The organism is Streptomyces sp. NPDC021224 (assembly GCF_044332905.1).
In the GTDB taxonomy this organism is placed as follows: Bacteria; Actinomycetota; Actinomycetes; order Streptomycetales; family Streptomycetaceae; genus Actinacidiphila.
The window spans coordinates 261,616-372,146 of the sequence record NZ_JBIRPW010000007.1; the positions used below are offsets into that span (position 1 = coordinate 261,616).

Annotated in this window: 109 protein-coding genes (2 of these 109 only partly in view); 54 read left to right on the top strand and 55 right to left on the bottom strand. The window is 75.4% G+C overall.

Features of this window, described 5'->3' with window-relative positions; translation table 11 throughout:
* Positions 1–542: the 3' portion of an AAA family ATPase gene (locus ACH4PY_RS19980; protein WP_398184126.1), read on the top strand. Its footprint begins 91 nt before the window's first position; 542 of the gene's 633 nt are visible here — the last part of the coding sequence; its start codon lies beyond the left edge, outside the window; its stop codon occupies positions 540–542.
* Between the two features lie 15 nt (positions 543–557).
* Here ACH4PY_RS19980 and ACH4PY_RS19985 read toward each other — a convergent pair whose 3' ends face one another.
* Positions 558–1,085: a GNAT family N-acetyltransferase gene (locus ACH4PY_RS19985; protein ID WP_398184129.1), complete on the bottom strand. Its 528-nt coding sequence runs from the start codon at positions 1,083–1,085 to the stop codon at positions 558–560.
* Between the two features lie 99 nt (positions 1,086–1,184).
* On the opposite strand from ACH4PY_RS19985, the gene ACH4PY_RS19990 reads away from it, so the two are divergent.
* On the top strand, positions 1,185–1,673 hold the full coding sequence (locus ACH4PY_RS19990) for a GNAT family N-acetyltransferase (protein WP_398184132.1): 489 nt from the start codon (positions 1,185–1,187) through the stop codon (positions 1,671–1,673).
* Positions 1,674–1,723: 50 nt separating this feature from the next.
* Here the strand turns inward: ACH4PY_RS19990 and ACH4PY_RS19995 are convergent, their stop codons facing one another.
* The 3 genes from ACH4PY_RS19995 to rpmG form a co-directional block, all read right to left on the bottom strand.
* Positions 1,724–2,371, bottom strand: a complete 648-nt coding sequence (locus ACH4PY_RS19995; RefSeq protein WP_398184135.1) for a hemerythrin domain-containing protein — start codon at positions 2,369–2,371, stop codon at positions 1,724–1,726.
* A 170-nt stretch (positions 2,372–2,541) separates the two neighbouring features.
* Entirely contained in the window at positions 2,542–2,793 is a 252-nt protein-coding gene (locus ACH4PY_RS20000; RefSeq protein ID WP_398184138.1) for a type B 50S ribosomal protein L31, read from the bottom strand.
* 52 nt (positions 2,794–2,845) lie between these two features.
* On the bottom strand, positions 2,846–3,010 hold the full coding sequence (gene rpmG / locus ACH4PY_RS20005; RefSeq protein ID WP_398184141.1) for a 50S ribosomal protein L33: 165 nt from the start codon (positions 3,008–3,010) through the stop codon (positions 2,846–2,848).
* A gap of 294 nt (positions 3,011–3,304) precedes the next feature.
* On the opposite strand from rpmG, the gene ACH4PY_RS20010 reads away from it, so the two are divergent.
* Positions 3,305–3,922, top strand: coding sequence for a TetR/AcrR family transcriptional regulator (locus ACH4PY_RS20010; RefSeq protein ID WP_398184670.1), 618 nt, complete (start codon positions 3,305–3,307; stop codon positions 3,920–3,922).
* Positions 3,923–4,242: 320 nt separating this feature from the next.
* Here ACH4PY_RS20010 and ACH4PY_RS20015 read toward each other — a convergent pair whose 3' ends face one another.
* Positions 4,243–5,085, bottom strand: coding sequence for a VOC family protein (locus ACH4PY_RS20015; protein ID WP_398184144.1), 843 nt, complete (start codon positions 5,083–5,085; stop codon positions 4,243–4,245).
* A 79-nt stretch (positions 5,086–5,164) separates the two neighbouring features.
* Positions 5,165–5,899, bottom strand: a complete 735-nt coding sequence (locus ACH4PY_RS20020) for a beta-glucanase (protein ID WP_398184147.1) — start codon at positions 5,897–5,899, stop codon at positions 5,165–5,167.
* A gap of 231 nt (positions 5,900–6,130) precedes the next feature.
* On the opposite strand from ACH4PY_RS20020, the gene ACH4PY_RS20025 reads away from it, so the two are divergent.
* The 4 genes from ACH4PY_RS20025 to ACH4PY_RS20040 all read left to right on the top strand — a co-directional run bounded on the left by ACH4PY_RS20025 (position 6,131) and on the right by ACH4PY_RS20040 (position 9,480).
* Positions 6,131–7,123 (top strand): NAD(P)/FAD-dependent oxidoreductase, encoded by a 993-nt coding sequence (locus ACH4PY_RS20025; RefSeq protein WP_398184149.1) that lies wholly within the window; start codon positions 6,131–6,133, stop codon positions 7,121–7,123.
* Positions 7,124–7,200: 77 nt separating this feature from the next.
* Entirely contained in the window at positions 7,201–7,869 is a 669-nt protein-coding gene (locus tag ACH4PY_RS20030; protein WP_398184153.1) for a helix-turn-helix domain-containing protein, read from the top strand.
* A 43-nt stretch (positions 7,870–7,912) separates the two neighbouring features.
* Positions 7,913–8,098, top strand: coding sequence for a DUF6126 family protein (locus ACH4PY_RS20035; protein WP_398184156.1), 186 nt, complete (start codon positions 7,913–7,915; stop codon positions 8,096–8,098).
* A 122-nt stretch (positions 8,099–8,220) separates the two neighbouring features.
* Positions 8,221–9,480 (top strand): amidohydrolase, encoded by a 1,260-nt coding sequence (locus ACH4PY_RS20040; RefSeq protein WP_398184159.1) that lies wholly within the window; start codon positions 8,221–8,223, stop codon positions 9,478–9,480.
* A gap of 30 nt (positions 9,481–9,510) precedes the next feature.
* Here the strand turns inward: ACH4PY_RS20040 and ACH4PY_RS20045 are convergent, their stop codons facing one another.
* Complete coding sequence (locus ACH4PY_RS20045) at positions 9,511–10,485, bottom strand: NAD-dependent epimerase/dehydratase family protein (protein WP_398184161.1); 975 nt, start codon at positions 10,483–10,485, stop codon at positions 9,511–9,513.
* 132 nt (positions 10,486–10,617) lie between these two features.
* Here ACH4PY_RS20045 and ACH4PY_RS20050 point away from each other — a divergent pair, with 132 nt between their 5' ends.
* Positions 10,618–11,061, top strand: coding sequence for a MarR family winged helix-turn-helix transcriptional regulator (locus tag ACH4PY_RS20050; RefSeq protein WP_398184163.1), 444 nt, complete (start codon positions 10,618–10,620; stop codon positions 11,059–11,061).
* Between the two features lie 70 nt (positions 11,062–11,131).
* On the opposite strand, the gene thrS is transcribed toward ACH4PY_RS20050, so the two are convergent.
* Both thrS and ACH4PY_RS20060 read right to left on the bottom strand, forming a co-directional pair.
* On the bottom strand, positions 11,132–12,370 hold the full coding sequence (thrS, locus tag ACH4PY_RS20055) for a threonine--tRNA ligase (protein ID WP_398184165.1): 1,239 nt from the start codon (positions 12,368–12,370) through the stop codon (positions 11,132–11,134).
* A 225-nt stretch (positions 12,371–12,595) separates the two neighbouring features.
* Positions 12,596–14,113: a serine/threonine-protein kinase gene (locus tag ACH4PY_RS20060; RefSeq protein WP_398184167.1), complete on the bottom strand. Its 1,518-nt coding sequence runs from the start codon at positions 14,111–14,113 to the stop codon at positions 12,596–12,598.
* 245 nt (positions 14,114–14,358) lie between these two features.
* Here ACH4PY_RS20060 and ACH4PY_RS20065 point away from each other — a divergent pair, with 245 nt between their 5' ends.
* On the top strand, positions 14,359–15,885 hold the full coding sequence (locus ACH4PY_RS20065; RefSeq protein ID WP_398184169.1) for a Re/Si-specific NAD(P)(+) transhydrogenase subunit alpha: 1,527 nt from the start codon (positions 14,359–14,361) through the stop codon (positions 15,883–15,885).
* 6 nt (positions 15,886–15,891) lie between these two features.
* Positions 15,892–17,298 carry a Re/Si-specific NAD(P)(+) transhydrogenase subunit beta gene (gene pntB / locus ACH4PY_RS20070; RefSeq protein ID WP_398184171.1) on the top strand — a complete coding sequence of 469 codons (1,407 nt, stop codon included), beginning with the start codon at positions 15,892–15,894 and terminating at the stop codon, positions 17,296–17,298.
* Between the two features lie 48 nt (positions 17,299–17,346).
* On the opposite strand, the gene ACH4PY_RS20075 is transcribed toward pntB, so the two are convergent.
* A complete protein-coding gene (locus ACH4PY_RS20075) occupies positions 17,347–18,729 on the bottom strand; it encodes an SMI1/KNR4 family protein (RefSeq protein ID WP_398184174.1) in 1,383 nt (460 codons plus the stop codon).
* A 159-nt stretch (positions 18,730–18,888) separates the two neighbouring features.
* Between ACH4PY_RS20075 and ACH4PY_RS20080 the strand changes: the two genes are divergently transcribed.
* Positions 18,889–19,815: a fructosamine kinase family protein gene (locus tag ACH4PY_RS20080; protein ID WP_398184178.1), complete on the top strand. Its 927-nt coding sequence runs from the start codon at positions 18,889–18,891 to the stop codon at positions 19,813–19,815.
* 13 nt (positions 19,816–19,828) lie between these two features.
* On the opposite strand, the gene ACH4PY_RS20085 is transcribed toward ACH4PY_RS20080, so the two are convergent.
* Both ACH4PY_RS20085 and ACH4PY_RS20090 read right to left on the bottom strand, forming a co-directional pair.
* Complete coding sequence (locus tag ACH4PY_RS20085) at positions 19,829–20,773, bottom strand: aldo/keto reductase (RefSeq protein WP_398184180.1); 945 nt, start codon at positions 20,771–20,773, stop codon at positions 19,829–19,831.
* A 78-nt stretch (positions 20,774–20,851) separates the two neighbouring features.
* Positions 20,852–22,096, bottom strand: a complete 1,245-nt coding sequence (locus ACH4PY_RS20090; protein WP_398184673.1) for a geranylgeranyl reductase family protein — start codon at positions 22,094–22,096, stop codon at positions 20,852–20,854.
* A gap of 379 nt (positions 22,097–22,475) precedes the next feature.
* On the opposite strand from ACH4PY_RS20090, the gene ACH4PY_RS20095 reads away from it, so the two are divergent.
* On the top strand, positions 22,476–24,107 hold the full coding sequence (locus tag ACH4PY_RS20095) for an adenosine deaminase (RefSeq protein WP_398184183.1): 1,632 nt from the start codon (positions 22,476–22,478) through the stop codon (positions 24,105–24,107).
* 72 nt (positions 24,108–24,179) lie between these two features.
* Here the strand turns inward: ACH4PY_RS20095 and ACH4PY_RS20100 are convergent, their stop codons facing one another.
* The gene (locus tag ACH4PY_RS20100; protein ID WP_398184186.1) at positions 24,180–25,064 is read right to left on the bottom strand and encodes an aminoglycoside phosphotransferase family protein; all 885 of its coding nucleotides are present in this window, start codon (positions 25,062–25,064) and stop codon (positions 24,180–24,182) included.
* 95 nt (positions 25,065–25,159) lie between these two features.
* Here ACH4PY_RS20100 and ACH4PY_RS20105 point away from each other — a divergent pair, with 95 nt between their 5' ends.
* Positions 25,160–25,525, top strand: coding sequence for a hypothetical protein (locus tag ACH4PY_RS20105; protein WP_398184188.1), 366 nt, complete (start codon positions 25,160–25,162; stop codon positions 25,523–25,525).
* A gap of 141 nt (positions 25,526–25,666) precedes the next feature.
* Here the strand turns inward: ACH4PY_RS20105 and ACH4PY_RS20110 are convergent, their stop codons facing one another.
* Together ACH4PY_RS20110 and ACH4PY_RS20115 are read right to left on the bottom strand one after the other, a co-directional pair.
* On the bottom strand, positions 25,667–26,212 hold the full coding sequence (locus tag ACH4PY_RS20110; RefSeq protein WP_398184191.1) for a GNAT family N-acetyltransferase: 546 nt from the start codon (positions 26,210–26,212) through the stop codon (positions 25,667–25,669).
* 128 nt (positions 26,213–26,340) lie between these two features.
* On the bottom strand, positions 26,341–27,195 hold the full coding sequence (locus ACH4PY_RS20115; RefSeq protein WP_398184194.1) for a LysR family transcriptional regulator: 855 nt from the start codon (positions 27,193–27,195) through the stop codon (positions 26,341–26,343).
* A 189-nt stretch (positions 27,196–27,384) separates the two neighbouring features.
* Between ACH4PY_RS20115 and ACH4PY_RS20120 the strand changes: the two genes are divergently transcribed.
* Positions 27,385–28,257: an oxidoreductase gene (locus ACH4PY_RS20120; RefSeq protein WP_398184197.1), complete on the top strand. Its 873-nt coding sequence runs from the start codon at positions 27,385–27,387 to the stop codon at positions 28,255–28,257.
* A 36-nt stretch (positions 28,258–28,293) separates the two neighbouring features.
* Here the strand turns inward: ACH4PY_RS20120 and ACH4PY_RS20125 are convergent, their stop codons facing one another.
* On the bottom strand, positions 28,294–28,956 hold the full coding sequence (locus ACH4PY_RS20125; protein WP_398184200.1) for a class I SAM-dependent methyltransferase: 663 nt from the start codon (positions 28,954–28,956) through the stop codon (positions 28,294–28,296).
* Between the two features lie 199 nt (positions 28,957–29,155).
* Between ACH4PY_RS20125 and ACH4PY_RS20130 the strand changes: the two genes are divergently transcribed.
* The 6 genes from ACH4PY_RS20130 to ACH4PY_RS20155 all read left to right on the top strand — a co-directional run bounded on the left by ACH4PY_RS20130 (position 29,156) and on the right by ACH4PY_RS20155 (position 34,980).
* On the top strand, positions 29,156–30,043 hold the full coding sequence (locus ACH4PY_RS20130) for an alpha/beta fold hydrolase (protein ID WP_398184203.1): 888 nt from the start codon (positions 29,156–29,158) through the stop codon (positions 30,041–30,043).
* A 219-nt stretch (positions 30,044–30,262) separates the two neighbouring features.
* Positions 30,263–31,522 (top strand): substrate-binding domain-containing protein, encoded by a 1,260-nt coding sequence (locus ACH4PY_RS20135; protein ID WP_398184205.1) that lies wholly within the window; start codon positions 30,263–30,265, stop codon positions 31,520–31,522.
* A 2-nt stretch (positions 31,523–31,524) separates the two neighbouring features.
* Entirely contained in the window at positions 31,525–32,268 is a 744-nt protein-coding gene (locus ACH4PY_RS20140) for an ABC transporter ATP-binding protein (protein ID WP_398184208.1), read from the top strand.
* Positions 32,265–33,002 (top strand): ABC transporter ATP-binding protein, encoded by a 738-nt coding sequence (locus tag ACH4PY_RS20145; protein WP_398184211.1) that lies wholly within the window; start codon positions 32,265–32,267, stop codon positions 33,000–33,002. Before ACH4PY_RS20140 ends, ACH4PY_RS20145 begins: the two co-directional genes overlap by 4 nt.
* Complete coding sequence (locus ACH4PY_RS20150) at positions 33,002–33,889, top strand: branched-chain amino acid ABC transporter permease (protein ID WP_398184214.1); 888 nt, start codon at positions 33,002–33,004, stop codon at positions 33,887–33,889. The genes ACH4PY_RS20145 and ACH4PY_RS20150 overlap by 1 nt, the downstream gene beginning before the upstream one ends.
* A complete protein-coding gene (locus ACH4PY_RS20155) occupies positions 33,886–34,980 on the top strand; it encodes a branched-chain amino acid ABC transporter permease (protein WP_398184217.1) in 1,095 nt (364 codons plus the stop codon). The genes ACH4PY_RS20150 and ACH4PY_RS20155 overlap by 4 nt, the downstream gene beginning before the upstream one ends.
* Positions 34,981–34,985: 5 nt before the next feature.
* Here the strand turns inward: ACH4PY_RS20155 and ACH4PY_RS20160 are convergent, their stop codons facing one another.
* Entirely contained in the window at positions 34,986–36,962 is a 1,977-nt protein-coding gene (locus ACH4PY_RS20160) for a helix-turn-helix domain-containing protein (RefSeq protein WP_398184219.1), read from the bottom strand.
* 209 nt (positions 36,963–37,171) lie between these two features.
* Positions 37,172–37,951 (bottom strand): 3-hydroxybutyrate dehydrogenase, encoded by a 780-nt coding sequence (locus ACH4PY_RS20165; RefSeq protein WP_398184222.1) that lies wholly within the window; start codon positions 37,949–37,951, stop codon positions 37,172–37,174.
* Between the two features lie 271 nt (positions 37,952–38,222).
* Between ACH4PY_RS20165 and ACH4PY_RS20170 the strand changes: the two genes are divergently transcribed.
* Together ACH4PY_RS20170 and ACH4PY_RS20175 are read left to right on the top strand one after the other, a co-directional pair.
* Positions 38,223–39,722: a PHB depolymerase family esterase gene (locus ACH4PY_RS20170; RefSeq protein WP_398184225.1), complete on the top strand. Its 1,500-nt coding sequence runs from the start codon at positions 38,223–38,225 to the stop codon at positions 39,720–39,722.
* Between the two features lie 100 nt (positions 39,723–39,822).
* The gene (locus tag ACH4PY_RS20175) at positions 39,823–40,818 is read left to right on the top strand and encodes an Acg family FMN-binding oxidoreductase (protein ID WP_398184228.1); all 996 of its coding nucleotides are present in this window, start codon (positions 39,823–39,825) and stop codon (positions 40,816–40,818) included.
* A gap of 30 nt (positions 40,819–40,848) precedes the next feature.
* Here the strand turns inward: ACH4PY_RS20175 and ACH4PY_RS20180 are convergent, their stop codons facing one another.
* Together ACH4PY_RS20180 and ACH4PY_RS20185 are read right to left on the bottom strand one after the other, a co-directional pair.
* On the bottom strand, positions 40,849–41,931 hold the full coding sequence (locus ACH4PY_RS20180; protein WP_398184231.1) for a PP2C family protein-serine/threonine phosphatase: 1,083 nt from the start codon (positions 41,929–41,931) through the stop codon (positions 40,849–40,851).
* 147 nt (positions 41,932–42,078) lie between these two features.
* Positions 42,079–42,855: an IclR family transcriptional regulator gene (locus ACH4PY_RS20185; protein WP_398184234.1), complete on the bottom strand. Its 777-nt coding sequence runs from the start codon at positions 42,853–42,855 to the stop codon at positions 42,079–42,081.
* Positions 42,856–42,965: 110 nt separating this feature from the next.
* Between ACH4PY_RS20185 and ACH4PY_RS20190 the strand changes: the two genes are divergently transcribed.
* The 4 genes from ACH4PY_RS20190 to ACH4PY_RS20205 are packed head-to-tail and all read left to right on the top strand — an operon-like array spanning position 42,966 to position 47,118.
* Positions 42,966–44,177, top strand: coding sequence for a cupin domain-containing protein (locus ACH4PY_RS20190; RefSeq protein WP_398184236.1), 1,212 nt, complete (start codon positions 42,966–42,968; stop codon positions 44,175–44,177).
* A complete protein-coding gene (locus ACH4PY_RS20195) occupies positions 44,174–45,040 on the top strand; it encodes a fumarylacetoacetate hydrolase family protein (RefSeq protein ID WP_398184239.1) in 867 nt (288 codons plus the stop codon). Before ACH4PY_RS20190 ends, ACH4PY_RS20195 begins: the two co-directional genes overlap by 4 nt.
* Positions 45,040–45,750: a maleylpyruvate isomerase family mycothiol-dependent enzyme gene (locus ACH4PY_RS20200; protein WP_398184241.1), complete on the top strand. Its 711-nt coding sequence runs from the start codon at positions 45,040–45,042 to the stop codon at positions 45,748–45,750. Before ACH4PY_RS20195 ends, ACH4PY_RS20200 begins: the two co-directional genes overlap by 1 nt.
* 60 nt (positions 45,751–45,810) lie before the next feature.
* On the top strand, positions 45,811–47,118 hold the full coding sequence (locus ACH4PY_RS20205; RefSeq protein ID WP_398184243.1) for an FAD-dependent oxidoreductase: 1,308 nt from the start codon (positions 45,811–45,813) through the stop codon (positions 47,116–47,118).
* A 156-nt stretch (positions 47,119–47,274) separates the two neighbouring features.
* On the opposite strand, the gene ACH4PY_RS20210 is transcribed toward ACH4PY_RS20205, so the two are convergent.
* On the bottom strand, positions 47,275–48,432 hold the full coding sequence (locus ACH4PY_RS20210) for a nuclear transport factor 2 family protein (protein WP_398184246.1): 1,158 nt from the start codon (positions 48,430–48,432) through the stop codon (positions 47,275–47,277).
* A 96-nt stretch (positions 48,433–48,528) separates the two neighbouring features.
* On the opposite strand from ACH4PY_RS20210, the gene ACH4PY_RS20215 reads away from it, so the two are divergent.
* Positions 48,529–49,494 carry a LysR family transcriptional regulator gene (locus ACH4PY_RS20215; protein ID WP_398184249.1) on the top strand — a complete coding sequence of 322 codons (966 nt, stop codon included), beginning with the start codon at positions 48,529–48,531 and terminating at the stop codon, positions 49,492–49,494.
* Here ACH4PY_RS20215 and ACH4PY_RS20220 read toward each other — a convergent pair.
* A complete protein-coding gene (locus ACH4PY_RS20220) occupies positions 49,403–49,969 on the bottom strand; it encodes a CGNR zinc finger domain-containing protein (RefSeq protein ID WP_398184252.1) in 567 nt (188 codons plus the stop codon). The two genes, ACH4PY_RS20215 and ACH4PY_RS20220, sit on opposite strands and share 92 nt — an antisense overlap.
* Before the next feature lie 38 nt (positions 49,970–50,007).
* Between ACH4PY_RS20220 and ACH4PY_RS20225 the strand changes: the two genes are divergently transcribed.
* A complete protein-coding gene (locus ACH4PY_RS20225) occupies positions 50,008–51,348 on the top strand; it encodes an MFS transporter (RefSeq protein WP_398184255.1) in 1,341 nt (446 codons plus the stop codon).
* 125 nt (positions 51,349–51,473) lie between these two features.
* Positions 51,474–51,872 (top strand): hypothetical protein, encoded by a 399-nt coding sequence (locus tag ACH4PY_RS20230; protein WP_398184258.1) that lies wholly within the window; start codon positions 51,474–51,476, stop codon positions 51,870–51,872.
* 135 nt (positions 51,873–52,007) lie between these two features.
* On the opposite strand, the gene ACH4PY_RS20235 is transcribed toward ACH4PY_RS20230, so the two are convergent.
* The 3 genes from ACH4PY_RS20235 to ACH4PY_RS20245 form a co-directional block, all read right to left on the bottom strand.
* Positions 52,008–54,179 (bottom strand): SpoIIE family protein phosphatase, encoded by a 2,172-nt coding sequence (locus tag ACH4PY_RS20235; RefSeq protein WP_398184261.1) that lies wholly within the window; start codon positions 54,177–54,179, stop codon positions 52,008–52,010.
* 103 nt (positions 54,180–54,282) lie between these two features.
* Positions 54,283–55,113, bottom strand: a complete 831-nt coding sequence (locus ACH4PY_RS20240) for a slipin family protein (RefSeq protein WP_398184264.1) — start codon at positions 55,111–55,113, stop codon at positions 54,283–54,285.
* Between the two features lie 110 nt (positions 55,114–55,223).
* A complete protein-coding gene (locus ACH4PY_RS20245) occupies positions 55,224–56,351 on the bottom strand; it encodes a PP2C family protein-serine/threonine phosphatase (protein WP_398184267.1) in 1,128 nt (375 codons plus the stop codon).
* Between the two features lie 235 nt (positions 56,352–56,586).
* Between ACH4PY_RS20245 and ACH4PY_RS20250 the strand changes: the two genes are divergently transcribed.
* From ACH4PY_RS20250 to ACH4PY_RS20280, 7 genes are all read left to right on the top strand, one after another.
* Positions 56,587–57,519: an oxidoreductase gene (locus ACH4PY_RS20250; RefSeq protein ID WP_398184270.1), complete on the top strand. Its 933-nt coding sequence runs from the start codon at positions 56,587–56,589 to the stop codon at positions 57,517–57,519.
* 433 nt (positions 57,520–57,952) lie between these two features.
* Entirely contained in the window at positions 57,953–59,629 is a 1,677-nt protein-coding gene (locus tag ACH4PY_RS20255; RefSeq protein WP_398184273.1) for a xylosidase, read from the top strand.
* Positions 59,630–59,830: 201 nt separating this feature from the next.
* Positions 59,831–61,384: an MFS transporter gene (locus ACH4PY_RS20260; RefSeq protein ID WP_398184276.1), complete on the top strand. Its 1,554-nt coding sequence runs from the start codon at positions 59,831–59,833 to the stop codon at positions 61,382–61,384.
* Positions 61,385–61,475: 91 nt separating this feature from the next.
* Positions 61,476–62,642 carry an ABC transporter ATP-binding protein gene (locus ACH4PY_RS20265; protein ID WP_398184278.1) on the top strand — a complete coding sequence of 389 codons (1,167 nt, stop codon included), beginning with the start codon at positions 61,476–61,478 and terminating at the stop codon, positions 62,640–62,642.
* Entirely contained in the window at positions 62,639–63,364 is a 726-nt protein-coding gene (locus ACH4PY_RS20270) for an ABC transporter permease (protein WP_398184281.1), read from the top strand. Before ACH4PY_RS20265 ends, ACH4PY_RS20270 begins: the two co-directional genes overlap by 4 nt.
* On the top strand, positions 63,361–64,029 hold the full coding sequence (locus tag ACH4PY_RS20275) for an ABC transporter permease (RefSeq protein WP_398184284.1): 669 nt from the start codon (positions 63,361–63,363) through the stop codon (positions 64,027–64,029). The genes ACH4PY_RS20270 and ACH4PY_RS20275 overlap by 4 nt, the downstream gene beginning before the upstream one ends.
* 216 nt (positions 64,030–64,245) lie before the next feature.
* A complete protein-coding gene (locus tag ACH4PY_RS20280; RefSeq protein ID WP_398184287.1) occupies positions 64,246–65,262 on the top strand; it encodes an ABC transporter substrate-binding protein in 1,017 nt (338 codons plus the stop codon).
* Positions 65,263–65,333: 71 nt separating this feature from the next.
* On the opposite strand, the gene ACH4PY_RS20285 is transcribed toward ACH4PY_RS20280, so the two are convergent.
* Entirely contained in the window at positions 65,334–66,056 is a 723-nt protein-coding gene (locus ACH4PY_RS20285; RefSeq protein WP_398184676.1) for a LysR substrate-binding domain-containing protein, read from the bottom strand.
* A gap of 181 nt (positions 66,057–66,237) precedes the next feature.
* Here ACH4PY_RS20285 and ACH4PY_RS20290 point away from each other — a divergent pair, with 181 nt between their 5' ends.
* Positions 66,238–66,630 carry a DUF5997 family protein gene (locus ACH4PY_RS20290; RefSeq protein ID WP_398184290.1) on the top strand — a complete coding sequence of 131 codons (393 nt, stop codon included), beginning with the start codon at positions 66,238–66,240 and terminating at the stop codon, positions 66,628–66,630.
* A gap of 85 nt (positions 66,631–66,715) precedes the next feature.
* Here ACH4PY_RS20290 and ACH4PY_RS20295 read toward each other — a convergent pair whose 3' ends face one another.
* Together ACH4PY_RS20295 and ACH4PY_RS20300 are read right to left on the bottom strand one after the other, a co-directional pair.
* Complete coding sequence (locus ACH4PY_RS20295; RefSeq protein WP_398184293.1) at positions 66,716–67,186, bottom strand: carboxymuconolactone decarboxylase family protein; 471 nt, start codon at positions 67,184–67,186, stop codon at positions 66,716–66,718.
* Positions 67,187–67,290: 104 nt separating this feature from the next.
* A complete protein-coding gene (locus ACH4PY_RS20300) occupies positions 67,291–68,583 on the bottom strand; it encodes an MFS transporter (protein WP_398184296.1) in 1,293 nt (430 codons plus the stop codon).
* 75 nt (positions 68,584–68,658) lie between these two features.
* On the opposite strand from ACH4PY_RS20300, the gene ACH4PY_RS20305 reads away from it, so the two are divergent.
* Positions 68,659–69,237: a TetR-like C-terminal domain-containing protein gene (locus ACH4PY_RS20305; protein WP_398184301.1), complete on the top strand. Its 579-nt coding sequence runs from the start codon at positions 68,659–68,661 to the stop codon at positions 69,235–69,237.
* Between the two features lie 25 nt (positions 69,238–69,262).
* On the opposite strand, the gene ACH4PY_RS20310 is transcribed toward ACH4PY_RS20305, so the two are convergent.
* Positions 69,263–70,171 carry an SDR family oxidoreductase gene (locus ACH4PY_RS20310; protein WP_398184679.1) on the bottom strand — a complete coding sequence of 303 codons (909 nt, stop codon included), beginning with the start codon at positions 70,169–70,171 and terminating at the stop codon, positions 69,263–69,265.
* Positions 70,172–70,265: 94 nt separating this feature from the next.
* On the opposite strand from ACH4PY_RS20310, the gene ACH4PY_RS20315 reads away from it, so the two are divergent.
* Positions 70,266–70,841, top strand: a complete 576-nt coding sequence (locus ACH4PY_RS20315; protein WP_398184304.1) for a TetR/AcrR family transcriptional regulator — start codon at positions 70,266–70,268, stop codon at positions 70,839–70,841.
* A gap of 38 nt (positions 70,842–70,879) precedes the next feature.
* Here ACH4PY_RS20315 and ACH4PY_RS20320 read toward each other — a convergent pair whose 3' ends face one another.
* From ACH4PY_RS20320 to ACH4PY_RS20345, 6 genes are all read right to left on the bottom strand, one after another.
* The gene (locus ACH4PY_RS20320) at positions 70,880–71,170 is read right to left on the bottom strand and encodes a DUF6510 family protein (protein WP_398184307.1); all 291 of its coding nucleotides are present in this window, start codon (positions 71,168–71,170) and stop codon (positions 70,880–70,882) included.
* A gap of 43 nt (positions 71,171–71,213) precedes the next feature.
* Positions 71,214–71,933, bottom strand: a complete 720-nt coding sequence (locus ACH4PY_RS20325; RefSeq protein ID WP_398184310.1) for an FAD-binding oxidoreductase — start codon at positions 71,931–71,933, stop codon at positions 71,214–71,216.
* Positions 71,921–72,520, bottom strand: coding sequence for a molybdopterin-dependent oxidoreductase (locus tag ACH4PY_RS20330; protein WP_398184313.1), 600 nt, complete (start codon positions 72,518–72,520; stop codon positions 71,921–71,923). The genes ACH4PY_RS20325 and ACH4PY_RS20330 overlap by 13 nt, the downstream gene beginning before the upstream one ends.
* Before the next feature lie 100 nt (positions 72,521–72,620).
* Positions 72,621–72,992 (bottom strand): fluoride efflux transporter FluC, encoded by a 372-nt coding sequence (locus ACH4PY_RS20335; protein WP_398184315.1) that lies wholly within the window; start codon positions 72,990–72,992, stop codon positions 72,621–72,623.
* A complete protein-coding gene (locus tag ACH4PY_RS20340; protein WP_398184319.1) occupies positions 72,989–73,492 on the bottom strand; it encodes a fluoride efflux transporter FluC in 504 nt (167 codons plus the stop codon). The genes ACH4PY_RS20335 and ACH4PY_RS20340 overlap by 4 nt, the downstream gene beginning before the upstream one ends.
* Positions 73,493–73,883: 391 nt before the next feature.
* Positions 73,884–74,474 carry a hypothetical protein gene (locus ACH4PY_RS20345; protein WP_398184322.1) on the bottom strand — a complete coding sequence of 197 codons (591 nt, stop codon included), beginning with the start codon at positions 74,472–74,474 and terminating at the stop codon, positions 73,884–73,886.
* Between the two features lie 239 nt (positions 74,475–74,713).
* Between ACH4PY_RS20345 and ACH4PY_RS20350 the strand changes: the two genes are divergently transcribed.
* Entirely contained in the window at positions 74,714–75,151 is a 438-nt protein-coding gene (locus tag ACH4PY_RS20350) for a nuclear transport factor 2 family protein (protein WP_398184325.1), read from the top strand.
* A 45-nt stretch (positions 75,152–75,196) separates the two neighbouring features.
* Here ACH4PY_RS20350 and ACH4PY_RS20355 read toward each other — a convergent pair whose 3' ends face one another.
* Positions 75,197–75,493, bottom strand: coding sequence for a dsRBD fold-containing protein (locus tag ACH4PY_RS20355; RefSeq protein ID WP_398184328.1), 297 nt, complete (start codon positions 75,491–75,493; stop codon positions 75,197–75,199).
* A gap of 172 nt (positions 75,494–75,665) precedes the next feature.
* Between ACH4PY_RS20355 and ACH4PY_RS20360 the strand changes: the two genes are divergently transcribed.
* Entirely contained in the window at positions 75,666–76,322 is a 657-nt protein-coding gene (locus tag ACH4PY_RS20360) for a PhzF family phenazine biosynthesis protein (RefSeq protein ID WP_398184330.1), read from the top strand.
* A gap of 98 nt (positions 76,323–76,420) precedes the next feature.
* On the opposite strand, the gene ACH4PY_RS20365 is transcribed toward ACH4PY_RS20360, so the two are convergent.
* Complete coding sequence (locus ACH4PY_RS20365; RefSeq protein WP_398184333.1) at positions 76,421–76,912, bottom strand: peptidylprolyl isomerase; 492 nt, start codon at positions 76,910–76,912, stop codon at positions 76,421–76,423.
* Positions 76,913–77,452: 540 nt separating this feature from the next.
* Between ACH4PY_RS20365 and ACH4PY_RS20370 the strand changes: the two genes are divergently transcribed.
* The 6 genes from ACH4PY_RS20370 to ACH4PY_RS20395 all read left to right on the top strand — a co-directional run bounded on the left by ACH4PY_RS20370 (position 77,453) and on the right by ACH4PY_RS20395 (position 85,736).
* Entirely contained in the window at positions 77,453–77,662 is a 210-nt protein-coding gene (locus tag ACH4PY_RS20370; RefSeq protein WP_398184336.1) for a type A2 lantipeptide, read from the top strand.
* Positions 77,663–77,843: 181 nt separating this feature from the next.
* Positions 77,844–78,641 (top strand): hypothetical protein, encoded by a 798-nt coding sequence (locus ACH4PY_RS20375; protein WP_398184338.1) that lies wholly within the window; start codon positions 77,844–77,846, stop codon positions 78,639–78,641.
* 128 nt (positions 78,642–78,769) lie between these two features.
* Positions 78,770–80,896: an NHLP family bacteriocin export ABC transporter peptidase/permease/ATPase subunit gene (locus tag ACH4PY_RS20380; protein WP_398184341.1), complete on the top strand. Its 2,127-nt coding sequence runs from the start codon at positions 78,770–78,772 to the stop codon at positions 80,894–80,896.
* Between the two features lie 88 nt (positions 80,897–80,984).
* Complete coding sequence (locus tag ACH4PY_RS20385; protein WP_398184343.1) at positions 80,985–83,810, top strand: NHLP bacteriocin export ABC transporter permease/ATPase subunit; 2,826 nt, start codon at positions 80,985–80,987, stop codon at positions 83,808–83,810.
* Positions 83,811–84,295: 485 nt separating this feature from the next.
* On the top strand, positions 84,296–85,234 hold the full coding sequence (locus ACH4PY_RS20390; RefSeq protein ID WP_398184346.1) for a carbohydrate kinase: 939 nt from the start codon (positions 84,296–84,298) through the stop codon (positions 85,232–85,234).
* 91 nt (positions 85,235–85,325) lie between these two features.
* Positions 85,326–85,736, top strand: coding sequence for a RidA family protein (locus ACH4PY_RS20395; RefSeq protein WP_398184349.1), 411 nt, complete (start codon positions 85,326–85,328; stop codon positions 85,734–85,736).
* A gap of 10 nt (positions 85,737–85,746) precedes the next feature.
* Here ACH4PY_RS20395 and ACH4PY_RS20400 read toward each other — a convergent pair whose 3' ends face one another.
* The 3 genes from ACH4PY_RS20400 to ACH4PY_RS20410 all read right to left on the bottom strand — a co-directional run bounded on the left by ACH4PY_RS20400 (position 85,747) and on the right by ACH4PY_RS20410 (position 89,459).
* Positions 85,747–87,144, bottom strand: a complete 1,398-nt coding sequence (locus ACH4PY_RS20400; RefSeq protein WP_398184352.1) for an MFS transporter — start codon at positions 87,142–87,144, stop codon at positions 85,747–85,749.
* 367 nt (positions 87,145–87,511) lie between these two features.
* Positions 87,512–88,300, bottom strand: a complete 789-nt coding sequence (locus ACH4PY_RS20405) for a dienelactone hydrolase family protein (RefSeq protein WP_398184355.1) — start codon at positions 88,298–88,300, stop codon at positions 87,512–87,514.
* Positions 88,301–88,649: 349 nt separating this feature from the next.
* Positions 88,650–89,459, bottom strand: a complete 810-nt coding sequence (locus ACH4PY_RS20410; RefSeq protein WP_398184358.1) for a hypothetical protein — start codon at positions 89,457–89,459, stop codon at positions 88,650–88,652.
* Positions 89,460–89,587: 128 nt separating this feature from the next.
* Between ACH4PY_RS20410 and ACH4PY_RS20415 the strand changes: the two genes are divergently transcribed.
* Positions 89,588–90,526, top strand: coding sequence for an ADP-ribosylglycohydrolase family protein (locus ACH4PY_RS20415; RefSeq protein ID WP_398184360.1), 939 nt, complete (start codon positions 89,588–89,590; stop codon positions 90,524–90,526).
* Positions 90,527–90,538: 12 nt separating this feature from the next.
* On the opposite strand, the gene ACH4PY_RS20420 is transcribed toward ACH4PY_RS20415, so the two are convergent.
* The 5 genes from ACH4PY_RS20420 to ACH4PY_RS20440 form a co-directional block, all read right to left on the bottom strand.
* Complete coding sequence (locus ACH4PY_RS20420) at positions 90,539–91,057, bottom strand: pyridoxamine 5'-phosphate oxidase family protein (RefSeq protein ID WP_398184364.1); 519 nt, start codon at positions 91,055–91,057, stop codon at positions 90,539–90,541.
* Between the two features lie 54 nt (positions 91,058–91,111).
* Positions 91,112–91,939: a hypothetical protein gene (locus ACH4PY_RS20425; RefSeq protein WP_398184368.1), complete on the bottom strand. Its 828-nt coding sequence runs from the start codon at positions 91,937–91,939 to the stop codon at positions 91,112–91,114.
* Between the two features lie 173 nt (positions 91,940–92,112).
* Positions 92,113–92,955, bottom strand: a complete 843-nt coding sequence (locus ACH4PY_RS20430; protein WP_398184371.1) for a hypothetical protein — start codon at positions 92,953–92,955, stop codon at positions 92,113–92,115.
* A complete protein-coding gene (locus tag ACH4PY_RS20435; protein ID WP_398184374.1) occupies positions 92,955–94,223 on the bottom strand; it encodes a VWA domain-containing protein in 1,269 nt (422 codons plus the stop codon). Before ACH4PY_RS20435 ends, ACH4PY_RS20430 begins: the two co-directional genes overlap by 1 nt.
* Before the next feature lie 138 nt (positions 94,224–94,361).
* The gene (locus tag ACH4PY_RS20440) at positions 94,362–95,138 is read right to left on the bottom strand and encodes a hypothetical protein (RefSeq protein WP_398184377.1); all 777 of its coding nucleotides are present in this window, start codon (positions 95,136–95,138) and stop codon (positions 94,362–94,364) included.
* A gap of 76 nt (positions 95,139–95,214) precedes the next feature.
* Between ACH4PY_RS20440 and ACH4PY_RS20445 the strand changes: the two genes are divergently transcribed.
* The 6 genes from ACH4PY_RS20445 (at position 95,215) to ACH4PY_RS20470 (ending at position 99,926) form a co-directional block, all read left to right on the top strand.
* Complete coding sequence (locus tag ACH4PY_RS20445; RefSeq protein WP_398184682.1) at positions 95,215–96,192, top strand: LysR family transcriptional regulator; 978 nt, start codon at positions 95,215–95,217, stop codon at positions 96,190–96,192.
* Between the two features lie 122 nt (positions 96,193–96,314).
* Positions 96,315–96,890 (top strand): dihydrofolate reductase family protein, encoded by a 576-nt coding sequence (locus ACH4PY_RS20450; RefSeq protein WP_398184380.1) that lies wholly within the window; start codon positions 96,315–96,317, stop codon positions 96,888–96,890.
* A gap of 141 nt (positions 96,891–97,031) precedes the next feature.
* On the top strand, positions 97,032–97,754 hold the full coding sequence (locus tag ACH4PY_RS20455) for a DUF4232 domain-containing protein (RefSeq protein WP_398184383.1): 723 nt from the start codon (positions 97,032–97,034) through the stop codon (positions 97,752–97,754).
* Positions 97,755–97,925: 171 nt separating this feature from the next.
* The gene (locus tag ACH4PY_RS20460; protein ID WP_398184386.1) at positions 97,926–98,543 is read left to right on the top strand and encodes a class F sortase; all 618 of its coding nucleotides are present in this window, start codon (positions 97,926–97,928) and stop codon (positions 98,541–98,543) included.
* A gap of 53 nt (positions 98,544–98,596) precedes the next feature.
* Complete coding sequence (locus ACH4PY_RS20465; RefSeq protein ID WP_398184685.1) at positions 98,597–99,088, top strand: RNA polymerase sigma factor; 492 nt, start codon at positions 98,597–98,599, stop codon at positions 99,086–99,088.
* Positions 99,072–99,926: a DUF4232 domain-containing protein gene (locus tag ACH4PY_RS20470; protein WP_398184390.1), complete on the top strand. Its 855-nt coding sequence runs from the start codon at positions 99,072–99,074 to the stop codon at positions 99,924–99,926. The genes ACH4PY_RS20465 and ACH4PY_RS20470 overlap by 17 nt, the downstream gene beginning before the upstream one ends.
* 78 nt (positions 99,927–100,004) lie before the next feature.
* Here the strand turns inward: ACH4PY_RS20470 and ACH4PY_RS20475 are convergent, their stop codons facing one another.
* The 10 genes from ACH4PY_RS20475 to ACH4PY_RS20520 all read right to left on the bottom strand — a co-directional run.
* Positions 100,005–101,297 carry a polysaccharide lyase family 1 protein gene (locus ACH4PY_RS20475; protein WP_398184688.1) on the bottom strand — a complete coding sequence of 431 codons (1,293 nt, stop codon included), beginning with the start codon at positions 101,295–101,297 and terminating at the stop codon, positions 100,005–100,007.
* A 127-nt stretch (positions 101,298–101,424) separates the two neighbouring features.
* A complete protein-coding gene (locus ACH4PY_RS20480; RefSeq protein ID WP_398184393.1) occupies positions 101,425–102,774 on the bottom strand; it encodes an ABC transporter substrate-binding protein in 1,350 nt (449 codons plus the stop codon).
* A 92-nt stretch (positions 102,775–102,866) separates the two neighbouring features.
* Positions 102,867–103,685: a PmoA family protein gene (locus ACH4PY_RS20485; RefSeq protein WP_398184396.1), complete on the bottom strand. Its 819-nt coding sequence runs from the start codon at positions 103,683–103,685 to the stop codon at positions 102,867–102,869.
* A complete protein-coding gene (locus ACH4PY_RS20490; RefSeq protein WP_398184399.1) occupies positions 103,682–104,836 on the bottom strand; it encodes a Gfo/Idh/MocA family protein in 1,155 nt (384 codons plus the stop codon). The genes ACH4PY_RS20485 and ACH4PY_RS20490 overlap by 4 nt, the downstream gene beginning before the upstream one ends.
* 5 nt (positions 104,837–104,841) lie before the next feature.
* Complete coding sequence (locus ACH4PY_RS20495) at positions 104,842–105,738, bottom strand: carbohydrate ABC transporter permease (protein WP_398184402.1); 897 nt, start codon at positions 105,736–105,738, stop codon at positions 104,842–104,844.
* The gene (locus ACH4PY_RS20500) at positions 105,735–106,664 is read right to left on the bottom strand and encodes a carbohydrate ABC transporter permease (protein ID WP_398184406.1); all 930 of its coding nucleotides are present in this window, start codon (positions 106,662–106,664) and stop codon (positions 105,735–105,737) included. The genes ACH4PY_RS20495 and ACH4PY_RS20500 overlap by 4 nt, the downstream gene beginning before the upstream one ends.
* An 18-nt stretch (positions 106,665–106,682) precedes the next feature.
* Complete coding sequence (araD, locus tag ACH4PY_RS20505) at positions 106,683–108,413, bottom strand: L-arabinonate dehydratase (protein ID WP_398184409.1); 1,731 nt, start codon at positions 108,411–108,413, stop codon at positions 106,683–106,685.
* On the bottom strand, positions 108,410–109,318 hold the full coding sequence (locus ACH4PY_RS20510) for a dihydrodipicolinate synthase family protein (protein ID WP_398184413.1): 909 nt from the start codon (positions 109,316–109,318) through the stop codon (positions 108,410–108,412). Before ACH4PY_RS20510 ends, araD begins: the two co-directional genes overlap by 4 nt.
* Positions 109,318–109,965, bottom strand: a complete 648-nt coding sequence (locus ACH4PY_RS20515; RefSeq protein WP_398184416.1) for a GntR family transcriptional regulator — start codon at positions 109,963–109,965, stop codon at positions 109,318–109,320. The genes ACH4PY_RS20510 and ACH4PY_RS20515 overlap by 1 nt, the downstream gene beginning before the upstream one ends.
* A gap of 252 nt (positions 109,966–110,217) precedes the next feature.
* Positions 110,218–110,531, bottom strand: partial view of a ribonuclease H gene (locus ACH4PY_RS20520; protein WP_398184419.1) — the 3' end only. It continues 409 nt past the right edge of the window; the window shows 314 of its 723 coding nt (coding positions 410–723); its start codon lies off the right edge, out of view — the gene reads right to left on this strand; it ends in the stop codon at positions 110,218–110,220.

The window sequence follows — 110,531 nt, forward strand, 5'->3', positions numbered from 1 at the left end:
ATCCGGAGAACGTCGGCTTCGGGCTGCACCGGGCGCTGCCGCGGGCGCTGCGCGGGGACTTCCAGGACCTGAGGGCGTGGCGGGAGGGGGTCTTCGAGGTCCTCGACATCGCGGCGACCCGGCATCCGGGGGCGGTGATCGTGCCGATGACGGTCGTGGAGCCGGGGTATTTCGCCGAGACGGTCGGACGGCTGCGCGAGCGCGGGCACGACGTACGGCACTTCGCGCTGCTCGCCGAGCGGGAGACCGTCGTGCGGCGGCTGCGCGGCCGCGCCTTCGGGTGGGCGGTCGGGGCGGTCGCCGGGAAGGACGTCCCGCTGCGGCGGGAGAGCTTCGCGCTCGGGAAGCTGGACCTGTGTCTGGAGCGGCTGCGCGCGCCGGAGTTCGCCGAGCAGCTGTGGACCGACCGTATCGGCGTCCCGGAGGTGGCCGGGCGGATCGCCGCCCGCGCCGGGCTGGACGCGGCGCCCGACACCGACGGCCCGCTGCGGGGCGGGCTGCGGCGGACCTGGGTGAGCGTCAAGCACATCCGCCTCGGCTGACCGGGCGGAACGGCCTCAGACCCGGCGGTCCAGGACCTGTCCGGGCCAGCTGCCGGACAGGAAGCTCTCGGTGCGGGTGAAGCCGCAGCGCTCGTAGAAGGCGACCAGGCCGCCCCCGCCGCCCGCCCAGCAGTCGACGCGCAGCAGCGACACGCCCGCCTGCCGGGTCTGCTCGGCGGCGTGCTCCAGCAGCGCCGCGCCGATGCCCTGCCCGGCGCGCCGCCGGTCGGAGACCAGCAGCCGGACGTAGCGCTCGGGTTCGGCGGCGGGCGCGATGGGCATCTGCGGGCTGGGGCCGGTGTCGAGCACCAGCGCCCCGGCGGGCACTCCGTCCACCTCGGCGACGAAGGGCATGTTCTCGGTGGTGTAGCGCTGCACCCGCTCCACCCCGCCGGGCTTGCGCGAGTACGGGGTGGTGCCCCACTGCTCGGTGTTGCCGCGGCTGTTCATCCACGCCACGGCGCCGTCGAGCATGTCGAGCACGGCGGGTGCGTCGGCGGGGCCGCCGGGCCGGATGCGTATGCGGGGCGCGCTGTCGTCCATGGGCGCCCAGCTTAGTGCCGCCGGGCGGACGGGACGGACGGCACGGGCCGGGCGGATAAGCGGTGGCGGCGGCCGTACGGCAGCGGGCAGGCTGGCCCGATGCTGATCGGGGAAGCAACCGACCGGGACTGGCCGGCCGTCTGGCCGTTCTTCCAGCGCATCATCACCGAGGGCGAGACGTTCACCTACCCGCCGGATCTGACGAGCGAGCAGGCCCGCGACTGGTGGATGGTCGCGGAGCCGTTCCGTACCGTCGTCGCGGTCGACGACGAGGGTGCCGTGCTGGGCACCGCGAAGATGAACCGCAATCACATGGGCAACGGCTCGCACATCGCGAGCGCCAGCTACATGGTCGACCCCGCCCACCAGGGCAAGGGCGTCGGGCGCGCACTGTGCGCGTACTCGGTCGAGTGGGCGCGGGCCGCGGGCTACCGGGCGATGCAGTTCAACGCCGTCGTGGCCTCCAACACCCCGGCGGTGGCGCTCTACCGGTCGCTCGGCTTCGAGGTCCTCGGGACGCTTCCCGAGGGCTTCCGGCACCCGCGGCTCGGCTACGTCGGCCTGCACATCATGCACCGCGCGCTGTGACGGGGCCCGCCGTACGGGACGTGGGCCGGCCCCGTACGGCGGTACGCCGGTCAGGCGGCAGGCGTCCCCCAGCGCCCGAGCGCGGCGAAGGCGGGCTGCCACTCGGCGGCGAGCTGGGCGCGCACCGGCTCGGGCATCGGCCGCAGCGTCACCTCGGCGTCGGCGGCGTCCGCGCCCTCCAGCAGCCACGGCAGCACCTGCGGCACCTTCGGGCCGAAACCCTTGCTGTGCTCGACCCCGAACTCCTGCAGCACCTCGGGCGTCGCGTGGGCGTCGACGATCGGGAGGCCCTCGTCCTCCTCGTGGGCCAGGTGGGCCGTCAGCCCCTCGGTCAGCAGCCCGAGCGCGGCGGCCAGGGCGCCGTCGTCCGGGCCGTCGGCGGCGACGGCGGCGTCCACGGCCTCCAGCGCCGGGTCGATGTGCGCGTGCTCGGCCTCCATCGCGTCCAGGACCGCCAGCAGCTCCGGCTTGCCCTCGACGGCCTCCCGTATCCCCGGCCACAGCGCGGCGTCCTCGGCGCTGTGGTGGACCAGCAGGACGTCCTTGAAGAGCTGCCAGCCGGGCGCGCCGCGGAAGACCTCGCGGGGATCGACGTCCGTACGGGCGGCGAGGGCGTTCATGTGGCCCAGCTCCCGGCGGAGGGCGTCGTGCATCACGTACATCATGGTGAAATCGGTCGACAGGTCGGGATTGCGCATCGGGTCTTCCTCTCACAAGGACGCGCCCCGCGGGTGCGTGCGGCGCGTAGGACGGTCGTCCCTGTGACGATTCCGGCGCGGGAAGTGTGACGGGCCGCGCTCCCCCGCGAGTGCGAGGGGGCGCGGCCCGGTGGTGCGCGGCCCCGTGCGGGCCGGTGGCTGCGGCCGGCTCAGCCGGCGGTGCGGCCGTAGCGGCGGCGGAAGCGTTCGACGCGTCCGGCGGTGTCGAGTTCGCGGGCGCGGCCGGTGTAGAAGGGGTGGCTCGCCGAGGAGATCTCCACGTCGACGACGGGGTAGCTCTGCCCGTCCGTCCAGACGACGGTGCGGTCGGCGGTCGCCGTGGACCTGGTGAGGAAGGCGAGGTCGCCGGCCTTGTCACGGAAGACCACGGGGCGGGACTCGGGGTGGATGCCGTGCTTCATGGGTGTCCTCTCGCGGTGGGGTCGGGGGCCGGTGCTGCCGTGGGCCGTGCGGTCAGCGCGCTTCGCGGAAGAGCACGTGCGCGCGGGCGACGGGGTCGTACTTGAGCAGCGTCAGCCGGTCGGGGTTGTTGCGCCGGTTCTTGCGGGTCACGTAGCTGTGCCCGGTACCGGCGGTGGAGCGCAGGGTGACCACGGGGCGCTGTTCGCTGCGGGCCATGGGACCACTTCCTCTCCGACATGGTTGTCGTTTTCGCCTTGCGGTCGGGTCAACGCACCCGGTCCCCCGGGCATTCCCGATCCCCGCGCGGCCCGCCGGTGAGCGCACGGCCGTGCGCCCCGCCCGCGTACCCTGGGGCGGATCGGCAACGGCGACCCGGCGGAGGCTTCGGTGGCGGCCACGAAATCGGCGCGGACGGCACGGGCGGCGGAGCCCTCCCGTACGGCGGGCGCCGCCCGGACCGCGCGCGGCGGCGTCGACGGCAGGGTCGCGCGCGGCAACGAGACCCGGCGCCTGGTGCTGGGCCACGCGGTCGCCGTGGCGTCGGTCGAGGGCCTGGACGGGCTGACGGTCGGGCGGCTGGCGGGCGACCTGGGGCTGAGCAAGAGCGGGGTCTTCGCGCTCTTCGGCTCCAAGGAGGATCTGCAGCTCGCGACCGTGCGCACCGCGATCCGCATCTTCCTGGAGCATGTCGTGCACCCGGCGCACGAGCTGCCGCACGGCGTCGACCGGCTGTGGCAGCTGTGCACGGGCTGGCTCGCGTACTCGCGGGGGCGGGTCTTCCCGGGCGGCTGCTTCTTCTACGCCGCCGCCGCGGAGTACGACGCCCGGCCGGGCCGGCTGCACGACACGATCGCGGCGGCGCGGCGGAACTGGTTCTCCTTCCTGGAGCAGACGCTGCGCGAGGCGCAGCAGGCGGGGCAGGCGCGGGCCGACGTGGACCGGGCGCAGCTCGTCTTCGAGATCTGCGCGCTGATGGAGCTGGCCAACGGCGAATCGGTGCTGCACGGCGACGACTCCGGCTACCGGATGGCGGCCCGCGGCATCCTGAACCGGCTGCGGGACGCGGCAACGGACCCGGCCCTGCTCCCTGCCGAGCCTGCCGAACCCGCCGAGCCTGCCGGGGCCTGAGGCGGTGTTCCGCGGTGGACCGCCAGCACGGAAAGGGTTCAGCTTTTAGCACGACCGTTCGTGTATATTCTGCGGCACACGGGCGGAAGGCGGGGGCATGGAGCAGTGGCAGGGCCGAAGCGAGGGCCAGGGTCGGAGCCTGCGGACGGCCGGGCGGTCCGCAGGGCCCAACCAGTGGGTCAAGGACCAGATCGACGCGATGATCGACGCGGCGCCGCTGCCGCCCATCCCGCCGCCTGGCCCGATGGGGCGCGGCTGCCGGGCGCTGCGTTCGGCGCTGCGGCGCGGACGGGCGGCCCGGACCGCGGGCGCGCTGCCCGCTACCGCGACGGCTCCGGGGGCGACGAGCGCGCGAACACCGTGAACAGCCCGCCGTCCGGATCCCGGATGTCGGCCCAGGGCCCTTCGGCGTTCTCACCCGCGTCGACGACGGAGGCGCCGAGGACGCGCGCGGCCTCGACGGTGGCCGGCACGTCGTCGACGGCGAAGGCCACCGACCAGTGCGGGCGGGCGAGCGGGTCCGGCGCCGCCTCGACGGCGCCGGAGGAGATCCGGGCGACGACGCTGCTGCCCGTCCGTACGACGACCTCGGCCTGGTCGAACTCGTAGCCGACGGTGCAGCAGTCGGCCTCGTCGTCGGCCCACTGGAGCACGCCGCCGTAGAAGATCGCCGACTCGAAGGCGTCCCGGGTGTGCAGGCGTACGACGACGGGGCCGCGGTCGTGCCAGGACTGCCATCCGCCGGGCAGCCGGCCGTCCCAGACGCCGAAGACCGCGCCGTCCCGGTCGGCGGCGAGCACCGCGCGGCCGGAGGCGAAGGACACCGGGCCGAGTGCGACGGTGGCGCTGCGCTCGCGGATCCGGGCCGTCGCCTCGTCGGCCTGCGGGACGGCGAAGAAAGGCGTCCACACGACGGCGACCTGCATGTCCCCGGCGACGGCGCCGATCGTGGCGACCGGCAGGCCGTCACTGAGGGCGACCGCGAACCGCGAGCCGAGCGTGGTCGAGCGGAACTCCCAGCCCAGCACGGTGCCGTAGAACTTCTCCGAGGCGGCCAGATCGCGCGCGGTCAGGCTGACCCAGCAGGGGGCACCGCGCGCCACATCCGTGCCGGGCGCACCGGCGGGGTGGGGGTGGGTGTGCGACGGCTGTCGCCGGGTCATCGCACCGACTCCGTTCCATGGCTCAGGGATCCCTGGCGCGCAGGGATGGTGATGCTCCGCCTGCCCGCTTTCGCAAGGATCAATCATGCGATCTTTCGGCGGGCGGAACGCGGGGGATCGCGGGCACCGGGCGGCGCACGGTCAGGCCCGTGCACTGCCACGCCAGCTCGTCCGCGCCGGGCGCAGGCGGCAGGTGGCCGTACCGCCCGGCGGCGACGCTGACGCTCACCACGGGCCAGGCGCGCCAGTGCGGGCCGACGCCGCGGTTGTCGGCGTAGAGCAGGCGCCCGTCGGCGTACCACTCGACGCTGCGGGCGCCGAGGACGACGCGCAGCAGGAACGGGACCCCGGGGGTGACGGCGCCCTCGGCGTAGTGCCCGGCGGCGCGGACGTGGTTGGTCAGCTCCAGCATCCGCGGGTGGTCGGGGTGGTACTCGAAGGCGTCGACCTCGCCGTGGCCGGGCTGGGGACCGTGGCCGGCGTCGCGCCCCCACGTCCACAGCGCGGGCCAGGCGCCCTGGACGTCGTGGACGACGCAGGTGGCGCTCAGCTCGTCCTCCGGCAGCAGCTCGAAACCGCCGGGGGCGTACTCGGTGGAGACCAGCGCGCAGTGCCAGGCGCCGTCCGGCGCGCGGCGGGCGGTGAAGACCCCGTCGGCGGTCGGCGCGTAGCCGGGGCCGATGCGGTCGAGCTTGTTGTCGCCGGGGTTGCGCCCGTCCTCGGGATAGGCGGAGGTGCGGCCTGCCGCCCAGGCCGTCCGGTCGGTGAAGGGCGCGTCGAAGACCACCGCTGCGGTGGTGCGGTCGGTCATCATGCGGGGCTCCCTGCTGCTGGTCGGCGTCGGCCGGAATTGCCCCTATTGAATCGGGTTCGACCGGGTGACCGGCAGCGGCGTGCGGGAGCGTGCACCGGCGCGAACCGGACGGCGTACGCCCCACCCGTGCCGGGCCCGCCCGGCGGACCTGCCCCGTGTTGCCGGAACGGCACCGACATTTGCCGTTCCGGGCGTCCTGCGCCGACCATCGCGGGCGAGGAGGCACCTGACATGACGCACACCCATCCGTACGACAGCCCCGCCGCCCACCACGAGGTCCTGGTGATCGGCGGTGGCGCCGCGGGACTCGCCGCGGCCTCGACGCTCGCCCGCGCCCGCCGCTCCGTCCTGGTGATCGACGCCGGCCGGCCGCGCAACGCGCCCGCGTCCGGCGTCCACACCTACCTCGCCCGCGAGGGCACCCCGCCCGCCGAACTGCTCGCCGCCGGACGCGCGGAGGTGCGCGGATACGGCGGCGGGATCCGGCAGGGCACCGCCACCGCCGCCGAGCGCACCGCCGACGGGGGCTTCCGGGTCACGCTCGACGACGGGACCGTCCTGACCGCGGCCCGGCTGCTGGTCACCACCGGCCTGACCGACGAGCTGCCCGCCGTCCCGGGCCTGGCCGAGCAGTGGGGCCACGGCGTGCTGCACTGCCCCTACTGCCACGGCTGGGAGGTGCGCGACCGCGCCGTGGGCGTGCTCGGCACCTCGCCGCTGGCCGTGCACCAGGCCCTGCTGTGGCGGCAGTGGACCCAGCACGTGACCCTCTTCCTGCACACCGCGCCCGAACCCGACGACGAGGCGTACGAGCGGCTGGCGGCGCGCGGCATCGCGGTCGTCGACGGCGAGGTCACCCGGCTCGTCGCGGAGGACGGCCGGCTCACCGCCGCCGAGCTGGCCGGCGGGCAGCGGGTCGGCGTCGACGCGCTGGCCGTCGCCACCCGGCTCACCGCCAACTCGGCGCTCCTGGACGGCCTCGGCCTGGCGGCGGAGGAGGTGCAGATGGGCGAGCTGTCGATCGGCACCCGTATCCCCGCCGACCCGACCGGCGCCACGGACGTGCCCGGCGTGTGGGTCGCCGGCAACGTCGCCAACCCGGTGGAGCAGGTCATCGGCGCGGCTGCCGCCGGGGTGCGCGCGGGCGCGGCGGTCAACGCCGACCTCGTCGAGGCCGACACCCGGCGAGCGGTGGAGGCGGCCCGCGCGACTGCCGGGGCGTAGTCACCGGCGAAACGAGGGATTTTGCCTCTGGGGCAAACTTTTTGCCCCAGAGGCACGCACTGCTGTTCCATGGACCCATGGCAGCCACCGACCACCCAGCCCCCGCACCGACCGCGGCCACCGCGCCCGGCGACGACCTGGTCCTGGCCCCGCGGCTGCGGGACCTGCGGCAGGCGGCGGGCCTGACGCTGGAGAACGCCGCCGCCCGCGCCGGACTGTCCGCCGCGCACCTGTCGCGGCTGGAGTCCGGGCTGCGCCAGCCGTCGCTCCCGGTGCTGCTCGGGCTCGCCCGGATGTACGGCACCACCGTCTCGGACCTGCTCGGCGAGACCGCGGGTGAGCCCGACCCCATCGTACGCGGTGCCACCGCCGCCGCGGTGCCCGCCGGGGGCTGGACGTACTGGCGGGCCGGCGGCAACGGGCGGGCCATGCAGGCGCTGCGGCTGCACATCCCGGCCGAGGCGGGCGCGCAGCGCGCGCTGGTGCGCGTGCACCCCGGCGAGGAGTGGCTGTTCGTCACCGGCGGCACGCTGGAGCTGACCCTCGGCGAGCGTGTCCACACGCTGGCGCCCGGCGACTCCGCGCACTTCGACTCGCTCGTGCCGCACCGCCTCGCAGCGGTCGGCGGCTCCGGGGCCGACGTGCTGTTCGTCCACACGCTCATGCAGAGCGAGACGTCGGCCCTGTGCGTCGGCGCCCCGTCGTCCCGTACTCCCGCGGCACACCGCGGACCCACCACCCACTGAGGCACATGACGCCGGGCACCCCGGCACCTTGGAGGAGCAGGACATGACCACCACCGACGGCACCCCGCACGACGTCCGCCCGCTCACCCCCGCCGTCGTCCCCACCACGAACGGCACCGAGCGCCGCAAGCAGCGCGGCGTCGTCCTGCGGGTGCTGGTCTACGTGGTCGTCGCGCACGGCCTCGCCGCGTACCTCTACTTCCTCTTCACCATCGCCGGCAAGAACTGACCCCTCCCCCCGTCCCCGCGCCGCGTCAGCGCCCCGCGGCTGTCCGCAGGGCGCTGACGTGGTCGAATGGTCGGCAGCAACCGCGCCGCCCGACCGCGGGCGGCCCATGGGAAGGGGATCCGATGGCGCTGCCCGACGACACCTGGCGGACCGACCTCCTGCCGGACCTCGAAGCGCTCTACGAGGACCTGCACCGCCACCCCGAGCTGTCCGGCCAGGAGCGCCGCACCGCCGCCAAGGCCGCGCAGGCCCTCGAGGCGGCGGGCTACGAGGTGACCGAAGGGGTCGGCGGCACGGGCGTGGTCGGGGTGCTGCACAACGGGCCGGGGCCGGTGGTGATGCTGCGGGCCGACATGGACGCGCTGCCGGTGCGCGAGAACACCGGCCTCCCCTACGCCTCCGAGGTCTTCGCGACCGGCCCCGACGGCGAGAGCGTGCCCGTCGCGCACGCCTGCGGCCACGACATGCACGTCGCGGCGCTGGCCGGGGCGGTGGCCGTGCTGGCACGGCTGCGGGCGCGGTGGTCGGGCACGGTGGTCGCGGTCTTCCAGCCCGCGGAGGAGCTGATGTCCGGGGCCAGGGCGATGATCGAGGACGGGCTCCTGGAGCGCTTCCCCAAGCCGTCGATCGTGCTGGGCCAGCACGTCGGGCCGCTGCCCGCGGGCTTCGTCGGCCACCGCGAGGGCGCGGTGATGGCGGGAGCCGACGTGGCCGACGTGCGGCTGTTCGGCCGCGGCGGACACGGCTCCCGCCCCGAGGCGACCGTCGACCCGGTGCTGATGGCCGCCTCGATCGTGGTGCGGCTGCAGGGCATCGTGGCGCGCGAGGTGCCGGCCGCCGAGACCGCGGTGGTCACGGTGGGGCGGCTCCAGGCGGGCACCAAGGAGAACGTCATCCCGGACACCGCACGGCTGGGCATCAGCGTCCGGTCCTACACCCCGGAGGTGCGGCGGCTGGTCGTCGAGGCGGTGGAGCGGATCGTCCACGCCGAGGCCGCCGCCAGCGGCGCGCCCCAGCCGCCGGAGATCAGCTGGGCCCCCGGCGCGCCGGTCCTGGTCAGCGAACCCGACGCGACACGCGCGGTGGCCGCCGACCTGGCCGCGCACTTCGGCGCCGACCGGATGCTGCCGCTGCCGCCGATCGCCGCGAGCGAGGACGTCGGCCTGTTCGGCGAGGCCGCGGGGGTGCCGACGGTCTTCTGGTTCTGGGGCGGCACCGACGCCGCGGCCACGATGGCCGCCTTCCAGGAGGGCCGGATGGACCAGCTGCCCAGCAACCACTCCCCCGAGTTCGCGCCGGTGGTCCAGCCGACGCTCACCACGGGCGTGGAGGCCCTCACGGTGGCGGCGCTGGGGCGCCTCGCGGTACGGGACGCGTCCTGACAGCCCTGCGGGACGCGTCCTGACGGCGGCTCAGCGGGGGTTGCCCGCCCGGAGCCAGGCCAGGTAGTCGGCGAGGCCGCCCGCCGTGTCGTACCCGGGCGCGTAACCGGTGTCCTCGCGCAGCCGCGTGACGTCCAGCCGGACGTCGGGACCCGCCGCCGGATCGCGTCCCGGCGGCAGCGCGAGCGGCACCTGCGGGGCGAGCCGGGCCAGCACCTCCAGGACCTCCGCGTAGGTGGTGATCCGGCCGGAGGCGACGTTGTACGTGCGGTGGCCGAGCCGCGGCGCGAGCTGGAGCAGGGCGAGCGCGCGGCCGCAGTCCGCGGCGTGGACCAGGTCGGCGCCCTGCCCGGCGCGCGGCGGGGCGTGCAACGCGGAGAGGTCGGGCGCGACGCCCCGGGCGGCGGCGTGCACGAGCTGCGGCAGCGCGAAGAAGGGCGACACCGGCCGCCCCAGCGGCCCCCAGACACCGGCGATCCGCGCGCTGACGACCTCGACGCCGGTGGCCTCGCCGAGGTGGGCGGCGAGCAGCTCGCCGACCTTCTTGAACGTCGGGATGACGTGCCCGGCCCCCATCCGCAGCGGCAGGTCCTCGCGCAGCGGCCCGGCGGTGGCGGGGGTTCCGGCGTAGACGCCGATGGTGCTCGCGACGACGACCCGGGAGACCTGCCGTTCGGCCGCCACCTGGACGACGTTGAGCAGACCGGCGAGCGCGTCACGGGCCGCCTCGACCGGGGCGGGGGCGCCGGGGGGCCAGGGGGCGGAGGGGGCGAGGTGGACGACGCCGGTGACGCCGTGGCGGGCGGCGACACGGCGCAGGGCCTCGGTGTCGGCGAGGTCTGCCTGCTCGACGTGGACGCGGGCGGCGCCGCGGGGCTCGGTGAGCAGGGCGGGCGGCGGGCCCGGCGGGCGGCGCTGGACCAGGACGCAGGACACGCCGCGGTCGAGCAGGGCGCGGGCGGTGTGCGAGCCGATGAAGCCGAGCCCGCCCGTGACGAGGATCATCCGTGGCGCTCCGTTCGGGAGGGGAGAGGTGGGAGGTGCGGGTGGGTCGCCGATGGCGTGCAGCGCCGCCTGACCGTCAGGCTAGGTGATCGTCAGCAGCACTGACGATCACGCTAACTGTAAGGTTCGGGGATGTCCACCACAGCTCCCGAGCTGCACGGCCGGCTCGGCCACCTCCTGAAGCACGCTCAGGCCAGGCTCGCCGCCCTCAACGCCGAGGCGCTCGCGCCCTTCGGCATCAGCGGCCGCGAACTGGCCGTGCTCCTGGTGCTCGCCGGGCAGGAGACCCCCGCCTCCCAGCAGCGGGCCGCCGCCCGCCTCGGCGTCGACCGCACCACGATGGTCGCCTTCCTCGACACCCTGGAAAGCAAGGGCCTGGTGGCCCGCCGCCCCGACCCGGCCGACCGGCGCCGCAACGTCGTCGTCCTGACCGAGCAGGGCACCGGCACCCTGCGCGACGCCACCGCCGCGAGCGACGAGGCCGAGCGCCGCTTCCTGGCGCCGCTCACCGCCGCGGACTCGGCCGGCTTCCGTACCGCGCTCCGGGACGTGGCCCTCTACGACGGCCCCGCCTGACCGGCCACCGGTACCCGCCGCCCCGAGCCGGGGCCGCGGCACGCCCGGGCGCACGGCCCCCGGGACGCCCTCACACCGCGCGTACCGCTCCGCCGTCCTCCCACAGCTCCGCGGTGCGCGCGCGGACCAGGGCCGCGACACGGGCCACCGCGTCCTCCGCCGGGAGCGCGGCGATCCGGCGCCCGTCGCGCAGCCGCAGCGCCGCGGAGCCGTCGGCGGCCTCGCGCGGGCCGAGCACGGCCTGCCAGGGAACGAGGCGCGCGGCGCGCACCCGGGCGCCGAGGGTGCCGCGGTCCGGGTGGGCGACCTCGGCGCGCAGCCCCTGCGCGAGGCAGTGGTCGAGCAGCCGCTCGGCGTACGGCACCTCGGCCTCGCCCAGCGGCAGCAGCGCCAGCTGGACGGGGGCGAGCCAGCCGGGGAAGGCGCCGCCGTGCCGCTCGACGAGATGGGCGACGGCGCGCTCGACGCTGCCGATCACGCTGCGGTGGACCATCACGGGGCGGTGCCGGCGGCCGTCCGGGCCCACGTACTCCAGACCGAAGCGCTCGGGCTGGTGGAAGTCGATCTGGACGGTGGACAGGGTGCTCTCCCGCCCGGCGGGGTCGGCGACCTGGACGTCGATCTTGGGCCCGTAGAACGCGGCCTCGCCCTCCGCCGCCTCGTACTCCAGCCCGGCGGCCTCCAGCGCCTCGACGAGCAGCGCCTCGGCCCGGCGCCACATACCGGCGTCGCCGACGTAACCGCCGCCGGGCCCGGCGAGCGACAGCCGGTGGCGCACGGGCTCGATGCCCAGCACCCGGTGCGCGCGGGCGATCATCCCCAGCGCAGTGCGGGCCTCGGCGGCAGCCTGGTCGAGGGTGCAGAAGATGTGCGCGTCGTTGAGCTGGATGGCGCGCACCCGGGTCAGGCCGCCGAGGACGCCGGAGAGCTCCGCGCGGTACATGCCGCCCAGTTCGGCGATGCGCAGCGGGAGTTCGCGGTGGCTGCGGGCACGGTGGCGGTAGATCAGCGCGTGGTGCGGGCACAGGCTCGGGCGCAGCACCAGTTGCTCGCCGCCGAGGTCCATGGGCGGGAACATGTCGTCGCTGTAGTGCGACCAGTGTCCGGACAGCTCGTACAGCTCGCGCTTGCCGAGCACGGGCGAGTGGACGTGCCGGTAGCCGGCGCGGCGCTCCTCCTCGCGGACGTAGGTCTCCAGCTCGTGCCGGACGGCGGCGCCGGCGGGCAGCCAGTAGGGCAGCCCGGCGCCGACGAGCGGGTCGGTGTCGAACAGGCCGAGTTCGCGGCCGAGCTTGCGGTGGTCGTGCATCGCGGGTCTCCCTCGCGGACGGCGAGGCGGGTGGCGGCACGTCGAAGCCCCGGGGCACCCGCCCCGGGGCTTCGCTCACGGACATCGGTCAGCGCGCCGGGACGTACTCCGGCGTCGTCGTGCGACCGTGGCTTCTCATGCAGCGCACGCTAGCGCGTACGTGCCGGCGGCGGCACCCGGTTTTCCGCCGCCGCCCCGCCGCCCCTCTGCCGCCCCGCCTTCGGCTCAGTCCTCCTCCGGGCTGTAGTAGTGCAAGGTGGCGTCGAACTGCGCGATCCAGGACTCCAGTTCGGCGGGTCGGCGGGTGGTGACAGCGCAGGAGAAGACGGTGCCGTCGCGCAGCGACACGCCCACCAGGAGGGTGTGGCCGCGTCCGGCGGCCCGTTCGCACCAGGCGAAGTCGACGGCGTGCCAGGGCACTTCCACGACCTGGCCGTCGGTGCCCAGCGACACGCCCGCGGAGTCGAGGACGACGGCGTTCTTGCGGTCCATGGCGAGGAATTCGGGCATCCCCGGCTGTCCCGCGCCCGCCCCCGGCGGCGGCAGCGGCGCCCCCGGCCCGTACGGCGACGGCGGCAGCGCACCGGCACCCGGCACGGCCCCCGGCACGTACGGCGGCCCGGCGGCGTACCCGGGCCCGCTGCCGTACGGCTGCCCCGCGGAGTACGGCGGCACCGGCGCGGCGGACACGGACCCGGCCCCGTACGCCGACGGCGGGTACGCGGGCGGCGGCGGAAGGGGCGACGGCGCGGCCCCGGACCCCGGCGGCGGCCCCGCGGCCGGGGCGGCCTGCCGCGGGAGGCCCGGCGCGGCGTCGGGCACCGGGGTGCCCTGCTCCCCCGTACCGGGTCCGGGCGGCACGGGCGTGTCGCGTTCGCCCGCGGCGGAGCCCGGTGGCACCGGCGTGTCGCGCTCGCGTGGCGGCGCGAGCGGGTACGACGTCGGCGCGGCGGGCGGGGCGGGCGGGGCGTCCAGCGGGCTGAGCCGGTCCAGCAGCTCGTCCGTGGTGGGACGCCACTGCGGTGACTTCGCCAGGCACGCGGCGACCAGGGCGCGCAGCCCGTCCGGAATCGCGGACAGGTCCGGGTCGCCGTGCACGGAGCGGTAGATCTGCGCGACCGGGGTGCCGCCGCCGAAGGCACTGCCGCCCGCGGCCGCGACGAGCACCGCGCCGAAGGCGAAGACGTCGGCGGCCGGCCCGACGTCGTGGCCCTCCGCCTGCTCGGGCGCGAGGAAGCCGGGCGTGCCGAAAGCCGTGCCGGTCGTGGTGAGACGCGCGTCGTCCATGGCGCGGGCGATGCCGAAGTCGAGCACGCGCGGCCCGTCCGCGGCCATGACGATGTTCCCGGGCTTGAGGTCCCGGTGGACCAGCCCGCAGCGGTGGATCGCCTGGAGGGCCTCGGCGAGCGCGGCCCCCAGCTCGCGCAGCCGCGGCTCGTCCATCGGCCCCTCGGCGGCGAGCAGTCGGCCCAGCGTCGGCCCGGGGACGTACGCGGTGGCGAGCCATGGTTCGGCGGCCTCCGGGTCGGCGTCGACGACCGGCGCGGTGTGGAAGCCGCCGACGCTGCGGGCGGCGGCCACCTCGGCGCGGAAGCGGGCCCGGAAGCCGGGGTCGCCTGCCAGTTCGGGCCGGACGAGTTTCACCGCCACCAGCCGGCCGCCGCGCGATTTCGCCAGCCACACCGTGCCCATGCCGCCTTCGCCGAGCTTGCGCACGACCCCGTATGTGCCGATCCGTTCCACGCACCCCTCCCGCGTCGGCCCCAGACTACGGGTCGGAGCGCGGGCGTACGGCGATCGCACTGTGGTGCGCCCGCGCCCGGGGCGGGATCATGCGGTTCTGCCGTGCCGTGTCCTGCCCGCGGCGCGGGCCGGGCCCGAACCGCGGCTGCTCTGCGGGCAGTCCCGGGCAGTCACCGCCTCGGCCGAGGTGGAACGCCGACCAGAGAGGACCCAGTGTGAGTCAGCAAGGTCAACGAGTGGGCGTCGTGTCCGAAGCACGCGACGGGGAGACACGGGTGGCGGCCACCGCGGTGACGGTCGCTCAACTGCGCGGTCTCGGCTACGAGGTGGTGGTGGAGTCCGGTGCGGGGCTCGCCGCCAGCATCGGCGACGACGCGTACCGGGAGGCCGGGGCCTCGATCGGGGACCGGACGCACGTGTGGGGCGCGGACGTCGTGCTGGCGGTCGACGCCCCCACGCAGGAGGAGATCGCGCTGCTGCGCGAGGGTGCGGTGCTGGTCTGCCTGCTGGCGCCCGCGCAGCACCCGGAGCTGCTGGAGGCGCTGGCGCGGGCGGGGGTGACGGCGCTCGCGATGGACGCGGTGCCGCGCATCTCGCGTGCCCAGTCGATGGACGTGCTCAGCTCCATGGCCAACATCGCGGGTTACCGCGCGGTGATCGAGGCCGCTCACGCCTTCGGGCGATTTTTCACCGGCCAGGTCACCGCCGCCGGCAAGGTGCCGCCCGCCAAGGTGCTGGTGGCCGGCGCGGGCGTGGCGGGGCTCGCGGCGATCGGCGCTGCGGGCAGTCTCGGCGCGGTGGTGCGGGCCACCGATCCGCGCCCGGAGGTCGCCGACCAGGTCAGGTCGCTGGGCGGCGAGTACCTGGCGGTGGAGTCGGCGGACGTCGAGGTCAGCTCGACCGGCTATGCCAAGGAGATGTCCGACGACTACAACACCCGCGCCGCCGCCCTCTACGCGCAGACCCTGCCGGACACCGACATCCTCGTCACGACCGCTCTCATCCCGGGCCGCCCGGCGCCGCGGCTGGTCACCGAGGAGATGGTGGCCGCCATGCGGCCCGGCAGCGTGATCGTGGACATGGCCGCGGCGCAGGGCGGCAACGTCGCCGGATCGGTCGCGGGCGAGACGGTCGTCACCGAGAACCAGGTCACCGTCGTCGGGTTCACCGACCTCGCCTCGCGGCTGCCCGCGCAGGCCTCGCAGTTGTACGGGACCAACCTGGTCAACCTGCTGAAGCTGCTGACGCCCGGCAAGGACGGGCAACTGGTGCTGGACCTCGACGACGTCGTGCAGCGCTCGGTCACCGTGACGCGCGGCGGCGAGACGACCTGGCCGCCCCCGCCGGTGCAGGTGTCCGCCGCGCCGCAGCCCGCGGCCCCGCCGCCCGCCGCGCCGCCGCCCGCGCCCGTCCGCAGCCGCCGCGCGACGGCCGCCCGCCGGTACGCGGTGGTGGGCCTCGGGGCGGCGCTGCTGTTCCTCGCGACGGCCTTCGCCCCGCAGCAGCTGATCGGCAACCTCACCGTCTTCGTGCTGGCCATCGTGATCGGCTACTACGTCATCGGCCATGTGCACCACGCGCTGCACACCCCGCTGATGTCGGTGACGAACGCGATCTCCGGGATCATCGTGGTCGGCGCGATGCTGCAGATCGGGCACGCGCACACCGCGGTCACCGTGCTGGCCTTCGCCGCTGTCCTGTTGGCGTCGATCAACATCTTCGGCGGCTTCGCGGTGACGCGGCGCATGCTGTCGATGTTCGCGAAGGACTGAGCCGCCATGACCGCATCGACCGCCGCACAGGCGGCCTACGTCGTCGCCGCGCTGCTCTTCATCCTCTCCCTCGCCGGGCTGTCCCGGCACGAGACGTCCCGCTCCGGCGTGGTCTACGGCATCGCCGGCATGGCCATCGCGCTGGCCGCGACGATCGGGCTGGCCTCGCGCAGCATCGCCGCCACCGGCATGGGGCTGCTGGTCGGCGCCATGGTCGTCGGCGCCGGCATCGGACTGTGGCGGGCCCGCCGGGTCGAGATGACCGGCATGCCGGAACTCATCGCGATACTGCACAGCTTCGTCGGCCTGGCCGCGGTGCTGGTCGGCTGGAACGGCTACCTGGACGTCGAGGCCAAGGGCTCCGGGCAGCACGAGATCGCCGCCGACCTGCTGCGCATCCACCACGCCGAGGTCTTCGTCGGCGTGTTCATCGGCGCGGTGACCTTCACCGGCTCGATCATCGCCTTCCTCAAGCTGTCGGCGCGCATCCGGTCCAGCCCGCTCATGCTGCCCGGCCGCAACCTGCTCAACCTGGGGGCGCTCGCCGCCTTCGCGGGCCTGACCGTCGCCTTCGTGGTCTCCCCCGACGTGGGTCTGCTGGTCGCCGTGACGGCGGTGGCGCTGGCCCTCGGCCTGCACCTGGTGGCGTCGATCGGCGGCGGCGACATGCCCGTCGTGGTCTCGATGCTCAACAGCTACTCGGGGTGGGCGGCGGCCGCGTCCGGCTTCCTGCTCGACAACAACCTGCTGATCGTGACGGGCGCGCTGGTCGGCTCGTCGGGTGCGTACCTGTCGTACATCATGTGCACGGCGATGAACCGCTCGTTCCTGTCGGTCATCGCGGGCGGCTTCGGCGTCGAGACGGGTCCGGCCGACACCACCGACTACGGCGAGCACCGCGAGATCGACGCGTCCGGCACCGCGAAGCTGCTCAAGGACGCCCGGTCGGTCGTCATCACCCCCGGCTACGGCATGGCGGTGGCGCAGGCGCAGTACCCGGTGGCCGATCTGACGCGCAGGCTGCGGGAGATGGGCGTCGAGGTGCGCTTCGGCATTCACCCGGTCGCCGGGCGGCTGCCGGGCCATATGAACGTGCTGCTGGCCGAGGCGAAGGTGCCGTACGACATCGTGCTGGAGATGGACGAGATCAACGACGACCTGGCGCAGACCACGGTCGTCCTGGTCATCGGCGCCAACGACACCGTGAACCCGGCCGCGGTCGACGACCCCGGCAGCCCGATCGCGGGCATGCCCGTGCTGCGGGTGTGGGAGGCGGAGAACGTCGTCGTCTTCAAGCGGTCGATGAATCCCGGCTACGCGGGCGTGCAGAATCCGCTGTTCTTCCGGGACAACAGCCAGATGCTGTTCGGGGACGCGAAGCAGCGGGTCGAGGACATCCTGCGCGCGCTGTGAGCGTACGGGGGGGAGGCGGCGGCCCGGCGCGGGCCGCCGCCTGCCGCGCTACGTGAACGGGCCGAGGTCGCCGCGCAGCACCTCGTCGGTGATCTGCGGGCGGCCGAAGAGCGCGAGCAGCTCGTTGTTCAGCGCGACCATCGCGGCGAGGTCCTGCCCGTGAGCGATGACGGCGGCCGCCGACAGGCCGCTCGGCACCGCGCCGGCGTCCAGCAGCACCCGCCAGTCGTCCGGCCCCAGTTCCAGGAACTCCAGGCCCTTCAGCCCGGATATCTCCAGCGGGTCGGCGAGCGTGCCCGGATACGCCGTGAGCGTGCGCAGCTTCGGCAGCCCCGTGACGGGCGCGAGGCTCACCGGGGGGCGGTCCAGCACGCCGATCTGCAGCACTTCCAGGTCGGGGTGGACCGCGGCCCCGACGTCGGGCAGGCTCCCGCGGTTGACGCGCGCGATCACCGGCGTCCGGTCCGCGTGCACGCGCGGGTGCGGGTGGCTGCTCGGGCGGCGGTGCACGACGAGGTCGGTGAGCGAGTCGGCCTCCAGGTCGGCGCCGGTGTCCTCCTCGTGGCCGATGAAGACGATCTGCCCGGTGCGGCCGAGCGGCCCGGGGGTGAGGTCGACGGCGTAGTAGTCCCCGCCGCCGTTGCTGCCGAAGGCGATCCAGCCGGGCGAGCCGGGAAGCCCCTGCACGGCCGCCTCCGGCGGTGTCACCACCGCCCGGCTCGCGGCGTGCGCCCAGTGCCAGTGCCGCGAGGCCGCGTCGGCGACGTACAGCTGCTCCGGCGGCAGCAGTTCGACGCCGACCGCCTCGTACACCCGCTCGGCGTACTCGTAGTCGGGGAAGTCCGACCACCGGCCGCGGACCACCCGGTAGACGGCGCGCAGTTCGGCGGGCAGCGGCAGACCGAGCCGCCGCTCGGCCTCGGCGATCTCCTCCTCGGTGGCGGGCACGGCGTCCGGCAGCCGCTCCCGCAGGGTGCGCTCCACCAGCCCGGCGTCCGCCGACCCGGCCGGGCGGGCGCCCGGCGCCGGCTCCGGCAGCCGCCGCCACGGCTCGGGAACGGCCCCCTCCACGAACACCAGCGCCGACGGGGCGTGGGTGCCGATCCCCGCTGCGGCGGCCGGGCTGGGCGCGAACACGCGTACCGCGGCGGATCCGGCGAGCGACAGCTGCGCGGTGAAGGCGACGTGCTGCCGGCCCGCCTCGCGCAGCGCCTGCTGGATGCCCTCCACCGCCGCGAACGCGTCCGCCATGTCCTCGACGAGCAGCGCCCGCCCGGGCGCCGAGGGTGCCATGCGCACCGGCACGCTCCAGGCGCTCAGGCCTATCTGACCGCTCACCACTCCTTCGGGCCCTTCCCACTTCTCGTGGCAGTCGGTCCGCAGGACGCGCAGCAGCGGCTCCCAGGTGGCGAATTCGTGCGGTGAGGGCATCCCCGGCCTCCGAGACGTGCGGGAACAGCGGCCGCTCGGCGCCGTTCGTGTGGTGCGGCCGGACGCTGCGACCGGCTGAACGCCATTGTCACAGCCGCCACTGACACTCCCCGGCACTCCCCCACCGGTGCTCTCCGGGCCCGCAATAGGCTGGCCCGCGTGACGGACCACCCGGAGCCCCGGCTCCTGCGCGAGCGACTGCTGTCGGCCGGATTCGACGTCGAGGCGGTGCGCGCCGCGGCGGGCGGGGCCGTGGCGCAGGCCGGGGTCGCCACCCTCGCCGGGGGCCGCGAGATCTTCGCCAAGACGGTGACCACCGCGATACCCGACCTCTTCGCGATCGAGGCGGCGGGCCTCGGCGTACTGCGCGACGCGGGCCTGCGCACGCCCGACGTGCTGCTCGCCTCGTCCGAACTGCTGGTGCTCGCGCCCTTCCCCGCCTTCCCGGACACCGGCGAGGCGTGGGAGGAGCTGGGCCGGGCGGTCGCACGGATGCACACGGCGACCGTGCACGAGCGGTTCGGCTGGCACCGCGACGGCCGGCTCGGACGGCTGCCGCAGGCCAACACCTGGTCCGACGACGGCCACGCGTTCTTCGCCGAGCACCGCGTCCTGCACTGGCTCCCGTTCATCGACGACCGGCTCGACGCGGACGACCGCCGGGCGCTGGAACGGCTCTGCGCGCGGCTGCCGGAGCTGGTCCCCGAGCAGCCCGCCTGCCTCAACCACGGCGACCTGTGGTCGGGCAACGTGCTGGGCGCGCCGGACGGCGGTGTCGCGGTGATCGACCCCGCCGTGTCGTACACCTGGGCGGAGTCCGAGCTGAGCATGCTGTGGTGCTCGCCGCGGCCGCCCGCCTCCGAGCGTTTCTTCACCGCCTACGCCGAGGTGGCGCCGCTCGCCGACGGATGGCGCGAGCGGCTGCCCGTCCTGCACCTGCGCGAGGTGCTCAGCGCGCTGGCGCACGGCGTCGACGACTGGGACGCGGTCGGCTACGTGCGCGGGGTCGTCGCGCCCTTCCGTGCCCGCCGTCCGGGCGGCGCCGGGTCGCCGTCCGCCGAGAACCGGCCGGCGACCACGGCCTGAGGGCGCCCCCGCGTCAGGCGGACGCCTGCGTGAGCGCGTCGGTCTCCGCCTGGCTCAGCCGCAGCTGCGGGAAGGCCAGCAGCGGCGGCAGCTGGCCGGGAACGCGGGCGCTGGCGATGGGGGCGACGACGCCGGGCTGCGCGGCGAGCCAGGCGAGCGCCACGGAGGCCACGTGCGCGCCGTGCGCGGCGGCGGCGCTCTCCAGCGCGGCCAGCACCCGGTCGCCGCGCTCGGTGCCGACGTACGCCTCCACGCGGGCGGTACGGGCGCTCTCCACCGTCTCGCCGGCCCGGTGCTTGCCGGTCAGGAAGCCCGAAGCCAGCGCGAAGTACGGCACGACTGCGAGGCCGTGGCGCACGGCGACGTCCTGGAGCGGGCCCTCGAAGGTGTCGCGGGACATCAGGTTGTAGTGCGGCTGGAGGGCCACGTAGCGGGCCTTGCCCTCGCGCTCGGCGAACTCCAGCGACTCGGTCAGCCGCTCGGGGCTGATGTTGGACGCGGCGACGGCGCGCACCTTGCCCTCGCGCACCAGGTCGTCGAGGGCGGTGACGATGTCCTCGACGGGCACCTCGGGGTCGTCGAAGTGCGTGTAGTACAGGTCGATGCGGTCGGTGCCGAGGCGGCGCAGCGAGGCCTCCGCGGCGGCCTTGATGTTCGCCGGGCGCAGGCCGCGGAAGTCGGGGTGCTGGCTCACCTTGGTCGCGACGACGACGCTGTCGCGGTTGCCGCGGGCCGCCAGCCACTCCCCGATGATGTGCTCCGACTCGCCGCCCACGTTGCCGGGGATCCACGCGGTGTACGCGTCGGCGGTGTCCACGAAGTTGCCGCCCGCCTCGGCGTAGGCGTCGAGGACGGCGAAGGAGGTGGCCTTGTCGGCGGACCAGCCGAAGACGTTCCCGCCGAGGCTGAGCGGGAAGACCTCGATGTCCGACGGGCCGAGCTTGCTGAGTGCAGTCATGATCGTGTGCAGCAACGTGCCGCGTACAGGTTATTCCGCCCGCCCCGGCCGTATCGAGGGGCGGACGGACACCGGTGGTCAGCGGGTCGCGGCCCGTGCGGGGGTGAGGCGGACGAGGGTGTTGAGGACGTGGTCCACGGCGTCGCGGGAGGGGTCGTCGGTGAGGTTGGTCAGCAGCCGCGCCATGCCGTCGACCAGGACGGGCCGGTCGATGATGCGGGTGAGCAGCGGCTCGAAGCCGGAGCGGCTCAGCAGGTACGTCGCCGCGGCGTTGCCGAGCCGGTAGTAGCGGCCCCAGCGGCGGTCGAGCACGGCGGGGTAGCTCTGCAGGACGCGCTCGCGGCCGGGGCCCGCCGGGCGGGTCAGCGCGAGGGCGGCGACCTCGGCCGCCGCCTCGCCGGACTCCATGGCCTGGCAGATGCCCTCGCCGTTCCACGGGCTGATCGTGCCCGCGCTGTCGCCGACGAGCATCAGCCCGCGGCCGTACTGCGGGCGCCGGTTGAGGCCCATCGGCAGGGCGGCGCTGCGCAGCGGGCCGTCGGCGCCCGCCTCGTCCAGGCCCCACTCCGGCGGGGTGCGCTCCAGCCACGCGGCCAGCACGGCGCGCAGGTCGGGGGTGCGCCGGCCGCGGCGGCCCAGCACGCCCACCCCGACGTTCACCCGCCCGTCGCCGAGCGGGAAGATCCAGCCGTAGCCGGGCAGCCAGGCGTCGCTCTGCGGCAGCCGCAGATCCGCCCACAGCTCCAGGTACTCCTCGCCGGAGCGGGTGGGGCTGCGGAAGTAGCGGCGCAGCGCGGTGGCCATCGGGCGGGCCTTGTCGCGGTGCGCGCCCAGCGCGACGGCCAGCCGCGCCGAGGCGCCGTCGGCGGCGACGACGAGCGGCGCGCGGTGCTCGACCGGCTCGCCGTCCGGTCCGGCGGCGGCGCGGACACCGACGACCCGGCCGGTGCGGTCGGTGAGCGGCCCGGTGACCTTGACCCCGGTGTGCAGCCGGGCGCCGGCCGCCTGGGCGTGTCGGGCGAGGATCTCGTCGAAGTCGTGCCGGGTGCGGGTCAGTCCGAAGTCCGGGAAGCGCGCGAGGTTGGGCCAGTCGATGAGCACGTGCCGCTCACCGCAGACCCAGCGCATACCGCGCGAGCGGTGCCAGCCCTCGCCGGTGACGTCGACGCCCATGCGCACGAGTTGGTGGACGCCGCGCGGGGTCAGTCCGTCGCCGCACACCTTCTCGCGCGGGAAGTCATCCTTCTCCAGCATCAGGACGTCCACCCCGGCGCGGGCTAGGTGGAAGGCCGCGCTGGAGCCGGCCGGGCCCGCCCCGACCACGATGACCTGCGCGTCCTGCGCGGTGCGGGTGTCCTGCTCGGGCGCCCCGGTCCGGGCGGCGCGGTGCGGGCCGCGCGGGCCGCCGCCGGAGGTCTTCGGACTGTTGTCACGGTGCTCGTCGTTCACGTCGCTCACGTTGCTCGCATCGGTGTCGCTGATATCTCTGATATCGCCGTTATCGCTCGTATCGCCGTTCTCGTCCTTCACATCACGTATGGCTACCCGCGGACCGGCCCCTCGATGCGGGCGGTCTCGCCCGCGGGGCCGAACGGCGTATCCCGCGGGGCCTCCCCCGCCGCACCCCCCGTACGGGTGACGGCGGGCGTGCGGCGGTGTGTCAACTCCCGCGCGCGGGGCCCTCCGTGGCCACGATGGCACCATGATCATCAACGGTTTCTCCCCCGCCCGCCGGCTCCGGCGGCTGGCGGGCGCCGGTCTTGGGGCGCTCGCCGTGGTGTGCGCGCTGGCGGCGCCCGCGCCCGCGGCGGCGTCGGGTGCGCGCTCCGGCACCGCCTCCGGCGCGCCGTCGGCCGCGGCCCGCCTGGTGACACCCGCCGAGGCGCTCACCGACGCCTACCTGCGCTCCGTCCGCGCCGATCCGGCCCGGCTGCGCGACTTCTTCGTGGCGATGCCCAAGGGCGGCGACCTGCACAACCACCTGTCCGGCGCGGTCTCCACCGAGTACCTGATCGACCGGGCCGCGGAAGACGGCCTGTGCATCGAGATGCAGACCATGACCGCCGTCGAGCCGCCCTGCGGGCCCGGCACCCGGCCCGCCGCGGACGCGCGGACCGACAAGGCATTCCACGACGCGATCGTGCGGGCCTGGTCCATGCAGGACTTCCCGCCGGACGGCAACGGGCACGACCACTTCTTCGACACCTTCGGCAAGTTCGGCGAGGTGACGTGGCGGCACCGCGGCGACATGCTCGCCGACGTCGCGGACACCGCGGTGCGGCAGAACCAGTTCTACCTGGAGACGATGGTCACCCCGGCCTCGGACCAGGCCAAGCAGCTCGCCCAGCAGGTGGGCTGGGACCCGGACTTCGCCGCCCTGCACGCGAAGCTCACCGCGGACGGCAAGCTCGACGCGGTCGTCGCCGCGGCCCGCAAGGAGGCCGACGACGGCGACGCCGAGTTCCGCGCCTCGGAGCGCTGCGGCACCTCCGCCGCCCGGCCCGGGTGCGCGCTCACCGTGCGGTGGATCTCCCAGGTCTCCCGCGGCAGCGCGCCCGAACGCGTCTTCACGCAGATGGAAGTCGGCATGCGGCTGGCCGAGGCCGACCCGCGGTTCGTCGCCGTCAACCTGGTCCAGCCCGAGGACGGCGAAGTCGCGCTGCGCGACTACAGCCTCCAGATGCACATGCTCCAGTACCTGCGCACGGTCTACCCGAGGGCCCATGTGACCCTGCACGCGGGTGAGTTGTGGCCCGGCCTGGTCAAGCCCGCCGATCTGGCCTTCCACATCGAGGAGGCCGTCGGCGTCGCGGGCGCCGAGCGCATCGGGCACGGCGTGGACCTGGTCCACGAGGACGACTGGCAGGCCACCGCCCGCACCATGGCGGCCCGCCAGGTCGCCGTCGAGGTGCCGTTCAGCAGCAACGCGCAGATCCTGGGCGTCAAGGGCGCCGAGCACCCGTTCGAGACCTACCGGGCCTACGGCGTGCCCGTCGTCCTCGCGACCGACGACCCGGGGGTCTCCCGTGTCGACATCAGCCACGAGTTTCAGTACGCGGCCGCGACCTACGGGCTGACGTACCCGGAGCTGAAGGACCTGGCCCGCGCCTCGCTCCAGTACGCCTTCCTGCCCGGCGCCTCGCTCTGGTCGGGCAACCCCACCGCGCTGGGTTACCGCCCGCAGCCGGCCTGCCGCGACCAGCTCCCCGGCACCGGCCGTCCGGCCTCGGCGGCCTGCCGCCGACTGCTCGCCGCCAGCCCCCGGGCCGCCGTCGAATGGCGCCAGGAGGCGGCGTTCGCCGCCTTCGAGTACGGCGTGCTCAGCAGGCACTGACACCCGTGGCCGCCCGCTCCCGCCGGGAGCGGGCGGCCCGGCTCCCGCCCGGGGCCCGTCCTCCGGGCCCCCTCACCGACCGCCCAGCACCGCCCGGAGGACGTGGCGGGCGTTGCGGGCCATCGCCGGGTTGGTCTCCCGGTAGTAGGGCAGGGCGATCAGCGCCTGCGAGAGGGTGCGGGCGCGGCCGCGGGCCCAGGTGGCGTCGTCGGCGCCGAGGGCGGCGCGGAAGGTGTCGCGCGCGTGCGGCGGCAACAGGTTCCAGGCCGGGAAGAGGTCGCACGCCGGGTCGCCGGCGCCCGCGCAGCCGAAGTCGATGACGGCGGACAGGCGTCCGCCGCGGACGAGCAGGTTGCCCGGCATCAGGTCGGCGTGCAGCCACACCGGCGAGCCGTCCCACGCGGGGGCCCGCAGTGCCTCCTCCCACACGGCCAGGGCCGCGTCGCAGTCCACCTCCTCCTGCGGGACCGCCCGCAGCGCCTCGATCGCCTGACGTGTCTCGGCGTCGAGTGCGGCGAGCGGTCCGCCCCGGTGGGCGCGCGGCGCGTCGGGCAGGGTGACGGCGCGCATCGCGGTCACGAAGCCCGCCAGGTCGGCCGCCAGCCCCTCGGGATCGGCGAGCGCCCCCGCCTCGGGCGGCGCGCCCGGCAGCCACCGCAGCACCGACCAGGCCCACGGATACCCCTCGCCGGGCTCCCCCTCCCCCACCACCTCGGGTACGGGCACCGGCAGCAGTCCCGCCAGCCGCGGCAGCCACCGCCGCTCCCGCTCGACGTCCGCCGCCCCGCCGGGCACCAGCGGCAGCCGCACGAGCAGGTCGTCGCCGAGCCGGAACATCGCGTTGACCGTCCCGCCGGACGCCAGCCGCCGTACCGGCAGCCCTGCCCACCGCGGGAACCGCCCCGCGACCAGCTGCGCCACCAGGTCGCCGTCGACAGGGAATTGATCGGGGTGCACAGGCTCTCCTCGGCTCTTCCCGCGCGGACCGCGCTCCGCGCGGGAACGACCGGGCCCGTGCGCGGGCCCGCGGCGCCCGGTGGACAATGACGGGCATGTTCTCACGCTGGTCGGTCGCTTCCCGCAACTCGCTGCTGTCCATCGGCTCCACCGAGTCGGTGCTGTCCATCGGGTCGGCGGGCTCGGCCCTGTCGATCGGGTCGGTGGGCTCCTTCGCGTCCTTCGGGTCGCTCGGCTCGGCGATGTCCGCGCTGTCGATCGGGTCCTACCAGTCCTTCGGGTCGTGGCTGTCGGGCCAGTCGAGTCACTCCGCTCTGAGCTGGCAGTCCCACGGGGCGGTCCGCGCCCGCCGCGCGTACGGCGACGCGGGCGCCGCCCGGCTGCCGCGCGCCGCGGTCACGCTCACCGCGACCGCGGTGGTGGGGCTCGCGTGGTGGCAGGCGCGACGCGTGTTCAGGTGACGAAGGCGCGGCGGGTGGCGACGTGCCGCTCCGCCGGGCGCGGGGGTGGCGAAGGCGGCGGTCGTCGTCCGGGTTCGGGCCCGTGGGCAGGCCCGGCCCGGGTGTTGTGCGCGATGCCGTGCGCGGGTGCCGTGCGCAGGCCTACGCGTCGGGCATGACGCGCCGCCAGATCCGGTCGTCGTCGGTACGGTCGCCGAGGGTGAAGGTGCAGCGGCCGGACTCCGCGAAGCCGTGCCGCCGGTAGAAGCGCTTGGCCCGCTCGTTGTGGTCGAAGACCGTCAGGTAGATCTCCGGGGCCTGCTCGGCGGCGGCCGTCGCCAGCGCCCAGTCCATGAGCCGGGTGGCGACCCCGCTGCCGTGCCACGCGCCGAGGACGTAGATCTGCTGGAGTTCGAGCGCGCCGGGGGCCGGGTCGGCGGCGGGGGCCCGTAGCGGCGTCAGCTTGGCGTATCCGACGGGGGTGGCACCGTGGAAGGCGGCCCGCCAGCGGACCGACGGGTCGGTGAGGTCGCGCGCCATGGTGCCGTCCGGCCCGTAGGCGCCGTCGAGGAACGCGCCGAAGGGCTCCGGGGCGTAGAGGTGCCCGAAGGTCTCCGTGAAGGAGCGGCGTGCTGTGTCCCGCAGGGCGCCGTGACCGCCCGCCTCCGGTGCCCTGTAGCTGATCCGGTCGTTCCCGTCATGACGCATGGACGCCCCCCGGCGTACACAGACGCCCTTCCGGTACGGAGGAGGTCCGAGCGTGGCGGGCGCGCCGGGGCCCGTTGCAGCGTCTCTCGGACTCGCTCCGACGATACCCGTGCGGCACCGCCGGTCACTCACAGCCGGGTGGCGGTGCGGACGAGCGCGGCGAGGGCGAGGGAGCGGCTGTGCGCGGGCCACACGATGTGGGTGACGACCGGGGGCGCGTCGCTCAGCGGGACGGCGGCGTGCTCGGCCCACAGCCAGGCGCGGGCCGAGTCGGGGAAGACCGCCAGGGTGCGGCCGAGGGCGATCAGCTGGGCCAGTTGCGTCTGGTCGTGGATCTCGGGCCCGGGGCCGGGGGCGTAACCGCCGTCGTGCGACCAGCGGGCGAGCGGCAGGCCGGGGACGCCGGCGGCCTCGGCCAGGGACAGGCTCCGGCGCGCGGCGAGAGGGTGCCGGGCGGGCAGCACGGCGATCTGGCCCTCGGTGAGCAGCGCCTCGCTGTCGAAACCGGCGAGGGAGTTGAAGGGGGTGTGCATGAGCGCGACGTCGGCCCGGCCGTCCCTCAGCAACTCGCCCTGCTCGCACGTGCCGCTCGGCAGCACCTCGACCTCGGCGGCGCCGGGTTCGGCCGCGTGGGCGTCGAGCAGTTTGCGCAGCAGCTCGTGGGAGGCGGCGGCCTTGACGGCGAGCACCAGCCGGTTGCCGGTGCCGTCCGGGGCGCCGGCCCGGACGGTGCGGCGGGCGGCGGCCGCGGCCGCGTCGAGGGCCGCGCGGCCCTCGTGCAGCAGCACCTCGCCCGCGGCGGTCAGGGCGACACCGTGGCGGTCACGTTCGAGCAGGCCGACGCCGAGGCGCCGTTCCAGCTGGCGGATCGCCCGGGACAGCGGTGGCTGGGCCATGCCGAGCCGCTCGGCGGCGCGGCCGAAGTGCAGTTCCTCGGCGACGGCGACGAAGTAGCGCAGCTCGCGAGTCTCGACGGTGCTCATCCGCCCCAGCGTAATCCGGTGATACCCGGCGGGTATCACCGTGCACCGAGTCGGTGTTGGCCGCCGTCGCCGCCCCCGGGCGACGATCGCAGGGCCCCCGGCGGCCCCGGAGAGCCGCCGCGGGCGGCCGACGGGCCCGGCCGGCACGCGGCCTTCCACAGCACCGACACGCAGGAGAGAGAACCAGCGATGCAGACACCTTCGACGGCACTGCCCGGCGGCACCCTGGCCCTGGGCGATCTGCCCGTCACCCGCTTCGGCTACGGCGCGATGCAGCTCGCCGGTCCCGGGGTCATGGGCCCGCCCGCGGACCCGGACGCCGCGGTGGCCGTCCTGCGCGAGGCCGCCGAGCTCGGGATCACCCATGTGGACACCTCCGGCGCCTACGGACCGCGCGTCACCAACCGGCTGATCCGCGCGGCGCTGCACCCTTACCCCGCCGCGCTGCGCATCGTCACCAAGGTCGGCGCCGTCCGCGACCCGCAGGGCGGCTGGCCCCCGGCCCGGCGGCCCGGGGAACTGCGCCGCGCCGTCCAGGAGAACCTCGACGACCTCGGCCTCGACACGCTCGACGTGGTCAACCTCCGCCTCGGCGACGCCCGGGGCCCGGTGCCCGGCTCGCTCGCCGAACCGTTCGAGGCGCTCGCCGAACTCCGGCAGCAGGGCCTGATCCGGCACCTGGGGGTGAGCAACGCGACGGCGGAGCAGGTCGCCGAGGCGCGGACGATCGCGCCGGTGGTGTGCGTGCAGAACATGTACAACCTCGCCCACCGCCGGGACGACGCACTGATCGACGAGCTGGCCGGGCAGGGCGTCGTCTACGTGCCCTTCTTCCCGCTCGGCGGCTTCAGCCCGCTGCAGTCCGCCGCACTCGACGCGGTGGCCGCCCGCCGGGACACGACGGCGACGGCCGTCGCCCTGGCGTGGCTGCTCGCCCGTTCGCCCAACATCGCGCTCATCCCCGGCACTTCCTCGGTCGCCCACCTGCGCGCGAACGCGTGCGGCGCGGCGCTCGCGCTCACCGCGGAGGATCTCGCCGAGCTGGACGGGATCGGCCGCTGAGTCCTGCCGCCGTCCGGCTCCGGCCGTGACGGTTCCTCACCGGGCCCCCGCCCGGTGGCCCGCGCCCCAGAAGAACGGCCCGGCCGTCGGCGTCACGGTGATGTCCCAGCCGAGGCCGCGAAGCCGCGCCTCCAGCTCCGCGGGCTCGTGGGGGAACTTCACGATCCGGTAGGCGGTCCCGTCGGGGGTGCGCCGCTCGACGGTGGAGGACGCCGGGCCCTCGACGAGCTCCTCCGGGGTCCGGTGGTGGTCGTCGACGAAGAACACCCGGCCGCGCGGTGCGAGGGCGGCGGCCACCAGGGACCAGAAGGACTCGAACCGCCCGTCGGGGACGTGCGAGAGCCAGCACCCCATGAAGACGACGTCGTAGCGGCGGTCGGGTTCCCAGGTGAACAGGTCGGCCTCGACGAATCCGACCGGGGCGCCGTCCGGGACGCGGCCGGCGGCGAGCGCGAGCATCTCCGGGGACGCGTCGACGGCGGTGACGTCGTCGGCGTGGCGGAGCAGTTGAGGGGTCCAGGTGCCGGGACCGCAGGCCAGCTCCAGGACCCTCCCCGTCGGCCGGAACGCGTCGAGCGCCATGGCCGGCTCGGCGCCGCCGGGAAGGTCGAGGCGCTGGCCGAGGTAGTCGGGGGCGAGGGCGCTGTAGTAGGCGCGCTGCTCTGACAGGAGCCGGTTCTGAGCCGATGAGGTGTCCATGGCTCCACCGTCGGCCCTGCCCCAGGGGCAAGGTCAACCTCGCTGGGGGGTGTCCGCCCGCGGGCGGTCCCGCACGGGGTTCCGCGCACACCGGGCGGTCCCGCGCTGTGTGGGCCGCGGCCATGTCCCCCGGCCGGGCGGGTGCCTATCCTGCACTGGCCGCGCGGGGCGGCGGTGGGCACGGAAGGGCGGGCGGCGGATGGGTGAGCGGGCGTACGAGGACGGCCGGGTGGAGGTCGAGGGCGGCGGGCTGGCGGTACGGCGCTGGCCCGGACGACCGGGCGGCGGCACGGTGCTGGCCGTGCACGGCATCGCCTCCAACGGGCTGGCGTGGGCCCGGGTCGCCGAGGAGCTGGACGGCGTGGAGGTGATCGCCCCCGACCTGCGCGGGCGCGGGCTGAGCCGGGACGTCGCGGGGACCAGCAGCATGGCCCGGCACGCCGACGACCTGCGGGCGGTGCTCGACCGCTTCGGCGTGCCGCGTGCGGTGCTCGCCGGGCACTCGATGGGCGGCTTCGTGGCGTGCGTCGCGGCCCGCCGCCATCCGGAACGCTACGCGGCGGCCGTGCTGGTCGACGGCGGGCTGGGCTTCCCGGTGCCGCAGGATGTGGACATCGACACGGTGCTGCACGCGGTGATCGGGCCCGCGATGCGCAAGCTGGAGACGACCTTCCCGGACCGCGCCGCCTACCACGCGTTCTGGGCGGAGCACCCGGCCTTCGCGGATCTGTCCGGGCCGGACGTCGCCGCCTACCTCGACCGGGACCTGGTCGGGCAGGCGCCCGAACTGCGGTCCGCCTGCCGGGCCGCGGCCGTCCGCGAGGACGCGGAGGACGAGCTGCGCAACCCCGAGGTCTTCGCCGCGATCCACTCGCTGCCCCTTCCCGCGCGGCTGCTGTGGGCGGAGCGCGGCCTGCAGGACGAGCCGGTGGGGCTGTACGCGCCCGAGGTGATCGCCGCCGGCGCTCTGGCCGGGGCCGGGGTGGCGGCCCACTTCGTCCCCGGGGTGAACCACTACTCGGTGCTGCTGGGCGAGGCCGGGGCGCGTGTCGTGGCCGCCCACGTGCGCGAGGCCCTGGGCGGCTGACCGCCAGGCGCCGAAGGGGCCCGGCCCGGGGGACGGCCCCCGGCTCCCGGGCTCTTTCCGTGCCCCGCCGCGCCCCGCCGTGCCCGGGGGCCGGCGCCTGCCATGGTCCGCGCCGACACCGGTCGCCCGCGCAGAACGTGTGCCGCCCACATGTCCCGTTCACCTGGCCGCTTCTACCGTTCACCCCACCACACACCCCCTCTCCGGAAGCCGGTCGCCATGCGTCGTATCCGTACCTCCACCGCTTCGCGGCCCTCGGGTCCGCGCAGGAGCAGATCCCTCACCGCGCTCGCGGTGGCGGCCGTGGCCGCCGTCCTGCTGGCCGGGTGCAGCAAGCCGGGGCAGGCCGGCAGTTCCTCGCAGGCAGGCGGCGACGCCGCGTCCGCGCCGGTGAAGGTGGGCCTGGTGTACTCGCGCAGCGGGCCGCTCGCGGCGTACGGCAAGCAGTACGCCGAGGGGTTCAAGGCCGGTCTGGCGTACGCCACGCACGGCACCGGCAAGGCCGGGGGCCACAAGGTGGAGGTCACCGAGCAGGACGACACGGGCGACCCGGCGAAGGCGGTCGCCGAGGCCAAGTCGCTGATCGGCAAGGGCACCCGGATCATCGCGGGCACCACCGACTCGGGCGTGGCGCTGCAACTGGCCCCGCTGGCCGCGCAGAACAAGGTGCTGTACGTCGCGGGACCGGCGGCGACGGACGCGCTGACCGGCGTCAACGCGTACACCTTCCGCTCCGGGCGGCAGTCCTACCAGGACATCCTGGCCGCGGGCTCGCTGCTCGGCGGCGCCCAGGGCAAGAAGGTCACCGTCCTCACCCAGAACTCCGCGTTCGGGCAGGCGAACGTCGCGGCGGTCAAGCAGGTGCTGGGCGGTCAGGGGGCCACGGTGGACTCGGTGCTGGCGCCGCCGAGCGCGGGCGACCTCACACCGTTCGCCCGTCAGGTGCGCTCCCGCAAGCCGGACCTGGTGTTCGTGGCCTGGGCCGGGGCGAGCGCGCCCGCGCTGTGGACCGCGCTCGACCAGCAGGGCGTGGTCGGCTCCACCAAGGTCGTCACGGGCCTGGCGGGCGTGTCCTCGTACCCGCTGTTCGGCGCCGCCGGCGCGAAGGTGTCGTTCCTGGCGCACTACTTCCCGGGCGCGGCCGGCACGCCCGTGGAGAAGGCGATGCTGGACGCGGTCACGGCCGCGGGCGGCACCCCCGACCTGTTCACACCGGACGGTTTCACCGCGGCGCAGATGATCGTGCACGCCGTCGAGGCGGGCAGCGCCACGGACGCGACGGCCATGGTCAAGGCGCTGGAGGGCTGGTCCTTCCAGGGGCCCAAGGGCGACGAGCAGGTCCGGGCGGCGGACCACGCGCTGCTCCAGCCGATGTTCACCGCGAAGCTCACCGGCAGCGGCACGGCGGCCGTACCGCAGCTGCTCTCCCGGCTGCCGATGGCGTCGGTGGCGCCGCCGTCCCACCCGATGGCGGGCTGACCGTGGCCCCGGTACTGCGGCTGGCGGGGGTGGGCTGGTCGGTGGGCGGCGCGGCCATCGTCGACGACGTGTCGTTCGAGGTGCGCGAGGGCGAGTTCCTGGCCTTCATCGGTCCCAACGGCGCGGGCAAGACCTCGCTGTTCAACCTGATCAGCGGTCTGGTCCCGGTGGCCGCCGGGACGATCGCGCTGGACGGCGCGGACGTCACCGCGCACGGACCGGCCGCCCGCGCCCGGCGGGGTCTCGGCCGGACGTTCCAGACGTCGAGCCTGTGGCCGTCGATGACGGTCGCGGACCATGTGCGGCTGGCGGCGCAGGCCGCCGGGGGCGGCTCGTACCGCCTGTGGCGGCGGGCCGCCGGGTACGCGGGCAAGGTGGCCGGGGTGCTGGAGCGCACCGGTCTGGCGCACCGCGCGGACGCGGCGGCCGGGGCCCTGTCGCACGGCGAGAAGCGCAAGCTGGAACTGGCCGTGCTGCTGGTCGGCGAGCCCCGGCTGATGCTGCTGGACGAGCCGATGGCGGGGGTGAGCGCCGAGGAGGTGCCGGCGCTCACCGCGCTGATCCGCTCGCTGCACCGCGACGAGGGCCGCACGGTCCTGATGGTCGAGCACCACATGGACGTGCTGCTGGGCCTCGCCGACCGGCTGGCGGTGATGCACCACGGCACGCTGCTGGCCCTGGACACCCCGCGGGCCGTCATGGCGGACGCCACCGTGCAGTCCGCGTACCTGGGGGAGGCGCTGTGAGCACGGCGGAAGGGCCGCTGCTGGAGGTGCGGGACCTGCGGGTCGTGCTGGGCGGCCGGCACATCCTGCACGGCGTCGACCTGGACGTGGCGCCGGCCGGCGTCACGGCGCTGCTCGGCCGCAACGGGGCGGGCAAGACCACCACGGTCCGCGCGGTGCTCGGGCTGGTGCCGCGCAGCGGCAGCGTCCGCCTCGCGGGCGCCGAGACGGTACGGCTGGCCACCCACGACCTGGTGCGCCGCGGCATCGGCTACGCGCCGGAGGACCGCGGGGTCTTCGCCGGTCTGACGGTGGCCGAGAACCTGCGGCTGGCCGAGCGCCCCGGCGCGGGCACCCCCGACTACCCGCTGGTGTACGAGCTGTTCCCGGAGCTGCGCGAGCGCGCGGACCAGCCCGCCGGGACCCTGTCGGGCGGTCAGCAGCAGATGGTGGCCATCGCCCGCACCCTGCTCAACGGCAACCGGCTGGTCATCGCCGACGAGCCGACGAAGGGGCTGGCGCCGCGGGTCGTCACGGAGGTGGCCCGGGTGCTGGAGCGCGCGGCGCTCGCCGTGCCGGTGCTGCTCGTGGAGCAGAACCTGGCGCTGGTGCGGCGGCTGGCCGGCTCCTGCGTGGTGCTGGCCGACGGGCGCACCGCGCACCGCGGTCCCGCCGCCGACCTGCTGGCGGACGCCGGCGCCACCCGCCGCCTGCTGGGCGTGGGTTCGAGCTCGCACGAGGAGGCGGACGCCTGATGTCCACCGTCGTTCTGCTCGCGGTCACCGGACTGGGCCTGGGCGCCCTGTACTTCCTGGTGGCCTCCGGGCTGTCGCTGATCTTCGGTCTGATGGACGTCCTCAACTTCGCGCACGGCGCGCTGCTGTCGATCGGCGCGTACGGCAGCTGGTGGGCCGCCTCCGGGCACGTACCGGGGGCCGGGCCCGGCGGGGCGGGCTTCGTGCTCGCCGTCGCCTTCGGGACCGCGGTGGGCACCCTGGCCGCCGTCGTCCTCGAACTGCTGCTGATCCGGCCGCTGTACGAGCGGCCCCGGGAGCAGGTGCTCGCGACCGTCGGTGTGGGCCTGGCGGTGCCGGCCCTGCTGTCGGCCGTCTGGGGCTCCGACGCCCGCCCCTTCCCCGGACCGCAGGCGCTGTCCGGCACGTTCGGGCTGCTGGGCGCCCGGATCCCGGTCAACCGGCTGGTCCTGGTGGGCGCCGCGCTGCTGGTGCTCGCCGGGCTGCGGCTGTTCCTGGGCCGCACCCGGCACGGCCTGGTGGTGCGCGCCGGGGTGGAGGACCGGGCCATGGTCACCGCGCTGGGCGTCGACGTACGGCGCGCGTTCACCCTGGTCTTCGCGATCGGCGGGGCCGCGGCCGCGCTCGGCGGCGCGCTCGGCGGGCTGTACTACGGCTCGGTCGACCCGGGCCAAGGCACCTCGCTGCTGATCTTCGCGTTCGTGGTGGTGGTGATGGGCGGCATGGGCTCGGTGTCCGGCGCGGCGCTGGCCGCGGCCGGCGTGGGGCTGGTCCAGCAGTTCGCCAACTACTACACGGCGTCCGGCCTCGGCGACCTCGCCGTGGTCGTCCTGCTCGCCGCCCTGCTGCTGCTGCGGCCGGGCGGTCTCACCGGGAGGCTCGCATGACCACCGCCGCTCCGGTCCGCACCGCGGGCCCCGACACACCGCGGGTCCGGGCGGCCGCCCGCTCCTGGACGCGCTGGTGGCCCGCGGCGGTGCTGGCGGTGCTGATCGCCGTGCCGTACAGCGCGATGCCGCTGCCGGGCCTGCTCGACGGCCCCGTCGGCTCCGCGGGCAGCCTGCAACTGCTCGCGCTCTGTCTGGTGTTCGGGGCGCTCGCGACCGGCTACGACCTGCTGCTCGGCCGGACCGGGCTGCTGTCGTTCGGGCACGCCCTGTACTTCGCCGCGGGCAGCTACGCCACCGAGATCCTGATGGCCGGGGCGGGGTTGCCGTTCGTGCCGTCGGTGCTGCTCGGCCTGCTGTCCGGGACCGTGCTCGCGGCCCTGCTGGGATCGGTGTCGCTGCGGGTGTCCGGGATCGCGTTCTCCATGGTCACCCTGGCGTTCGCGCAGGCCGGTTCGCTGCTGGTGGAGCGCGACCCGGGCGGGGTGACCGGCGGCGAGGAGGGCCGCGCGATCCCCGCCGACAAACTGCCGTCCTTCCTGGCCGGCATCGGCAACACCGCCAACCTGTACTGGATCGCGCTGGCCTATCTGGTGCTGACGCTGGCCGTGGTGCAGTGGGCGGTGCGCTCGCCCACCGGCCGGGTGTGGGAGGGCATCAGGGAGAACGAGCGCCGGGTGGAGGTGCTGGGCCTGCGCCCGTACGGCTTCAAGCTCGTCGCCTTCGTCCTGGCCGGGGCGCTCGCCGCCGCGGGCGGCGTGGTGCACCTGCTCCTCACCGGCGGGGCGACCCCGCGGACCACCACCTCCGACTTCACCCTCTCGCTGCTGGTGATGGTCGTCCTGGGCGGATCCGGCTCCCGGTGGGGGCCGCTGATCGGGGGCGTCGCCTACACCTGGGCCGACCAGCGGCTCGGCGACCTCGCCGGGTCCGGCACCGTGACGGGCCTGCCGCAGGTGCTGCGGGTGCCGCTGTCGCAGCCGCTGTTCCTGCTGGGCACGCTGTTCGTGGTCGCGGTGTACGTGCTGCCGGGCGGGGTGGCCCGGCTCCCGGAGCGGCTGCGGACCGTACGCGCCGGGAAGGCCCCGTAGCGGCCTCAGGTGCCCGACAGCAGGTGCAGCCGGAGCGCGAGCTGGAGTTCCAGCGCGCGCTCCGGGTCGTTCCAGCCCGCGCCGAGCAGCGCCTGGATCCGGTCCAGGCGCTGTACCACCGTGTTGACGTGCAGGTGCAGCTCGTCCTTGGTGCGGGTGAGCGTGCCGCCGCAGGCGAAGTAGGCGGCGAGGGTGCGCACCAGCTCGGTGCCGCGCCGGGCGTCGTACTCCAGCAGCGGCCCGAGCGTCGCGGTGACGTACGACGCCACGTCGCGGTCGTTGCCCAGCAGCACGCCGAGGAAGCCGAGTTCGGCGGCGCCGGCGCCGTCGCCGGTCCGGCCGAGCGCCTGGAGCGCCTTCAGGCAGCGCAGCCCCTCGGCGTGCGCCTCGGCGATCGCCCCCGGCCCGGTAGCGGGCCCGCCCGCGGCGACCGTGACGGGCGCGCCGACCAGCGGGGCCAGCTGGGCGACGGCCGCGCGGGCGGCCGCGCCGGGCGGCGTCCCGTCGTGCGGGAGCAGCAGCACGACCGTGCCGGACTGCTCGGCGCTGATCCCGGCGCTGCCGAACAGGCAGCGGCCCGCGGCCGCGACCAGCTTGTCGTGGTGGGCGGGCGACGTCTCGGCGACGAGCACCAGGCAGGGCTGCGCCAGGTCGATGCCGAGCCGCAGGCCGCGCACCACCAGGCCCGCCGGATCGCGGTCGGGCGCGGTCAGCAGGTCGGCGACCAGTTCGCCGCGCACCCGGTTCTCGGTCTCGGCGACGGAGCGGCTGAGCAGCAGCAGGAGCGCGGTGACGACCCCGGCGCGCTCGAACAGCCGCCGGTCGGAGTCGTCGAGCCGCCCGCGCCCGTACAGCACGAGGCTGCCCAGCAGTTCCTGCCCGGCGAGCACCGCGCACGTCCAGCGGCCGTCGCGGAAGACCGCGCGGGCCGCGGCGTGCGAGTCGGCGGCGTGCCGTGCCAGGGACGCCGCCTCCGGGACCAGGCCGTCGAAGGCCCCGCCGCGGCGGCCGGCCGCGGCGAGGGTACGGCCCTCCGGGTCGTGCAGGGTGATCGGCCCGCCGAGCAGCCCGGCGACCGCGGCGGCCACCTCCGGCAGGTCGCCGCCGCGCAGCACCAGGTCGGTGAGCCGGTCGTGCGCCTCCTCGGCGCGCTGCATGGCGGCCGCGTGCTCGCGAATGACGGCGCCCGCCTCGGCGAGTTCGGTGATGGACCGGGCGGTGTCGATGGCGATGGCGGCGTGCGCGGCGAGCGAGCACAGCAGTGCCACCTCGTCGGGGGTGAACGGGCGCGGGGTGCGGTCGGCGGCGAACAGCACGCCGATCACGTCGCCGTCGGCGGCTCCGGCGGACGCGGACGCGCCGCCGCGCCCGCCGAGCACCAGCGGCACCCCGAGGATGCCGACCAGGCCCTCGTCCAGCACCCCTTCGTCGATCGAGCCGGTGTGCCGGAAACGCTCGTCGGTGCGGTAGTCGGGGGTGGCGTAGGGCCGGGCGAGCTGCGCGACGAGACCGCCGAGGCCGTCGCCGTAGCTCAGCCGCAGCCGCTGGAACAGCGGGGACACCGAACCGTCGGTGACCCGCATGTACGTGTCGCCCGCCTCGTCGTCGCGCAGCGTCAGGTAGGCGGTGTCGGTGCCCAGCAGCATCCGCGCCCGGCGCACGATGGACTGGAGCACCGCGTCGAGGTCGCGCAGCGCCGCGAGGTCGCCCGCGGTGTCGAAGAGCGCGGCCAGTTCGCTCTCCCGGCGGCGGTGCCGGCGCAGGACGCGGCGCACCCGCAGAGCGGTGCCGACGGCCTGTTCCAGCTCCGCGAGGTCGGCCGCCCCCGCGCCCGCGGCTCGGGCCCGCACGGTGACGGCCCCGTACTCCTCGGCGGGGGCGTCCTCGGCGACGAGCTCCAGGAGCCGCCGCAGGAAGGGCGCGACGGACGCGGTCTGCTCCCCCGGCTGCGGGGGCGCGGAGGGTGCGGGTGCTTCTGGCATCGGGACCACCGTGCGGGTAGGAGCGGCCCGCCCGGGGCCGCCGCGGCGGCCCTGCGCGGGAGTGCGGGCGGATCGTCGCACCTGGTACGGGCGAGGGCCGGAGCCGACGCGGGGCCCGAGACTACCGAGGCGGCCCGGCCCGCGTCAGCGCCCGTGGCCCGGCGGGGGGCGGGGGCGTGCCGGGGCGGCTCCCGTCCACACGACAGGCCCTAGTGGGCCGTCCAGCCGCCGTCCACCGGAAGCGAGCTGCCGGTGATGTAGCCGGTGTGCTGCGAGCACAGCCACAGGGCCGCGGCGGCCACCTCGGCCGGTTCGATGAGCCGCTTGATCCCCGTCCGTTCGAGCATCACCCGCTCCACCACCTCGGACTCGGGGATGCCGTGCCGGGCGGCCTGCCCGGCGATCTGGTTCTCGACCAGCGGGGTGCGCACGTAGCCGGGGTTGATGCAGTTGCTCGTGACGCCGTGCGGGGCGCCCTCCAGCGCCACGGTCTTGCTGAGCCCCTCGAGGGCGTGCTTGGCCACGACGTACGCGGACTTGTAGGGGCTGGCCCGCAGCCCGTGCACGGAGGAGATGTTGATGACCCGTCCCCAGCCGCGCGCGTACATGTGCGGCAGGGTGCGGCGCAGGATCCGGAACGGGGCCTCGACCATCACCTGCTGGATGAGCGTGAAGCGCTCCGGCGGGAATTCGTGCACCGGGGCGATGTGCTGGAGCCCGGCGTTGTTGACGACGATGTCGGCGTCCGCGGGCAGGCCGTCCACGGCGCCGGGGTCGGACAGGTCGGTGACCAGGCAGGTGCCGCCGATCGCGGCGGCCACCTCCTGGGCCGCGGCCGCTGCCCGGTCCACCACGTACACGGCCGCGCCGGCCTCGGCGAACGCCGTCGCGCAGGCCTTCCCGATACCGCTGGCGGCCCCGGTGACCAGGGCCGTGCGCCCGGCGAGGAAACCCGCGCCGCCGGGGCCGTGGCTGTCAGTGCTCTCCATGGCCGTCACGCTAGGAACGTTGCGGGGGCGCGCACACGTGGGCGGCGGCCATACTTCCCGCCCCGGTCATGGTGGCCGGACCCATGCCGGACCGGACCGCGCGGGAGCGCGCGGTGCCGTCCGGCGGCACCCACCGCGGGCGCGGGCCCGCAATGGCGGCGGCCGCCACTGGCCCGGCGCATCGGTGGCGGTCCGTCACCTGTCGGGCCCGCGGGGGGCGGTCCTAGCGTCCACGCGAGTCCGACCAACGGATCCCCCCATGGAGCCGACGATGCCTCTTCCCCCCGGTCCTCCCCCGTCCTCCCTCGTCTCCCCCTCCCGCCGTCCCGTCGCGACGGCGGTCCTCGCCGTCCTGGCGCTGCTGGCCGCCGGTCTCGGCGTGTCGGTGTCCTGGTCCGCGGCCCCGGCGCGCGCGGCGGGCCTGACGCAGGTCTCCTCGTTCGGGTCCAACCCGGGCAACCTCACGATGTACGAGTACGCCCCGGCGAACCTGCCGTCCGGCGCGCCGCTGGTGGTCGCGCTGCACGGCTGCACGCAGAGCGCCGCCGACTACTTCGCCAACTCCGGCTGGCAGAAGTACGCCGACCTGTGGGGCTTCGCGCTGGTCCTCCCGCAGACCGGCGCCGCGAACAACGCCCTGTCCTGCTTCAGCTGGTTCGACTCGGCGAAGGACTCCCGCGGCAAGGGCGAGGCCGCCTCGGTCGTGTCGATGGTGACCGCCGCGAAGGCCCAGTACGGCTCCGACGCCCGGCGGGTGTACGTCACCGGTCTGTCGGCCGGCGGCGGGATGACCGCCGACCTGCTCGCCGCCTACCCCGACGTCTTCGCCGGCGGATCGGTCGACTCCGGGCTGCCCGCGCAGTGCGCGGCCACGCAGGCCGCCGCCTCGCAGTGCCAGTACGGCAGCCTGGGCCTGACCCCCGCGCAGTGGGGCGACAAGGTCCGGGCCGCCGACCCGGGCTACGGCGGCCCGTGGCCGCGCGTCGCGATCTGGCAGGGCACGTCGGACACCACCGTCCAGCCGGTCAACGCCACCGAGCTGCGCGACCAGTGGACCGACGTGTGGGGCATCGGCCAGACCGCGTCCCGTACCGAGTCGCTGCCCGGCGGCACCACGCTGAGCGTCTACGACGACGCGCAGGGCAGCCCCGCCGTGGAGCTGTACCAGATCTCCGGGATGGGCCACGGCCTGGCCGTCGACCCGGGAACGGCCACCGAGCAGTGCGGCGCCACCGGCGCGTACTACGCCGACACCATCTGCTCCAGCTACTGGACCGCCCGCTTCTGGGGGCTGGACGGCCCCGGCGGCGGCGGGGGCACGGGGTCGCTGCCCGCGCCGACGGGCCTGACGGTGACCTCGGCGGCCGACACCTCGGTCGCGCTGGGCTGGACCGCCGTCACCGGCGCCGCGTCGTACACCGTCTACCGCGACGGAGCCAGGGCCGGTACGGCCACCGGCCCGTCGTTCACCGACACCGGCCTGACGGCCGGGACCTCGTACACCTACACGGTCGCGGCGGTCGACTCCGCGGGAACGGCGGGACCCGCCTCCGCGGCGGTCACCGCCCGGACGACCGGCGGCGGCACCGGCGGGGCCTGCTTCACCGCGAACAACTACGCACAGGTCGCGGCGGGCCGCGCCCACCAGAGCGGCGGCCACGCCTACGCCGACGGATCCGGCCAGGACATGGGGCTGTGGAACGTCTTCGTCGTGCACACGCTCCGGCAGACCGGGACGGACTACTACGTGATCGCCGACGGGACCTGCTGAGCGCCCGCCCCTCCACGGCCGGGGCCGCGTCGCCCCGCCGTGGAAGGGCGGGTCCGGGCCGCCTGCACGTACGCTGGAAACGGAGCGTGAGGAGGCGTCCATGACGACCGGAACAGTGGCACGGGCACTGGACCGGGCGACGCTGGAGAAGCTCGTCGCCGCGGCCGTGACAGCGCCCTCGATCCACAACACGCAGCCGTGGCGGTTCCGCCTCGACCCCGCCACCACCACGGTGGAGGTGCACGCGGCGCCGGACCGGGCGCTCAACTCCATCGATCCCGGCGGGCGGGGCCTGCACATCTCCGCGGGCGCGGCGGTGTTCAACCTGCGGGCCGCCGTGGCGCACTTCGGCTGGGAGCCCGTCGTCCGGCTGCTGCCGCGCCCCGCCGACCCGGGCTTCCTGGCGGCGGTACGCCCGGCCGGACCCCGCGGGCTCGGGGAGCGGTACGGGGAGGCGGAGCTGTACGAGGCGCTCTGGCACCGGCACAGCAGCCGCGTCCCGTTCACCGGTCCCCCGGTGCCGTCCGAGATGCGCGCGGAGATCGCGGCGGCCGCCGCCGCGGAGGACACCCGCCTGGTGTTCCCCGGGGAACGGGAGACGGCCCGCGTCCTGCACCTCACCTCCGAGGCCGAGTGGCGCGGTCTCGCCGATCCCGCGCGGGCCGCGGAGAGCCGGGAGTGGGTGCGCGACCAGGGCGCCAGCGGTGTCCCCACCTCGGCCTTCCCCACCCGTGACACCACCGGGCGGATGCCGGTGCGCGACTTCACCGCGGGTCTCGGCGTCACGCCCCGGCTGCCGGAGGCCTACGAGCAGCGCCCCGCCGTGGCCGTCCTCGGCACCGTGGGCGACGAACCGGCGGACTGGCTGCGGGCCGGGCAGGGGCTGGAACGCGCCCTGCTGGTCGCCACCGCGCACGGTGTCCGCGCGTCGCTGTTCAGCCAGGCGGTGGAGTGGCCGGACCTGCGGTGGGCCCTGCGGGACCCGCGCGAGGAGTACGTGCACGTGCAGATGGTGATGCGGTTCGGCTACGGGCCGGAAGGACCCGCGACGCCGCGCCGTCCCGTCGGCGACGTGCTCGACGCCCCCGGCACCTGAACCGCCCTTACCCGGCGCCGGGCGCGACGCTCAGGTCCAGGTGAGCGCGAGGAGCGCCGCGTCGTCGTGGGTGCGGCCGTCCGCGTAGGCGCACGCGTCCCGCTGGAGCCAGTCGAGGAGGGCGTCCGGGGCGGTCCGCCGGGGGCGCGCGCGGAGCCGGTCGGCGAGCGGGTAGAACGCGCCGGTGGCGTCGCGGGATTCGGTGATGCCGTCGGTGTAGAGCAGGACGGTGTCGCCGTGCCGCAGCCGGACGGCCGCGGGGGCGGGCCCCGGTTCGGCGCCGGTCGGCAGACCGCCCAGGCCGAGCGGCAGTCCGGGGGCCGCCGGGACGTCGAGCGCGTCCTCGCCGCGCAGCAGGAGCGGCGGCGGGTGCCCGCAGGACAGCGCGCGCATGCGGCCGTCGGGGGCGATCTCGACCAGCAGCGCGGTGACGAAGCCCTCGGCGTCGGTGAGGTAGCGGCGCAGGCTGAGCTCCAGCCGGCCCGCGAGACCCTCCAGGGTGGGGTGGTCGAAGGCGGTCTCGTGGAAGCAGCCGAGGACGACGGCGCCGGTGGCCACCGCTTCGAGCCCCTTGCCCCGCACGTCGCCGATGAGCACCCGCAGGCCGAATCCGGTGTCGGCGACCGCGTAGACGTCCCCGCCGATGCGGGCGAACTGCGCGGCCGCCCGGTAGCTCGCGGCGATACGGAAGGCGCCGACGGCGGGCGGCGGCGGGCGCAGCAGCGCGCGCTGCACCGTCTCGGCGACGGAGGTGACCTCCACCAGGCGCGCGGCCGCCTGCCGCCGCCGGGTGACCACGAAACACGCCACGGCGGCGACGGCGAGCGAGGCGACACTGGTGCCCGCGGCGGCGCCGAAACGCGCGGGTTCCACGGCGAGGAACGCCCAGCGGGTCGCGGCCACCACCACGGCCGAGGCGACGATCACCGGCGGGCCGAAGGCGAGCGCGACCAGGGCCGGGACCGCCACCAGCACGGACGGTACGTGCGAGCGCTGGGAGGTGCCGAGTTCCAGGCCGAGCACGAGGACGTAGAGCAGGACGGTCGCCGCCAGGACCACGGCCCGCACGAACCCCGTCGCGGCCGCCTCCTCCTCCCCGCTCGCTCCCGGCACCCGCACCCTCCTCACGCCGTCCGCCCGCACTCGGAGTGAACCGTCCGTGACCGCATGGTGCCTCATGAGCGCGCGGGTGGCGGGCGGGACGCTCCGGGGCCCGCCGACATCGGCCGCCGCCCGGGGGTACCGGGGCGGGGGCCGGTCTCAGTCGTGGGCCGCGAGGTCCTGCTCCAGCCGGTGCGCGGTGCTCTCCAGGGCGCCGACCAGGGACCGGAGGCGGTGGGGGTCGTAGCGGATGCCAGGCATCGAGACCGAGAGCCCGGCCACCGCGGTGCCGTCCCGGTCGCGGACGGGGACGCCGACGGCGACCAGGCCGCGTTCGGACAGCTCCTTGTTGACGGCGAAACCGTTGCGGCGCAGCCGGGCCAGCTCCGTCCGCAGCGCCGCCAGGTCCGGGCGGTCGGCGGGGCGGTCACGGTAGCGCTCGGGCGCGTACACCTCGGCCAGCTGCTCGTCGGACAGCTCGGCCAGCAGCAGCAGGCCCGCGGTGGTGCGGTGCGCGGGGAAGACCATGCCCTCGCGCGAGCCCACCCGCAGCGCCTGGCGGCTCTCGGCGCCGGCGATGAAGCGGGCGGTGTCGCCGGTGCGGACGGTGAGGTTGGCGGTCTCGTCGAGCAGGTCGACCACCCGGCGCAGGTGCGGCAGGGCGGCGGCGCGCAGCCGGGAGACCAGGGACTGCGAGTGCGCGGCGAGTTCCAGGACGGGCCCGGCGCGGTAGACCCGGTCGTCGCCCTGCACGGCGAAGTCGCGGTAGACGAGCATCGCGAGGATCCGGTGCGCGGTGGAGCGGGCCACGCCCAGGCGCGCGGCGATCTGCGAGACGGTCGCCCCGCCCTCCATCTGGAGCATCGTCGCGACGCGCAGCGCGTGGTCGACGCTCGTGACGGGGTAGGGCGGCGGTGTCTTGAGCGGCTTGTCCACGAGGGCTCTCTCCCGGTTCCGCGCTCCCGCGCTCGGCTCGGCCGAGACCATTGGTTCTGCTGTGCAGAATCTCGGTGTTCTCCTGGAAGACAGGATGCACCCTGAGCCGTGTGACACAGTCCTCCACCGCACATGACACCGCGCGGGACACCGCGCCGGACACCACCCTGGGCGTCCCGGCTCCCCCGGCCTCCCCGGTACGGCTCCAGGCCGTCGCCGCGGCGGGGCAGCCCGACGTCACCCCCGCGCTCGACGACCTCTACCGCGGCTTCGAACAGCAGCTGCTCGTCCCGCTGTGGACGCAGATCGGCGACCTGATGCCCGCGCACCCGCACTCGCGCGCCGTACCGCACCTGTGGCGCTGGGAGCGGCTGCGCGCACTGGCCGCGCAGGCCGGCGACCTGGTCCCGGTCGGCCGCGGCGGCGAACGCCGGGCCATCGCGCTGGCCAACCCCGGGCTCGGCGGGCGGCCCTTCGCCACCCCGACGCTGTGGGCGGCCATCCAGTACCTGATGCCCGGTGAGGACGCCCCCGAGCACCGGCACACCCAGCACGCCTTCCGCTTCGTCGTCGAGGGCGAGGGGGTGTGGACGGTCGTCGGGCGCGACCCGGTGGCCATGCGGCGCGGCGACTTCCTCCCGCAGGCCGGGTGGAACTGGCACGCCCACCACAACGCCACCGCCGAGCCGATGGCCTGGATCGACGGGCTGGACATCCCCTTCCAGTACACCAGCGAGAGCCAGTTCTTCGAGTTCGGCCGGGACGGGATCAGCGACGCCGAGCGCATCACCCCGGACCGCTCGCGCTCCGAGCGGCTGTGGGGCCACCCGGGTCTGCGCCCGGTGTCCGCGGGCCCCACCGGTCCCGGCTCGCCGCTGCTGGCCTACCGCTGGGAGCACACCGACCGCGCGCTCGCCGACCAGCTCGCGCTGGAGGCCGAGGGCCACCGCGGCACGGTGGAGCCCGGCCACGCGGCCGTCCGGTTCACCGACCCGGCGACCGGCGCCGACGTGCTGCCGACCCTGCGGGCCGAGATGCACCGTGTCGCGCGCGGCGCCGAGACCGCGCCGGTACGGGCCACGGGCTCGTCCGTCTACCAGGTCTTCGACGGCTCCGGCCGCGTCACCGTGGGCGACGCCACCTGGTCCGTCGCCCGCGGCGACCTGTTCGCCGTCCCCTCCTGGCAGCCCTTCTCGGTCCGCTCCGAGGCGGGCGCGACCGACTCCGACTCAGGCGCCCTGGACCTCTTCCGGTTCAGCGACGCGCCCGTCTTCGAAGCCCTGCGGCTCGACCGCGCCCTCGTGGAAGGAAACCCCCGATGAAGCTCGCCACCCTGCGCACCGGTGACGGCACCCGCGCCGTACGCCTCGACGGCGACGTCCTGGTCGACCTCGGCGCCCCCGACGTCGGCGCCCTGCTCGCCGCCGAGGGCTGGGCCGGGCGCGCGGCGGCCGTCTCCGCGGCGGACGCGGTGACCTACCCGGCGGCCGGCGCGGACCTCGCGCCCGTGGTGCCCGCGCCCTCGAAGGTGGTGTGCGTCGGCCTCAACTACCGCAACCACATCCAGGAGATGGGCCGCGACCTGCCCGAGCACCCCACGCTCTTCGCGAAGTTCGCCGACTCCCTGATCGGCGCGGGCGACGACATCGTGCGGCCGGACGAGACGCACGGCTTCGACTGGGAGGCCGAACTCGCGGTCGTCGTCGGCGCCCCGGTGCGGCGGGCCCGCGGCGCGGCGGCCGAGCGGGCCGTCGCGGGCTTCACCGTGCTCAACGACATCACGTGCCGCGACTGGCAGTTCCGCACCCGCGAGTGGCTGCAGGGCAAGACCTGGGACTCCACCACCCCCGTCGGCCCGTACCTGGTCACCCCCGACGAACTGCCCGGCGGGGTCCGTCCGGTGCTGGACGTGCGGCTGCTGGTGGACGGCGAGGTCATGCAGTCCGACAGCACCGGCGACCTGCTGTTCGACCCGGTCGCGCTGGTCGAGTACGTCTCCACCGTCGTCCGGCTGAACCCCGGCGACGTCATCGCCACCGGCACCCCAGGCGGGGTCGGCCACGCCCGGCGCCCCGAGCGCTACCTGCTCGGCGGCGAGACCGTCGTCACCGAGATCTCCGGCATCGGGCGGCTGGAGAACCGCGTCGTCAAGGAGGCCGCCGGGGCGCAGGAGCAGGTGTCCTGATGCCGCGCACCCTCGCCGACGCCCGGCAGTGGACCGCGGCCGGCACCGAACTGCTGCTGCGGGCCGCCCGCTGCCTGGACGAGGCCTCGCTCGCCGCGCCGAGCGCGCTGCCCGGCTGGAGCCGCGCGCACGTCGCCGCGCACGTCGCGGCCAACGCCGACGCACTGTCCAACCTGGTGCGCTGGGCCGCCACCGGCGTGCCCACCCCGATGTACGCCTCCCCCGAGGAGCGCGCCGCGGGCATCGAGCAGGGCGTGGCCCTGCCGGCGGGCGAGCTGCACGCCCGGCTGCGCACGTCGGCCCGCGAGCTGGAGGCGGGCATGGACGCGCTCGGCGAGCGGGAGTGGGCCGCCGAGGTCGTCACCGCGCAGGGCAGGACCGTACCGGCGTCCGAGGTGCCCTGGCTGCGCGCCCGCGAGGTGTGCGTGCACGCGGTGGACCTGGCGGGCGGCGTGACCTTCGCCGACCTGCCGGCCGGTTTCCTGGCCGCGCTGTGCGACGACATCGCCGCCAAGCGCGCCGCCGCGCCGGGCCCGGCCGTGCGTCTGCGCGCCCCCGGCGCCGCGGGCGCGTGGGAGCTGCCCGGCGACGGCGAGCCCGCGCTCGTCACGGGCGGGCTGCCCGTGCTGGCCGCCTACCTGGCCGGGCGCGGCGCCGGCCCGCTCACGGCGGACGGCGCGCCCGCGCCCGCGCTGGGCGCCTGGCTCTGACGGCCGGCCCGCCCCGGACCCCGCCGCCTCCCGTACGGAACAGATCACGAGGTACCGAGCATGACACCCGACTCCTCCCCGGCCGTGTGCCCCGACGTCATCGTCGTCGGCGGCGGCATCGGCGGCCTCGGCGCCGCCTTCGCCCTGGCCCGGCAGGGCCTGCGGGTGCGCGTCCTGGAGCGCGCCCCGGAGTTCGGCGAGGTGGGCGCGGGGCTCCAGATCGCGCCCAACTGCACCCGCATCCTCGCCGAGTACGGCCTGCTGGAGGAGGCCCGGGACCTGGGCGTCGTCCCCGAGCACATGGTGATGCGCGACGCGCTCGACTCGCGCGAGCTGACCCGGCTGGACCTGCGCGACCTGGAACGCCGCTACGGCTTCCCGTACATGGTCATCCACCGCAGCGACCTGCACGGCATCCTGCTGCGGGCGTGCGGACGCGCCGGGGTCGAGCTGCTGACCGACCGCACCGTCACCGGCTACGAGAACACCGCCGAGGGCGCGCTGGTGCGGCTCGCGGACGGCAGCGCGCAGCAGGCGCCGCTGGTCGTCGCCGCCGACGGGCTGCACTCGGCGGCCCGCCGCCAGCTGGTCGGCGACGACGTCGTCAGCTCCACCTACGTCGCCTACCGCGCGGCCGTGCCGATCGACGCGGTGCGCGGCAACGGCGTCGCCGAGCGCGACGTGACCGTGCACGTCGGCCCGCGCTGCCACTTCGTGCAGTACGCGCTGCGCGGCGGCGAGATGTTCAACCAGGTCGCCGTCTTCCAGTCGCCCAAGGCGCTCGCGGGCCGCGCGGACTGGGGCACCCCGGACGAGCTGGACGCCGCCTTCGCCGCCACCGGCGACACCGTGCGCAAGGGCATCCCGCTTATGTGGCGGGACCGCTGGTGGCAGATGCTCGACCGGGACCCGGTCGACACCTGGGTGCACGGCCGTGTCGTGCTGCTCGGCGACGCGGCGCACCCGCCGCTGCAGTACATGGCGCAGGGCGCGATCATGGCGATCGAGGACGGCTGGGTGCTGGCCCGGCACTACGCCCGGCAGGCGGAGGCGGCCCCGGCGGCGGGCGGACGGCCCGACTGGGACGCGGCGCTCGCCGCCTACCAGACGGTCCGCGTCGAGCACTGCCGCCGGGTGCAGACCACCGCCCGCGCGTGGGGCGAGCTGTGGCACCTCGACGGCGAGCAGCGGCTGCGCCGCAACGCGGTGCTGCGGGCCCGCGACACGTACGACTACTCCTTCACCGACTGGGTGTACGGCCCGACCGCGCTCACCCCGCAGGAGGAGCCGCCGATGTTCACCCCGGTCCCGCTCTCCTCCGCCTCCGCGCGGACCGACGCCCCCACGGCTGCGGGCAGCGGCCTCTGACGCGCGCCCGGCGGGAGGACGGCCGGGACGTACGGGAGCAGATCCGGTACCTCCACGAGCCGTCGCCGGGCGGGCGATCCGGTGATCCCGATGCCGGGGCCGCGACGAACCGGTGACGTCGGCCCGGGAAGGGCTCGCCCACGCGTCTCGCGGGGCTCAGGTGTGGCGGTGGTAGGCCTTGTTGGCGATGCGCCAGCCGTCCCCGGTGCGCACCAGCAGGAAGACGTCGGTGAAGCGGTCCGGGCCGTGGACGAGGGTCATCCGGGCGGTGGCGGCGCTGCCGTGGACGTCGACGGAGTCGATCCGGCGGGTGCGCGCGTCCTCGTCCGGCGCGGGGCGGCCGGGGAAGAGTGCGCAGTAGTCGTCCAGCGTCCAGGAGACGAACGACCCGTCGCGCAGGCCCTCGACGTGGGCGGTGGGCAGGAACGCGGCGCGGAAGTGCGCCGGGTCGCCGGTCGCGTGGCCGCGGGCGTACGCGCGCAAGGGGGCGAGGACGGCCTCGTCCGGTGCCGGGGCCGCGGCGGCGGCCGCGATGTCCGCCTCCGGGGCGGCGGGTGCCGCGGCGAGCGCGGTGGCCGCGGGCAGCGGCGCGCCCGACGCGGCGGCCAGCAGGTCCATGTCCTTGACCAGCGCGGCGAGGGTGAAGTCGGCGGTGGCGGGCGCCGGTCCCCCGTCGAGGAAGGCCCGCTTGCGGGCGGTGAGGCCGCCGAGCTGCCCCATCTCCAGGACGTCCAGCACCTCCGTGCGGGGCAGGCCGAGGGCGTCGCCCTGCCGCAGGCACGCGCCGAGGGCGAGCACCGCGCCCGCGAGCCCTGCGTTGGCGACGAGCTTCAGCGCGGCGGCGGCGCCCGCCCCGGCGGCCGGGTGCACGGTGCCGAGGGCGTCCAGGACCGGGCGGGCCCGCAGCAGGGCGTCGGGCTCACCGGCCGCGAGGATCCGCAGGGTGCCCGAGGCCGCGGCGGGCACCGAGCCGAGGAAGGGCGCGTGCACGTAGGCCGGGCCCGTCCGGCGGGCGAGGTCCGCGGCCTCGGCGGGCGCGACGGTCGCGGTGTTGACGACGACGGCACCGGGCCGCAGCGCGCCGCGGATCGCGTCGAGCACCTGGTGGCAGGCCCCGCCGTCGAAGAGGGCCAGCAGGACGGTGTCGGCGTCCGCGACGGCGGCGGCCGGTGTCGCGGCCGCCGTGACGCCGGGTACGGAGCGGCCGGAGCGCGTCCAGCCGGTGACGCGGTGGCCCTCGGCGGCGAGACGGGCGGCCGCCGCGCCGCCCATGCGTCCCAGGCCCAGGACGGCGACGGTATGTGCTGTGGTCATACCGAAAAGCCTCGTCGGCGGCGAGGCATGCGACAAGCGACGATTGCGCAGGGCAGCTCTGCGCGCAGCGCATGGCTGACCGGCATACTGTCGGCCATGGACCTCACCGTGTGGCGGACCTTCGTGACGGTGTGCCGACTCGGCTCGCTGTCGGCGGCGGCCGCGGAACTGCACCACACCCAGTCCGCCGTCTCCCGGCAGATCGCCGGACTCGAACGGCAGCTCGGCGTGCCGCTGGTGGAACGGCACGCCCGCGGGGTGCGCCCGACGGCCGCGGGCGAGGTCTTCCGGCGGCACGCGCCGGCCGCGCTGCACGAGGCCGACCGGGCCGTGCGCGCCGTGCGCGAACTGCGCGAGAGCGAGCAGGTCCGGCCGCTCGCGGTGGGCGCGACGCCCTCGCTCGCCGCCGGGGTCGTCCCGCAGGCCGTACGCGAACTGCTGGCGGACGCCGGGCCCGTGCGGTGGAGTTTGCTGCCCGCGCTGAGCGCGGAGCTGCACGGCCGGGTGGCCGCCGGGGAGCTGGACGTCGCGGTGGTCACCGACGCGCCGCCGGGGCTGCCGCACGACCCGCGGGTGGAGCAGCACCCGCTGGGGACCGACGAGATGGTGGTGGTGCTGCCCGCCGGTCACCCGCTCGCGGGCGGCGGGCCGCTGCGCATCGAGGAGCTGGCCGGTGAGACCTGGGCCGAGGACAACGACGGCTCGGCGGCGCTGCTGCGCGCGCAGGCCGCCCGCGCCGGGGTCACGCCCCGGATCGACCTCGCCGCCGCCGACCTGCCCGGCAAGCTCGCGCTGGTCGCGACCGGCCTCGCCGTCGCGCTGGTGCCCGGCGTGCTGGTGCCCGCGCTGCGGGCCGACGTGACCGCCGTGCCGCTGGCCGACCCCCCGGCCCGCGGCATCCACGCCCTGACCCCGCGCCGCGACCCGCACCCGCTCGCCGCGGCGCTGCTCGGCCGGCTCGCGGCGGGCGTCACGCGTGCCCGCGCCGGTGGGCCGCGACCCGCTCCCGGGTCGCACAGCGCCGCGAGCAGTAGCGGCGTTCCAGGCCCCGGCTCCGGCTGACGAACACGGTGCGGCAGGCGGGCGAGGCGCACACCGCGCCGGGCGGCGCCTGCCGCTCCCAGAGCAGGACCGTGAGCGCCATGCAGGAGGAGGCGAGGAACCACTCGTCCCAGGGCGCCTCGTCGTCGCTGTCCAGGTGCGGGTGCCAGGAGGACGCGCCGCCGTGCGCGGTCAGCCGCAGCGGCCCGGTGTGCTCGCGCAGCAGCCGGTTGAGGACGTCGGCGGCGGCGTCCGTGCGGGCGGCGGTGAAGACCTCGCGGAGCAGCGCGGCGGCCGCGCGCATCCCGGCGACGTCGGCGGCGGTGAGCCCGTCCGCCGGCTCCCCGTACGCGGTGAGCACCGCGGCGACCTCGGCCGGGGCGGGGTCGCCGCCGTCGAGCACGTTGACGAGGGCGGCGGCGCGGTCGGCCATCTCCTGGACGGAGTGCCGGGCGGATCTGTCGTCTGCGGGAGGCACCGGCGCACTGTAACGCATATTGCCGCGTTGTGAGTTACCTCCGTAACGTCCGCCGGATGAGAAGGCGTTACGGACTGGGCATGTACCTCGCCGGGGCGGTCGCGGCGCGCGCGGGCGACGAGATGTCGGGGCCCGCGCTGATGCTCGCGGGATTCGCCCTCACCGGCTCGGCCGCCTCGGCGTCGGCGCTGCTCGCGGGGCTCACCGTCGCCGCGGCGGCGGGCGGCCCCGTGCTCGGGACGCTGCTGGACCGGCAGGAGCGGCCGGGCCGGCTGCTGGCCGCGGCGCTCGCGGCGTACGCGGCGGGCCTGACACTTCTGCTCGCGGGCCTGGGCAGGGTGCCGTTCGCGCTGTGCGTGGCCCTCGCGGTCCTCACCGGTCTCGCGGGCCCGGCCCTGTCCGGCGGCTGGACGGCCCAGCTCCCACGGGTGGCCGCACCCTCGCGGCTGCCGCGGGCGAACGCCCTCGACGCGCTGACCTTCACCCTGGCGAGCCTCACCGGCCCGGCCCTCGCCGGAGCCCTCGCGGAGGCCGCGAACGCCCCTGTGGCGGTGGCCGCCTCCGCCGTCCTGATCGCCGCGGCGGTCCCGGCGGCCTGGTCCCTCCCGGCGCGCGGCCCCGCCCGGACGGCAGCGCCACGACACCTGCCGGACGCCCCGTCAGCCGCCCCGCCCCACCGGCCGACCTGGCCCGTCCCGAAGGCACCGGCGGCCACCGCGTCGGCAACTCCCGCGCCGGCGACCACCACAGCCGTGGCTCCCCCGCTCCCGGGCGCCGTGCCGGGCGGCTCCGTGTGGCGGGAGCTCGGGGAGGGGGTGCGGGTCATCGGGCGGCGGCCGCGGTTGCGGCGGGCCACGGTCACGTCGGTGGGGTGCTCCGTGGCGCAGGGGATGCTCGCCGCGTGCCTTCCGCTGCTCGGGGAGCGGGAGTTCGGGAGTGCGGGGCGCGGCACGCTGCTGCTGTCGTGCGCGGCGCTCTCCTCGCTCGCGGCGGGCGGTGTCCTCGCCCGGTTCCCGCGTGCCGCAGCGCCGGACACGGTCGTGCGGCTGGCCGCGCTGGTCCAGGCGGCCGCGCTGGCACTGGCCGCCGGGTCCCGCCCGGTCCTGCTGGTCGCGGCGCTGCTGCTGGCCGGGGCCGGGGAGGGCCCGCAGCTCACGGCGCTGTTCGCGGTGCGGCACCGGGAGGCACCGGAGGCGCTGCGGGCGCGGGTGTTCACCACCGGGGCGAGCCTGAAGATCACCGGCTTCGCGCTGGGTGCGGCGGCCGCAGGACCGGTCGCGGCCCGCTCCGTCCCGGCCGCCCTGCTGGCGGCGGGCGTCGCCGCGCTCTCCGCGGCCTGCCCGGCGGGCGCCGCGGGCCGGGCCGGGGGAACAGCGCGGACGGCGCGGGGCCGTTGAACAGGCCATGGCGAGGCGGGGCGGTCCGCCCGCGCGTCCGGGGCCGGAGGCGCTGGGCCTTGCGTGTCGGAGCCGCCCGGTAGCATCACCCCGCGTCATGGGGCGAACGCCGGGGAGGACCGCACATGCAGCTCGCCGGTGTCGAGGTTCGGGTGAACCACCCGGTTCTGGCGCTGGGGTCGATCGACTGGCTGCCGGTGCTGGATCTGAGGGACGAGCCCGCGGTCGGGTGCGACACCCATGTGGTGGTCCGGGTCCAGGCTCGGACGCGACTCGTCAGGGTCCGGCTCTTCACCCGGCCGCTCGGTCAGGGGCTCGGGCCGGATCCTTCCTTCACGACCGTCTTCGAGGGGCCGATCTCGTTGACCGACGGACGGCTGGTCATCGGCGACGTCATGGGCGAGACCCGCTTCGTGAGCCTCATCGGTGAAGCGGGCAGGCGGCAGATCCGTGTCGCTGTCGACGAGCCCGGCGGGCACGCGACCGCGGTCGACATCTGCGTGGGCCCGAAGCTCAGGCAGTGAGCGTGCCCGTCGCGGCGAAGGCCCGTCCAGGGCCGTGAAGCGCGCGGTTCGGGCGGTGGCACCGGGCGGGCCGGGGGACAGGAGATCCCGGCTGGACGCGGCACCGCCGGAGCGGACGGCGGCGGCGGGAGCCGGTCAGCGCTCCGGGGCGGTGATGTCCTGCTCGGTCCAGATGATCTTGCCCGTGGCGGTGTGCCGGGTCCCCCAGCGGTCGGTGAGCTGGGCGACCAGCAGCAGGCCGCGGCCGCCCTCGTCCCACACCCGGGCGCGGCGCAGGTGCGGGGCGGCGCTGCTGCCGTCGGACACCTCGCAGAAGAGCGACGCGTCGTCCCGGATGAGCCGCAGCCGGACGGGCGGGCGGCCGTGCCGGATGGCGTTGGTGACCAGCTCGCTGATGACCAGCTCCATCGTGAAGACGGCCTCGTCCAGCCCCCACGCGTCGAGCTGCTCGACGGCGATCTTGCGGACCCTGGCGACCTCGGCCGGGTCGTCGGAGACGTCCCAGGAGGCGACCCGGTCGGCGCTGAGCGCGCGCGTGCGGACCAGCAGCAGGGCGACGTCGTCGGCCGGCGGCGAGGGCAGCAGGGTGCGCAGCAGCAGGTCGCAGGTCTCCTCCAGCGGGCGGCCTGACGTGGTGAGCAGCGCGCGCATGGTCTCCATCGCGGAGTCCACGTCGGCGCCCGGTGCCTTGACCAGCCCGTCGGTGTAGAACGCCAGCAGGCTGCCCTCGGCGAGCCGCAGCTCGGCCGCCTCGAAGGGGAGCCCGCCGATGCCCAGCGGCGGGCCGACGGGGAGGTCGGCGAAGACCGCCTTGCCGTCGGGGCTGACGACCGCGGGCGGCGGATGGCCGGCCGACGCCATCCAGCAGTTGCGCGACACCGGGTCGTACACGGCGTAGAGGCAGGTGGCGCTCATCTCGCCGAGGCCCTGCTGCTCGGCGTCGGCGCTGTCGGAGACGGCGGCCTCGCGGACGAGCCGGGTGATGACGTCGTCGAGCCGGGTGAGCACCTCGTCCGGCGGCAGGTCGATGTCGGCGAGGGTGCGGACGGCCGCGCGCAGCCGTCCCATCGCCGCGGCGGCGCGCAGCCCGTGGCCGACGACGTCGCCGACGACGAGCGCGACCCGGGCGCCGGACAGCGGGATCACGTCGTACCAGTCGCCGCCCGCGCCGCTGCGCGAGCCCGCCGGGCGGTAGCGGGCGGCAGCCTCGACGGCGGTCGGCGTGGCCAGGGTGCCGGGCAGCAGGCTGCGCTGGAGCATCACGGCGGTGGCCCGCTCCCGCGTGTAGCGGCGGGCGTTGTCGACGCAGACGGCGGCGCGCCGGGCCAGCTCCTCGGCCACCCCGAGGTCGTCCGCCTCGTACGGGGCCTTGGTGCGGTGGCGGCAGAACATGGCCAGGCCCAGCGTGACGCCCCGCGCGCGCAGCGGGACGACCAGCGCGCTGTGGATGCCGTACTCCCGGATCGAGGCCTGCCGTTCGGGGGAGGCGGACCACCAGTCCAGCGTGGACTCGCTGACCTGCTGGAGGAAGCCGTGGCCGGTCGCGAGGGTGCGTCCGGCGGGCGAACCGGCGGGGTAGACGTGCTTGTCGCCGAGTGCCACGACGGCCTCGGGGCAGCCGTCCAGGACCGAGCGCTGGGCGGTGCGGCGCAGCACCACGCCGCCCTCGGGGTCGGGGTCGAGCACGTCCTCGTCGCCGCTGAGCAGTTGCTCCAGCAGATCGACGGTCACGTAGTCGGCGAATTCCTCGGTGCTCATCAGGGCCAGCTCGTCGGCGGTGTGGAAGACGTCGAGGGTGTTGCCGATCCGCAGCGAGGCCTCGTAGACCATCGCGAGCCGGCGGCGGCTGCCGTGCTCCTGCTCGGGGGGTACGGCGTCGGCGTCGGAGAGCCGCACGGCGGTGCCCTGCGGAAGGACGCGGACGGCCCAGCAGCGGGCGCCCGCGAGGTCGCCGCCGGGCTCGCACGCGGCGGCGCCGGACCCGCCCTCGCCTCCCTCGCCGTCCCCGTGGCCCTCGCCGTCCGCCGCCGTCGCCAGCGGTTCCGCGCACCACAGCGCGTCGATGCGCTCACCGGTACGGTCGCGGACCGGCGCGAAGGTCGTCCAGCCGGTGTTGGCGCCCCACGGCAGCAGGTCGGGCCGCACGCCGAGCAGCTCCTGCACGGGCCTGCCGACCGCCTCGGCGGGGCCGAAGCCCAGCAGCTCCTGGGCGTCACCGCCCCACGCGGTGATCCGGCCCCGGGCGTCGACCGTGCAGGAGGCCGAGCCGCCCGCCGCCGGGTCGCCGGCCGCCGAGTCACCCGCCACCGGGTCACCGCCGGGGGGCGGAGGCGTGCCGGACCGCGCCTCGGGATCCCGGGAGCGGGCTCGTGAGGCGTGCGGACGCGGTCCGGCGACGCGCCGCCCGCGGTCACTGCCCAGGGTCGATCTCCGGCGGCGTGTCGGTGCCGCGGGAGCCTCCCACGGCCGGGGGTTCGTCCACCGGTTCGACCCGTGGCAGCGGGGCGTTCCGGTCGGGTGGCCGGCCGCTCTCGTCGGTGACGAACCGGGCCACGGCCTTCGCGCTGTCCAGGAGCTGCGCGGGAAAGACGACCGTGCTGTTCTTCTCGGCCGCGATCTCCGCGAGGACCTGCAGATTCCGCAGCTGCAGCGCCACCGGGTGGTCGGCGATGACGTCGGCGGCCTCGGCGAGCCGGCCGGCGCTGAGCGCCTCGCCCTCGGCCGCGATGATCTTGGCGCGCTTCTCCCGCTCGGCCTCCGCCTGGCGGGCCATCGCCCGCTGCATGGTGACCGGCAGCTCGATGTCCTTCAGCTCGACGAGGAAGACCTGGACGCCCCACTGCTCCGTGATGCCGTCCAGGATCTCTCGGATGGCGAGGTTGAGCGTCTGGGTGTCGGTGAGGACCTGGTCCAGCATCGACCGGCCGACGATGTTGCGGACCGTGGTCTGCGCGATCTGCCCGACCGCCTGGGCGACGTCCTCGATCTCCACGATCGCCTTGACCGCGTCCACCCGGCGGAAATAGGCGACCGCCGCGACGCCGATCGACACATTGTCCTGCGTGATGACCTGCTGTGACGGCACGGGCATCGTGACCGTCCGCAGACTGACCTTCCACATGTGGTCGGAGAGCGGAATCATGAAGTGGAAGCCGGGCCTGCGCACTCCGCGCAGCCGCCCGAGCCGGAAAACCACTCCTCGCTCGTACTGCCGCACGATGGCGATTCCGAGGTTCGGCATGGCGCAGCCTCCCGCTGTCGGCTCCCTTCCAGCATCCCTCGCATCGGGCCGCGACGCGCCGCGAGAGCCGCGTGAACGGGTGAGACGTCCCCGCCCGGGGCGGCGCGGGGTCACCGGCCGGGCGGCTCCCGCCCGCTTTCCGCCGTCCGCGGGGCCTCCACCTGGACCACCAGCGCGGCGATGTCGTCGTCGAGGCCGTCGCCGAAGCTGATCAGCCGGTCGTGCAGCTGGTCGAGCAGGCGGCGCGGCGGCGCCGGGTCCAGGCTGCCGAGCCAGGCCAGCAGCGGGAAGAAGCGGCCCTCGTCGTCGCGGGTCTCGGTGACGCCGTCGGTGTAGAGCAGCAGCTGGTCGCCGGGGATCAGCTCGACGGTCTCGACGGCGTAGTCCGTGCCGAGCAGCGCCGCCATGTTCAGCGGCGGGGAGGCGGTGGACGGCTCCAGGGCGCGCACCTCCCGGCCGCGGATCAGGACCGGCGGGGGGTGTCCGCAGTTGAGCACCGTGGCGTCGCCGCCGCCGTGCGGGATCTGGGCCAGCACCGCGGTCGCGAAGCGCTCGGCGGACTCGCCGGACGGGAAGGACTCGCCGTAGCGGACCAGGCTGGTGTCCAGCCGCCGGGCCAGCGCGGCGAGGTCCGGCTCGTCGTAGGCGGCCTCCCGGAAGGAGTTGACCACCGCCCCCGCCACCCCCACGGCGGACAGCCCCTTGCCGCGCACGTCCCCGATGAGCAGCCGTACGCCGTACGGGGTGTCGGCCACCTCGTAGAGGTCACCGCCGATCCGGGCCTCGGCGGCGGCGGCCAGGTAGAGCGTCTGGACGCACATGCCGCCGATCCGCGGCGGCACCGGCCGCAGCACGACCGACTGCGCGGCCTCCGCGACCGAGCGGACCTGGAGGAGGGCGCGCTCGCGCTCCAGGCGGACGTGGCAGGCGTAGCCCGCGGCCGCGGTGACGGCGACGATGGCGGCGCCGGTGAAGAACACGGCGTGGTGGTGGAAGGTCAGATCGACGATCACCACCACGATCAGCGCCAACAAGCCGAGGCCGACCGTCGCGGCCACCGACCAGCTGGAGGCGGCGAGCGCGGGCGCGGCGGGCAGCATCCGGCTGATGGCGACTTCACGGGGTGTGACGACGGATGCCACGCCGATGGCCACGGTCAGCAGGATCGGCGCCAGCAGGGCGGGGACGGACCGGCCCGGCGCCGCGCGTCGTGGGCCGGGCGGCTGCGTCGTCGTCACACAAGCGAGCCTAATGGGACGAACGGGATTTTCCGCGCTACCGGACGGCCGCACGGGGCACGCCGGCGCCGCCGTCCGACACCGGATCAACTCCTGGCACCGCCGCATCGTTCCCGTGCGGGCTGTGACTTTTGCCCTCCCGGCAGGGCGTTCCGCGGGCGCGTCGCGGCGGGTCATACTCCGGGTCGCTCCGCGGGAACCTCCCCCGCGGGGAGACCTGGAGAAACGGGAGTCCATGACCTCTGCGACCTCACCCTCGGTCACCGCCGACGCGGCGGGCACCTGGCGCCTCGGCGACCTGACGGTACGCCGGATCGGGCTGGGCGCGATGCGCCTGACCGGCACCGCCGCCTTCCACAACGGGGTGCCGCGCGACCGCGACCAGGCGCTCGCGGTGCTGCGCCGGGCGGTCGAGCTGGGCGTCGACCACATCGACACCGCGGCCTTCTACTTCTCGTCGCTGCGCTCGGCGAACGAGCTGATCAACCGCGCCCTCGCGCCCTACCCCGACGACCTGGTGATCGCCACCAAGGTCGGTCCGGGCCGGGACCCGTCGGGCAGCTGGCTGCCGGCCGCCCGGCCGGACCAGCTGCGCGGCCAGGTGGAGGAGAACCTCCGCCAGCTCGGCCGCGACCATCTGGACCTGGTCAACCTGCGCATCATGCCCTCGATCCCGGCGGGCGGCGTCGCCGAGCGCATGGGGGCCCTGGAGGAGCTGCGCACGGCCGGGCTGATCCGCCGTCTGGGGGTGTCGAACGTGACGTCCGCCCAGCTCGCCGAGGCCCGCACCGCCGCCCCGGTGGTGTGCGTGCAGAACATGTACGGGCTCGCCGACCGGCGCAGCGCGGCGCTGCTGCGCGAGTGCGGCGAGCTGGGGCTGGCCTTCGTGCCCTTCTACTCGATCGCCGGGGAGGGACGGGAGATGGGCGCGGGCACGTCCCCCGGCGACACCGACGAGGCCGTGGCGGCGGTTGCGCGGACGCACGGCGTGTCGGCCGCCCAGGTGCGGCTGGCCTGGACGCTCCGGCAGGGCCCGCACGTGCTGGCGATCCCCGGCACCGGCGACCCGGACCACCTGGCGGACAACCTGGCCGCGGGCGCGCTGCGGCTCACCGACGAGGACATGGCCCTGCTGGACGGGTCCGGGCCGGCCGGGGCGACGGAGTGAACGCGGGCGGGGCCGTCCCGTCCGACAAGTCCTGAATCAACTCATCCGATGTTTTGACCTCGTTGCACAGGACGCAATCACCATCGGGGCGCGTGGAATGCCACTCTTTCCGGACAATTCGCCGATCCGGTCTGGACCCTTGACGGGATGTTTGGTTCAGCAGTTGAATCCCTGCGTACCGCCAACCGCGCTTTCGGAACCACTCAGCGTGGTGCGCGTCACGGGACTGCGCGCACCTCCCCCCACCGCAGGTCAGCCCGAATCCAGCGGACTCCAGCACGGCCGTGGCCGGGTCAGGCCATGGTCGCGCCCCGGGGCCTGAGTTCATCTGTTGAAGCCGCATCATGTGGAGACGGCGACAGCGGGTGAGGCGCGCTCAGTCCACCGTTGCGCCCGGCCGAGGCCGCCGTGCGCCGCCGTTCGGAGAGCTTCCATGGCAGTTTCGCGTCGTACGTTCATCGGAGCCGCGGCGGGCGGGACCGCCGCCGCGGCGCTCAGCACGCTGGGTTCCGCCCCCATCGCGTCCGCGGCCCCCGCGGTCGCGGCCGCCAGCGGGCCCGGAGACGTGGTCGGCAAGATCACGGTCGGCTACCAGGGCTGGTTCGCCTGTGTCGGCGACGGCTCACCGATCAACAGCTGGTGGCACTGGAGTCAGAACGGCGGGCAGGCGCCGTCGCCGTCCAACACGACGATCGTGGCGTGGCCGGACGTCCGCGAGTACACGAAGACGTACCAGACCGGTTACGCGGCGCTCGGGAACGGTCAGCCCGCGACGCTGTTCTCGTCGTACGACCAGCAGACGGTCGACACGCAGTTCCTGTGGATGCAGCAGAACAACATCGACACCGCCGCGCTCCAGCGCTTCAACCCCACCGGCGGCGAGGGGCCCAACCGGGACGCGATGGCGGGCAAGGTGCGCAGCGCCGCCGAGTCGCACGGCCGGAAGTTCTACATCATGTACGACGTCAGCGACTGGACGACCATGCAGTCGGACATCAAGACCGACTGGACCAACAAGATGAAGGCGCACACCGCCTCACCGGCCTACGCCAAGCAGAACGGCAAGCCCGTGGTGTGCATCTGGGGCTTCGGCTTCGCCGACAACCAGCGGCCGTTCACAGCGGCGGCATGTCTCGACGTGCTCAACTGGTTCAAGGCGCAGGGCTGCTACGTGATCGGCGGGGTGCCGACCTGGTGGCGTACCGGCGACCGGGACTCCCGCCCCGGCTTCGCGGACGTCTACCACGCGTTCGACATGCTCAGCCCGTGGATGGTCGGCCGGATCGGCAACGTCGCGGACGCCGACAACTTCTACAACCAGGCGACGGTGCCGGACCTGGCCGAGTGCGCGGCGCACGGCATCGACTACCAGCCGTGCGTGCTGCCCGGCTCGGTCACCGGCCGCCAGCGCGCGCACGGCGACTTCATGTGGCGGCAGTTCTACAACATGTGCCGCGCCGGCGTGCAGGGCATCTACATCTCGATGTTCGACGAGTACAACGAGGGCAACCAGATCGCCAAGACCGCCGAGTCCCAGGCCTTCGTCCCCACCAACTCCGGCTTCCTCGCCCTCGACGAGGACGGCACCGCCTGCTCCTCCGACTACTACCTGCGCCTGACCGGCGACGGCGGCCGCATGCTCAAAGGCCAGATCGCCCTCACCGCCACCCGCCCCACCCAGCCCACGGTCGGCACCTCCCCGGGTGGCGGCACGGGCACGGTGGTGAGCCTGCGGGCGCGCGCCAACGGCGACTACGTCACGGCCGAGAACGGCGGCGCGGCCCCGCTGATCGCCAACCGCACCTCGATCGGGCCGTGGGAGCAGTTCGACCTGCTCGACCTGGGCGGCGGCAATGTCGCGCTGCGGGCGCACGCCAACAACCTGATCGTGTGCGCCGACAACGCGGGAGCCTCGCCGCTCATCGCCAACCGCACCTCGGCGGGGGCCTGGGAGACCTTCCAGCTCGTCCACAACTCCAACGGCACCGTCAGCCTCAAGGCGCAGGTCAACGGCCTGTACGTGACGGCGGAGAACGGCGGGGCCGCCGCACTGGTCGCCAGCCGTACGGCCGTCGGCGGCTGGGAGCAGTTCGACCTCGTCACCGACTGACGCACCTCGCGGCCATGACGGCCGGCCACTGACCCCCCGCGCGGGCACGCGGGGCTTCGGGAGGGCGGGCGGGTCTCCCCGGACGGGCATCCGGGTGACCCGCCCGCCCGTCGAGTGGCGCGGCGGACGCGGCGGGCCCACCGTGGTGGAGTCCGTGTCCGCCCTGGTGGCGGGCGGTTCCGCCACCAGACGAGGAGCGCCATGGCCGACGCCGCGGAGAAGGCCCCGGGGCCGCGGAAACTGGTCCTGGCGGCGATGATCTTCGCGGTCGCGATGACCTTCATCGACCAGACCATCGTCTCGATCGCCGTGCCCGACATCCAGAGCGAGCTGAAGCTCTCCAACACCGGGGTGCAGTGGGTGGTCAACGCCTACCTGCTCGCGCTCGCCGCGCTCTTCGCCTACGGCGGACGGCTCGCCGACACCGTCGGGCACCGCAGGGTCGTGGTGTGGGGGGTGATCGTCTTCGCGACCGCGTCGCTGCTGTGCGGGCTGACGCCGACCGGGAGCGCCGCGCAGGCCTGGATCGTGGTCTTCCGGGCGGTGCAGGGCGCAGGCGGCGCTGTCATGTTCCCCGCCGCGCTGGGCATCGTGGTGCAGACCTTCGCGCTGCGTGAGCGCGGCCGGGCGCTCGCGCTCTTCTTCGGCATCGCGGGCGGTCTCACCGCGATCGGCCCGCTCCTCGGCGGCTATCTCACCGAGTGGACGTGGCGGGCCATCTTCTGGGTGAACATCCCGGTGGCCGTCGTCGCGTTGGTGCTGATCGCGCTGTCCCGGCCGGAGACCGAGCACCGCCCGGCGCCCATGGACTACCGCGGGCTGGTGCTCATCGCGGCGGGCGTGACGCTGAGCGTCTTCGGCTTCCAGCAGGCCGGGATCTGGGGCTGGGGCAACCCCGGCATCGGCCTGTCGATCGCGGCCGGGGCGCTGCTGCTGGTCGTCTTCGCCGTGGTGGAACTGCGGACGGCGGAGCCGCTGATGCAGGTGCGGATCTTCCGGGTGCGGGCGTTCCTGGTGGAGAACGCGGTGCTGGGCGTCGCGATGCTCACGTTCGTCCCGGTCTTCTTCTTCGCCAGCGAGTACGCGCAGATCGCGCTCGGCAAGTCCGCGTCCGAGGCGGGCCTGTACCTGCTGTACTTCTTCCTCGGCTTCGTCGTCGCCTCGCAGATCGGCGGCCGGATGCTGGACACCCGCGGGGCCAGGCGGCCGGTCGCGCTGGGCTGCGCGCTGTCCGCGCTGGGCTTCCTGCTGTGGGCGGGCAAGGCGACCGACCTCGACTTCTCCCACCAGATGTGGCAGGTGATCCTGGCCGGTTTCGGGATGGGCATGATGCTCAGCCCGGCCAGCACGGACGCGGTCAACCGCGCCTCGCGGCTGTCGTACGGCGAGGCGACCGGTATCACCCAGACGGTGCGCAACTACGCGGCCTCGCTGGGCCTCGCGGTGCTGGGCACCGTCTCGGTCACCGAGTTCCGCCGCCACCTGACGCACTCGCTCACCGCGCGCGGGCTGCCGCCGGACCAGGCCGCCGACCAGGCGCGGACCATCGCGCAGGCCCATTCGACGGCGCAGGGCGGCAGCGGCGCGATCCCCGCCTTCGTCCGGACGGACTTCGCCGAGTCGACGCGCACGGTGCTCTACTGCATGGCCGGCGTCATGGCGGTGGCCGCGCTCGTGGCCCACTTCGGGCTGCGGCCGGGGCTCCAGGAGGAGCACCCCGACGACCCGCCACAGGTGACGCCCGACCGCTCCTGAGGCCCCCGGTCTAGACTCTTCTGGCACCGGCCTGTCCGAAACCGACCGGAGGCAGGCCGTCCATGCCCGATCCCGAGGGGTATTCGGCACTTTGATACAGATAGAGTCAGTTACCAAGCGATACCCCGACGGCACCACGGCGGTCGACGGCCTGTCGCTGGAGATCCCGGACGGATCGATCACCGTCCTGGTGGGCCCGTCGGGATGCGGGAAGACCACCACCCTGCGGATGATCAACCGGATGGTCGAGCCGACATCCGGGCGGATCCTGCTGGACGGCGCGGACATACGCGAGCAGCCGGTCAACACGCTGCGCCGGTCCATGGGGTACGTCATCCAGAACGCCGGGCTCTTCCCGCACCGCACCATCGTCGACAACATCGCGACCGTCCCCCGTATGCTCGGCTGGGACCGCGGCCGGGCCCGGGAGCGCGCCCGCGAACTCATGGAGCGCGTCGGCCTCGACGCGGGGCTGGCCAAGCGCTACCCGTACCAGCTCTCCGGCGGCCAGCAGCAGCGCGTCGGCGTGGCCCGCGCGCTCGCCGCCGACCCGCCCGTGCTGCTCATGGACGAGCCGTTCTCCGCGGTCGACCCGATCGTCCGCAAGAGCCTGCAGGGCGAACTGCTGCGGATCCAGGAGGAGCTGGGCAAGACCATCGTCTTCGTCACGCACGACATCGACGAGGCCATCCGCATCGGCGACATGATCGCGGTGCTGCGCACCGGCGGCCTGCTGGCCCAGTTCGCGCGGCCCGACGAGCTGCTCTCCTCCCCCGCCGACGCCTTCGTCGAGGACTTCCTCGGCACCGACCGCGGCATCCGGCGGCTGTCGTTCTTCTCCTCGCAGGAGCTGGAACTGCTCACCGGACCCGTGCTGCCGGCCGGTGCGGACGCCGAGCGCGCCGCCCGCGCCGCCGCGGCCGGTGCGCCGTACGTCCTGCTCACCGACGCCGAGGGCCGCCCGCTGGGCTGGGCCCCCGCGAAGGACGCCGCCACGGCCGCGGGCAAGGGCGCGCGGGAGGAACTGCTGCCGCACGGCAGGCCCTTCGTGGCCGGGCGCGACTCGCTGCGGGACGCGCTGGACTGCGCGGTGCTCTCGCCGACCGGCTGGGCGGTCGCCGTGGACGGCGAGGGCGTGGCCGCCGGTGTGGTCTCGCAGGAGGCCATCGGCGCCGCGATCCGCAGCGCGCACGCGGCCGGAACGGACGGCGGCGGCGCCGACCGGGCCGCCACCACCAAGGCCGGGGCGGCCACATGAGCGGCACGGGGTTCTTCGACATCCCGAGCGACCTCCAGCACTCCTACGCCGGCCTGGTCGGGCTGCACCTCCAGGAGGCGATGATCCCGGTCGGCATCGGGCTGGCCGTCGCCCTGCCGCTCGGGCAGCTGTGCGTGCGCTTCCGCTGGATCTACCCGCCGCTGCTGTGGGTCACCACGGTGCTGTACGCGATCCCGTCGCTGGCCTTCTTCGTCTTCCTGATCGACTACACCGGCGCGACCAGGACCACCGTGATGATCCCGCTGACCGTCTACACTCTGGTGATCCTCGTTCCGGCGATCGTCGACGGCGTCAGATCGGTGCCCGAGGAGACGATGTCGGCGGCCACCGCGATGGGGCTGGGGCCCGTGCAGCGCTACCTCAGGGTGCAACTGCCGCTCGCCGTCCCGGCGATCTTCGCCGGGCTGCGGGTCGCGACCGCCTCCAGCATCAGCCTGGTGAGCGTCGGCGCGATCATCGGCAACCAGGGCGCGCTGGGCAACCTGCTGCAGGACGCGATCCTCTACCACCGCTCCAACCTGGCGCTGAACTCGGTGCTGTCCATCGCGGTGCTGTCGGTGATCATGGACGTCGTGCTGGTGCTGCTGCGCACCGCGCTGACCCCGTGGCTGCCGCGCGGCGGGCGCGCCGCGGGCCGGGCGGCGCGGGCAGCCGCCGTGGAACCGGCGGCCGAGGCCGCGCGGGCGGAGGCCGCCTCATGAGCCTCTTCCACTTCATCAGCGACTTCTTCCGGGACGGCGCCAACTGGCACGGCGCGTACGGCATCCCGCACCGGCTGCTGGAGCACCTCCAGTACACCTTCACCGCGCTCGGCATCGCCGCCGCCCTCGCGCTGCCCGTCGGCCTGGTGACCGGCCACACCGGGCGCGGCGGCAACGCGCTGGCGCTCATCGCCACCGCGGCCCGGGCGCTGCCCAGTTACGGCCTGCTGGTGCTGATGTTCTTCTGGCTGGGCCTGGGCCTGACCCCGGTGATGATCCCGCTGGTCGCGCTGGCCGTGCCGCCGATCCTGGTCACCACCTACGAGGCGATGCGCACCGTGGACCCCGCGCCGGTCGACGCCGCGCGCGGGATGGGCATGGGGCCGGCCGCGGTGCTCTTCCAGGTCGAACTGCCCATGGCGCTGCCGCTGGTGCTCAGCGGGCTGCGCTCGGCGGCGATCCAGGTGGTCTCGACCACCGCGATCGCCGCGACGGTCTCGCTCGGCGGCCTGGGGCGGTTCGTCGTGGACGGCCTCTACCAGTACAACTACCGGATCGTGGTGGGCGGGGCGACGCTCATCGCGGCCCTCGCGCTCGCCATGATCGGGCTGTTCTGGCTGGTCGGACGCGTGGTCGTGTCCCCCGGCGTACGGCGCGGCCGGTGACCGGACCGTATCCCGGGACGGTGCCCGAGCGCGCCGTCCGATGTCCCGTCGGGCGCGGGCGGCGCGTTCCGCGCCCGGCGGGCATCGATGCCAATCGGTGACCCTGGCGGCCTTGACTGCCTTTGCGGCCGCTGGATTGGATCATTCGGTGTACGGAACCGACGTTGCAAAAACAGCTGAACGCCATCCGAACCCTCACCCCCGGAAGCGGGAATCGTGACTTCACCTACGCAGCGCAGCAGCACAGGCCCTCGACACCTCCGAGTGACGGCGATCCTCATCGCCGCGACCACGGCCGCGGCGCTCCTCGCGGGCTGTAGCGACTCCTCCTCGTCCGACTCCGACCCGCTGAAGCCCGCGGCGCCGCCCGCGTCCGGCACCGGCAAGGACAAGGACCCGCTGGCGGGCAAGGCGCCGCAGAACGGCACGGTGGTCGTCGGGTCCAACAACTTCGCCGAGAGCGTCCTGCTGATGGACCTGTACGGCGAGGCGCTCAAGGCCAAGGGCGTCAACGTGCAGTACAAGCCGAACATCGGCACCCGCGAGATCACCTACGGGCTGGTCAAGAACGGCAGCGTGAGCGTGCTGCCGGAGTTCAACGGCTCGCTGCTGTCCTACCTGGACAAGACCGCCACGCCGACCACCCCGGAGGCGGCGACCGCGGCGATCGAGGCCAAGCTCGACCCGTCGCTGACGATGCTGGACCCGGCGCCGGCCGAGGACAAGGACTCGCTGACGGTCAACAAGGAGACCGCCGCGAAGTACCACCTGACGTCGCAGTCCACGATCGCGGACCTGGCCAAGTACGGCAAGGAGATCGTGGTGGGCGGCTCGCCGGAGTTCCAGACCCGGCAGCAGGGCCTGGTGGGCCTGAAGTCGCAGTACGGGCTGGACCCGAAGTCGTTCAAGCCGCTGGACGCGGGCGGCCCCATCACCGTCCAGGCGCTGAAGTCGAACGGTGTGCAGGCCGCCGACGTGTTCACCACGGACGCGTCGATCACCCGTGAGCACTTCGTGACGCTCCAGGACCCGAAGAAGCTCTTCGGGATCGCCAACGTCCAGCCCATGGTGTCCAAGACCGCCCTGACGCCGGAGGCCGTCGCGGCGCTCAACGCGGTGTCGGCCAAGCTCGACACCAAGTCGCTGCTCGACATGGACGCCCAGGTGCAGAACGACAAGAAGGACCCGCTCGACGTGGCCAAGGCCTGGCTGAAGTCGGTCGGCCTGGGCTGAGCCCCGATACGTACGCGCCCGGTCCGCAGCGCCGCGGACCGGGCGCGTACGTGTGTGCCCCCGGGCGTGTCCTACGAGCGGCGGCGGGGCTTGCCGCGGCGCGGCGCCGCGGACGTCCGGGCGCCCTTGCCCGCGGACGTGCGGGCCGATCCCGGCTTGGCCGGCTTCTTGCGCCCCGCGCCCGAGCCCCCGCCGGTGGCGGCCTTCGCGGGCGCGGCCTGCTCCGCGGCGGCGCGGCGGCCGCGGGTGCTGTTGGCGGTGCGGCCGCGGACGATCCCGATGAAGTCGTCGACGAGGTCGGTCGTCGCGTCCTCCCGCCAGGACAGCGCCACCTGCGACTGGGGCGCGTCGGCGACCGTGCGGTAGGTGAGGTCCCGGCGGTGGTGCAGCCGGGCCAGCGACTGCGGGACGACCAGCACGCCCACCCCGGCGGCGACCAGCTCGACGGCGTCCGCGGTGGTCGCCGGGCGCTCCAGCGCGGGGCGGCCGGGCGGGCGCTCCCAGCCGAGGGTGTCGTCGACGGGGTGCAGCACCAGTTCGTCGGCGAGGTCGGCGAGCGCGATCTCCTCGGCGGCGGCCACGAAGTGGTCCTTGGGGACGATCACCACGGTGGTCTCGGTGTAGAGCGGGATCGCGCTGAGGTCGGTGCGGTCGACCGGCAGCCGCAGCAGTCCGGCGTCGGCGCCGCGGGCCCGCAGCAGCCCCGCCGCCTCCACGGGCGGCACCGCGACCAGTTCCAGCGGGACGTCCGGCAGCCGCTCCGCCCAGATCCGCACCCACTTGGACGGCGTCACACCCGGGACGTACGCGAGCCGGAAGACCGGCCCCGCGGGCGGCGCGGACGCGTCAGGGCCCTCGGTGGTGTCGGGGCCCTCGGTGGTGTCGGGGTTCTGGTGCGTCTCTTGCGTGCCGGTCACCTCGCAAGGCTATCGGCGACGGTCGGGGGCGGCACACGCGGTCGTTACCCTTGTGGGCATGACGTCGCAGAAATCCGTCCAGACGATGAAGCCCGCCACGGCGGCCAAGAAGCTGGGCGTGTACCTCCCGGCCACCCCCGCGCAGTTCCAGGAGGGTGTCGTCTCCCGGAAGGAGCTGGACGCGCTCCAGGCCGACCCGCCGCAGTGGCTGCGCGACCTGCGGCGCGACGGACCGCACCCGCGCCCGGTCGTGGCCGCGAAGCTCGGTGTGTCCATCGCGGGCCTGGCCCGCGGGGGTGTCACCGAGGCGCTCACCACGGAGCAGGTCGAGGCGCTGAAGCAGGAGAGCCCGGTGTGGCTGGAGAAGGAGCGCGCCACGCAGGCCGAGGTGCGCAAGGAGGCGGTCCGGCTGAAGGAGAAGCGCGCGGCGGAGGACCGTCCCGCCCGCTGACCGCGGCACACGGCCGAGGGCCCGCCCCGGAAGGGGGCGGGCCCTCGTGCGTTGGCCGGGGCACGTCCCGGCGGTGCGGGGCGGGTCAGCCCCACTGGCCGGGCTGGTAGTCCCCGGCGGGCTGGCGGGTCAGGACGTTCAGCCGGTTGTAGACGTTGATCACGCCGATCAGGCACACCAGCGCGGTCAGCTGCTCCTCGTCGTAGTGCTGGGCGGCCTGCGCCCACACGTCGTCGGGGACACCGGCGGCGTCGGCGAGCCGGGTGCCGGCCTCGGTCAGCGCGAGGGCGGCGCGTTCGGCCTCGGTGAAGACCGTGGCCTCCCGCCAGGCGGCGACCAGGGCCAGCCGCACCACGCTCTCCCCCGCGGCCGCCGCGTCCTTGGTGTGCATGTCCAGGCAGGCGCCGCAGCCGTTGATCTGGCTGGCGCGGATCTTGACCAGCTCCTGCGTGGCGGCGGGCAGCGAGGAGTCGGTGACGGCCTTGCCCGCGGAGTTGACGTACTTCGCGACCTTGGCGCCGACGGGGTTGGTGTAGTAGCTCAGACGGGCGTCCATGACGGTCTCCTTGCGGTGGTGGCCCCCGGGGGGGCTTGCACTGCACTGACTCCCGGGCCGGGCCGGATGTGACCGCCGGGCGCGGCGCGCGGCGGTGATCCGCGTCACCCCGCCGTTGAGGCGCGGGCGGCGGCGCGGGAGGTCCGCAGCCGCTGGGCGACGAGCGCGAGGACGCCGAAGGCGATCACGGCGGAGCTGTAGACGACCGCGGTGCGGTGCAGGCCGACGTCGGTGGTGGCGAAGCCCGCGATGACGGCGGGGATGCTGAAGGCCAGGTAGGAGATGACGAAGGCGACGGCGAACAGCTCGCCGCGCTCGGCCGGGGCGGCGATCCGGGCCAGCGTGCCGAAGCTCGCCAGTCCCGCGGCCCCGAAGCCGACCCCGGCCAGAGCGGTGCCGAGCGCCGCCGCGGTCACCGAGTCCGCCTCCACACCGGCCAGGCCGACGCCCGTGCCCAGCGCCAGCAGGCTCGCGCCCAGGGCGAGGGTGCGCTCGGTCGGCCAGGGCCGCAGCACGAAAGCCGTCACGGACGCGGGCGCGCACAGCAGGGTGACGACCAGGCCGCCGATGACGTGGCTCGACAGGCCGAACAGCCCCGCGGCGACCGAGGGCCCGAGGGCGAGGTAGAGCCCGCCGAGCGCCCAGCTCGCGACCAGGATCGGCACCAGCGCGAGCAGGTCGGCCCGCAGCCGGGGCGCGACGCCGAGCCGCGGCTGGAGCGAGCGTACGGCGCCGGGGCGGCGCTGCGAGGTCTCCGGCAGCAGGGCCGCGACGAGTGCGGCGACGGCCAGTCCGGCCAGCAGCAGCACGTAGACCAGCCGCGTCGGGTGCGGCCCGTACTGCACCAGGAAGCCGCAGCCGAGCGAGCCCACGGCGAGTCCGAAGGAGGGGGCGGCGCCGCTGACCACGCCCGCGCGGTGCGGCGCGTGCGACGGGTTGAGGTCGACCAGGGCAGCGCCGAGCGTCGTCATGGCGCCGCCGGTGGCGACGCCCTGCACGAAGCGGGCGGTGAGCAGGAGGGACACGTCACCGGCGGTGATGAAGAGCAGCATCGCCACCGCTTCCAGCGCGATGGCGGCGAGCAGCACGGGGCGGCGTCCGACGTGGTCGGACAGCGCCCCCAGGACGAGCAGCGCGCCGATCATGCCGACCACGTACACCGCGAAGACGGTGGTCAGCATGGTCGCGGAGAAGCCCCAGGCGTGCTGGTAGACGACGTAGAGCGGGGAGGGCGCGCTGGAGGCGGCCATGAAGAGGACGAAGATCGCGGCTATGGCGGCGAAGGCGGCGCCACGGCCGAGGCCGCGCCGCCGGGCCGGGCGGAGCGCCGTGGAGGATCTGCTCGTGGCGGGCGGTGCGGCGGGTCCGGGCTCCTGGGAGTTCGGCGCGACGGTCATGGATCTCTCCGGTTGCAGTGATCATTGCGTTAGTGACTCCTGGGCTAACGCAATGACCAGTGCGATAATTTCCGTATGACCGAAGCAGCCCAGCGGCGCCCCGGCGGCCGGTCGGCCCGGGTCCGGGCCGCCGTCCACCGTGCCGTCGCCGAACTGGTCGCCGCCGAACCGGCGGAGCCGCTGACCGTCCCACTGGTCGCCGCCCGCGCGGGCGTCCACCCCACCACCGTCTACCGGCGCTGGGGGTCGGTCGCGCACCTGCTGGCCGACGTCGCCACCAGCCGCTTCAGCGGCGACGTGGTGGTGCCCGACACCGGCACGCTGGCCGGCGACCTGGAGCGCTGGATGGCCGATGTGGCCACCGACCTCGCCGACCCCGACGTGCTCGCCCTGATGCGCGCCACGATCGGCTCCGGCCCCGAGGGCGGCTGCGCGTGCGCCGCCGACCGGCACGAGCAGCTCGCGGCGATCATCGGCCGCGAGCGTGCCCGCGGCGGGGCCGTCCCCGACGTGGAGCGGGCCGTCGACATGCTGCTCGGCCCGCTCTACTACCGGGCCGTCTTCAGCAGCCGGCCCGCCTCCGGCGACTGGGCCCGCGACTTGGTGGGCGCCCTGCTCGCGAGCTGCGACCGGGGCGCGGCGCCCGCGGCCTGACGGCATCGGCCGCCGGGAGCGCGGCTCAGGCGCGGAAGTAGTGGCCCTCGTCCAGGTCGGCCAGCAGGCCGGGCCCGGTCGGGTGCCAGCCCAGCAGCTCCTGGGTGAGCTCGCTGGAGGCCGGGGCGTCCAGCCCGGCGAAGCCGGCCATCCAGCCGAAGTGTTCCCCCGCGTCCTCGGGCGCGACGGAGGTGACCGGCACCCCGAGGTGGCGGCCGATCGTCCCGGCGATCTCCCGGAAGGGCACGCCCTCCTCGGCGACGGCGTGCAGCACCGATCCCGCCGGGGCCTTGTCCACCGCGAGGGCGAACAGCTTCGCGGCGTCGGAGCGGTGGACGGCGGGCCAGCGGTTGGCGCCCTCGCCGATGTAGCCGGCCGACCCCTTCTCCCGGGCGAAGGCGATCAGGCTCGCCAGGAAGCCGTGGTCGCCGTCGCCGTGGGCGGTCGGCGAGATCCGGACGACCGACGAGCGCACACCGCGCGAGGCGAGCGCGAGCACGGCCCCCGCGGTGGTCCCGCGGATGGAGAACGGGGTGCCGTCGCTCTGCGGCATGTCCCGCTCGGTCGCGAGGCGGCCCGGTTTGAGGCCCGCCACGCCGGAGGCGAGCACCAGCGGGCGGTCGCTGCCGGCGAGCGCCTCGCCGAGCGCGTCGACGGCCCGGCGGTCGGCCTCGGCGGCTTCCTGGAAGCTGCCGGAGAAGGCGATGTCGTGCTTGAAGGCGAGGTGGATCACCCCGTCGGACGCGGCGGCGGCGTCCCGCAGGACGTCGAGGTCGTCGACCGTGCCCCGGACGACGTCCGCGCCGGCCGCGGTCAGCGCCGCGGCGGAGGCGTCGGAACGGGCGAGGCCGGTGACCTGGTGGCCGGCGGCGATCAGCTCGGGCACGGTGGCGGCGCCGATCCAGCCGGAGGCACCGGTGACGAAGTAGCGCATGGAGAGGACCCCAGACATTCGATAGGTGATGTCAGTTGCTGTCATCGACACTAACACTCGATGTCAGCGACTGCCATCACGGTAAAATCCAGCCATGGGCAGATGGGAGCCGGACACACCCGGCCGGCTGGCGAAGGCGGCGCTGGACCTCTACAGCGAGCGCGGCTACGAGCAGACGACCGTCGCGGAGATAGCGGGCCGCGCCGGGCTGACGGAGCGGACGTACTTCCGGCACTACGCCGACAAGCGCGAGGTGCTGTTCGCGGGCAGCGCCGTGCTCCAGGAGGTGTTCGTGACGGCGGTCGCGGGCGCCCCGGACGGCGCGGGGCCGCTCCGGGCCGTGGCGGCGGGACTCGACGCGGCGACCGCGATGTTCGCCGACCGCCGGGACTTCGCGTGCAAGCGGCAGGCGGTGGTCATGGCCAACGCCGACCTGCTGGAGCGCGAGCTGATCAAGCTCGCGACACTGTCGGCCGCGCTCTCCGCCGCCCTGCGCGAGCGCGGCGTGCCCGAGCCCGCAGCGACGGTGGCCGCGGAGGCGGGCGTCGCCGTCTTCAAGGTCGGCTTCGAGCGCTGGGTCGCCCCCGACGAGACCCGCGGCCTGCCGGAGCTGGTGCGCGGCACGCTGGACACGCTGGCCGGGGTCGTCGTGGAGGACCGCGGCCACTGACCGCGGGCGGCCCGGGTCGGGGCCGGGTCAGGGCCGGGTCAGGGCCGGGTCCGCCCCGGCGGGCGGTCGAAGCGGAAGGCCCCGCCGCCGCTGCCCAGTTGCAGCCACAGGTGGTGGGGCTGCTCCACGAAGCGCAGGGCGACGACGCCGCAGCCGGGGCAGCGGCCGGTGAGGCCGGGGTCCGGGCCGTAGAGGTGGAGCTGCGCCATCGTGCCGGTGAGCCCGCAGTTCGGGCAGCTCCGCCACGCCGTGGTGGGGTCGGCGGCGAGGACCGCCGACAGAGGGCCCGCCAGGGCGTTGCCGTCGAGCCGGGTGAATGCGTCGTTCATGGCCTGTGCTCCTCCGGGTCTGCCGGGTGGTGCCGGTCGGGGGTCATCCGAAGCGTTCGGTCCTGATCGTCCCGGGCGGGTGGCCGCCGTCGACGAGCAGTTCCGCGGCGCGCTCGACGAAACCGGTGGGCCCGCACACGAAGCACCGGAGGTCGCCGAGGTCCGCGCCGAGGGCGGTCACCAGGTCGCCGGCCCCGATGCGGGCGGCCGGCCGGCCGTCGGGCGACCTGCGGGTGTGGACGTAGGTGACGCCCAGCCCGCGCTGCTGCGCGGCGGCCAGCTCGTCGCGGTACCAGACCTGGTCCGGGTCGCGGACGGAGTAGGTCAGATGCATGGGAACGGCGGCGGCGCCCGCGTAGTTGGCGCGCACCATCGCCATCAGCGGGACGATCCCGCATCCGCCCGCGGCGAGCAGCACGGGGCCCTCCTGCCGCGGGTCCCACCGGAACCAGCCGCCGAGCGGACCCCTGACCTCGACGTCCGCGCCGACCGGCAGGTCGTGGACGAGGTACGCGGAGACCTCGCCGTCGGGCACGTCCTGGACCCCCAGCTCGATGCGCGCGCCGTCCGCCGGAGCGGCCAGCGAGTAGCTGCGCACCGCCTGGTAGCCGTCGTCGGCCGTCAGCCGGACGTCCACGTGCTGCCCGGGGAGGTGGCCCGGCCAGGACGGTGTGTCGAGGAGCAGCGTGAATCCGCTCGGCGTCTGGGCGTGGCGTGCGGTGAGACGGGCCCGGCGCCAGCCGTCCGCGGTCAGTCGTTCCATGTGCGCTGTTCCCGCCAGGGGTCACCGTAGTTGTGGTAGCCGGCGGACTCCCAGAAACCCGGCTCGTCGGTGTGGGACAGGGCCAGGCCGTTGACCCACTTGGCGGACTTCCAGAAGTACAGGTGCGGGATCAGCAGGCGGGCGGGACCGCCGTGGTCGGGCGCGAGGTCGTAGCCGTCGAAGGAATGGACGAGCCACGCCTTGCCGCCGGTGATGTCCGCCAGCGGGAAGTTGGCCGTGTAGCCGCCGTAGCACCGCGCCTGCGCGAATTCCGCGCGTGTCTCCACGCCGTCGAGGAAGGCGTCCAGCGGGACGCCGCGCCAGGCGGTCGCGAACTTCGACCACCGGGTGACGCAGTGGATGTCCACGGTCGGCTCCTCCTGGGGCAGGGCCGTCATGGCCTTCCAGTCCCAGGTCCGGGATGCGCCGGTCTCCGTCGTGACGGTGAAGGTCCACGCGTCCCGCTCGACGCGCGGGGTCGGCCCGGCCGACAGGACGGGAAAGGACTCGGTCGGGTACTGCCCCGGCGGCAGCACGCCGTCGAAGCGGTGCCGCCGTCCGTGGAAACCGGGTGAGAGTCGTGTCATGATCATCTGCCTCGTGGGAAGGACGCGGGGTGCTCCGCCGGGCGCGGGCGGTCCGGTGCGCGCGGACCGGGCGGCCCCGGCGGGGCCCGGCGCGGCGCGCTCACCAGATCCGCCCGCCGATCGTGCGGCCCGCCCAGGCCAGCAGGACACCGGCCACCACGGTCGTACCGAGGTAGCACGCGGCGAGTACGGCCGTACGGGCGCGCAGGAAGCCGGTCGTCTCCCAGGCCAGGGTGGACCAGGTGGACAGCGCGCCGCAGAAGCCGACCGCGACGACCGACTGGATCCACGCCTGGGGCACCCGCATCTGGAGCGCGATGCCGAGCAGGAGGCAGGCGGCGCTGTTGACGGCGAACGTGCCCACGGGAAAAGGCCGCGCCGTGGTCGACTTCGCCAGCACGCCCGCCCAGTAGCGCACCGGCGACGCCACGAAGGCACCCAGCGCGAGCCATCCCCAGTCCGCGCCGTTCACCGGCCCGCCGCCGCGTGAGCGGGCACCGTCCGCACCATCCGCACCGTCAGCGCGCGGCCCCCGGCGCACGCGAGGAGCGCGCCCACCACAGTGGCCGCGGCGTACAGCACCCCGAGCCCGGCGTGGCCGTGGGACAGCAGCCGCTGGGTGTCGGCCGCGTAGGAGGAGAAGGTGGTGAAGCCGCCGAGGAAGCCGCTGCCGAGCACCGGGCCCGCCCACATCGGGGACGCGGGCCTGCGGTGCAGCGCCGCCATCAGCACGCCCATGGCGGCGCAGCCGGCGAGGTTGACCGAGAAGGTGATCCACGGGAAGCCGTTCGCGGCGTCCGTGCCGAGCTGCCCGACCCCGGCCCGGGCGAGGGCGCCCGTCGCGCCGCCGCCCGCGACGAGCACGGTCATCCACACCGCGTGCAGACCGGCTGCGGTCGGGTGCGGGAAGAGCCGGTGGAAGAGCGCCGCGTCCGCCGGAACGGCTGCCACGGTCTCGGCTGCGTCGGCCATGTCGGTCCGCCCTTCGCAAGGGTGCGCGCACGGAGCGCGGGGCACCCGGCGCGGGCCGCCTGTCGTACCGCCGCGTGGTTCTCCCTCCTCAAGGGTGGGGCAACCGGGGACATCCGCAACACGAGGCCGCAACGGGCGGCGGCGCCGCGGAGGCCGAGCGGGAACTCGGCGCCGGCTGCCGGACAGCCGGGTGCTCAGCGGCGCCCCCGCACGGCCGGGCGGGCCCTCGGCGGCGCCCCCGCACGGCCGTGCGGCTCTCACCGCGGCGGCCGCACGTCCGAATCCCCACCGGCGGCTGTCGCACGTACGGCCGGTCCTCAGCGGCGCCCACCGCCCGGCCCGGCACGGGCGCGGACCGCCGGGGGCCGCGTGCCCGGTTCGCCGCCTCCGGTCAGGCGTCGCCGGTGGCCGCGCCGCCCGCGAGGGCGAGCCGGAGGGTCTGCGTGCCGAGGTGGGTGTCGCCCAGCGAGCAGAGCAGCGGGCCGCCCCTGGCGTGCAGTTCGAGCCGCCACACGCGCTGGACGGTGCCGCCCTGGCCGATCGTGGAGGTGTGGATCCGCTCGACGACGCGGACGTCCGGCCACGGCAGGACGGCGAACCCCTCCGGACGGGACGGGTCCGGCGATCGCGCGGGCGGGTAGCCGATGACGAGGCCGCCGTCGAAGAGGTGCAGCCGCGGGACGCGGGACGCGCGCCGCCGCTCGTAGCCGAAGGCGAGCACGGGGACGGCGACCCCGGCCATGACCAGCGTGGCGCCGACGGACGCCGCGACCGGGCCGAAGGGCCCGGCGAGCAGGCCGATGCCCGAGGGCAGCAGGGCCACCGCGAGCGCGATGCCCGCGCAGCCCGCGTCACCGCCGCCCAGGGCCACGCTCCCGTGCGCGGCGCCGAAGCCGTGCTGCTCGGCGAGCCGGACCACCTCGCGCCGGGTGGCCGGTCCGTTCGTCCCGTCGAGTGCGCTCTCGTCCGCCGTGTCCGTCACCGCCCCGTCCCTCCGTGTGTGTCCGGTGCCAGGTGCCCGCTGAGACGGCGCCCGCCGCACCCGCGGTTCCCGTCCGCGCGCGCCACTGCCGCCGCCCGATCGGGCGGCGGCAGTGGCGCGCGCGTGCAGTGGCGTGAAATGGCCACACCTGACCGCGACATAGTCAACACTGTGACTAGTCACCTTCATGACTATCGAGAAGAGGCCCCCAGCCAGGGCTTCACAGGGGAGGTACGCCCGTGGCCACCGCAGAGCGCTTCCGCGCCGCCGTCGAGAACCGGGAACTTGCCGCGCTCGACGCCCTCTTCACCGACGACATCCGCCTCTACAGTCCCGTCAAGTTCCGGCCGTTCGAAGGACGGCGGCTGGTGACCGGGCTCTTCGGGGTGCTCTACCGGACCTTCGAGGACGTCCACTACGGCGGCCGGCTCGACGGAGCCGCGGAACGCGGCGTGGACGGGGCGCGCGCCACCGCCACCGCGCTGCCCTTCCAGGCGACCGTCAAGGGCCGCCAGATCCACGGCATCGACCTGCTGCACTTCGACGGCGCCCGGCGGATCACGGAGATCACCGTGCTGATCCGCCCGCAGTCCGCGGTGCTGATCGTGGCCGAGGCGATCCACGCGGGACTGCTCGCGGACGGGCTGCTGCCCGCGCCGGTGCCCGCCGAGCGCTGAGGTCCGACGGGCACCGGGACGTCGCGGCCGCGGCGCGGGACCGGGTCAGCGGGCCGCCGGCTCGTGGGAGGCGGACTTCTCGTTGGCGGCGGCGTCCACCGTCGCCATCCGGAGCAGCTGCCTGCCCAGGTCCAGCAGCGCGCGCCCGGCGGCGTACTCGTCGCCGATCTCGGGGGCGGGCGGGTCGCCCGGGTTGCGCTGCGCGGTGGTCTGCGTGCGCAAGGTGCGCTCACCGGTGTCGAGGGCGGCCTCGACGGTGGTGGCGTCCTTGCTCTCCTCGGCGATCTCCAGGTTGAGGGTCCAGGACTTGGTGCGCGTCTTCGGCGCCGTCTGCTGCTGCATCACGAGACCGTCCCATCCGTGTCCGATTGCGTGCCGGACCCGGCCTCCGTACCGCACATGCCGAACCGGTCGGTCGCGCGCGTGCCGCGTCCGGCCCCCTTGTGCCCGCTCGCCTACCCCGTGCGCCCGCCCGCAAACGCGTCCGGCCCGTACGGCGTGGTTGACTGCGCGGGTGACCGAATACGACGTCCTGCGGGTCTTCTGCGGAGCCGACGGGCAGCACGGCAACGAGCTGGCCGTCGTCCGCGACGGCTCCGCGCTGCCCGACCCCCTCGACCGGCTGCGGCTCGCCGCCAAGCTGGGCTTCAGCGAGACCGTCTTCGTCGACGACCCCGAGCGCGGCGTCCTCGACATCTGCACCCCCACCCTGCGGCTGCCCTTCGCGGGGTACCCGTGCGTCGGCACGGGCTGGCTGCTCGACCTGCCGGAGCTGGTGACGCCCGCGGGCGTGGTGGGCGTCCGGCTGGACGGGGAGTTCTGCTGGATCGAGGCGCTGCCGGCCTGGGCACCGCCGCGCACCCTGCTCCAGTACGGCTCGGCGGCCGAGGTGGACGCGCTGGAGGTGCCGCCGCCCGGCGAGTGGATCTACGCGTGGGCCTGGCAGGACAAGGCCGCGGGCCGGATAAGGGCGCGGGCGTTCCCGGGCCGGAACGACGGGATCGACGAGGACGAGGCGACCGGCGCCGCCGCGCTGCTGCTCACCGCCCGGCTGGGGCGGGCACTGAACATCACGCAGGGCCGCGGCTCGCAGATCATGACCGCGCCGCTCCCGGGCGGCGCCGTGGAGATCGGCGGCCGGGTGCGGCTGGACGGCCAGGAGGCGCTCTGACCCGTCATTTCCGGCCGAAGAACGCGTGAGGGCCCCCGGCGGCGCGCCGGGGGCCCTCACGGGTGCCCCGCCGGGCGGCGGGGCGTGGTCGAGACCGGTCAGTCGACGATGCCGGATTCGGTGATGACGACCTTCGCGGACGGCGTGCCGCTGCGCGAGCCCTTGCCCTCGATCGTCTTGACGAGCTCCTGGCCCTCGACGACCTCGCCGAAGACGACGTGCTTGCCGTCCAGCCAGTCGGTCACGACGGTGGTGACGAAGAACTGCGAGCCGTTGCTGTTCGGCCCGGCGTTCGCCATCGAGAGCAGGAACGGGCGGTCGTGCTTGAGCTGGAAGTTCTCGTCCTGGAACTTCTCGCCGTAGATGCTCTTGCCGCCGCGGCCGTCACCGGAGGTGAAGTCGCCGCCCTGGAGCATGAAGGCCGGGATGATCCGGTGGAAGGCGGAGCCCGCGTACCCGAAGCCGTGCTCGCCGGTGGCCAGCTCACGGAAGTTCTGGGCGGTCCTGGGCACCACGTCGTCGAAGAGCCGGAAGACGATGCGTCCGGAGGGTGCGCCGTCGATCGAGATGTCGAAGTACACATTGTTCATGGTCCCCATCCTCGCATCCCCGGCCGCGCCGCTCATGCGCCGGGGCCGGTGGCGGGTGTCCGGAATTCCGACATGGCGGCAGATGCCCTGATCTCACGCCCGTCTGCCGACGTGACCGCACGAATACGGTTTTCGGCGGGACCGCACATCACGGGCGCAGACTCTGCACACACATCCGGTGGACCGTTCACCGCACTTCCGGAAGGCACGTTTGTGCGCAGAGGTGTTCGACGCGCAACGCGGCTCCCGCGGTGCCCGTGCGCGGTGTGCGAATTCCCAGGGGAAAGCCGTGTGAAGAATTCGTCGGCATCCGGTGAGCGGATCCGGCACACCGCCGCCACCTGCACCGATCCCCGCACGGTCGCGGGTGGCCGGGTCGGCGCGGACGTGATTGCATCGTGCGCCATGCGGCGGTCGACCCGATCCGCCGCGTAATTCCCCGGCACCAGGCGGGCGTTGGGATCGCCCTGCCCTGATAACGGCGTCCATCCGGTCGACGGGGTTTTCGAAACAATGGGCTGACGAAGGGAACAACCAGCCATGCGCAAGGACACCACCCCGCAGGTCGAGACCCGTGAGATTGCCGACAGCGAGCTGGACGGCGTCTCCGGCGGCATTCTGGGCCCGGTTCTCGACACCGTCTGGACGGTCGACTCCATGCTGCCGACCGTCTCCGACGTCGCGGGTCTGGCCACCTCGGCGACCGGCCTGGACGTCGCGCCGCTGACCGGCCTCACCGCCGGTCTGTGACCGCACGCGCGTGACCGGCGGGCACTGACCGCAGGACACGGCCGGCGGACGGGCGCGGCAGCGCGCGGCCGGCGGACAGGGATCGACCGTGGACCCCGGGGCCTGACATCCCGGGGTCCACGGCGCTGCCAGGGACCGCCCCGGAACCGCCGGGGCGCGAGGGAGAAAGGGACAGGGGCGGGTGGAATTCCGGCAGAAGGCACTGGCGCGGCTGCGCTCCCCGGAGGAGCTGGACCTGCCGGTGCGGCTCGCCCGGCCGCAGGGGCTGCCCGCGCTGGCCGTCGCCCTGGTGGTGCTGGCCGCCGCGGCGGTGTGGGCGGTGGGCGGCTCGGTGACCTCCCGTACGACGCTGCCGGGCGTGCTCACCCGGGGCCGCGGCGGCTATGTGCTGCAGAGCCCGCTCGCGGGCCAGGTGGTGGACGTACGGGCCCGGGTCGGCGACCTGCTGGCGGCCGGCGCCCCGCTGCTGGACGTGCGCACCGCACGGGGGACGCAGGCCGTGCGGATGGTCGCGGGCGGGCGGCTGACCGCGCTGCCCGCCGGGATCGGCACGGTGGTCGCCGCGGGCACGCAGGTCGCCGGTGTGGAGCTGGCCACGTCGCCGGACGACCCGCTGGAGGCGGTGCTCTACGCGGCGGGCGGTACGGCGGTGCCGGTGGGGGCGCGGGTGGAGCTGACGGTGGAATCGGTGCCCGCGGACCGCTACGGGGTGCTGCGCGGCACGGTCGCGGCGGTCGGCCGCGAGCCGCAGAGTGCCGGACAGATCGCGGGCTTCCTCGGTGACGCCCGGCTCGGCGCCGCCTTCGCCGCGCACGGCGCGCCGCTGGCCGTGACCGTACGGCTGGACCGGGCCGCGGGCAGCGCGAGCGGCTACCGCTGGTCGCGCGGCGGCCCGCCCTTCCGCCCGGCCTCGCTCACCCCGGTCAGCGGCTCGGTGCTGCTGCCCGCGCAGCGGCCCGTCGACTGGCTGCTGCCGTGAGCGCCCGGCACACCGGCCGGGGCGCGTCCCCGGCGGCGCGGAGCGGACGGCACCGGCCCCGCGCGGCCGTGCCGGACGCGGTCCGCGGGCGCGGCGGGCGGCGGGCGCGCACACCCGTGGTGCTCCAGATGGAGGCCGTGGAGTGCGGGGCGGCCGCGCTCGCGACGGTGCTGGCCCACCACGGGCGGCACGTGCCGCTGGAGGAGCTGCGGGTGGCCTGCGGGGTCTCCCGCGACGGCTCGCGCGCGAGCAACCTGCTCAAGGCCGCCCGCGGCCACGGCCTGACCGCCAAGGGCATGCAGATGGAGCCCGCCGCGCTGGCCGGGACCCGGCCGCCCGCCGTGCTGTTCTGGGAGTTCAACCACTACGTCGTCTACGAGGGCACCGGGCGGCGCCTCGGGCGGCGCGGGGTGCACCTCAACGACCCCGCGCGCGGGCGCCGTTTCGTCACCGCCGAGGAGTTCGACGCCGCCTTCACCGGGGTGGCGCTGACCTTCGAACCCGGCGCCGGCTTCACCCGCACACCCCGCCCGCCGGGCTTCGTCCGCGGCCTCCCGGCCCGGCTGCGCGGCGCCTCGGCGACGACGGCCGCCGCGGTGCTCGCCGGTTTCCTGCTGGTGCTGACGGGGGCGGCCGCGCCCGCGCTGAGCCGTACCTACATCGACACCTTCCTGCTCGGCGGGCAGACCTCGCTGCTGGGCACGCTCCTGACGGCCATGGGCACGCTGGTGGCCCTGACGGCGCTGCTGACGTGGGTGCAGCAGGCGAACCTGCTGCGCGGCCGGATCGCGTCCGCGACGCTCGGCAGCGCGCGCTTCATGCGGCACCTGCTGCGGCTGCCGGTGCGCTTCTTCGCCCAGCGCAGCCCCGCCGACCTGGTGCAGCGCCTCCAGTCGCACGACACCGTCGCCGAGACACTGGCCCGCGACCTCGCGGCGGCCGGGGTGGACGCGGTCGTGGTGCTGCTCTACGCGGCGCTGCTGTGGACGTACGACCCGCAACTGATCGCCCTGGGCGTGCTGGTGGCGCTCGCGAACGTGGCGGCGATGCGGACGGTGGTGCGGATGCGCGCCACCGGCACCCGCAAGCTGCGGGCCGACACCGCCCGGCTGACCAGCACCGCCTACAGCGGGCTCCAGCTGATCGAGACGATGAAGGCCACCGGGGGCGAGGACGGCTACTTCCGCCGCTGGGCGGGACAGCACGCCGCGACGCTGGAGGGCCGTCAGCGGCTCGGCGTGCCCGGCGCGGTGCTCGCCGTCGCCGCGCCCACGCTGGCCGCGGCCAACAGCGCCCTCGTCCTGCTGATCGGCGGCCACCGGGCGGTCGGGGGCGGGATCACGGTCGGGCTGCTCGTGGCCTTCCAGGCGCTGGTGACCGGTTTCACCGCGCCGGTCACCCGGCTCAGCGCGGTCGCCGGACGCGCGCAGGACCTCGCGGCGGACGTGGCCCGGCTCAAGGACGTGGAGAACTTCCCCGCCGACCCGGTCCACTCCCCCGCCCGCGCCGCCGGCCGCCCGGCGGACGCGCGCCGGCTCACCGGCCATGTCGCCCTGGACGGCGTCACGTTCGGCTACAGCCCGCTGGACCCGCCGCTGCTCACCGGCTTCTCGCTGGCGGTCGGCCCCGGCCGTCAGGTGGCGCTCGTCGGCGGCTCCGGCAGCGGCAAGTCCACGGTGGCCCGGCTCGTCGCGGGCCTGTACGAGCCGTCGTCCGGCGAGGTGCGGATCGACGGCCGGCGGCTCGCCGACCTGCCGCGCGCGGTGCTCGCGGCGTCGGTGGCCTTCGTCGACCAGGACGTCTTCCTCTTCGAGGGCACCGTGCGCGACAACGTGACGCTGTGGGACCCCTCGATCCCGGACGAGGCGGTGCGCGCCGCGCTCGCTGACGCCGCGCTGCTGGACGTCGTCACCCGGCGCCCCGGCGGCATCCACGGCCGGGTCGAGCAGGACGGCCGCAACTTCTCCGGCGGCCAGCGCCAGCGCCTGGAGCTGGCCCGCGCCCTGGTCCGCGACCCCGCGGTGCTGGTGCTGGACGAGGTCACCAGCGCGCTGGACGCCGAGACGGAGCGGCTGGTCATCGACAACCTCCGGCGGCGCGGCTGCGCCCGGGTGGTGGTCGCGCACCGGCTCAGCACCGTACGCGACAGCGACGAGATCGTGGTGCTGGAGCAGGGCCGGATCGTCGAACGCGGCCGCCACGAGGGCCTCGCCGCGGCGGGCGGCCCGTACGCCGCGCTGGTCCGGGAGCGCTGACATGCCCCAGCACCCGTTGGGCCCCTTCCCCCCTCGGTACGACCAGATCCCGCCTGCGACCCCGGACCCGTACGTCCACGGTGGCCCGATGCCCGGTCAGCCGCCCTACGCGGACGCGCGCTTCCCGGCCTCCGGGGATCGTCCGGGGCATCCGGATTCCGTCATAGGGGCGCTGGGCGGGCTCGGTGAGGCCGTCGACTGCGCGGGGACGAGCAGTGTCGCGCTCGCCGGGCCGGAGGGGCTGTGGCTGGTGACCGACGGCGCCATGGACCTCTTCGCGGTCGACGGTGACGGCGGCGGGCGGTGGCACTTCCTGGGGCGGCTCGAACCCGGCACGGCGCTGCTGGGCCCGCCGCAGGGGCCCCACCACACGCTGGTGGGTCGCCCGTTGGCGGGGTGCGGGCTGCGGCGCGTGGGGCTGCGCGAGCTGTTCGCCGGACCCGACCCGTACCGGCAGGCCGCGCCGGGCCCGTTGGAGGAGGCCTTCGCGCGCGGCGTGGGGCGCGGTCTGCGGCTGGTGTTCGAGGCCCGGGTGGACGGGCGGCCCGCCGCCGAGACCGCGGTGGCCGAGGACGACGTCCAGTGGGTGGCCGTGGAGCCGGGCAGCGTCCGCTACGGCGCCGACTTCGGCCCGGACGCCGCCGGGCACCTGCTGATCGACGGCGCCCTGTGGCAGCGCATGGTGCGCCAGCAGTCGCGGCTGCTGATCGCGCTGGGCCGGTGGATCGCCGAGCTGGAACACGCCCACGAGGAGCGCGCCGCGGCCGGGACGCGCGCGGGCGCCGCCGCCGGCGCCGAGGCCGACCGGGTGCTGCTGGCGGCCGCGGAGGGGGCGGCGGACTCCCCCGGCGGCCACGGGGCGGACGCGCTGCTCGCGGTGTGCCGGCTGGTGGGCGCGGCGGCGGGCGTGGCCGTCGCGGAGCCCGCCGCGGGAGCGGCCGAGGACCGGCTCGGGCCGCTGGACCGGATCGCCGTGGCGTCCGGTTTCCGCACCCGCGAGGTCGCGCTGGGCGCGCGCTGGTGGCGTACGGACGCCGGGCCGCTCGTGGGCCGGACCGCCGCGGGCGCTCCGGTCGCGCTGCTCCGGCGGCGCGGCGGTTACACCGCCGTGGACCCGGCGGCCGGGCGGGCGGTCCGGGTCCGCGCGGGCACCGCGGCGGGCTACGCGGACCGGGCCGTGATGTTCTACCGCCCGCTCCCGCCGGGCCCGGTGTCCGCGCGGCGGCTGCTGCGCTTCGGGCTGCGCGGCACCGCCGCCGACCTCGGCCGGCTGCTGGCCGGGAGCCTGGTCGCGGTGGGGCTCGGCGCGCTGGTGCCGCTGGCCACCGGGCGGATCCTCGGCTCGTACGTGCCGCGCGGCGAGAACGGGCTCATCACGCAGGCCGCGCTCGCGGTGATCGCGGCGACCGTGGTCTCCGCGGCCTTCATGCTGGTGCAGAACATCGCGGTGCTGCGGCTGGAGGGCCGGATCGAGGCGGCCCTGCAACCGGCCGTGTGGGACCGGCTGCTGCGGCTGCCCACCGGCTTCTTCGCCCGCCGCTCGACCGGGGAGCTGGCGAGCGCGGCGATGGGCGTCAGCTCGATCCGCCGGGTGCTGTCCGGGACGACCGCGGCGGCCGTGCAGGCCGGTACGGTCGCGGCGGTCAACCTGGCGCTGCTGCTCTGGTACAGCGTGCCGCTCGCGCTCGCCGCGCTCGGCATGCTGGCCGTCGTCCTGGCGGTGCTGGTGGCGGCGGGCCTGGCCCAGCTGCGGTGGCAGCGGCAGTTGGTGGAGCTCAGCAACCGGCTGGCCAACCAGGCGTTCCAGACGCTGCGCGGCCTGCCGAAGCTGCGGGTCGCGGCCGCCGAGAGCTTCGCGTACGCCGCGTGGGCGGCGGACTTCGCCCGCAGCCGCGAACTCCAGCGCAGGGCGGGCCGGGTGGCGAACACCGCCGCCGCCGTCAACGCCGTCTACCTGCCGCTGTGCACGCTCGCGGTCTTCGCCCTGCTCGCGGGCCCGGCCCGCGGCAGCCTGTCCCCCGCCGCCTTCCTGACCTTCAACTCGGCGGCCACGATGATGCTCTCCTCGGTCGGACAGCTGACCGGCGCGCTGCTGTCGGCGGTCACGGTGCTGCCGATGGTGGAGCAACTGCGGCCGGTGCTGGAGGAGGCCCCCGACGTGCCCGCGGGCAGCACCCGGCCCGGCGAGCTGACCGGCGCGATAGAGGCCGCCGCGGTGTCGTACCGCTACCCCGGCGAGGGGCCGCTGGTGCTGGACGAGGTGTCGCTGCGGATCGCGCCCGGCGAGTTCGTGGCGATCGTCGGACCCAGCGGGTGCGGCAAGTCCACGTTGCTGCGGCTGCTGATCGGCTTCGACGCGCCGCTCACCGGCAGCGTCCGCTACGACGGGCAGGACCTCGCGGCGCTGGACCGCGCGGCGGTGCGCCGCCAGTGCGGGGTGGTGCTCCAGCACGCGCAGCCCTTCAGCGGCTCGGTGTTCGACTGCATCCGCGGGGCGGGCGACCACACCGTGGAGGAGGCGTGGCAGGCCGCGGCCCTGGCGGGGCTCGCGGCGGACATCAAGGCGATGCCGATGGGGATGCACACCGTCCTGCCGGACGGCGGCGGCGCCGTCTCCGGCGGCCAGCGGCAGCGCCTGATGCTCGCCCAGGCGTTCGTCCGCCGCCCACGGATCCTCTTCCTGGACGAGGCGACGAGCGCGCTGGACAACGCGACGCAGCGCGCCGTGACCGCCGGCACGCACGCCCTGCGAGCCACCCGGGTGGTCGTCGCGCACCGCCTGTCCACCGTCCTGGACGCCGACCGCGTCCTGGTGATGGACGCGGGCCGCATCGTCCAGCAGGGCCCACCCGCGGACCTGCTGGCCGACACCACGGGCCCCTTCCACGCACTGGTACGCCGCCAGACTCTGTGAGAGCCCCCGCCGGTCGCCGCCCGCCGGACGAGCACGGGCCGTCCCGCCGCCTGCCGCCCAGCGCCGTGGGATCGCGGACGATCCCCGCCCGCCGCCACCGGACACCGCGAAGGCCCGGCCCGAGCACGGGCCGTCCCACCGGCCACCGCCGGACCGCGTGACGACACCGGCCGTCCCGCCACCTGCCGCCCCACGCCGTACCGGCGCGAGCGCCGTCCTGCCGACCGGCAGCCGTGGGGACGCGAACGAGTCCCGCCCGACCGCTCCCGGACGCCCCGAAGGCCCGCACGGCCCACCGACCACCACCGGACGCCGTACGAGCACGGGCCGTCCCACCGACCACCACCGGACCGCGTAACGACACCGGCCGCCCCGCCACCTGCCGCCCCACGCCGTACCGGCGCGAGCGCCGTCCCGCCGACCGGCAGCGGGGGGGGGCGCGGGATGCCGCGAGGGGGTGGGGTGGGCTGGGGGATGATGGGGGGATGACCGAATTCCTGGCCGTCGGGGAGAGCGTCGCCGACGTCGTCCGTACTCCCGGCGCTCCCGACGTCACGCATCCCGGCGGCAGTTCGGCCAACGTCGCCTACGGGCTGGCGCGGCTCGGGCGGGGGGTGGCGCTGCTCACCCAGCTCGGGGACGATCCGGCGGGCGGGCTCATCAGGGAGCACCTGGAGTCCGCGGGGGTGCGGGTGCTGACGGACGGGCGGGCGGGGCAGGCCACCCCCACCGCCGTCGTCACGCTCGACGCGCGCGGCGCGGCGACGTACGACTTCGCGATCGGCTGGACACTGCGGCCGGTGGACTTCCCGGCGGAGGGCGTGCGGCACGTGCACCTGGGGTCGATCGGCGCGGTGGTGGCGCCGGGCGCGGACGCGGCGCGGGAGGTGACCGCGCGGCTGCGCGCGTCGGCGACCGTGAGCTACGACCCGAACGTGCGCCCCGCGCTCATGGGCGAGCGGGCCGCGGCCGCCGCGGCGGCGGAGCGGTGCGTGGCGCTCAGCGACGTCGTCAAGGCCAGTGACGAGGACCTGGCATGGCTCTATCCGGGCGAGCAGCCCGGCGAGGTGGCGGCACGCTGGCTGCGGCTCGGGCCCGCGGTGGTCTTCGTGACGCTCGGCGCGCAGGGCGCGCACGCCTTCACCGCGGCGGGCCGGGTGGCCGGTGCGCCCGTCCGCACCGAGGTCGTGGACACCGTGGGGGCCGGTGACGCCTTCACGTCCGCCGCCCTGGACACCCTTCACTCGCTGGGGCTGACGGGCGCCGCCGCCCGCCCCCGGCTGGCCGCCGCCCTCGACGGGACCGTGCTGGCCCGCGTCCTGCACCGGGCCGGGACCGCGGCGGCCCTGACCGTCTCCCGCGCGGGGGCCCGGCCGCCGGACGCCGCGGAGCTGTCCGCGGCGGTCGCGGTACCGGCGCGCTGACGGCCCGCACCGCCGGGCGCGCGAGCCCGCGCGGGGCCGGGCGGCGGAAACACGGGTGCGGGCGGGAGCGACGACGGGTCAGACTCGCGGCATGACGCAGCGGATCACCCGAATCAATCCCGGGCGGCTCCACCCCACGCCCGGCTACCACCACGTCACCGTCGTGACGGCCGGGCGCACCGCCCACCTCGCCGGGCAGTGCCCGCTGGACGAGGCCGGCGACCTGGTCGGCCCCGGCTCGCTGGACGCCCAGGTCGACCGGATCGTCGAGAACGCCCTCATCGCGCTGGCGGCGGTGGGCGCCGGACCGCAGGACGTGATCCGCTCGGTGATCTACGTCCGCAGCGACGACCGGGACAAGCTCGGCGCCGTGTGGCAGCGCCTCACCTCGTCCGCGCTGGCCGAGGCGTTCACCTCGGCCAGCACCCTGCTGGGCGTCACGCAGCTCGGATTCACCGGCCAGCTCGCCGAACTCGACCTCACCGCGGCCCTGCCCGACTGAGGCCGCCCGCTCACCGCCCGGGAGCCGGGCACACCGCGCAGGCGGTGCCGCCCGCGGGCAGCGGCGCGCGGCACCGTGGGCAGGAGAAGACCGGCGGCCCGGCGGGCGGAACGGTGGGCGGCGGCGCGGAGGGCCACCTCTCGCGCCGCCCGGCGCCCGCCCGCGCGCGCAGGCCCTTCACCGCGGCCGGGAGGGCGCCCCGGCGGGCGGGCAGGCCCGCGGCCGGAAGCGCCGACAGAAGCGTCGGGACGGCCGCCGCCACGAAGCACAGCCACAGCGGGAGGGCGCCCAGGGCCACTCCGGTGGCGGCGGTCCCTACGGTGTGCCCGGCGTTGAAGGCGCTGTTGACCCAGGTGCCGGCCCGGGTGCGGGCGTCCTCCGCGGCCTCCTCGTCCGCGAGCAGGTAGGCCGTGGACAGGGCGGGCGCGACGAAGGCGCCCGTGCAGCCGAGCACCGCGGCGAGCACGTACACGCCGTGCGCGAGCCCGGCGAGGGCGAGCGGCACCGGGAGCGCGGCCGCCAGCAGCGCGAGGCGGCGACGTGCGGGCGTCCGCCAGTCGCGGGCGCCGTACGCGGTGCCGCCGAGCACGCTGCCCGCCGAGACCGCGGCCTGGATCCAGGCGACCGCGGCGAGGTCGTGGTGCCCGCGGGCGAACGCGACGACCAACAATTCCTGCGCGCCCAGGGACACCCCGAGGGCGCCCGCGACGGCGGCGGGCACGAGCCACGCCGGGCGGCCCCGCGGCGGCGGCGACGGCTCCGCCGCGGGCGCGCCGGGCGGCGCCTTCACCGGCGGGACGGCGTCCCGCATCGCCGGTGAGGCGCACATCGCCAGCGTCCCCGCGACCACCAGGACGGCGCTCGCGCCCACCCCGGCGGCGGGGTTGCCGGCCGCGATGACGACACCGGCCAGCAACGGGCCGACGACGTACAGCACTTCCTCGGCGACGGTGTCCAGCGCGAAGGCCCGCTGGCGCAGTCCGGGCTCGGGCACGAGGGCGCTCCACAGGGTGCGCATGACCGGGCCGAGCGGCGGCGAGCACACGCCCGCCGCGAGGGTGAGCGCCACGAGCAGCGGGCGCGGCGCGCCGGGCGACCAGGTCGCGGCGGTGAGCGCCAGCAGCACCGCCCCGTAGGCCGCGGCCAGGAGCGGGAGGACGCGGCGGGGTCCGCGCCGGTCGATGAGACGGGCGCGCAGCGGCGCAAGCGCGGAGGCGCCGAGCCCGAAGCAGGCGACCGCGGCGCCCGCCCAGGCGTAGGAGTCGGTCGTGCGGGTGAGGGCGACGGCCAGCGGGACGAAGACCGTTCCGTAGGAGAGGCGGCCCAGCAGTGCCGGGGCGAAGGTCCGCAGGACGTGCGGCCTGCGGAGGACGGCGGAGTACGCCGGTCGTGCGGGGGACGCGGACATGGGTGTTCCTCGACGTCGCGGCGCCGGACGGACCGGCGCGCCGATGGGGGACGCGAGAGGGCCGCCACCCGCGGTTTCACGGGGCGGCCGGGCCCGGCCTACACACGGTGGAGGAACATGCCCCGCACGGTAGCAGCGCGCGTCGCCGCCGGGAGCGGTCGCGGCGGAATCCGCTGCGCGGGGCGGGGTCGAGAGGCCGTCAGCACGGCGTGCGGCCCCGCCGGGAAGGCGTCTGCGCCGGGCGACGCCGCCGACCGGAGAACGGAGCCGGGGTCGGATCCGGTACGGGCGCTGCCTGGCAGCGGCCGGTGGCGGGACCGCACCCCGTGGGTGGCGCCCGGCCGTCGGGGCCGGGCGCCTGGGCGGGTCAGGGCACCGGGACGGGTGCGGGGCGGGACAGGTGGCGGGTGAAGAAGGCGACCGCACTGTCCGCCTCGAAGCGCGGAACCTCCTTGTGGCGGCCCGTGTTGGCGTGCAGCGTCTTCTCCCGCGAGCCGATGGCGTCGAAGAGCGCGAGTCCGGCGGCGCGCGGGATGTGCTCGTCGTCCCACTGGAGCGCGTACTGCACGGGGACGGTGATGCGCGCGGCCGTGTCGGCGACCGTGTCGGGCCAGAACATGCCGAGGACGGCGGCGGTGATCCGCGGCTCGTCCGCGATCAGCGGGATGCCGATCGCGGTGCCCATGTTGAGGCCGAAGTAGCCGACGGGCCCGTCCGGGCCGATCTCCGGGAGCTGCTGGAGGGCGTCCAGCGTGGCCCGCCACTCCGGTACGGCGCGCTCGGCGATGCGGGCGTTGTGCCGGACGACGATCGGGCCGACGGGCTCGCCCGCCGTCATGGCCTGCCGCAGTGCGGCGACCTCCCGTTCGTCGTCGGCGCTGAGCGGGCGGCCGTTGTGCCCGGGGGCGTCGATGACGGCGACGTGGAAGCCGCCGGCGCGGACGAGGCGTTCGGCGCGACCGGTCATTCCCGGCCATTTCTTGTGGGTGCCGCCGCCGTGGCCCATGAGGACCAGCGGGGCGCGGCCGGTGCGGCTGGTGCTGTCGGTGCTGTCGGCGGGCGACCAGAGCACGCCGGGGACTCCGGCGACGGTGAAGTCGCGTTCGCGCAGACCGTCCGCCGTGATCGACTCGGCGGTGAACTGTACAGAATTCACAGGGTGTTGCCTTTCGGGAGTGCCATGTGTGTGGGCGCTCCCGGGGGACGTGTACTCAGTCGCCCGCAGCCGTGCGGCGGGACGGGAGCACCCATGTGCGTACTGCGTTCACGGGTCTCACCTCCTGCGTCGATTGCAACGGCCGAGAAGAAAGCTACACCGCCGCGGTCCGCGTCCGCGCCTCCTTTTTTCCGGTTCTTTTCCGGGCGCGGAAGAGCCCGTGCGGGCACGGCGGTGCCCCGCCGGAAGGGGGAGCCGCGGCGGGGCACCTCGGGGGTGGGGCAAGCATGCGCCCGCGCACATGCCGCGGCCATACGACACTCGGCGTATCCCGCGACGCGCCCGGCGGTCAGAGCGGGAGCACTGGCCGGGTGGAGCAGTCCTCCCAGCAGTCCTCGCCCTCGGGGCCGTGGACGTACTCGGCCATGCCGGGGTTGCGGTTGGCGGTGGCCAGCGGGAGCCAGCCCAGCAGATTGCCGTAGCCGCCGCACACCGACTCCCCGCCGTCGCCGCCGTGGACGGCGCCGGGGTCGGTGGACAGCTCCGCGCGGTAGGTGTCGTGGGCGATGCGCAGTCCGAAGGCGTTCGGCCCGGTGTGCGGGCCGTCGCTCCCGTCGAGCGGGATCGTGTCGAGCGGGCACGTGTCGCCCCACCGGAAGAGCCTGCCGCGGCCCGCCCCGCACGCGTACTCCCACTCGTCGGGGCTCGGCAGCCGCAGGCCCTGCCCGGCGAGGACGGCGGCGGTACCGGCGGGCGGCTCGTCCAGCGCCTCGTCCCGTACGGCCGCGAGGAACGCGCCCAGCCGCACCCGGCGGGCGGGGCTGAGCACTCCGGCGAGGTGCGCCCGCAGGTCGGCCCCGTGGCCGAACCCCTGGGCCGCGCTCGCGGCGTAGTCGGCGGCCTGGTCCGCGCCGGGCGCCCACCCCTCCAGGTCGAAGCCCAGCGCGGCCGTCCCCCCGGGTATCAGCGCGAACTCCCGCTCCGCGCGCACGATCAGCGCCCGGTACGCCACGCCGCCCGCCGCGTCCGCTCCTTCCGCCTCCTCCACCGCCAGCACCTTCCCGCCGACCGCCGCGGCGGCCTCCCGGGCGAGGCGGCGCGCTCCGGCCGGGTCGAGCGCGTTCCAGTCGGCGAGGGTGAGTTCTGCGAGCTGCGGCATGCCCCGCAGTCTGGCACGCGCCTGCGACAGGCCCGCCCCGGTCGCCGGTCGCGCGTCGCCGCTCGCGCATCGCCGCGCGCGCCGGATATCCGGCGGCGGCCCGCGCGGCACGCCGATAGCCTCCCGCCGTGGACGGGGAGGCGCGGGAGGAGCGGGCGGTGGGCGCCGTCGTCGGCGCGGCGGTGGGCGACGCGCTGGGCGGGCCCTTCGAGTTCGGGCCGCGGGGCGCGTTCTCGGCGCGCTTCCCCGAACCGGGGGCCGGTGGCGAGATGTGCGGCGGCGGGGGCTGGGACCCGGGCGAGGCGACCGACGACACGCAGATGGCGGTCCTGGTCGGCGAGTCCCTGCTCGACCGGGGCGGGCTGGACCTGCCCGACGTCTTCGCGCGCTTCCGGCGCTGGGCGGCGGCCGATCCCAAGGACATCGGGCTCCAGACCGAGGACGTGCTCACCAACGGCCTGCCCTGGGACGCCGCCGCGGCCGCCCATTTCGCGGTCAACACGCGGGCGGCGGGCAACGGCGCGCTGATGCGTGCGGCCACCTCCGCGGTGTACTTCGCGGCAGCGGGCCGGGAGGCGACGACGGACGCCGCCCGCCGGCTGTCCGCCCTCACGCACGGCGATCCGGCGGCGTGGGAGGGCACCGCCGTCTTCCACGAGCTCGTCCGGCTGGCGCTGCTCGGCGCCGATCCGCTCGCCGCCCTCCCGGACGTCCTGCTCGCGCTGCGGCCCGCGCACCGCGAGCGGTACGCGGCGGTGCTCGCGCCCGACTGGACCCCGGAGCGGGCCACGGAGTTCAACGGGGCGGTGTGGCCGTGCCTCGGCTCGGCGGTCTGGGCGCTGCGGACCACCGGCGGCTACGAGGAGGCGGTGCGCGCCGCGGTCGATCTCGGGGGCGACACCGACACCGTCGCCGCGGTCACCGGCGGCCTGGCCGGGGCGTGCTACGGGGCGGGGGCGGTCCCGGAGCGGTGGACGCGGCCGCTGCACGTGCCGCTGCCGGGCTTCGGGGGGCGGGTGCTGACGGCGGACGACCTCGCCTGGCCGGCCCGGCGGCTGGCGGCCTGAGGTGACGCGCGGTCAGGTGGCGGTGAGCTTGGCCGGGTCGGGGGCGAAGACGGTCATCCAGTGGGGGTCGAGGCGGAAGTAGACGACGTCGCGCTCCCAGTCGAAGGCGTCGGCGCCGTAGAAGTCCTTGAGGTAGGCGAGCAGGCCGGGCCATTCGGGGTCGGGGTCGCCGTCCGCGGGGTTGAGGGCGACGGCGTCGCCGTGGGTGAAGACGCCGAGGTCCTCACCGCGCAGGTGGGCGGCGCTGGCGGCCGGGCGGGCGGCGAGGTGGCGGGCCTTGGCGGCGGTGCGGGCGGTGCCGAAGTACCAGCGGCCGTGCAGGAAGTGGCCGTCCGCGCCGCTGATCCGCGGTTCGCCCTTGGCCGTCACGGTGGACAGCGCGAGCGTGCACATGCCGGTGAGGACGGCGGTGAGCTGCTCGGCGGTCATGGTGCGGCCGGTGAAGATGGAACGCAGGTGGGAGGTGGAGTCCGACAGCGAGGCGTCGAGCAGGGCCTGGAGCGCGGCGGTCTCCTCGGGGGTTTCACGCATCGGCACACTGTAGCCAGCCGCGTCCCGTCCCGTGGCGAGCGGCGCCGGGAAGGGCTACTGCGCGGCGAAGCTCGTGAAGCGGTGGTCGCGGACGCGGCTCGCGGGGTGGCCGAGGCGGACGTCGGTGAGCAGCCGCAGCAGGAACTCGCCCGCGCCGCAGTCGTGCTGCTCGTCCTCGCCGCCTTCCGTCCGGGCGACGACCGGCCAGGCGCCGGGGTCGCCGGGGCCGGTCCGCCAGAGCAGGACGAGGCCCTGCTCGGAGCACGCCCAGGGCAGCAGGCCCTCCGAGGCCGGGTCCGTGAGCTCGTCGGGGGTCCACGGCGCGAGGTCGGGGGCGGGCACGAGGACTTCCACCCAGCCGTCGAAGCTGCCCTCCCCGAAGACGTCCGCGATCTCCTTGTAGTCGGCGGGCAGCCGGGTGCCGAGGGCGGCCTCGATCGCGGGCCAGTCGGCCCGCGGGCCGGGTATCGGCTCCCAGCCGGTGACGGTGCGCAGCCTGTCGGCCCAGCTCGTGCCCGGTGGGAAGCCGTCGACCGCCGGGTCCGCGCGGTGGGCGGCGACGGCGACGGTGCGCGGGCCCTGCGCGGTGGCGGCCAGGCCGCAGCCCAGCCAGCGGTCGCGCAGCGGCCAGCCGCGCAGCTCCAGCAGCTCGCCCGCGGCGAACGGCTCGGTCAGTGCGCGGCCGGTGCGCTCGGTCAGCGTCGGGTCGACGAGGCCGCCCGCGGCCAGGTTGCGGTGCCGGCCCGCGAGCCGGGTCAGCGCGGCGACGAGGCCGCGCAGATCGGTGTCCTGAGGGGCGGTCAGGACGACGGGCGCGCCGGGCTGCGGCGGCTCGCCGTCGGTGAGCCGCCGGATCGCGGCGGCGAAGGGGCTGCTGTCCATGCCCCCCAGTGAACACCCCACCACTGACAGCGAGGTCCGCGCCCGGGGCGGCACCGGGCGGCACGGCGGACGGGCCGGATCCGCGCCGCGCCGCGACCGCCGGGCGCCGGGCACGGAGCGGGGCGCCCCTCTCCGCGTGGGAGGGGGCGCCCCGGGGTCGTGCGCTGCGCCCGTCAGGGGGTGTACGGCGGCGGCTCGTGCGGGCGGACCGGTTCCGGGCGGCCCCGGTACGGGCGGCCGATCGGGCCGCGGGCCAGCCGGTGCCCGCCGAGCGCGGCGGCCACGGCGAGCAGGCCGCCGCCGGCCGTCCACAGCCAGCGCGGCGACCACCAGGTCCCGGCCCAGCCGCCGCCGGGCGAGATGTCCGGGGCGCTCGCGGAGACCACGGGCGCCACCGAGCCGTCGACGGCGTCGCGGCCCGCGGTGCCGTCCGAGGTCACCTCGACGGCGGCGCGGAAGGGCTGGCCGAGGTCGGCCTCGGGGACGTCGAGGGCGGTGAGCCGCAGGTAGTACGCGCCGCGCAGCGGGTCGTTGGACCAGGTGTCGGCCCAGGCCCGCACGGTGCGCAGGTGGCAGACCAGCTCGACGTTCGCGGCGTTCGCGGCGGCGGTGCGGGTCTGCGCGCCGTAGCGGCAGGCCTGGCGGCGGCGCAGGCCGTCGTAGACGTCGATCTGCCAGGTGGAGGCGCTGTGCGCGGCGGCGGTCCCGGAGCCGGAGCCGAACGTCACGGTGGCCTTGACGGTGACGTGCTGTCCGGCGTCGGCGGGCACCACCCAGTACAGGTAGTCGCCCGCGGAGGCGCTGGCGGTGGCCTGCTCGCCCTGCTTGAGCGCCACCGCGGTGCGGAAGTTGGTGCCGGCCTCGGTGGGCGGGCCGTCGTCGCCCGCATCGGTGGAGCCGTCGGTCGCGGTCGCCGTTGCGCTCGGGGTGTCGTCGGCCAGGGCGTGCCCGGCGGGCAGCGCGACCGCGGCGGCCGCGAGGAGCAGCGTGGCGGCCAGTCGTCGTACGTTGCGCATCAGGAGGCCCTTCCGGTGTTCAGCCGCCAGCGGGAGATCCAGCCGGTCAGCAGGCCGGCGACAGCGCCGGTGAGGGTCAGCAGGCCGAGCAGCCACCAGCCGCGGCCGAGGCCGAAAAAGGCGACGTCGGAGGGCTGGTCGGGGCTCGGCACCAGGTCGATGGCGAGTTCGACGGGCAGGCCCGGGGTGGTCTTGACGGCGGGCGGCGCGGAGAAGGAGTTGCCGACCTGGAGGCACACGGTCTCCGGCGGCGTGTCGTCGTCGGCCTTCGGCGTGGGGTAGCGGATGCCCGCGGAGACGGCGTCGGTGCGGCCGGTGCCGCCCTCGTCGTCGCGGACGATCTCCCGGCCGTGCGTGGTGACCCCGCGCAGCAGCACCCCGTAGTTCGCGTTGACGGCGCGGTCGTCGGCGATGGTCGCGGACGCCCGCAGCTCCTTGCCCGGCGGCACCTCGACGCGGTACCAGCGGTTCTCGGAGAAGGTCTCGCGGTCGGAGTACAGGCCCGCCTTGAGCAGGGGCGCGTCCTTGCAGCTGTCGGCGCCCTGGGTGGCGACGGGCGTGACGACCCGGTCGGTGCTGCGCTTGACGAGCTGCTTGACCTTGCTGGTCAGCTGGTTCTTGTGCTGGACGGTGGTGTACGTGCCGCCGGTGGCCTCGGCGATGCAGCTGAGCTGGTTGCGGGTCTTGGAGTCGGGGATCAGGCCGAGCGTGTCGATGACCAGGTGGATGCCCTGGGAGGCGATGTCACGGGCGACGTCGCAGGGGTCGGCGTTGCAGGTGTCCTCGCCGTCGGTGATGAGCACCATGCGGCGGGTGCCGTCGCCGCCCGCCTTGAGGTCGTCGGCGGCGGCGAGCAGCGCGGGGCCGATCGGCGTCCAGCCGGTGGGGGCGAGCGTCGCCACGGCGGTCTTGGCCTCGGTGCGGTCCAGCGGTCCGACCGGGTAGAGCTGCCGGGTGTCCTTGCAGCCGGTCTTGCGGTCGTTGCCGGGGTAGTCCGCGCCGAGGACGCGTATGCCCAGCTGGACCTCCGGCGGCGTCGAGTCGAGGACGTCGTCGAAGGCCTGCTTCGCGGCGGACATCCGGCTCTGCCCGTCGATGTCCTTGGCGCGCATCGAGCCGCTGACGTCGAGGACGAGTTCGACCTTCGGTGCGGGCTGCGCCGCCGGTTCGCCGTCGTCGGCGGCGGCGCCGGCGGGCAGCAGCCCGCAGACGAGGGTGGCCAGTAGGCCACCGGCCATTCCCATGGCCAGCAGTCTTCTCGTGATCATCGGAGGATCGTAGTGAAGGTCCGTGACAATCATGAAGTCGGCTGGTCAGCGCGGTGGCCTGACGGCCCGCCGGCTCGTGCCGGGGGCGCCGCGCGGGCGATTTCCTGACGGACCGCCACCGCAGGCGGACGCCGGGGCTCAGGCCGGGGACAGCTGTGCGGCGCGGCCCGCTGCATGGGCCGCGGCGGCCCGCGCCAGCGCCCGGACGAAGGCGTGCGGGCGGCTTCCGTCGCCGGACAGCTCGGGCTGGAAGAGCGCGGCCAGGAAGAAGGGGTGGCCGGGGAGTTCGGCGACCCGGACCTCCCCGTCGCCGTCGGTACCGCTGAAGCGCAGGCCGTGCGCCCGCAGCACGTCGAGGTGGCCGGGGGCCAGGCCGTACGAGCAGTTGTAGCGCTCCACCGACCGCTCGGCGCCGAGCACGCTGCGGGCCAGCGATCCCTCGGCCACCGTGACCGTGCTCTCGTGGCCGGTGAGGGAGCAGGCGAGCGGGACGACCAGCAGATCGGCGGGGTCCGCGCCGGGCGGCCGGTCCTCGGCGTGCGACGCCCCGGCCAGACCGCACACGTGCCGGGCGAACTCCAGCACCGCGTACTGGAATCCGCCGCAGCTGCCCAGGAACGGGATGCCGCGCTCACGGGCGGTGCGCACCGCGGTGAGCGCGCCGCGCTCGCTGCGGTAGGGGCTGCCGGGCAGCAGCCACACGGCGTCGAAGGCGGCGAGGGCGGCGGCGTCCTCGGCGTCGGTGGTGGGGATCCAGTAGGCGTCGAGGAGGAGGCCGTCGCGGGCGGCCAGCGCGTCGAGGATGCCGGGGACGCGGGTATGGGCCCGGACGCCGGGAGAGCGGTCGCCGACCAGGGCGACGCGGGGGGCGGGGACTTCCGGTACGGCGGCTGCGGCCGTCTGGGGTGCGGTCATGCCGCCATCCTGGCCCGGCCGCCGAGACAAGCGCCAACGATGATGTATGACCTGTCCATCAGGAATACTGATGGGCGTGGATCCGCACCTGCTCCGTACGTTCGTCACCGTCGCGCGCCTCGGCTCCTTCTCGGCCGCCGCGCGCGAGCTGGGCTACACGCAGTCGGCGGTCTCGCAGCACGTCGCCGCCCTGGAGAGCGACCTCGGGGCGGTGCTGCTCGGGCGGCGGCCGGTCGCGCCGACGCCGGTCGGGGTGCGGCTGCTGGAACACGCGGAGCCGCTGCTGCTGCGGCTGGCGGCCGCCCGCGCGGACATCGCCCGGCTGACCGCCGAGCCCGCCGCCCGGCTGGTCGTCGGGGCGGTCCCCACCGCCCTGACCGGCCCGCTCGCCGCGGCTCTGGCCGGTCTGCGCCGCGGCCGCCCGCTGCTGGAGGTGACGGTACGGGTGCTGGGGCGCGCCGCCGTCGTGGGCGGCGTCACCGCCGGGGAGCTGGACGCGGGCCTCGTCGACGGGGCGGCCGCGCCAGGCGACCCGCTGGACCTTGCCGACGCGGCGCCGCTGGCCGCGTTCGCCGTCGCCGAAGAGGCGCTCGCCGTCGCGCTGCCCGCCGGGCACCCGCTGGCGGGCCGCGCGGGGGTGGGCCTCGCCGACCTGTCGCAGGCCCGCTGGATCGACGCCCCCGGCGCCGCGCTGCCGCTCGCCCGGCTGCGGACGGTGAGCGGCACGGAGGGCTTCCGCGCGGCCCTGCGCTACGAGGGCGCGGACGTGCGAGGGCTGCTCACGCTGTGCGGCGCGGGGCACGGCCTCGCGGTGCTGCCCGCCGCGGCGCTGCGCGGGGCGCCGGGTGTGCACGCCGTCCCCGTCGCCGCCCCGCGGCTGGTGCACCGCACCGAGATCCTGCACCCGAGGTCCCCGGCCGCGCAGGTGGCGCTGCTCGCGGCGGCGCTCACCGCGGCGCCGCCGCGCGGGCCGCGGCCGCCCGCCGTACCGCACCAGCCGGGCGACGACTCGCGGGCGGGTAGCGGCGCGCCGGACAGCGGCGCGCGGCCCTGAGAAAAAGATCCCCCTCCCCCGCCCAGTCCCGGCGGGCCGCGGTGTCCATCCCTGCGGTTGCCGGGAACGGCGGCCCGCGGCCGGGAAGCGGCCGCGGAGCACACGGAGCGAGGGAGCCCGTCATGGGGAGAATCGTCGTGCACGAGAACGTCTCGGTCGACGGCGTGATGCAGGATCCGACCGGCGACGAGGGGTACGCGAGCGGCGGGTGGTTCGCGCGGATGCCGGAGGAGGTGTTCGCGGCGTGGGGCGAGGTCGAGTACCAGGAGGCGCGCGACTGCTCGGCGTGGCTCATCGGGCGGGGCACCTACCGGTGGTTCGCGCAGCGCTGGGCCGCGCGCGAGGGCGCGTGGGGGGACAGGCTGCGCGCGGTGCCCAAGTACGTGCTGTCGTCGACGCTGGCGGACGCGCCGGAGTGGGCCAACTCCTTCGTGGTGCAGGGCGACCCGGCGGTGGCGGCGGCGCGGCTGCGCGACGAGGTGGACGGGGACGTCCTGGTCTACGGCAGCCGCCCGCTCGCGCAGGCGCTGCTGGAGGCGGGCCTGGTCGACGAACTGCGCCTGATGACGCATCCGTTCGTCCTCGGTGCCGGCGGTGAGCGGCTCTTCCCCGACAAGGGGCCGATGCGCGGGCTGCGGCTGGCCGGCGCCCGGGAGATCGGCGGCCACCTCGCGCTGCTGACCTACCGTCCGCTGTGACGGGACGGGCCCCGGAGCCGGACTTGGCGAAGTCTTTACAACCCGGGGCCCGCCCGTGTCGTCTCTGCCCTCGAATCCCGGTCCGGCCGGATCCGCGCGACATGACGCGCGGCCGGCCACCGGAGAAACGAGGGACGGGACATGCGCAGTACCTCAGTCGCCGCCGGTACGGCGGCGGTCCTCGCGGTGGCGGTCGCGGGAGCCGTCCCCGCCGTCGCCTCGGCCCCGGTGGGCCGGGCGCCCGGCACCCCGATGTGCGCCACCTCGCAGCTGACCGCGTCGCTCGGCGGCGGGGACGGGGCGGCGGGCAGCGTCTACCGCTATCTCGTGCTGACCAACCACAGCGCGACCACCTGCCACCTCACCGGCTACCCGGGCGTGTCGGTGCTGGACGCCAACGGCAAGCAGATCGGCGCCCCGGCCGACCGCCAGCCGAGCCGCTACGCGCCGGTCGTGCTGAAGCCCGGCGCGTCGGCGAGCGACACCATCCGCACCGTCAACCACATGGGGACGTGCCTGCCGACGTCGGCGAAGGTGCGGATATACCCCCCGGGCAACACGGCGTCGCTGGTGATCCCGGGTGAACTGACCATCTGCGACAAGACCTTCACGATCACGCCGATGGCCGCGGGCAACAACGGCAGCGACCCGGTGGGCACGCCCGCCCCGACGCACGGCACCAAGCCCTCGCCGACGAACCCCGGCCAGGTCACGAAGGTCCCGAAGGGCGCGCCGGACACCGGGCTCGCCGCGACGGGCGGTAGCGGCAACGGCGGGCTGACGGCCGGTCTTGCGGCGGGCGCGGCGGCGCTCGCGCTGGGCGGTCTGGGCGTCGCGGCCTCCCGCCGCCGCTCCCGGGGCTGAGCGTTGGCCGGCTCCCGTCGCGTACCCAGGGCCGGGGAGGCAGCCCCTCGCCTCCCCGTGCCCCCGGCGCGTCCTCCCGCCGCCGCCCGGCCTTCCGGCGGCGGGAGGACGCGCGTTCCCCGACGGGCCCGCGAGCGGTCCGGGGCGCGTCGCGCCCCGTGGGCCGCCGCGGTGCTCGCGGCGCTCGCCGTCGGCGTGTCGGCCTGCAACGGGACCGGCACGGGTCCCGCGCCCGCGGGTTCCGGCACGTCCGGCGGCGCGGCGCCGCCCACCGCTTCGGCGACGGCCACCCCCGGCACCGCGCGGACGGTGCCCGGCACGCCGATGGCGCGGTCGTCGCCGGAGCGGCTGAGGATCCCCTCCCTCGGCGTGGACACCCCCGTCATGGCGCTGGGCCTGGCGCCCGACGGCGAGGTGAAGGTGCCGCCGATCGAGGCGCACTCGCCCGCCGGGTGGTACGACGGCTCGCCGACGCCGGGCCAGACCGGCCCGTCGGTGCTGCTCGGGCACGTCACGGTCGGCGCGTACGGCGACGGGGTCTTCCGTCACCTGGACCGGATGCGGCCGGGCGACCGGGTGCGGGTCGAGCGGGCGGACGGCAGCGTGGCGACGTTCGCCGTCGAGCGGGTGCAGACGGTGTCCAAGGCGCACTTCCCCACACAGGAGGTGTACGGGAACGTGGACCACCCCGCCCTGCGTCTCATCACCTGCGGGGGCACGAAGCTGACCGGCGGCGGCGGTTACCCGGACAATGTGATCGTCTACGCCTCGCTGGTCGCCGGCTCGTGAACGACTGGCCCGCCGCGGTCGGCGGCCCGGCGGCCGAGGTGAGGAGGGGCGTCATCCGGCAGTACGAAGAACGCGCCGCCGCCGAACTGTTCGAGGCCGTCTACCCGAGGCTGGCAGGCTGGTGCCGCCGCCTGGTGGACGACGACGGCACCGCCCACGAGGTGGCGGCCGAGGCGTTCACCCGGCTGTGGGCCCGCTGGACCCGGGTCGAGGAGCCGACGGGCTTCCTCTATGTGACGGCGGCCAACCTGGTGCGCGACCACTGGCGCAGAATGGAGCGCGAGCGGCGCGCGCTGCGCCGGGTGTCGGCCGAGCAGTCCCTGCACGCGCAGAAGGAGGCCCACGACCCGTCGGTGCGGATGCTGGTGCAGTCGCTGCCGGAGCGGCTGCGCAACCCGGTGCTGCTGTACTACTACGCAGATCTGCCGGTCCGTGAGGTGGCCGCGCTGCTGGGCCGCCGGGAGGGCACCGTCAAGGCCGACCTGCACGCCGCCCGCGAACTGCTCCGCGCCCGACTCGAAGGACACCATGACCGGATTTCCTGACGACCTGGGGGGCGCCCCCGAGGGCCCCGGCCCGGAGGAGCCGCTGCTGCGGCAGCCGCCGGGGTATCTGGCGCCGCCGCCCGGCTCGTTCGGGCAGATCCGGCGGCGCGCCGCGCGCCGGCGCCGGCTGCGCACGGCGGGCGGCGGGGTCGCGGCGGCCGCGGTGCTCGCCGGGTCGGTGTACCTGGTCGGCGCGCTCACCCCGCAGGGCACCGACGACCGGGTGAGCCCCCCCGCGACGGACACGCAGACCGGCCCGGCCCTGCGGACCACCCGGCCCGCGCCGCCGGTGACGACCGAGCCGCGGGCCACTCCCGGCACGCACAGCGCGCCCCCGCCGTCCGGCCCGTCCTCGGCCACGTCCTCCCCCGCGCAGGACACCCCGACCGTGTCGGGCACCCCGTCCTCCCCCGGCCACGGCTCGACGACGCCGATGTGCGCGGCCTCGCAGCTGACGGCCTCGCTCGGCGGCTCCGACGGCGCGGCGGGCAGCGTCTACCGCTATCTGCTGCTCACCAACCACAGCGCGACCACCTGCCATCTCACCGGCTACCCGGGCGTGTCGGTGCTGGACGCCAACGGCAAGCAGATCGGCGCCCCGGCCGACCGCCAGCCGATGAGCTACGCGGCGGTCGTGCTGAAGCCGGGCGGGGCGGCGAGCGACACCATCCGCACCGCCAACCACATGGGCACCTGCCGCCCCACGTCGGCGAAGGTGCGGGTCTATCCGCCGGGCAGCCGCGCCTCGCTCGTCGTCGACGGTCAGCTGACGGTGTGCGACGAGCTGTTCACCATCACACCGCTGGCCGCGGGCCGCACCGGCAACCCTCCGGCCTGAGCGGACGGCACCGTTCCGCGGCCGTGCGGCGCCTGCCGTCCGCCCCGGGCAGGGGGCGGACGGCAGGCCCCGGAGGGTTCAGAGCCGGCCGGCTCCGGCGCCGTGGTCGACGATCTGCGGGACGGCCCGCGGGTTGTCGACGTGGGTGCGCGCGACCGGTGTCCAGCCCGCGCCCCGCGCGATCGGCGTCGCGGGGTTGGCCGCGTCGAACGCGCCGAGCAGGTCGGCCGGGCGCCCGTTGACGTAGTTGTGGTCCTCCGTCATCGCGGTGCCCTTCCAGTACGCGATGGTGCGGTCCGCGGTCACCCCGGCGGGCAGGGTGAACGCGTTGTACTGCGCGACGAGTTGCGACTGCACGCCCACGCCGAGGCTGTAGACGTAGCCGGCCCCGTCCGTGACGTCGTAGTGGTTGTTGTAGGCGTCGACCTGCCCGAAGCGGACCCGCGGGGCGCGCTCGCCGATGTCCTGGAAGAGGTTGTGGTGGAGGGTCACCCGCAGCTTGCCCGCGTCCGTCGCGGCGGCGCCGTCGCTGTTGCCGAACAGCAGCGTCTTGTCGTGGTCGAGGAAGGCGTTCCAGGAGGCGGTGACGTGGTCGGCGCCCTTGACGACGTCCATCTCGCCGTCGTGCTGCTGGTAGATGCGGCCGAAGTAGTACGGCTGGGCGGCGTCGGGGCGGCGGCCGTCGGTGAAGGTGTTGTGGTCGACCCACACATGGGTGGCGCCGGTGAGCACGAGGTTGTCGTACTCGGAGTTCCAGTTGCCGTCGGCGGTATCGGTCGGGTCCCACTGCGGGAAGCAGTCGAAGGCGTCCTCGAAGGTGAGGTTGCGGACGATGACGTTGTCGACGCCCGCGACCTGGAGGTCCAGGCCGAGCAGCGTCGGGTCGTGCCCGATCCCGACGACGGTGGTGTTGGGTCCGACCTTGAGCTCGACCTGGAGGGCCTGCCTGGCCGCGGACGCGGCGCGCGCGTCCTCCAGCGGCCCGGAGGGCACCTCGTCCCGTCCCCAGACCGCCGGGTCGTACGCGGCGAGGTAGGCGTCCAGGCTGTAGCCGTCGGTGGCGTAGTCGTCGCAGGACAGCGGGTCGCCCGCGGCGTCGGCGTTGCCGTCGACGGTGCCGGATATCTGGATGATCTTCGGGACGGCGCTGCCGCCGTCCAGCGCGGCGGCCAGCTCCGCGCGGTCGGTGACGGTGTAGACGTGCGCGGCGTCGGCGGCCGCGCCGCCGGTGGTACCGCCGTCCTGGGAGGCCCAGCCGTCGTGGGCGGGCAGCGTCTGGCGGGCGTAGTGCGGCGGCTTGGCGGTGTGCCCGCCGGGCGCGCGGTGCGCCGGGGCGGCGGCCAGCATCAGGGGGGCGGCGGAGACGAGCATGGCGATCAGCGGAACATGGCTCTTGCGCACGTGCGGCTCCCGGTGGGGGTGAAGGAGAAGGCGTGACGGTGCAGAGAGGGGTGGGGGCGGGCGGGGCCGGGGCGCGTGGACCGGCCCCGCCGCGGGCTCACTTCTTCTTGTCGTGCGCGAGGAAGTCGGCCTGGGCGTCGTTGATCTTGCCCGCCAGCTCCTCGGCGAAGTCCTTCGCGGTCATCTTGCCGAGCAGCACCTTCTGGAAGTCCGGCTCGGTGTCGGCCTTCGTGATGTTGTTCCAGTCGGGCAGGTAGTACGGGAACTGGACGATCTTGGTCCCGGGGTCGTCGAGGGACTCCATCGCCGTCTTCGTCGGCCTGGCGTCGTTGATCCACGCGTCGTGCGCGGCACCGGTGTTGGCCGGGATGGCGCCCGCCGACCGGTTCCAGAGGCTGTTCATCTGCGCCGAGGCGGCGAACTCGATGAACTTCCACGCCGCCGACTTGTTCGTGCTGCTCTTGAACAGCCCCAGCCCGTCGACCGGGTTGGAGACGATGGTGCGCACACCGCCGTCCTGCGACGGCGGCAGCGTGACGCCCTCGATCCCGTCCTTGCCGAAGGCCTTCACATGGTCGTTGTACGAGCCGAGGTTGTGCTGCAGCATGCCGACGGTGCCGTGGTCGAACTCGGCGACCATGTTGACGAAGTCGTTGTTGAGGTCGGCCTCGGGGGTGTCCTTCTTGTACAGGCCGACGTACTTCTCCAGCGCCGCGACGTTCTTCGGGTCGTCGACGGTGGTCTTGTCGCCGTTCCAGAAGCTGTCGATGCCGGACTGGGCGTACATCATCTCCAGCGCCTGGGCGATGGATCCGGCGCCGCCGCGCAGCGTGAAGCCGAACTTGTTCTTCCCGGCGTCGGTGAGCTTGTCGGCGGCGGCGTAGAACGCCGACCAGGTGGTGGGGGGCTGCAGGCCCGCGGCGGTGAAGAGGTCCGGGCGGTACCACAGGGTGCCCATGTTGGCGGACGTCGGGACCTCGTACATCTCCTTGCCCCGGCCGCCGGCCGCCTGGACGCCGGAGACCATCCCGGTGACCAGCTTGCCCTTCAGGCCGCTGTCGTCGATCCGGGCGCTCAGCGGTTCCAGGGCGTTCTGCGCGACCATGTTGGCGAGGTAGGCGGTGCCGACGCCGCCGACGTCCGGCAGGCCGCCGCCGGCGATCGCGGTGTCGTACTTCTTCTGCACGTCGGCGATCGGTATGCCGACGTACTCGACGTGGATGTCGGGGTTCTGCTTCTCGAACGCGGCGATGATCTGCTTCCAGACGTCGGTGCGCACACCGCCGTTGTTGTCCCAGAAGACGATCTTCCCCTTGCCGCTGCCCTCCCCGCCGGAGCTGCCGCTGCCGTCGTCACCGCAGGCGGTGACGGTCAGGGCGAGCGCTGCGGCGAGGGCGGTACCGGCGGCCAGCCGGGCTCGGCGGTGTCTGTGCTGCGGGTGTGGCATGGCGGCTCTTTCGGTTGTCGGGACGGATGTCGCGGCGGGCGTCCGGGGCGGGACGTCCGGTGGTGGTGCTGCTGCCGTGCCGGGGGCGCCGGTCAGCGGGTGGTGCGGGCGGCCAGCGCGGCGGCCTCGTCGGGGCCGAGCCGGCCGTCGGCGACGGCGGTGACGACCCGCCGGGCGACGCTGCCGCCGGCGGGAACGGTCAGCGGGCTGCGCCAGGCCAGGGCGGAGCCGACGCCGGGGTATTCGCGGGTGCGGACGAACCAGGGGTCGGTGCCGCGCAGCACGAGGGTCCAGTGCTCGGCGGCGAGCGCCAGCCAGTCGGCGGTGCTGCCGTGCACGGCGTCCTCACCGGCGGCGTCGGGCGTGAAGACCTGCGGGGGTGTGCCGGTGTGCGGGGCGCGCCAGAAGAAGCCGCCGTATCCGGCCCCGGGGCGGCCGTTGGTGGCGGGGCTGCCGATGCGCAGCGGGGCGCCGGTGACGTTGGCCAGGGTGAAGGAGAAGCCCAGCTCCCAGGCCAGCGGGGTCAGTCGGCGGACCGTCACCGTGCGTTCCTCGTGGAAGAGTTCGCGGCCGCCCGCGGTCCAGGACAGCTCCTCGGTGAAACCGTCCGGTCCCCCGGCCGTCCAGCGCAGGTGGCGCTGCTCTCCGTGGTTGTCGAGCGCGGTGGGCCCCTGGCCGCGGACGAAGGTGCGGCCACCCCAGAAGTTGTGCCCGGCGACGTCCGGCACCGCGACACCCACGCCCAGGTGGTGCAGGTGGTCGGCGGGCATCAGCTCGGTGACGGGGGCGCCGCCCAGCGTGGTCAGCGGGTGCAGGTAGGGCCGCGGGGACAGCCGGGCGGCGAGCCGCGGCGCGGTGACGTACGCCCCCACCGTCGTGGAGCCGCAGCGCAGCGGCAGCGGGCCGGTCACCGGCGGGCCGCCGGGCGCAGCGGCGCGGCCCAGGGCGCGCCGAGTTCGGCGAAGGTCGCGAGCTTCTCGGCGGCGCCGTCGACCAGCTCGTCGACGCCGTCCACCACCCGCCGGTTGGAGCGCTCCCCCGCTGCGGTACGCCAACGGGACGGCGGGACCGGCTCCGGGTCCTGCGCGGTCCGCACGGCCTCCACGACCCGCATGAAGGCCCCGGTCGCGGCAGGCGGCACCAGCAGCGGGGTGCCGTCCGCGCGGTGCGCGAGCAGGTTCTCCAACAGGTCGGTACGGCCGTACGCGCGCTCGTCGGGGCCGTGCCCGGCGCGCTGGAGCAGCACCCGGTCCTGCTTGTACCAGAACGTGATCCGCCCCCTGCTGCCGTGCACCACCACGTACGGCTCGGCGGCGCGGGCCGCGCACAGCGTGGCGGCGACCACGATCCGGGTGCCGCGTGCGGTGCGGATGTCGACGCACGAGGTGTCGTCGGACTCGATGTCGTACGCCCGGTACAGCTCGGTGCGCACCTGCGCCACGTCCTCCTCGGCGGTGCTGCCGTCCAGGTGCAGCGCGGTGGCGACGGCGTGCGCGAGCGGGTTGGTCAGCACGCCGTCGACGACGTCGGTGCCGTCCAGCCGGCGCCGCCCGGACCAGGCGGCGCGGCGGAAGTAGTGCTCCTCGCGCACCCAGTTGCCGGCCGCGCCGATGCCGCGCAGCTCGCCCACCGCGCCGTCCGCGACCAGTGCGCGCACCGCGGGCAGGGCGTGCGAGCCGAGCGACTGGAAGCCGATCTGGCAGGCCCGGCCGCGCCCGGCCAGCCCCCGGGTGAGGCGGCGGAAGTCGCCGAGCGAGGGCGCGGGCGGCTTCTCCAGCAGCACGTCGGCGCCGTGTGCGGCGGCGGTCAGCGCGAGCGCGGTGTGGGTGTGGATGGGGGTGCACACGATCGCGGCGGTCGCGCCGGTGGCGTCGATGAGGGCGCCGAGGTCGGGGCCCTGCGCGGGCCTGCCGAGCCGGGTCAGGGCCGTGGGCTCCAGCGGGGTGACGTCGCAGACCCCGGCGAGCCTGACCAGGCCGCGGGCGCTGAGGCGGCGCAGGTTGTCCAGGTGCCAGTGGCCGTGGCCGCGTCCGCCGGCCAGGACGACACGTGTCGCGCCCATGCCGCTCACCCCTTCACCGCGCCGGCGCTGAAGCCGGTGATCAGCCACTTCTGGATGAAGGCGAAGACGATCACCACGGGCACGGCCGCGATGACGCCGCCCGCGGCGAGCGCGCCCAGATCGACGCTGTCGGCGCCGATGAGGGTGTTGAGGCCGACCGGGATCGTCTGCTTGTCCTGCTCGCTGAGGAACATCAGCGCGAAGAGGAAGTGGTTCCAGCTGTGCACGAAGGCGAAGGAGCCGACGGCGACGAGCCCGGGGCGCAGCATCGGCAGCACCACCGCCCGGAAGGCCCGCATGCGGGTGCAGCCGTCGACCCACGCGGCCTCCTCCAGCGCCTCGGGTATGCCCTTGATGAAGCCGCTGAGCAGGATCACCGACAGCGGCAGCTGGAAGACCGTCTCCGAGATGACCACGCTCCACAGCGAGTTGATCAGCTGGAGGTGCCGGAAGATCTGGAAGAGCGGTACGAGCATGAGCGCGCCGGGGATGAACTGCGAGCACAGCAGGGCGATCAGGAAGGCGGTGCGGCCCTTGAAGCGGAAGCGGGCCAGCGCGTAGCCGCCGCTGAGCGCGACCACGGTGGTGAACACCAGGGTGCCGACGCCGACGAGCATGCTGTTGACGAAGAAGGTGCCGAAGGAGCGGTCGTTCCAGACCTTGTCGAAGTGCGCGCCGGTGACCGGCCAGGGCACCAGCGAGGTGGAGCCGTCGGGGCGCAGCGCGAAGAGCAGCATCCAGTAGAACGGCACGAGCGTGAACAGCAGGTACAGGCCCAGCGGCAGGTAGATCTGCCAGCGCGGGGGCCCGTCGGCGGGTCCGCGCCGACGGCGCCCGCCCTTGGCCGGGTGCGGGAGTGCGGCGGGCGGCAGGGACACGCCCTCGGCGAGTGCCGTGGTCATGCGCGTTCGCCTCCGAACTTGCTCAGGCGCAGGTAGACGAGGGAGAAGAAGAGCAGGATGACGAAGGCGACGGTGGTCAGCGCCGAGGCGTAGCCGAAGTCGTGCCCGTCCAGGCCGGTGTTGGCGACGTACAGCGGCAGCGTGGTGGTCTGCCCCGCGGGGCCGCCGCCGGTCAGGGTGTAGAGCAGGTCGACGTTGTTGAACTCCCACACCGCGCGCAGCAGCGTGGACAGCACGATCGCGTCCTTCAGGTGCGGCAGCGTGATGTGGAAGAACTGCCGCATCCTGTTGGCGCCGTCGACGGACGCGGCCTCGTAGAGGTCCTGCGGGATCGACTGGAGGTCGGCGAGCAGCAGGATCGCGAAGAAGGGCACCCCGCGCCACAGTTCGGCGAGCACCGCCGCCCAGAAGACGGTGTGCGGGTCGGACAGCACCGAGTGGCCGTAGGAGCCGATCCCGGCGTCCGCGAGGTAGCGGCTCATGCCCGTCGAGGGGTTGTAGAGCAGCATCCAGATGGTGGTGGTCAGCACCCCGGACACCGCCCAGGGCGAGAAGACCAGGGCGCGCGACAGGCCGCGGCCGGCGAAGGTCTGGTTGACCAGCAGCGCGAGCACGAGCCCGATGACGAGCTGGAGGCCGATCTGCACCACGACCCAGCGCAGGCTGAAGCCGAGGCTCTGCCAGAACTGCGGGTCGTCGGTGAGGATGCGGTGGAAGTTGCCCAGGCCCGCGTAGCCGTTCCGCCAGGGCTTGGTGACGTTGTAGTCCTGCAGGCTGTAGTAGAGGACGCTGCCCATCGGGTAGGCGATGAAGCCCAGCATCAGCACGGCGGCCGGGGCTATCAGCAGGTAGGGCAGGCGCCGGGTGCGCCGGCCGCGGTCCTTCACACGGTTTCCGGGCGGGTTCTCCGCCACGGCGATGGCCATGACCTCAGGGCTCCTTCGCTAGGACACGTGGGGTTCCGGGACGTCGCCGGGCGCGGCGAGGAAGCGGAAGTCGCAGCCCGTGTCGGCCTGGGTGATCTGGTCCTGGTAGAGGGCGCCGTAGCCGCGCCCGTAACGGGCCTGCGGCGGCTTCAGCTCGGCGCGGCGGCGGTCGAGTTCGGCGTCGTCGACGCCCAGGTGCAGGGTGCGGCCCGGCACGTCGAGGGTGATCGGGTCGCCGGTGCGCACCAGCGCGAGCGGGCCGCCGACGTAGGACTCGGGAGCGACGTGCAGCACGCAGGCGCCGTAACTGGTGCCGCTCATACGGGCGTCGGAGATCCTGACCATGTCGCGGACGCCCTGCTTGAGCAGGTGGTCGGGGATCGGGAGCATGCCGTACTCCGGCATGCCGGGCCCGCCGAGCGGACCGGAGTTGCGCAGCACCAGCACGCTGTCGGCGGTGATGCCGAGCCCGGGGTCGTTCACGGTCGCCTGAAGGGTGCGGTAGTCGTCGAAGACGACGGCCGGGCCGGTGTGGGTGAGCAGGCGCTGCTCCGCGGCGATGTGCTTGATGACCGCGCCGTCCGGGCAGAGGTTGCCGCGCAGCACCGCGATGCCGCCCTCGGCAGCGAGCGCGTGCGCGCGGTCGCGGATCACGTCGTCGTCGTGCACCAGCGCGCCGGCCAGCTGCGCGCGCAGGCTGTCGTGGGCGACGGTGGGACGGTCCAGGTGCAGCAGCCCGGCGATCCGGGACAGCAGGCCGGGAAGTCCGCCGGCGAAGTGGAAGTCCTCCATCAGGTACCGGCCGCCGGGGCGGACGTCGGCGAGCACGGGCACGTCGCGGGCGAGCCGGTCGAAGTCGTCCAGGGTGAGCGGCACCCGGGAGCGCCCGGCCATCGCCACGAGGTGGATCACCGCGTTGGTGGAGCCGCCGAGGGCCAGCACCGTGGTGACGGCGTCCTCGTACGCCTCGCGGGTCAGGATCGCCGAGGGGCGCAGGTCCCGGCGGACCAGCTCGACGGCGCGGGCACCGCTCGCCGCGGCCATCCGCTCGTGCGCGGAGTCGACCGCGGGGATCGAGGACGCGCCGGGCATCGTCATGCCGAGCGCCTCGGCGGCGGCGGTCAGCGTGGAGGCGGTGCCCATCGTCATGCAGTGGCCGGGCGAACGGGCGAGCCCGCTCTCCAGTTCGGCCATCTCGCAGTCGCCGATCAGGCCCGCGCGCTTGTCGTCCCAGTACTTCCACATGTCGGTGCCCGAGCCGAGCACCACGTTGCGCCAGTGGCCGGGCAGCATCGGCCCGGCCGGGACGAAGAGGGCGGGCAGGTCGGCGCTGGCCGCGCCCATCAGCAGCGCGGGCGTGGTCTTGTCGCAGCCGCCGAGCAGCACCGCGCCGTCCACCGGGTAGGAGCGCAGCAGCTCCTCGGTCTCCATCGCGAGCAGGTTGCGGTAGAGCATCGGGGTCGGCTTCTGGAACGTCTCGGACAGGGTGGCGACGGGGAATTCCAGCGGGAAGCCGCCCGCCTGCCACACCCCGCGCTTGACGGCCTGGGCCCGCTCGCGCAGATGGCTGTGGCAGGGGTTGATGTCCGACCAGGTGTTCAGCACGGCGATCACCGGCTTGCCCAGGTGCTCCTCGGGCAGGTAGCCGAGCTGCCGGGTCCTGGCCCGGTGGCTGAAGGCGCGCAGGCCCTCGCCGTCGTACCACGCGCTGCTGCGCAGCGGCGGCCGGTCGCTCCCGGTGGCGGTCACAGTCCCCAGCCCTCCACCGCGGCGGCGACCTCGGCGCGCCGCTCCTCGGGCAGCGCGCTGCTGGGCGGGCGGACCTCGCGGCGGCACAGGCCGAGCGCGGCGAGCGCCTCCTTGACCACCGTGACGTTGTCCGCGGACTGCCGGGCGGCGCGCAGGTCCTCGAAGGCGCGGATCTGCTCCCACACCTTCATCGCGGCCGGGTAGTCGCCGGCGCGCAGCGCGGCCAGCATCTCCAGCGAGATCCACGGCGCCACGTTGGCCAGGCCCGACGTGAAGCCGGTCGCCCCGGCCGCGAAGTACGCGGGCGCATACAGCTCGGCCAGGCCCGCGAGCCACACGTAGCGCTCCAGCCCGGCGTCCCGCGCGAAGGCGGCGAAGCGGGCGGCGTCCGGCACCGCGTACTTCACCCCGATCACGTTGGGGCAGTGCCCGCCCAGCTCGGCCATCCACTCGCCGTCCAGCAGCGGGTTGCGGATGTACGGCACGACGCCCAGTTCCGGCACCGCCTCGGCGACCGCGCGGTGGTAGGCGACCCAGCCGTCCTGCGAGACGTACGGGTGCACGGGCTGGTGCACCATCACCATCGCGGCCCCGCAGTCCCGGGCGTGCTCGGCGGCGCCGATCGCGGTCGGCAGGTCGTGGCCGACGCCGACGATCACGGTGACGGCGGGCCGGTCCGCGGTCTCGGTGAGCGTGTCGAGGACGACCGCCTGCCGTTCCCGCGGGGTCAGGGCGTAGAACTCGCCGGTGTTGCCGTTCGGCGTGACGGCGCGGATGCCGCCGTCCAGCAGCCTGCGCAGCAGCACCCGGTAGGCGTCCCGGTCGATGCCACCGTCGGTGCCGAAGGGGATCACCGGGATCGCCACCACACCGGCGAGCGCGGCCGTGAGCGCGGAACGGTCCATCAGACACCTTCCTCGTCGTCGGGGAACGCACGGCGGAAGAAGACCGCGATGTGCGTGTGCAGCAGCCGCGTCGCCTCGTCCGCGTCACCGGCCAGGGCCAGCGCCAGGATCTCCTCGTGCTCGCTCGCCTCCCGCTCCCACGACGGGTCGGCGGCCCAGGCGACGGTGGACACCAGCGCGGCCTGGTCGCGCAGCTCGTCGAGCATCCGGGCCAGCAGCGGATTGCCGCACGGCAGGTAGAGGGCGCGGTGGAAGTCGCGGTTGGCGAGGCTGCGGTCGGCCCGGTCCTCCGCGCGGGCCGCCCGCTCCAGCGCCTCCTGCGCGGCGGCGAGCGAGGCCCGGCGGGCGATGGTGCGGCGCAGCGCCTCAGGTTCCAGCAGCAGGCGCACGTCGTAGACCTCGCGGGCCATGTCGGCGTCCACGGTCCGCACGGTGACGCCCTTGTACTGGCTCATGACCACCAGGCCCGTCCCGGCGAGCGTCTTGAGCGCCTCGCGCACCGGGGTCTTGGACACCCCGAACTGCGCCGCCAGGTCCGCCTCGACCAGGGCCTGCCCCGGGCTGAGCTGCCCGGTGAGGATGCGGTGCTTGATCGCTTCGAGGACGAACTGCGTCCGGGACGGGATCGGCGTGGGAGCGAAGGTCATGGGGCTCTCAGATCTCACGTATCAGGTCTCATATATGACGTACGAAGTACGACGCGGATGACCGTAGGGCCGCCGGGTGCGGGCGTCAATGCCCTGCGCGCGAACCGGCGCGGGCTTTTTCCGCGCCGGGGCCGGGCCCGGCGGCGGGGGGGGCGGGCGCGGGCATGCGAAAGCCCCCGCCGCCGCGCGGGGTGCGCGGAGACGGGGGCGGTGGCGATGACGGGACGCGGCGGGTGGCCGCGGGTCAGCGGATCAGCGGCAGTCGGGGTGGCCCCAGCCGTCGGCGTTCTTGGCGATCAGCTCGCCGGCCGCGTATCCCCGCCCGCAGCGGCAGCGGCCGGGGTATTTGGCCTTGAGGGTACGGGCCGGGCCGCCGCCCCCGGAGCCGCCGGACGCGGCGCCGCCGCCTGAACCTCCCGAACCGCCGGACCCGCCGGAGCGCGCCGGGCGCGGTGCCTTGCGCACCGTGTCGGGCGTGCGCGGGGGCGGCGGGGAGCCGAGGGCGCTGCCCGCCGGTTCCTGGACCACGGCGGCGTTGCTCGCGGCGCGGTCGGCGAAGTCGTTGA

Coding starts and splice junctions, on each gene's coding strand:
- ACH4PY_RS20030 (WP_398184153.1), top strand. CDS start 7,201: ATGGCAGCCACCGACCACCCAGCCCCCGCACCGACCGCGGCCACCGCG.
- ACH4PY_RS20380 (WP_398184341.1), top strand. CDS start 78,770: ATGGAGGCCGTGGAGTGCGGGGCGGCCGCGCTCGCGACGGTGCTGGCC.
- ACH4PY_RS20475 (WP_398184688.1), bottom strand. CDS start 101,297: ATGCTCGTCTCCGCCGCCCCCCTGATGCTGGCCGCCGCCCCGGCGCAC.
- ACH4PY_RS20195 (WP_398184239.1), top strand. CDS start 44,174: ATGAAGCTCGCCACCCTGCGCACCGGTGACGGCACCCGCGCCGTACGC.
- ACH4PY_RS20400 (WP_398184352.1), bottom strand. CDS start 87,144: ATGTCCGCGTCCCCCGCACGACCGGCGTACTCCGCCGTCCTCCGCAGG.
- ACH4PY_RS20455 (WP_398184383.1), top strand. CDS start 97,032: ATGCGCAGTACCTCAGTCGCCGCCGGTACGGCGGCGGTCCTCGCGGTG.
- rpmG (WP_398184141.1), bottom strand. CDS start 3,010: ATGGCCCGCAGCGAACAGCGCCCCGTGGTCACCCTGCGCTCCACCGCC.
- ACH4PY_RS19995 (WP_398184135.1), bottom strand. CDS start 2,371: ATGCGCAATCCCGACCTGTCGACCGATTTCACCATGATGTACGTGATG.
- ACH4PY_RS20510 (WP_398184413.1), bottom strand. CDS start 109,318: ATGGACCGTTCCGCGCTCACGGCCGCGCTCGCCGGTGTGGTGGCGATC.
- ACH4PY_RS20170 (WP_398184225.1), top strand. CDS start 38,223: ATGCCTCTTCCCCCCGGTCCTCCCCCGTCCTCCCTCGTCTCCCCCTCC.
- ACH4PY_RS20495 (WP_398184402.1), bottom strand. CDS start 105,738: ATGACCACGGCACTCGCCGAGGGCGTGTCCCTGCCGCCCGCCGCACTC.
- ACH4PY_RS20420 (WP_398184364.1), bottom strand. CDS start 91,057: ATGCGTGAAACCCCCGAGGAGACCGCCGCGCTCCAGGCCCTGCTCGAC.
- ACH4PY_RS20175 (WP_398184228.1), top strand. CDS start 39,823: ATGACGACCGGAACAGTGGCACGGGCACTGGACCGGGCGACGCTGGAG.
- ACH4PY_RS20040 (WP_398184159.1), top strand. CDS start 8,221: ATGGCGCTGCCCGACGACACCTGGCGGACCGACCTCCTGCCGGACCTC.
- ACH4PY_RS20490 (WP_398184399.1), bottom strand. CDS start 104,836: ATGGGCGCGACACGTGTCGTCCTGGCCGGCGGACGCGGCCACGGCCAC.
- ACH4PY_RS20015 (WP_398184144.1), bottom strand. CDS start 5,085: ATGACCCGGCGACAGCCGTCGCACACCCACCCCCACCCCGCCGGTGCG.
- ACH4PY_RS20425 (WP_398184368.1), bottom strand. CDS start 91,939: ATGGACAGCAGCCCCTTCGCCGCCGCGATCCGGCGGCTCACCGACGGC.
- ACH4PY_RS20500 (WP_398184406.1), bottom strand. CDS start 106,664: ATGGCCATCGCCGTGGCGGAGAACCCGCCCGGAAACCGTGTGAAGGAC.
- ACH4PY_RS20365 (WP_398184333.1), bottom strand. CDS start 76,912: ATGAACAATGTGTACTTCGACATCTCGATCGACGGCGCACCCTCCGGA.
- ACH4PY_RS20305 (WP_398184301.1), top strand. CDS start 68,659: ATGACCGAAGCAGCCCAGCGGCGCCCCGGCGGCCGGTCGGCCCGGGTC.
- ACH4PY_RS20430 (WP_398184371.1), bottom strand. CDS start 92,955: ATGCGCAACGTACGACGACTGGCCGCCACGCTGCTCCTCGCGGCCGCC.
- ACH4PY_RS20330 (WP_398184313.1), bottom strand. CDS start 72,520: ATGACACGACTCTCACCCGGTTTCCACGGACGGCGGCACCGCTTCGAC.
- ACH4PY_RS20480 (WP_398184393.1), bottom strand. CDS start 102,774: ATGCCACACCCGCAGCACAGACACCGCCGAGCCCGGCTGGCCGCCGGT.
- ACH4PY_RS20515 (WP_398184416.1), bottom strand. CDS start 109,965: ATGACCTTCGCTCCCACGCCGATCCCGTCCCGGACGCAGTTCGTCCTC.
- ACH4PY_RS20000 (WP_398184138.1), bottom strand. CDS start 2,793: ATGAAGCACGGCATCCACCCCGAGTCCCGCCCCGTGGTCTTCCGTGAC.
- ACH4PY_RS20230 (WP_398184258.1), top strand. CDS start 51,474: ATGCAGCTCGCCGGTGTCGAGGTTCGGGTGAACCACCCGGTTCTGGCG.
- ACH4PY_RS20310 (WP_398184679.1), bottom strand. CDS start 70,171: ATGCGCTACTTCGTCACCGGTGCCTCCGGCTGGATCGGCGCCGCCACC.
- ACH4PY_RS20290 (WP_398184290.1), top strand. CDS start 66,238: ATGACGTCGCAGAAATCCGTCCAGACGATGAAGCCCGCCACGGCGGCC.
- ACH4PY_RS20160 (WP_398184219.1), bottom strand. CDS start 36,962: ATGCCAGAAGCACCCGCACCCTCCGCGCCCCCGCAGCCGGGGGAGCAG.
- ACH4PY_RS20470 (WP_398184390.1), top strand. CDS start 99,072: ATGACCGGATTTCCTGACGACCTGGGGGGCGCCCCCGAGGGCCCCGGC.
- ACH4PY_RS20435 (WP_398184374.1), bottom strand. CDS start 94,223: ATGATCACGAGAAGACTGCTGGCCATGGGAATGGCCGGTGGCCTACTG.
- ACH4PY_RS20250 (WP_398184270.1), top strand. CDS start 56,587: ATGACCTCTGCGACCTCACCCTCGGTCACCGCCGACGCGGCGGGCACC.
- ACH4PY_RS20320 (WP_398184307.1), bottom strand. CDS start 71,170: ATGAACGACGCATTCACCCGGCTCGACGGCAACGCCCTGGCGGGCCCT.
- ACH4PY_RS20215 (WP_398184249.1), top strand. CDS start 48,529: ATGGACCTCACCGTGTGGCGGACCTTCGTGACGGTGTGCCGACTCGGC.
- ACH4PY_RS20075 (WP_398184174.1), bottom strand. CDS start 18,729: ATGCCCTCACCGCACGAATTCGCCACCTGGGAGCCGCTGCTGCGCGTC.
- ACH4PY_RS20110 (WP_398184191.1), bottom strand. CDS start 26,212: ATGCGTCATGACGGGAACGACCGGATCAGCTACAGGGCACCGGAGGCG.
- ACH4PY_RS20410 (WP_398184358.1), bottom strand. CDS start 89,459: ATGCCGCAGCTCGCAGAACTCACCCTCGCCGACTGGAACGCGCTCGAC.
- ACH4PY_RS20270 (WP_398184281.1), top strand. CDS start 62,639: ATGAGCGGCACGGGGTTCTTCGACATCCCGAGCGACCTCCAGCACTCC.
- ACH4PY_RS20020 (WP_398184147.1), bottom strand. CDS start 5,899: ATGATGACCGACCGCACCACCGCAGCGGTGGTCTTCGACGCGCCCTTC.
- ACH4PY_RS20450 (WP_398184380.1), top strand. CDS start 96,315: ATGGGGAGAATCGTCGTGCACGAGAACGTCTCGGTCGACGGCGTGATG.
- ACH4PY_RS20025 (WP_398184149.1), top strand. CDS start 6,131: ATGACGCACACCCATCCGTACGACAGCCCCGCCGCCCACCACGAGGTC.
- ACH4PY_RS20225 (WP_398184255.1), top strand. CDS start 50,008: ATGAGAAGGCGTTACGGACTGGGCATGTACCTCGCCGGGGCGGTCGCG.
- ACH4PY_RS20275 (WP_398184284.1), top strand. CDS start 63,361: ATGAGCCTCTTCCACTTCATCAGCGACTTCTTCCGGGACGGCGCCAAC.
- ACH4PY_RS20340 (WP_398184319.1), bottom strand. CDS start 73,492: ATGGCCGACGCAGCCGAGACCGTGGCAGCCGTTCCGGCGGACGCGGCG.
- ACH4PY_RS20135 (WP_398184205.1), top strand. CDS start 30,263: ATGCGTCGTATCCGTACCTCCACCGCTTCGCGGCCCTCGGGTCCGCGC.
- ACH4PY_RS20095 (WP_398184183.1), top strand. CDS start 22,476: ATGATCATCAACGGTTTCTCCCCCGCCCGCCGGCTCCGGCGGCTGGCG.
- ACH4PY_RS20220 (WP_398184252.1), bottom strand. CDS start 49,969: ATGCGTTACAGTGCGCCGGTGCCTCCCGCAGACGACAGATCCGCCCGG.
- ACH4PY_RS20385 (WP_398184343.1), top strand. CDS start 80,985: ATGCCCGGTCAGCCGCCCTACGCGGACGCGCGCTTCCCGGCCTCCGGG.
- ACH4PY_RS20295 (WP_398184293.1), bottom strand. CDS start 67,186: ATGGACGCCCGTCTGAGCTACTACACCAACCCCGTCGGCGCCAAGGTC.
- ACH4PY_RS20155 (WP_398184217.1), top strand. CDS start 33,886: ATGACCACCGCCGCTCCGGTCCGCACCGCGGGCCCCGACACACCGCGG.
- ACH4PY_RS20240 (WP_398184264.1), bottom strand. CDS start 55,113: ATGCCGAACCTCGGAATCGCCATCGTGCGGCAGTACGAGCGAGGAGTG.
- ACH4PY_RS20370 (WP_398184336.1), top strand. CDS start 77,453: ATGCGCAAGGACACCACCCCGCAGGTCGAGACCCGTGAGATTGCCGAC.
- ACH4PY_RS20045 (WP_398184161.1), bottom strand. CDS start 10,485: ATGATCCTCGTCACGGGCGGGCTCGGCTTCATCGGCTCGCACACCGCC.
- ACH4PY_RS20085 (WP_398184180.1), bottom strand. CDS start 20,773: ATGACTGCACTCAGCAAGCTCGGCCCGTCGGACATCGAGGTCTTCCCG.
- ACH4PY_RS20440 (WP_398184377.1), bottom strand. CDS start 95,138: ATGACCGCACCCCAGACGGCCGCAGCCGCCGTACCGGAAGTCCCCGCC.
- thrS (WP_398184165.1), bottom strand. CDS start 12,370: ATGCACGACCACCGCAAGCTCGGCCGCGAACTCGGCCTGTTCGACACC.
- ACH4PY_RS20325 (WP_398184310.1), bottom strand. CDS start 71,933: ATGGAACGACTGACCGCGGACGGCTGGCGCCGGGCCCGTCTCACCGCA.
- ACH4PY_RS20150 (WP_398184214.1), top strand. CDS start 33,002: ATGTCCACCGTCGTTCTGCTCGCGGTCACCGGACTGGGCCTGGGCGCC.
- ACH4PY_RS20395 (WP_398184349.1), top strand. CDS start 85,326: ATGACGCAGCGGATCACCCGAATCAATCCCGGGCGGCTCCACCCCACG.
- ACH4PY_RS20260 (WP_398184276.1), top strand. CDS start 59,831: ATGGCCGACGCCGCGGAGAAGGCCCCGGGGCCGCGGAAACTGGTCCTG.
- ACH4PY_RS20300 (WP_398184296.1), bottom strand. CDS start 68,583: ATGACCGTCGCGCCGAACTCCCAGGAGCCCGGACCCGCCGCACCGCCC.
- ACH4PY_RS20205 (WP_398184243.1), top strand. CDS start 45,811: ATGACACCCGACTCCTCCCCGGCCGTGTGCCCCGACGTCATCGTCGTC.
- pntB (WP_398184171.1), top strand. CDS start 15,892: ATGACCGCATCGACCGCCGCACAGGCGGCCTACGTCGTCGCCGCGCTG.
- ACH4PY_RS20255 (WP_398184273.1), top strand. CDS start 57,953: ATGGCAGTTTCGCGTCGTACGTTCATCGGAGCCGCGGCGGGCGGGACC.
- ACH4PY_RS20315 (WP_398184304.1), top strand. CDS start 70,266: ATGGGCAGATGGGAGCCGGACACACCCGGCCGGCTGGCGAAGGCGGCG.
- ACH4PY_RS19985 (WP_398184129.1), bottom strand. CDS start 1,085: ATGGACGACAGCGCGCCCCGCATACGCATCCGGCCCGGCGGCCCCGCC.
- ACH4PY_RS20035 (WP_398184156.1), top strand. CDS start 7,913: ATGACCACCACCGACGGCACCCCGCACGACGTCCGCCCGCTCACCCCC.
- ACH4PY_RS20120 (WP_398184197.1), top strand. CDS start 27,385: ATGCAGACACCTTCGACGGCACTGCCCGGCGGCACCCTGGCCCTGGGC.
- ACH4PY_RS20355 (WP_398184328.1), bottom strand. CDS start 75,493: ATGCAGCAGCAGACGGCGCCGAAGACGCGCACCAAGTCCTGGACCCTC.
- ACH4PY_RS20200 (WP_398184241.1), top strand. CDS start 45,040: ATGCCGCGCACCCTCGCCGACGCCCGGCAGTGGACCGCGGCCGGCACC.
- ACH4PY_RS20105 (WP_398184188.1), top strand. CDS start 25,160: ATGTTCTCACGCTGGTCGGTCGCTTCCCGCAACTCGCTGCTGTCCATC.
- ACH4PY_RS20390 (WP_398184346.1), top strand. CDS start 84,296: ATGACCGAATTCCTGGCCGTCGGGGAGAGCGTCGCCGACGTCGTCCGT.
- ACH4PY_RS20210 (WP_398184246.1), bottom strand. CDS start 48,432: ATGACCACAGCACATACCGTCGCCGTCCTGGGCCTGGGACGCATGGGC.
- ACH4PY_RS20125 (WP_398184200.1), bottom strand. CDS start 28,956: ATGGACACCTCATCGGCTCAGAACCGGCTCCTGTCAGAGCAGCGCGCC.
- ACH4PY_RS20115 (WP_398184194.1), bottom strand. CDS start 27,195: ATGAGCACCGTCGAGACTCGCGAGCTGCGCTACTTCGTCGCCGTCGCC.
- ACH4PY_RS20165 (WP_398184222.1), bottom strand. CDS start 37,951: ATGGAGAGCACTGACAGCCACGGCCCCGGCGGCGCGGGTTTCCTCGCC.
- ACH4PY_RS20050 (WP_398184163.1), top strand. CDS start 10,618: ATGTCCACCACAGCTCCCGAGCTGCACGGCCGGCTCGGCCACCTCCTG.
- ACH4PY_RS19990 (WP_398184132.1), top strand. CDS start 1,185: ATGCTGATCGGGGAAGCAACCGACCGGGACTGGCCGGCCGTCTGGCCG.
- ACH4PY_RS20130 (WP_398184203.1), top strand. CDS start 29,156: ATGGGTGAGCGGGCGTACGAGGACGGCCGGGTGGAGGTCGAGGGCGGC.